Source organism: Roseofilum capinflatum BLCC-M114, assembly GCF_030068505.1.
Lineage (GTDB): Bacteria > Cyanobacteriota > Cyanobacteriia > Cyanobacteriales > Desertifilaceae > Roseofilum > Roseofilum capinflatum.
This window is the reverse complement of the sequence record NZ_JAQOSO010000101.1, coordinates 1-115,343: the sequence shown is the minus strand read 5'-3', so window position 1 is coordinate 115,343 and position 115,343 is coordinate 1. Positions and strand designations below refer to the sequence as shown.

Below are 115,343 nucleotides of genomic sequence, written 5' to 3'. Positions count from 1 at the left end.
ACTCTGGTCAGTAGTTGTGATACACTGCCGAAGACTCCCGGACTCTCCTGCAATGCTTGCAGCTTGATCCGATGTCGCATGGCTAGACTCAGGGATTGAATGACTTCTTCTGCTCTGATTCCCAACACCGTCGCGCCTAAAATCGTACCATCTGGTTGTACTATGACCTTAATAAACCCGGTAATCTCCCCAGATAAAACTGCCGCCGGATTGGTTTTTAAATCCTCTTGAATGACCTGAACTTTATCGCCATATCTCCGTCTTGCACCAACTTCCGTTAAGCCCACTCTGGCTAGAGTTGGCGTGCTATAGATGGTATAGGGTAACTGCTGATAATCAAGGGTAAAGAAAGGTAACAATAAAGCATTTTTGGTTGCAATTTTCGCCTCATATAAGCTAAGATGGGGTAATGAATATCCGCCTAAAATATCGCCACAAGCATAAATTTTCTCGTTGGTAGTTTGCAGCTTATGATTGACCCTTAAATGCTGGTTTGTCCAGTCTACTCCTAGAAGTTCCAAGGTTGGAGCGGGAAACGGCAGAGCGGGAGGAGTGACTAATAAGACCCGATCGACGGCGATCGCCCGATTTTCCACCTGTAACCAGGTTTGTCCCTCAATCGATCGCCCTTGAGTCACCTGAGTTTCCCGTAAAACCTCCACCCCCAGCGCCTCCAATTGCCCGCGAATCAGATCGGACGCTTCCGGCTCTTCCTGGGGCAAAATCCGCTCATCTTCCGTAATCAGGGTCACCTGAGACCCCAACTCTTGGAACAATTGCGCCCACTCAATGCCACGGGGATCGGAGCCAATAATCGCTAAAGAAGAGGGGACAGACTCCAAACTCGCCAGGGTTTTCGGGGTCAGATAACCGGTACTCGCCAACCCATCAATCTCCACCCTGGGCTGGGTTTCCGGAGAGAGCAAATAAGCAGAAGAGAGCAAACGACGGTCACTTAAGGCGATCGCAATTTGTCCCTGTTTTTCCTCAAATTCCCCAGGCTCCTGAATCAAATCAATCCCCAACTGCTCCAGAGCCGCAGGAGAATCAATCAACGCTAACGTCTCCACCCCAGCTTGCACCCATTGACACAACCGCCCATAGGATGTCCGATCCTCTCTGATGGGATTGAGACCATCTTGCCCCTGTCGTAACGGTAAGGGCAACGTTAAACAATCCTGGAAACCGTAACTGTGGGAAGTCTCTGGTGGCAAAATCAGAGCCACCCTAGCCCGCAATTGGGCCGCCATCACCGCCCCATAGGTTCCGGCTGGAGAACCTCCCCAAACAATCAGATCGTAGTCAACTGACACAATAAGCAGTTATACAATAAAGGATAATGACGGATTCAGTCCAAGTAGACAGAATAGGAAATTTATAGATAACATCTTTAGAGCCTATTGTATTCTAGCGGTACACTAAAACAACGTCTCGACGATCGACCAGAAGCGATCGCCAGCTCTAGGTCTTTGCCTCTCCCTTGGTTCAACTTCGTCTTAACCTATGACTCGTGTGAATAAACCCAACTCTGACCAGAATACCAACCCGACTCCCGAAAATCCTTGGATTGAGGGAATCAAAACCATTGGACTGGCAGCCCTTCTTGCCATTGGGATTCGTCATTTCGTCGCCGAAGCCCGTTATATTCCCTCCGGGTCAATGCTGCCCACCCTCCAATATGAACCCACCCACGATCGCCTCATTATTGATAAACTCGGCTATCGGTTTGGCGACCCCCAACGGGGGGATATCATTGTCTTTTCCCCCACCGACAAGATGAAGGAAAAAGATCCCAATTTCAAAGATGCCTTAATTAAGCGAGTCGTAGGTTTACCAGGGGATAAAATTGAGATTGTCAACGGGCAAATGTATATCAACGATCGCCCCTTAGACGAACATTATGTGGCCTCAGAAATCAACCCTGCCGCCCAGATTACCGAGACCTCCGATCATCAATTTACCAGCATAGACGTTTGTCCCCCCGATCAACGATTTCTCGATCAACCGCGAATCGTGCCTCAAGACTCCTATGTAGTTTTAGGCGATAATCGCAACAGCAGTTATGATAGTCGCTGTTGGGGAGCCGTACCGCGCAAAAATATCATCGGTCGTGCCGTCCTTCGCTTTTGGCCCTTGGGACGCTTTGGAACCCTCGATGGAGTCCCCATCGATTCAGAAGAAGGTTAAGTCATAATGATCATTACCAATAGTATTGAGAGATAGAGTCTGAGCCTTAAGGCACGTGACCCGTTAAATCAAGGGATAAATTGGCTAGAATGGGACAAAAACAGCCGTATAAAGCAGAATGATGGTCGTCCAAGCTCACCCTCAATCTAAACCCCTATGGCTCCAAGTTCCCCAAGAATTGACCCTGCATGTGACACCGGAGCAGTTCACAATGCTGGCTGCGGCCAATCGTGAACTTCGACTGGAGAGAACGGCAACAGGAGCATTAATTGTGAATCCTCCCACAGGTGGCAATACGGGTCATCGTAACCTCAGCATAACCGGTCAACTCAGTGTTTGGTATGAAGCCAACGATACCCTAGGTCGAGCTTTTGACTCTTCCACAGGATTTGAACTCCCCAATGGTGCAAACCGCTCTCCTGATGCATCATGGGTATGCCAAGAGCGTTGGGATGCCCTTACCCCAGAGCAACAGGATGGTTTTATGCCATTGTGCCCAGATTTTGTGGTTGAGTTGCGCTCTAAAACCGACACTCTCAAGGAACTACGGGCAAAGATGCAGGAATATTTGCAGAATGGGGCGCAGTTGGGCTGGTTAATTGACCCAAAAAATAAGCGGGTGGAAATTTATCGTCCGGGTCAAGCCGTTGAGGTATTAGAGAATCCGATAACATTGTCTGGGGAGCAGGTTTTGCCAGGGTTTACACTGACGCTGAAGCGGATTTGGGAATGAAGGAAGCAAGATTTGCTGAACTCCGTATGGTTGGTAATGGTTTGCTAAGGGGTGAGGACTGAAAAATTTCAGAAAGTTTTCGTATAATTTTACCTATAGGGAGTATTATAAGAATCAAATTTTAATAAAATTTGTATAGGGGTGATTAAATAGGAAAATTTATATAATTTATAGTTATACGATAAGACAAGGGGAGATTAAGATGTCAAAACTGAATGTAGATCAGAAAACAATATTTGACCTTTTTTCGGACAAAAAAGCAGATTTTCTTATCCCTGATTATCAACGTCCCTATGCTTGGGATGAAGAGCAGTGCCAAACACTTTGGGATGATATTTATTTATTCTCTTTTCCAGATAATAACTATGAAGCCTTTGATGAAAATGAAGAGTATTTTCTGGGTTCTATTGTCACCTATAAAAATGAAAAAGGGAAATCAGAGGTCATTGATGGCCAGCAAAGACTGACAACACTAATGCTTATCTTGCGAGCATTCTATGACAAGTTTGCTAATATGCAAGATAGAAACTCGACTCTCACTCGCGATCGCATCGAAAAATGCATCTGGAAAACGGATACGTTCGGTACAGCAGATAAAAATACGCTTAAAATTGACTCGGAAGTCGCCACAGACAATGACAAAGAAGAATTTCTTGAACTACTGCGTACTGGAATAGTCAAGCCAAGCAGCAAGAGTCAATATGTGCTTAACTATCAATTCTTCCAAAAAAAAATTGATGAATTTTTGCAAAATGTTCCGGGTTATTTTCCGTATTTGCCTGCCCGTATATTAGGAACTTGTATTCTTTACCGTAATAAAGCCATCCTAGACAAATTCTTCGACTTCTTACACAGGGAGGATTTAATTACTAATTAAGACGACTTGGAAAACGTATATCAATGAGGTGCTGCACGCGGACTGTTTTGTCCAGGATCGGGTGTGCGCGATTAGGATACAGCAGTTTTCGCTGTTATGAGGTACATTAATGACTGTTTTGAACGATCGCTAAAATGGCTTAAAGTGCTACCCAGTCTGCTGTTTGTTCCCCCCATTCCCCCATTCCCCCATTCCCCCATCACAGCGCGAAGCGCTGTATTTGCAGCCGTTGAGTTTTGCCGTTATGCGGAAAGAGAGCGACCATGATCTGTGGCACGAGAATAACGCTTCGTCCCGCTACCCCAAATGACCGCCGGGACATCTACCTGTGGCTGGCTGCGTCTGATGTCACGGCATCTATGATGGGGCCGCCTATATTCCCAGACGTACCGATTCCCACCTGGGATGAGTTTTGTGATGATTATGCACTGCATTTCTTCGATGGGTCACGACTTGACTCTGGATGCTCTTTTATCATTGAGGTTGATGGCGAAGCGGTTGGACACATCAATTATGATGGACTGGATACGGAACGATCGCTTACAGAATTGGACATTTGGATGCGATCGCAGGACTGCTGCGGTCACGGATATGGAACCGATGCAATGGTTGCATTGATGCGCCACTTTCACGCCAAATTTGCGGTTGAAACGTTTATTGTTCGTCCTTCGCGCCGCAATCAACGGGCAATCCGCGCATACGAAAAAGCTGGTTTTCAACCTTCCCGATTGTCGATCGCCGATCAAATAAGCACATATGGTGACGGAGATTACTTTGATACGATTACACTTGAGTGCAAAATCTCCGTATCTACCGATACTGCTGGCCTTGTATGCACCATTAAGGGTAAAATTCTTACGATCGATGTTCGCAACAATCCATGAATCCTTACACTATTTTCAAAGAAACTCAACGCCCAAGAGCAAGCGATCGCGCCACTGTGCCCATTCTGACCAATTGTGAATCCGCCGATCGCCTCTTAATTCTCATTTGGTCACAACTGGGGGATTTTGATAGTCTTGAATATGCTTGGTGGTTACAACGAGAAGCAGAAACACTGCAATCCCACGGCATTACGATTCGGGCCGTGGGAATTGGCGATCGCAATTCGGGATTAAAATTTTGCGACTACACCGGATTTCCCCCAGAATGGTTATTTGTAGATCCCACGGCCCAACTGCACCAACAATTAGAACTGTATCGGGGATTATCGTTAAAATTTCCCGGTTTATCTCCAGGACAAAATGCTTGGGTGAATTTAATGTTAATGTGTGCCGGGATTGCCAGTCCGGGGACTTTGGCAGAAGTGTTTCGCGGTTATCGGGGCGATCGCCAAGCCCCTCAGTTAATCGACGATCAAGAAGAAATCCAAGCCAGACCATTACCCCCTTTGAAAGGTTCATTTTTCAACAGGGCAGGAGGAACTGGGTTTCAGCGTCCCTTTGAACTAGCCACCCTGCGACTGCGGAACATGACCGAAGTGCTGGGAAACTGGAAAACATATGTCCCCGATGCTGCGTATATGACCCAACGGGGTGGCACTTTCTTGTTTGATGGTCAAGGAAATTTGCTCTACGAACATCGCGATCGGGGAATTCTCGGTTTTGCAGAAAATATGAGTCGTCCTCTGTCTTTTCTATCCCTGGATTCAAAGGACGGGTTTTAGTTTCTTAAGTTTCATTGTCTCTTTGTCAGTAATTAGTTACTAATGACATAATATAACTGATCCAACGGACTTGATATTACCCCCCTTTTGCCGACAGTGACAGAAGAGGGATAATTGCACTGGGTTGAGCCGATGTTACTCTAGAAGTTGTTGAATAAATTCCAATTGAGTGGTATCGCGAATGATTAAGAAAATGCCTAAACCTAATAGCAACATAATCCCGGTTTGCATGACATTTTCTTGCACCTTAGTCGGCAGAGGTTTACCGCGCAAACCTTCGACTAAGAGAAAGGCCAATTGACCGCCATCAAGGGCCGGTAGAGGCAAAATATTTAAGACGGCTAAATTGACACTAATAATGGCGGCAAAAAAGGCTAAACTGCCGGAATCCGATCGCGCTAATTTCGCCCCTTCCTCCACAATTTTCACCGGCCCGCCCACTTGGCCAGCCATGGAGCTAAAATTAGTGATCAGTTGGCCAAAGCCTTGAACCGTCCGCACCACAATATCTTGAAACTGTTCGGCAGCTAAACCCAATACTTCAAAGGGGCCTTGAGGCGATCGATAGGTGGGCGTACCATTGGGAAATAATTGGACTCCAATGCGTCCTTGACCATCGGGGCCGGGTTGGGGAGTCACCTGCAAGGGAATCACCCGATTGTCCCGTTCCACAGTCAAGCTTAAAGGTTGATTGGGAGCCAGTTGAATGGTTTCTTGCACCACACCAATAGCACGTTCAGACGCGCTTAATTCCTGGCCATCGATGCTGAGAATGATATCACCTGCCCGAATACCGGCTTGGGCGGCTGGGGTATCGGTGGAGAGGACTTGAGGAACTAAAACCCCTGGTTGATAATTGATGCCATCGGGAACCCCTTGAAAGCCAAACTGAAGCGCCAAAACCAGATAAGCAAAGATTAAATTGGCAATGACTCCCGCACTAATGACGATCGCCCGGTCTAAGATAGGACGATTATTGAGTAGATCCGGGTCATCAGGCGGTATGGTGCTTTCGGGGTCTTCATCAGGGAATCCCACAAACCCCCCTAGGGGGATGGCTCGAATCGCATATTCGGTTTCTGGCCCCTGATATTTCCATAGGATGGGGCCAAAGCCTAATGAAAACCGGTTGGCATGAATGCCCTGGAGACGGGCGGCTAAAAAGTGGCCCAATTCATGCACAATAATTAAGACGACGAGAACTGCGATCGCTGCCAAATAACCCATAGGAGTTACTAAAAATTACCACTAAACAACACTATCTTCTTATTGTAAGCGGTAAATCCCTACAAAACCTCCCGTCCTCAATTACGATCGCGTCTTATTCTAGAGTAGTCTAACTGGTGCGATCGCACTTTCTTCAGGATCGCATTCATTATGCGATCGCCCCCCCCTAACTACAACAAAGAATCCGGATCGATATTCAACTGTCGCAATTTCTCCCGTAGCTGTTGTAGATCTGACTCGGCGCGATCGGCTCTTTGTTGTTGGCGTTCCTTTTCCTGTCGTTCGAGTTCCTTTTCCTGTCGTTGGCGATCGCGCTCTTGCACGACATCCTCATAGGTTCCAAACGCTTCCCCAGTCGGCGTGAATAACTGCAACTGTTGCGATCGGGTACTAAAACTCACTTGTAATAAAGGACTCCTCCAACCCTCCATTTGAGGAATTTCGGTTAATTTCCCCCCACTTCTCAACCATCCTTGCAGTTGATTGAGTTCCGGATCGTAGACATAATATTCTTCCACCCCATAATAGTCGTAGAACTCAAACTTATCGTTCATCTGTCCTCTGCTATTACTCGGTGAGATAATCTCCATCGCCACTTGAGGCACGATATTTCCTTCTTCCCATTGTTTATAGGAGCCTCTATCTTTTTTCTCCACTCCCAAAACCACCATAATATCTGGCGCTTGGCTGAACGGTAATTTTTCTTCAGCTACCGTTAACGTTCCCGCCTTTTTGGGATACCACAACAAATCACCAGCCACAAACACATCTTGTCGCTCTTTAAACAAAACCGACAATCCGCCGACAATCGTTGTCATTAAACGAAACTGAACCGTATTATCCGCCATCGGTTTGCCATCACTTTCGGGGTAGAGTCGAGCCTCAATTTGTGATTGATGGAGTAATTCTTGTACCATCGTTTTCTACCTGAATATCGATTGAGTTTGCACTCCTATTTTCAAGATACCATAATTCCCTGGAGGAAATCCGATCTTTTTGAAAAAAGTCCAACTTTTTATCTCATTAATTGCTCGAAAGAGCAATTAATAGAGATGCCCTTTATTGTAGGGGCTAAATGCCTACAAAACCTCACGCCCTAAATAGGGTTGCAGCACTTCCGGAACTTGAACCGCACCGTTAGGCTGTTGATAATTCTCTAGGATAGCGGCCATGGTACGCCCGATCGCCAATCCCGATCCATTTAAGGTATGAAGATATTGGGTTCCCTTTTTCTTCGCTTCCCGGAAGCGGATATTCCCCCGTCGTGCCTGAAAATCACCACAGTTGGAACAACTGGAAATCTCCCGATATTTGCCAGAGGAGGGTAACCAGACCTCCAGATCGTAGGTTTTGACGGCGGAAAAGCCTAAATCTCCGGTGCATAGGGCGATCGCCCGATAGGGCAATTTCAAGGCTTGCAGCACCGATTCTGCCTGCTGTACTAAGGTTTCTAACTCCTCTGCCGAGGTTTCTGGACGCACAAACTTAAACATCTCCACCTTATTAAACTGGTGCAGCCGAATTAAGCCCCGCGTATCCCGTCCATAGCTTCCCGCTTCCCGACGGAAACAGGGGGTAAAGGCACAATGATAAAGGGGTAAGTCCTCCGCATTCAGGATTTCATCCCGATAGAGGCTGGTAATGGGCACTTCTGCGGTGGGAGTGAGCCACAGATCGTCTTTTTCGCACTTAAAGCTCTCTTCGGCGAATTTGGGCAACTGTCCCGAAGCGGTGAGGGAGTCGCTATTAATCAGGAACGGGGGCATAATTTCGGTATAGCCTTCCTGAATATGGCGATCGAGCATAAACGAAATGAGCGCCCGCTCCAATGCCGCACCAGTCCCCATTAACGTCACAAAGCGACTTTGGGCAATGCGAACAGAACGCTCAAAATTCAAGATTCCTAGTTGTTCCCCAATTTCCCAGTGAGGGAGAATATTCGGATTCTGCGGTAAATATTCATCCCCCCAGCGCCGCACCTCCACATTTTCTTCCTCACTCTTGCCCAGTGGCGTAGAATCGTCAGGAAGGTTGGGTAAGGGCAGGAGTAACTCGGCTAATTGGGCTTTCAGGTCTTTTTCTTGGGGTTCGAGTTGCGCCAGTTCAGCCTTAACCTGGTTTCCTTCTTCCTTGAGCGCTTCGATTTCCGGAGATTGGGGAGCAGTCCCCGATTTGATCTTTTGCCCCACCTGTTTACCAATCTCGTTGCTTTTCGCTTGCAGTTGACTGCGTTGGGTTTCCAAATCCCGTTGTTGGCGATCGAGGTCTAAAATAGTCTGGAGGTCATAATCTGGCCCTCGACTGTTCAGTTTGGCTTGAACCTGTTGGGGATTGTCTCGGATTTGTTTAATGTCCAGCACCGGTTTGTCCTGTAAATAAAGCTGACCCTACACCGATCAGAATATCATCTTGCTAGTTCGGTATATCCCTATGTTCTTCCTTTTCTGTCATTCTCCGATAATGAAGATAGAATAAAATAGAGTATCAATAGCTAAAAGCGAGATAGAGCAATGGATGTAGAGTTACAGATCTTAAAACATTTGCCGCGAGAGCCAGAAACCACAGTTTCGGTTTACCCTTCTGCCGCTATAAAGCATCAAGTGTTAACTGCAAATACCACTCTGGAGAAGCATCATACTCTTCTAATTTCCGTTGAGCTGCACCTTGGGGATCTTCAGCACGCAAAATCGTAAAGCCAACGGTTTTTAAGTTCGGTAAGGGGAGGGAAGGGGAAGCCGTTGTTTGTTCTTCCTCTATCTCTTCCGCTTCCTCCTCTATTTCTGAGATAATTTCTTCCGTTTCTGGTTTGACCCGTTTTTGCTGAAGCGCTACACAGGCTTGTTGATAGAAGGGCAAAATTTCGTCATAGTTATAAAGGAGTTCTTCTAGGGCAACTAGAGCTTTTGTGTCTCCATTATCCCAATCTTTGACTACTTTATGAATCCCAAAATTGAGGCTTAAGGGCAACTCTTCTGCACACTCGGTTATGGCAAATAAGAAGGCTTTTAAGATGATCGTATCTGAGTCTTTCATTGCTGTTTACATTTAGGGAACCTATCCTAGGGAATAGGGCATTGGGTTCAGGAGACTCACCCCATTACCCAATACCACCATTGACCTCATTACGAAGATTAAGAGCGATTTTCGCGCTCTTCATTTTGTCGCCTGCGGCGATCGTTCCAGTCTACTAAAGTAAGATAAACTACTCCGCCTGTTACCAAGATCAATAGGGCAAAAGCTGCCCAGACGAGACTGGTGAAAAGTGGAGATTCCATGAGCGTTCCCTCAGATGGTACTTAGAAGCCGTTTCTTGCCCAAACGACCATAGAGATAGAGAAGGTGAAAATCACCAGCAAGGAAACCCAACCTAAAGAGAGAATGTCCATAGTTAATCTTAAAACAACAGTATTACTCCATTGTTTATCATACAAGGGAATGGGGAATAGGGAATGGGCAATTGTTCTACTCTCCTCCCCATCTTCCCCATCCTCCCCATCCTCCCTATCCCAAGGCTAATTTAGCGGGACTTCCACCCGCTCTCCAGGAGTAGGGGAGAGGGCTTGGGTGCTTAAGCCATGAGCCGATAATTTTTGCTGAAATTCTTCTACAGTTCCCTCAGCTCTAAGTAAGGAAATCAACAAGCCTTCAAACTTGACATCACCACCGGCTGCTGTGGGTAACATCACTTGAGGCTTGACCCATTCAGCGACTTTGAGGGCACTCTCGGTTCCTTTAATAATCGGCCCGACTAGCGGTAAACCCAGATCTATCATGGGCGTAATAATTACATCAATCCGTCCCTTGTCCTTCAGTGTAGGGGAATGATAACCGTGGGGTTCATAATAAACGGTTTTGCCGCTAGAGAGTTCCTTAAAGATATAGCCATTTTCCACCAGAGTGGGGCCAATGGGAGAACCGGGAACTGCTTGAATCTCGACCTGCTCATTCAGGCGATAGGTTTGACCATGATCTAGGGCATGAATTTCAGTATAGCCGAACTCTGCAACGACTTTGGCTGCATTCGGCGAGCCAACGACGGGTAGATTTTTGTTCAACTCTTTCAGGGTCTGGGGATGGGCATGATCTTCTAATCCCTGGGAGAGAACGACTAGATTGACTCCTTCTGGAATGGCCCGGTCTTGGGGACGATATCCTTTAAATAACCAGGGCAAGTTACCAAAGACGAGGGGGCCGACTAACCAGGGGTCAAGGAGAATCTTTTGTCCTCCGAGTTCGAGTAACCAAGAGTTGCTATCGAGATAGGTGAGATACATAAGGATGCTTGCACGTTGATCTTTGCTTGTATTGTAGGCATAGATTACGAAATGTTATGACCAATGAGGAGGGAGAGCTTTAACTCAAAACCTCTCCCCCTTGCACGCGAGAGCCATTCATAAAATCACCTCCCAATTGGGCCCGTTTTCCGGCTAATTGGATTTGACGCAAGACTAAAAATCCTTTACCCGTTTTCACGACTGGCCCCAGTCCTTTGGCAAGGAAAACGACTTCTCCTACTTGGGTCTTCTCTAAGGCCATATTCTGCAAATTTTGCTCGACTTTCATGAACTCTTCAGGCAATTCTAAATGGTCACCCGTCAGTAAGGGAGCGGTTTCCATCACCTTCAAAACTCCATCGCGAAATTGAGTCACACAAGAGGGAAAAAATCCCCGTACTTGGTTATGTAACTCTAGGGCGCTGCGTTCCCAATTTAATTGATAATCCGGTTTATCAATCAAAGGGGCATAAGTGGCTAAATGATTATCCTGGGGAATAGGGATTACTTGCTCTTGATCGAGTTTTAACAACGTATCGACTAATAACTCTGCCCCCATCTGGGCCAACCGCTCCCCTAGGGTGTGGGCATTATCCCATAAACTGATGGGAGTGACGGACTTGAGCAGCATATCCCCGGTATCCATTCCCTTATCCATGAGTATGGTGGTAATACCGGTTTCCGTTTCCCCATGATAGAGACACCACTGGATAGGAGCCGCTCCCCGATATTGAGGTAAAATGGAACCATGGACATTGACGCAGCCGAGTCTCGGCATCTTCAGAATCTTGGAGGAAAGAATTTGCCCATAGGCGACCACCACAAATACATCGGCTTGCATTTGTTCTAATTCTTGTAAAGTCAAGGAGTCCTTCTTGATGCGTTGCGGTTGCCATACGGGTAAAGTCTCCCGGAGGGCAACGGTTTTCACGGCAGAGGGAATGGCTTTCCCCCCTCGACCTCGGCGTTTATCGGGTTGGGTGACAACCCCCAAGACTTGTATTTGGGGATGGGATAATAATTGCTCTAGGGTGGGGACAGCAAAGGCAGGTGTACCAAAAAAAATAACTCTCATGGGTTACGGTTCTGTATGATGTTTGAGAAACGGTTAAGGATTGGACAAGGATGACCTTGTTGTTTTAAGTTACCGGAGGATGTTGTTCAAAACCCATGTTCTAGACTTTCAATTCTGTATCCGTCCTCGATCGCTCAATTCTGACTCACGCTTTCAGTTTAAACTTTATGGCTTATTGTCGTCGGTATTTCCGGTTCTATTCCCAGATTCTACAACGGGAAATGGAGGTTTTGCATTTTGGGGATTCTGGCTATCCCATGCTGTTGTTTCCGTCGAGCAATGGACGGTTCTTTGACCCGGAAGACCGGGGTTTGATTGCTGCTCTGGGGCGACATTTGGATATGGGCTGGACTCAGGTGTTTTGTTTGGATACCTTGGACTGGGAAACCCTGTTAGCTCCAGGATTGACGATTCAGGAACGCCGTCAGCGCTGGTTATTGCTGGAGAAACATTGGTATAAGGAGTTTATGCCCTATGCTTGTGATGAAGCCCAAAATGATTTTTTGGTGGCTGCTGGCTGTTCTTTGGGGGCAACCCATGCGTTAAATTTGGCTCTGCGCTATCCGAATATTGTCCGCCGGTGTATTTCTATGTCGGGAACCTATGATTTGACGACGCTGCCGGGAATTGTGGAGTTGGATGGGGAGGAAACCACCAAGGAGTTACATTTTATTAACCCAGTGGCGTATATGGCTAATATGGGCCGCGATCGCTGGTTAGAATTAGGAGGAGCCAATACTGACCTGAAACTGCTCACCGCTCAACATGACCACTGTCTCTCCGATTATCTGCGCTTGTGCGATATTTTTAATCGTAATGGCATTCCCCATCATCTGGAAATTTGGGATGGCGGCCATGATTGGTCAATTTGGCAAGCCCAACTCGCCGCCTTTGCCTAACCTAAATCTCTAACCTAAATCTACTGTGTAAAGAAACCGGGTTTCTTCCCAATTCCAGCATCAGTTATGGATGTTGTAGGGGCGGGTTAACCCAAAATCAGGCTACCCAAAAATTAATCCCCAAAACTCGCCCCTAAAAACTCCAATTTTTTATTTTTAATTGAGCAGTTAAATTGGTATACTTTTCCTAAGATTTGCAGTTTTGAGAACAAGCAATGGTTACTCAGGTTAAAGGGATTTATCGCCATGGATGGATAGAACTGATTGAACCGCCTGATGATTGGGTGGAAGGTACTTCGGTTGTAGTAACGTTTGTCGAGTCCAATGAGATGAGCTTAGAGGCTCAGGGAATGACTCAGGAGGAAGCGGCACGTTTACAAGGGAGTCTGGCCTCATTTGCAGAAGAGTGGGAAAGTCCAGAAATGAGTATTTATGACAACTATGACGCAGCCAAAACCAACGGTTAGTCGGGGTGATGTGGCCTTAGTGCTTTTCCCCAATTCTAATCTGACTTCTGCTAAAACTAGACCAGCTTTAATTGTACAAGCAGATCATTTACAAACGGGGTTATCACAGATTATTGTGGCTATGATAACGAGTCGAATGTTTCGAGCAGGCCATCCAAGTCGGGTAACTATTTTACTCAATTCTCCGGTAGGAGGGCAGTCGGGTTTACTGACTGATTCAGTGATTATGACGGATAATTTAGCCACCATATCTCTTGCTGCGGTTAATCGGGTAATTGGCTCGATTCCGACATCAGAGATTGATACAGCATTGAGGCATACACTGGGATTGTAAATGGTAGATACAAGGTGCGGGTTAACCCAAAATTAGGACACCCAAAAATTAATACCCAAAACCCGCCCCTCTACAAGACTTGGGAATTATTGAGGTCGTTTAATCTGACTTCAGATTACCAAATTAAGGAAAGATTTAAGATAAATCCAGGTAAAACTGCTTCTCCGGATAAGTTGGCAGGATTATCTAAAATTTGTTTCTCTTGTCCCTGACGATAAACTTCTACTTGACGGTTTTGGGGATTGATGAGCCAACCTAATCGACAACCATTATCCATATATTCCTGCATTTTTGCTTGTAGGGATTTTAAGGAGTCGCTGGCAGAGCGCAATTCGATGATAAAATCGGGACACAGGGGTGGGAATTTTTCTTGCTCTTCTGCGCTCAAGGCTTCCCACTTTTCTAAAGGTATCCAAGACGCATCCGGGGAAAAAGTAGCCCCTTTAGGCAGCTTAAAGCAAGTGGAAGAATCAAACACAACCCCTAATTGAGTTTGTCGATTCCAGAAACCTAAATCTAGATTAATCTCTGAGTTCCGCTTTCCCGTTCCCCCTCCAGTCGGTGGCATAATGATTAAGTCCCCTTTCGCTGTTCGTTCTAGCCGCAAGTCACGGTTAGCTACACAAAGTTGATAAAATTGTTCATCGGTAATGGAGGCGGTTTCGGGATTGTGTAAAATGAATGCGGTCATGATTCGATCTCCTTTTTCTCCTCAAAGACAGGGGTTTACCAAATTAAGGAAAGATTTAAAACGAATCCGGGTAAAACCTCTTCTCCGGATAAGCTCGCAGGATTGTCTAAAATTTGTTTCTCTTGTCCCTGACGATAAACTTCTACTTGACGGTTTTGGGGATTAATCAGCCAACCTAATTGACAACCATTATCCATATATTCCTGCATTTTCTCTTGCAGGGGTTTTAAGGAGTCGCTGGCAGAGCGCAGCTCGATGATAAAATCGGGACACAGGGGTGGGAATTTCTCTTGCTGTTCGGGAGTTAAAGCTTCCCATTTTTCTAAAGGTATCCAAGAGGCATCCGGGGAAAAATTAGCCCCTTGAGGCAGCTTAAAGCAGGTGGAAGAATCAAACCCAATTCCAGTACCGTCCCTATCTGTCCAATTAGCTAGTTGTTGAGCAATTTTTAAATTGCGGTTTCCCGTTCCTCCTCCAGTGGGTGGCATAATGATGAGGTCTCCTTTTGCCGTTCGTTCTAGTCGCAAGTCACGGTTAGCTGCACAAAGTTGATAAAATTGTTCATCGGTAATGGATGCGGTTTCGGGATTGTGCAAAATGAATGCTGTCATGGTTTTATACAGTGCTTTGCGCGGTAATGGGTTCTCTTAAAAGTCCTCATTTATAAGGTTTATTCTATTCGGTAATGAGTGCGTGACTGCAAACCAAGGAGTGCGAGCATCTTGCTCGCTGTTATCTACCCTAGGGAGCATCTTGCTCACTGTTATCTACCCTAGGGAGCATCTTGCTCGCTCTTATCTACCCTAGGGAGCATCTTGCTCGCTCTTATCTACCCTAGGGAGCATCTTGCTCGCTGTTATGTATCCTAGCGAGCGAGACGCTCGCTCTTATCTACCCTAGGGAGCGAGACGCTCGCACTCCCAAAAACCCAAAGTCTAAATCCCTAGGGTAAAGCGCTATAAATAACGGCTGGCTAATTGCATTAAATCAGCAATATCAATATCTCCATCGCCATCTGCATCGAGTAAGCGGCTCAAAACGGGGTTTTTTTCCGCTTGACTGGCTCCCATTTCCACCACTTTTAGCACTAAGGGCACGGCGGTGGGTAAAACTGATTCAATGGTACTCGCTGGTAAACCGGTTTTGTCGGCAGCTACCTGAATTAAATTTTGCAGTTGGGGCAAACTGAAGAGGGCTTGCACTGCTAGGGGATTGGCAGAAAGTCCGCTATACTGATTGACGAGATTCTGTGCTTGATCTGGTTCTTGTTCTTTCAAGGCGGACTGGGAAAAGTTGGCAACGACGGAAAGCAGCGATCGCATCTGCCCTTCATCTGCTCCAGTATCATTGGATAATTGCTGCACTGTATTCACCAGTCCACCAATCTGCCCTAAGCCGCCTTGCTCGCTGACTGCACCCACCACCTGATTTAACCATCCCATATCCTTTCCTCCTAAACTTGCTACCCTAGAGGTGTTCCCTTAGCCTACCAAGGAACAGGGAGTAAGGTAATTTGATTTTTAATTTTTAATTTTTAATTTTTAATTCCTAATGCCCCTGCCTCGCCTCCTGATTCTGATTGTCGGTATTACACTGGTCTTAGGGCTGATGCTGTGGTTCATTGATGCCCTGCGCTGGTTTTACCTGCAAATTTCCTATACGTCCCCGCTCTTGGGAACGGTGGTTTTATTGTTGATTGTTGCCCTGTTGGGGGTGTTACTGGCGGGTGTTGTTTATTATGCCTGGATGTTCCAAGGGGGCAAAACCACCAAAAGCCGCAGTCAAAGGGTGGTGAAGGTTCCGACGGAGAAAAAGGAAGCGGCAGCCGAAACCCTGAAGGCGGTTAGGCAGCAGATGGATAAGATTCAGGATCGGGTGGCGCGGGAAGCCTTACTGGAGCGATCGCGGCAAATCGAATCGAGTCTCCAGGGTCGTAATGTGCGCGTAGTCGTCTTTGGTACGGGGTCATCAGGGAAAACTTCGGTAATTAATGGCTTGTTGGGGCAAATGGTGGGTCAAGTACAACCCACTATCGGCACGACGCAAGAGGGGCACACTTATCATTTACCCTTGAAGGGATTAAACCGGGAAATCTTAATAACGGATACCCCCGGCATCCTGGAAATTGGGGATGCGGGGAGCGATCGCGGGCAAATGGCTCGCCAGTTAGCCACCCAAGCGGATTTACTGCTATTTGTGGTTGATAATGATTTACGGCAGTCCGAATATGAACCCCTGCAAGCCTTAGCCCAAATTGGCAAGCGTTCCTTATTGGTGTTTAATAAGACGGATTTGTATACGGATGAAGACCGGGAGCGCATCTTAAGCGAACTGCGACACCGGGTACAGGGACTGATGAGCAGTGGTGATGTATTGGCGATCGCCGCTAACCCCCAAGCCGCCGTTTTACCCTCCGGCGATTTAGTGGTTCCAGACCCGATTATTTTACCCCTAATCCGCCGCCTAGCTGCCGTTCTCAGAGCTGAAGGCGAAGATTTGGTTGCCGATAACATTTTGATGCAAGCCAGCGCCCTAGGGGAGGATGCGCGGCGGATTTTGGACACCCAGCGCAAGCGGCAAGCCGATAAAACCGTGGAACAGTTCCAATGGATCGGAGCTGGGGCGATCGCCGTCACCCCTCTACCCGTCGTCGATTTGCTTGCCACAGCAGCCGTCAACGCCCAAATGGTAGTCGAATTGGGGCGCATCTACGGCTGCGAATTAAACATGGAACGGGGGCGAGAATTAGCCCTTTCATTAGCTAAAACTCTCACCAGTTTAGGCATCGTAGAAGGAGCGTTAAAATTAGTCACCACCGCCCTACAACTCAATGTCGCCACCTTCATTGTTGGCAAAGCCATTCAAGGAGTCACCGCCGCCTATTTAACCCGCATTGCCGGGAAAAGCTTTATCGAATACTTCCGCCAGGATCAAGACTGGGGAGACGGAGGAATCACGGAAGTTGTGCAGCGTCAATTCAAACTTAATAAACGGGATGAATTTGTCAAAGCCTTCATTCAAGATGCGATCGAGCGCGTCGTCCATCCCCTCACGCAAAGTGAATCAGAACCCTCAGAATACAACGATTCTACCGCCCCTTGGACTCCTCCCGTCTCTATCATGAAAGTGCCCGAACCCCTCCCCCCCAACTTCTCTGAACCAGATGATTGGTTAGAAGAGTCCGACTCAGAATCAGAGAATTGGTAATATAGCTAGTCTAAATCAGTTGTGCAACAGACAATGCCCTCTCCCTTTCATGTCCGCAGGAAAATCCCTCTCCCACTCCGAGCTAATCCTGTCGGGGTTTCATTGAACTACTATTTGGTTAACAGAAGTTGATCAGTAATCAACAAGTTAGCACAGCTTCCATCGTCATAGGCACTCAGGTCTTCAACCAGAAACCGAGTTTCTAATCAGCTTGCCAGTGTTCTAGCAGTTGTTCGCGAGACCATTGTCCGAGTTTGAGCAATGCGTCGGCAAATTTGTCTTTGGGAAGGGCGATTATTTTGGGTTTGATGGCTAAGAGTTCTTCATCAATTTCAGTAAATTTCTCCTTGAAGAAGGCATCGATGAGAGTAGCTCGCTCTTCTTCCCGTTCCCTGGTGAGTTCTTCTTGGTAGAAGTTAGATGATCTGATCCGTTCTTTTTCGGCAACCTGTTTCATCTGTATTTCAATATCGGGAATGGCGGGAAATTTAGACCATTCTTCACGACACAGAAGAACTTTATAAACATCTAAACTCATTTGTGTTATCTGAGGAAAGTAACCTATTGGTGCTTGTTCGATATCAAGGATTAAATCGTTCTCACTCATGCAGCCGTCATCGGGATACCAACCTAGAATATTGGCAAAGTCGCTTAAAACAATATCTCTAGATTCTTCAGTGCCTCCCATTTTTTGATAGATTTGACTTTGAATAATAAAACCAAACTTATCATAGCTGTACTGGCTCCAAAGGCGACCCATAATCTGTAAATCTTCAGCCGGAATGCTTTCTATTTCTTCTTTAGGAATATTCCGACAATTGGGATATCCAGTTACGGTCTGTAATTGAAAGGCTGTTTCTTCATCTGCTTCTTGCCAACGTCCACATTTGAGAAGATATTTTAATCTTGCATAACTTTGTCCAGAAGAAGATTGTAAGGGGATGTCATCTGAGGGTACATCGAGTTCACTTGCTGACTGTAAGGGTTGAGCGTCAGCAGGAGGAACCGGTCGTGCTTGTATCGTAGCGGATAAACCAGAACCTTTGATCTCTGCAAGTTGTGTTTTGAGCGCTTCCTGTTCTTTCGTTAACCGATCTACCTGTTCTGCAAGTTGGATTAAACGCACCTCAAACCGAGTCTCTACCTCTTCCATAGTGTTCTCCAAGGGGATGTAAGATTGAGTGGGGGATGACCGGATGTTACCGTAATGATCCTGATCAACCCCATCCATGAGTATATCAGGATTGAAGCAATATTAAGCACTGGCTCGTGGTGAGGGCGGGTTTATAGCGCTTCGCGCTAGGCAATAGGCAATAGGCAATAGGCAATAGGCAATAGCTTGTAGTGCTTAGGGTCTAATACTTCAAACTGTACTCCATAGAAAAGAGAAACGCTATACACAATTGGTGGGTGGGTTTTCTAGATATTGGGTGTAACCCGCCCCTACGGGGAATGGGTGAGGGCGGGTTTATAAAATTGGTGGGTTGGTATTGTATATTTGGGTAAAACCCGCCCCTACGGGGAATTAATGGGGTTGAAATTTTTGTAATCTTAAGGCGTTGGTGACGACAGAAACCGAACTTAATGCCATCGCTCCACCGGCAATCATGGGATTGAGTAACCAACCGAAAATCGGATATAAAATACCGGCAGCAATGGGAATCGATGCGGTGTTATAAACAAAGGCGAAAAATAGGTTTTGGCGGATGTTTTTTAAGGTGGCATGACTGAGTTGAATGGCGGTGATGATGCCTTGTAAGTCGCCAGAAATTAAGGTGATGTCGCTGGCAGCGATCGCCACATCGGTTCCTGTACCAATGGCTATCCCCACATCTGCCTGGGCTAAAGCGGGGGCATCATTAATACCATCGCCCACCATGGCGACTAATTTACCCTGCTGTTGCAATTCCCGCACCTTATCGGCTTTGTTTTCGGGACGCACTTGGGCGAAAATCTGGGTAATTCCCACTTGAGAGGCGATCGCCTCTGCCGTATGCTGATTATCTCCCGTGAGCATCACCACCTCTAACCCCATGCGCTGGAGTCGCTTAACCACCGCTTCCGAGGAAGGTTTCAGGGCATCGGCGATCGCCAAAATCGCCTCCACTTCTCCATCTACCGCCATCCAAATCACCGTTTTTCCGGCACTCTCCCACCGATCCTGATACTCGCTCAAGGGCACATCCTGAGAGGTTTTCACCCCCAAATTCACCCCCAATTCTGCCATCCATCGCCGAGTTCCTAACTGGATCAGGTGGTCAGAAATATACCCCTGCACCCCACAACCAGGAACAGCCTTAAACTGCTCCGGCTCGCTCAAAGGTTTTTTCACCCCCTGACGCTCGCTATAGTCCACCACAGCCTTTCCTAGGGGATGCTCTGAGGATTTTTCTAGGCTGGCTGCCATCTCTAACAGTTTCAATTCATTGCCGTGGGCAGTTCCCAACGTGGTGATATAGTCGGTAACTGTGGGTTTGCCTTGCGTCAGAGTTCCGGTTTTATCTAAGACAATGGTTTGCACCTGATGAGCCAATTGCAAGCTTTCTGCTCCTTTGATTAAAATCCCCTGTTGTGCCCCTTTTCCAGTTCCCACCATCACCGAGGTGGGGGTGGCTAACCCCAGAGCGCAGGGACAGGCAATCACCAACACGCTGACGGTGGTTACCATGGCTAGGGTAAGGTTACCGGTGAGCAGTATCCAGGTGATAAACGTCAGGATGGCTATAACTAAAACCGCAGGCACAAACCAGGATGTGACGCGATCGGCCAATTGTTGAATCGGCGCTTTAGAACTTTGAGCCTCTTTCACCAACTGGATAATCTGGGCTAAAACCGTATCTTTGCCCACGCGCAGAGCTTCGAGCTGAAAACTACCGGTTTGATTGATGGTTGCACCAATCACTTCATCACCGGGTTGTTTATCCACCGCCACACTTTCCCCGGTAACCATGGATTCATCCACCGTTGAGGAACCCTTAACGACTGTACCATCCACGGGAATTTTTTCGCCGGGACGCACCAAGAGGCGATCGCCCACCTGCACCTCAGTTAAGGGAATATCCTGCTCTTCCCCATCCCGGATCACCCGTGCCGTTTTCGGCTGCAAGCCAATCAGAGCGCGAATAGCCGATGAAGTCTTAGATCTCGCTTGATGTTCCAGCATTCTCCCCCACAAAATCAGGGTAATAATCACCACTGCCGCCTCATAATACACATCAGCGCTCAACCCTTGAGCCTCAAAAAACCCAGGAAACAAAGTCGGAAACAAAGAATAGAAATAAGCCGAACCCGTCCCCAACGCCACCAAACTATTCATATCGGCGCTCTTGTGCTTCAAGGCTTTCCAAGCGCCCACAAAAAACGAACGACCACACCAAACCATCACCGGAGTAGACACCACCCACTGCAACCAAGGGTTATGGAGCCACATGGGCCAACCCGGTATCGAAATTCCCGTCATCATCGGCAAAGATCCCACCACCAACAGCACCGAAGCCGCCCCTCCCAACCAAAGCTTGCGTTGTAATTGTTCGAGCGCTGGGTCAGATTCGTCTTCTTCCTCTTCCTGTACGGGCACATTGGCTTTATATCCCGCATTCTCTACGGCTTGCTGAATCTTATCGAGAGACACAGAACTGGGATTATACTGAACCGTTGCCTCCCGGAGGGCAAAATTAATCGAACATTCAGTTACCCCTGAGACTCCTTGAATAGCGCGTTCAATCCGTTGGGCACAAGCTGCACATGACATTCCTTCTAACTGTAGCGTTTGTTGTTGCATCACCTTTATCCTCTAATCTGTTCTCTAGAGTTTAAAGTCTCCAGTGGGCTGGAGAGTCAAGGGTAATGGGTTAATGGGTAATAGGCAATAGGCAATAGGCAATAGGCAATAGGCAATAGGCAATAGGCAATAGCTTGTATTGCTTAGGGTCTAGCCTTCAAGCTGTACTCTATAGAAAAGAGAAGCGCTATAATGCCCATTTTCCAGGCTTTTAATATGCATGATTCTGTTTTATTGTCCTTGTTGCAATTAGCTAACCCCACTTTACCCGTAGGTGCATATAGCTATTCGGAAGGCTTAGAAACCCTCGTGGAACAGGGAAAAATTACTGATAAATCCTCTTTAGAGGGTTGGTTAAGGGATGGGTTGCGATTAGGTTCTATCCGCCTCGATGGTGCAGTGTTAATCCGGGGATGGAATGCGATGCAAATGCAAGATTACCCCATGCTACGGTATTGGAATCGTTGGCTTTTAGCGACTCGAGAAACGGAAGAATTACGGCAACAAACGGTGCAAATGGGGCGATCGCTCTCCTTACTCGTGCAAAACCTAGAACCAGATCTGCAACCCGTTTTACAGGAGTTGGGGCCAGAATGGAGTTATCCCCTAGTGTTTGCGATCGCCGCTAATCATTGGCAGATTTCCCCCACAGATGCCCTCTTAGCCTATCTACAAAGCTGGGTTTCTAACCTGATCGCTGCGGGAGTCAAGTTGATTCCCCTGGGGCAAACCACTGGTCAAAAACTGCTCTTTGAGCTTCATCCCCAGATTCGGGCGATCGTGCCCGAAATTCTAGCCCTAGAGGATGATAACCTTTATAGTTGTAGTTGGGGTTTTGCTCTCGGTTGCATGGCCCATGAAACCCAATATACTCGACTCTTTAGAAGCTAAAAGAATGGCTCTGGTTTGCTTATGACTCAATTGCGCGTGGGAGTAGCTGGCCCGGTTGGATCGGGGAAAACCGCATTAGTAAATTTACTGTGTCAAACGTTGCGAGAACAGTATCAAATTGCTGTAGTAACTAACGATATCTATACTCAAGAAGATGCCCAGTTTTTGGTGCGATCAGGGGCTTTGTCTGGCGATCGCATCGTTGGCGTAGAAACGGGAGGCTGTCCCCATACGGCGATCCGAGAAGATGCTTCGATTAATTTAGTGGCGATCGAGCAACTGGAGCAACAATTTAATCATTTAGATCTGCTCTTTGTCGAAAGTGGCGGTGATAATTTAGCCGCAACCTTCAGCCCCGAATTAGTCGATATTACCCTTTATGTTATTGATGTAGCTGCTGGCGATAAAATCCCCCGCAAAGGCGGCCCAGGAATTACCAAATCGGATTTATTAGTGATTAATAAAATCGACCTTGCCCCCTTAGTTGGCGCAGATCTCCAGGTGATGGAACGGGATGCCAAAAAAATGCGCGGGGATAAACCTTTTATCTTTACCAACCTCAAAAACAATACCGGACTAGCCGAGGTGATTCAGTTTATTGAGCGTTATCTTTGACCTCTCATTACTCAGTCTTTAAACCCCAAATGATTGCCCACCGCACGCTGACGCAGGGGAATACGAGTGTGAATGGGTGCATTAAGAACCCTAAGATGAGGATCGGCAACCACCAAAGTGGTTGATCCACCGCCATCTAAATTTAAGGCCGTTTCTACTCCTAATTCCACAAACAGCGCTTGTAATTCTGGTAAAGCCATCCCCTCACTATAAAACCGTTGACGGCCATCTACGACCAGAATAAACACCTGAGTTCCCGATGCATCCAATCCGATCGCCGTCCGAGGATAAGCATCATCATAAAATGACCCCGAACTTAAGGGAACCGCTTCCCCATCCCAAATTAAAATAGTGCCTCCAGCAATTCCCTGTTGCGTATCTGGGGGACAAGCATCGCTACCGGGAATGACTGCGCGAGGAGAAGAGAGGAAACACAGAACCGGCCAACCCCCATTGACTGGGGAATATTCGATCCCATTGGCGATCGCCTGGCCAGAAATTCGCACGCGATCGCCCGATTCAGGATAAACTTGCCAAGGGGACTTCGCCTCAAACGGATAGAAAAAACTGCCATTGATCGCCAACTGTACCCCCAATTCCCGCACAAACTCCGAAGTCGTGCGAGCGCTAATTTCCATACCATCAGCTTGCGAATCGCCTGGAGTGACCAAGGGTTGCATTTGAGCCGTACTTAAATCAATTTTGACTTGATGAATCACCAACGGACGAGGGGTTGAGCGAATCAAACGAGTATAGGTCACTCCCGGAAACAGTTCCTCGACCAAGGGAGTTCGAGCCGGACGCGAGAGTAATAAAATCCCATAAATTCCCCCAGGAATTCCCAGCAACAGGGCGATGATTATTAAGGCGATTTTCCCCAGTTTCTTAGATTGCCAAATCATAGTTATACACAAGCGCCATTATCGTTCTCCTGATACAATAGCTCTGATCCAACTTGCACCATCGGCGATCGTGACCAGATTCATCCATGACCAATTTGCCAAACAATATCTAAGTGAAATGCTCTCCTCTTTTGGCACAGTAGAAACCAGCAAAGATATTGCCTCAGAAGTTCGCCAGGTTGATGTTTTCTTTACCCCATCCACCTCCGAACTTGATGCCAGTGAACTGGGATTATTAGGGCAACTCACGGCAACTCCGGCAATCTTTGAACCCTTTCGTAATCCCATAACCGCCCATGACTTTCGCACTTGTTTACTGAAACTCTTGGTACTGCAAGCGAAACAGGAACGAGAGACCGAGAGCAGAAAATTAGAGGAAGATGAACTGGCCAAGTTGTGGATCTTAACCCCAACCGCATCTCCCAATTTGCTCAAAGGAGTTCATGGGAAAGAGGCAGAGAATTGGCCGTCAGGAGTGTATCTGTTAAGCGAAATCTACAGAACTGGGATTGTAGTGATTCATCAACTCCCTCGCACTCCTGAGACGTTATGGTTGAGACTCCTAGGACGCGGAAGAGTCCAACAGCAAGCCATTCGAGAACTTGAAGCCTTACCTAAAGGGAATCGCTGGCGAGCGAATGTGATAAAATTGGTGTACGAGCTTTTAACTATTTTAGCCACCAGGCAAAACCAAGAAGCAGATCGAGATGATGAGGAGCTAATCGTGACTTTAACTCAACTCTATGAAGAAGCGATCGCCCAACTGCGCGAAGAAGGACGGCAAGAAGGACGGCAAGAGGGACGGCAAGAGGGAGAAGAGCAAGCCACTGTGCGCTTCATAACCAATCTCTTGCAGGTTCGGTTTGGAGAAGTGGATGAAGAACTGGCTGCTATTGTAGGGCGAATAGCCGCCCTGCCTTCAGAAGAATTTACCCCTCTGGTTCTACAATTGTCTCGTGAAGAGCTATTAGCCCGATTTATACCACAATCCGAGCCAGAAGAATAGGCGATCGCGTTAACCGAATATATCAATCTGAATCAGACCAAGAGATGGCGATCGCGGGGCAATGAGAGCGTGAACGCATCTCTCTCGTTTTTCTTGAGCCAATCCCTCTCTATTTTGGTATACTACAGTACCTTCATGTACTATACCAAATTAACTCATGACTGTCGATAACTTTATTACCATAGATGATACCGCTCTGTCTTTGGAGAAAAGTCTGGGCTACCTCAATGATGCCGGTAAACTGCAACCGGCTTTAGTCGAAATTGCCAAACAGTATCTCTTAGAACAAGAAATTCAAGCCGCAGGCATTGGCAACCCCTTAACTGAACAAATTGAACAATTCATGATTGAATTTCGGGTGCAACAACAACTCACAACTCCCGAAGCCTTTCAGCAGTGGTTATCAGAGCATGGCTTAAATTACGCCACATTCAAGCGGCAAATCCAGATACGGATGAAACAAGATGAACTCAAAGAACACATTGTGCGCGACAAAGTACAGGAGTATTTTGAGCAAAATCAAACCAACTTAGACCGGATCGTATTTTCGCGGATTGTCGTAGAAACTCCAGAAATGGCCCAAAGTCTGTATCAGCAGTTACAAGAACCGAATGTTTACTTTAGTCAACTGGCCAAGCAACATTCGATTGTTGATGACGGCAAAGTTGGGGGGGCAATGACTCCCATGATTCGCGGACAAATGCCGCCAGAAATCCGTGAAGCGACGCTCTCGGCTGAACTTGGGGCGATTTTAGGCCCAGTTCAGATTGAGGGACGCTATTGTTTGCTCAAAGTGGAGGAAATTTTGCCCGCACGCCTAGAAGGAGCGCTCAAGCGAGACTTGCAAACCCACCTGTTTGAGGAATGGATTAAGGAGAAACTGAAGGCGATGCAAATCAAGCTTAATCTTGAGCCAAAAAAATAACTTGACACGGAAGTATTAACTTGTGTATAGTTCGTAAATACACAATTTACTTAATATCAGGGTTATGAATTGGTTCCAAGGTTTACGCAAAAATAAGCAATCTTTCCTATCGAATTCGTTGTCAGGTAAAACATTTATCTTGGAACCAATTCTTACACCCAGTGGTGTGACGGGTCTTGAGGGAGAAGTGGGCAGTGGGGAGTTGGAGGTTGACTCCTTGGATGAGTTTGAAATTCCTGAAGAGCAGCAGCTCGAAGAGTCGGGTGAATCTGAAGAGCAAGAGACGAGTAGCACCTCGGAAGACTCGGAAATTATCGATGAAATTGACGATGAAGACATTGAACCCTTGGAATTCTTTTATGCTGAGACTGAGGGAGAAGCAGAACCAGAGCCAGCTTTAGAGCCGGATGTAGAGCCGGATTCAGAGTTAGAACTAGAGCTGGAAGTGACCACTTTAGTTACCGATCTCGACTCGGAGACAGAAGCCAGAGAAGAAATTGAATCCGAACCAGAGCCTGAGCCATTTACCTATAATTCCACCAATGGTGTATTTACGGTGGGAGAGACGGGTAAGGTCAATCTGGATTATTTGATTGATGGTGGAAAATACGCAAAAGGTGAGATTGGCATCTTCAGTTTGGAGGGGATGGAAGACTATGAGGGAGATGCGGAAGCTTGGGAAAGGGCAGCCGTGCGTCGCGCTCTCAGTAATTCTACGCTAGGAAATTTAGGGATTGCTGATGGTGAGGAAGGCGCGAAATTTACGGGAATTTTGGACGGGGAACTGAAGGACTGGAATCGGGGTGAGTATCAGTTTGTGGATAGTTTCTCCATGAAACCAGGGGAGCAGTTTGCCTTGGTGATTTCTGCTAAAACTCCCATTGAACAAGCCTTTGAAGCGGGTAAACCCCTATTTTTCTCGAATGATACAACCTATGAGAATTTTGCCGATGTGACGGGAGATGGTCATACCTTTACAGTGGAAGACTGGAGGGATGGAGATTACAATGATGTGGTCTTTCAGGTTAATGGTGCGAGGGGAGAAGCGGTTACGTTAGATGAAGTTATCGATCCGGAAGCGGAAGATTGGCGCAACAGTGAGGTAGGACAGCAGGTACTTGACTATATCGCTCCGGTAGAGTTTGACTCTGGAGTATTTACGGTTGATAACAGTGGAGAAGTGGGGATTGATTTCCTCTATGACGGTGGGAAGTGGAAAGGAGAGTTAGCTGTATTTAGTTTAGAGGGATTGGAAGAGATTAATCCCAATTCTGGGGCGTTTATTGAAGAAGCTGCCTCTCGCGCTTTATCTAATTCAGAACTCGGTCATGTGATTATATCCGATCGCACTGAAGGAGCCAGATTTGATGGCGTTTTGGGCGATGAAGGACAAGATTGGAACAGTGGCGACTATCGCGGGGTGAAGACATTTGCGATGAATCCAGGCGATCGCTTTGGTATGATGTTACTCCCGAAACACTCGGTTAGTAAACTAGCAGATAATCCAGCCTTGGGAGGACTCGGTGCGCCTTTGTTCTCCATGTCGAGCTTAAACCCGGAAGATGCCTATCACCTGGGACAACTAGCGGATGTTACCGGAGATGGCAATACCTTTGTCATGGAAGATTGGCGAGTGGATCATCACGGTTCCGATACAGATTATAACGATTTGATTTTCCAAGTGCGCGGCGCAACAGCAAATGCGGTGAATTTGGATGAAGTGATTAATCCAGAGTATGATTGGCGCGAGTCGGATCTGGGTAAGGGGTTGTTGGCTTATGCGAAGCCTTATGTGACTCCAGAGACTCCAGAGCTTGGGGAAATTATCCCAGAAGAGGTGTATGAGGCGATCGCCGAAGTTCGTGCCCAAGAAGCCTTAGAGTTGGCGGAGTTGGAAGCAGAAGAGGAGGTAGAAGAGGCGATCTCGCCTACTCCAGAAACTCCAGAAACTCCAGTAGCATCCGAGTCAGTTGAACCGGAAGTGGTGGAGACTCAAGAAGAGGCCGCACCAACCCCAGAAGCTCCAGAAGCTTCCGAACTTACAGCAACACTCCCTACCACTTTAATTAACGACCTCATCAAAGACTTGGGCCAGGAATTTGAGGGTGTTGACAACCAAGGAAAAGCTAATTTAGACAATTTGGACACTGACTTGTCTGATATTGAAGCGGCTACTCAGGCAAAAATTGATCGGCTCGATGGTGAGTTTGCTGAGGTACTTGGAGAACTCGAGGACTTCACAGACCAAACTAATGACAATTTATCTGAGCTAGAAGATGAGCTTCATCAAAGTCGCAAGCAAACGGGCGATAAGGTTACTGGTATTTCTCAAACCTTATCAACCAATCATCAAGCATTGGTGAAGCAGGTGGCAAAGCTTGAGGGTGACATTGCTAGTTCGGTGCGATCGGCTGAATCAGACATGAATAGGGCGATCGCCGATCTCGATCGACAAACCGAGGATGTCAGACAACAGATCGAAAGAAAAGAATTGGGCGATCGCGAAGATGAAATTAAACAACAATATCAAAGATTGCAGCAGCAAAAAGATAAAATTGTCAGTGATTATCAAAGTCAAGTCAGATCGTTGAAGTCTCTGAAAAATCAGATTTCATCTACCGCCCAATCTCAATTGAATGCTCTCCAAACAAATTCCAACCAGTCGATTAGTGGGGCGCAAAATTATCTCAGATCGATCCAACAAGAACTCAATAGCATTGAAGCTTCCTATCAGCAGTTAGAAGCTTCTCAAACTCAAGTAGCAGAGCAAGCCCAAGATCGCATGGATCAATTAGAAACTCTGCGAAACCAAGAGTTTCAGCAGAGTCAGAATGAGCTAGAAACACTAACGGATGAATGGAATGCATGGCTCGATGATGCCAATATGCAAACAGAAGTTTGGCAGAAAATTTTTTCCGATCCAGAGCCATGGTATAACACTCAAGAGCCATTACCCAAAGCGGGTACACCATTAGTTGGAGTTATTGATACTGGATTTGCGCCAGAAGTCAATACATTTTCTAATTCCGAAGTTCTCCTCGGAAAAGACTGGATTGAAAATGACTTTAACCCCTTATTGAATCCGGGTGAAGGCAATCCTCACGGAACGGATATTGTCGAAGTTATTGCCGGTATCGATCCAGAATCTCAACTCTGGTTAGGACGCGCTGTTGGTTCTAATGAATGGTCAAAATCCCTGATTGAATTTGTCGATCAGGTGCGAGAGACACAACAGCCCAATGCTGTGGTTAACTTGAGTTTCGATTTGACGGAAACTGATGCGAATGGTGTCGTTAGCACTCGATACGAACTGACTCCTCTAGAACGGTCAGCGCTGACTTATGCTCAACAGAATAATGTCTTGATTGTCACCGCAGCAGGGAATCAAGGAGACTCTCTTTCCGCTTTGGGACAAGCAACGAAAGAATTCGATAATATCTTAGTTGTTGGTGCAGCAGAAGATTGGGAACGATCAGCATATTCTAGCTACAATGATGTTGAATATGATTACTATGGCAAAGGAGTCGATTTACTGGCTCAAGGAACTGCAAAAAATGGAGCCTCCGGAACTTCTGTTTCTACTGCCAAAGTAACGGGTGCTGCCTCATTAGTGTGGTCGGCTAATCCGGATCTCAATTATACTCAAGTTAGGGATATTCTCAAGAATACAGCAACCGATCTAAACACGCCAGGATGGGATGCTCAAACCGGTTTGGGACTGCTGAATATTCCCGCAGCCGTTTATATCGCCAAAGAAGCCGAAGCTCAAGTCTATAAACCCAGTAATTATGAGCTGGTTACAGATATCCTCAAGTCTCATGATGTGCCTAAAGTTCACTGGCCAGAATTTTACCAATTCAGCTATTATGAAACTCTCCAGTCTCAGTTAACTGGCGTTACTTGGACGAATGACCTCGCAATACCTACAGAACGAGCCACATCAGAATGGGCTTGGCATGAGTCACATAATATTCAAGAAGTTGGCGAGCATTGGAGGAGAGAATATGGTTATCAATTGGGTAGGCCTAATGGAGAAAAAGCCAGAGGAGATGGCAACCGAATTACCGCAGATCATAATAGTCAATTAAGCGGCGACGAACTTAAATATGTACGTTATTGGATGGTAGACGATCGCAAGACAAATGTTGTGGGAATACATGGCACTATTAGAGTGATAAGAGAAATCAATCACACTCTCAAGGCAAAATGGGAAAACATACAGCACAACCAACAGAAACTTGCTAGTCAATTTGAAAATCTGACAGAAGAATACGAAGAACAGAAACATAAACAGGAAGAGAAAATCACTCAAGATCGAGAAGAAATTGAGAAAAAAGAACAAAAAATTAAAGACTTGCTCGATAGTGGAAGTGATGCCCAATCTGAGGAAATTCGACAATTAAAAAAAGAAATCGAGCAACTGAAAAAAGATCTCCAAGAGTACACAGTTCAAAGTCAGCAGGAGCTGGCAGAGCTGCAAACGCAAATCCAGGAGAAAGCGGTTGAGTTGAAGGAGATTAATGAAGAAATTGAAGTCATTAACCAAGAAGCTAAACGCCAAAATGAGCAGCGTGTCCAGGAATCTCGGCAAGCAGCCGCCAGCTATAAGAAAAGCTTCTGGGAAAAAGTCACAGATAGTGTCGCTGGTTTTATTGAAGACATTGGAGAAGGTATTAAGAGTACCCTGGATGCCATTGATGTCGAGACTGTCCTAGATCTGCTCAAACGAATTCCCCTTGTCGGTACAGCAGTGAGTGCCTTAGAAGGCCTCTATCACTTAGCTAATGGAGACTGGATAGAAGTCTTAAAAGCGGCAATTGATGGAGCGCTCGATCTAACACCTGCTGGGTCTATTATCTCATCTACAATGATTGATATCTTCGTCGAGGTAGCGTGGGCACTCAAGGATAAAGACTATAAAGGTGCTATTTCTGCCACCTTGTCCAATTTTAACGTCAATAAGACTGTGGCAGATACATTAGTTAATGTCGCCTGGTCGATGAAAGATGGAGACTGGAAATCTATCTTCAAAGCCGGTTTAGATGGGGCAGGATTTGAGAATGGCGATAAATTTATCGATATCGCCTGGGATGTTATCGATGGAGACTATAAAGGGGCATTAGGAACCGGATTAACCTTTGCTGGATTTGGACAACAAAAAGCCAATACCCTGATTGATATTGCCTGGAATATGGCGGATAACCGCTACGGCAAAGCACTCAAAACCGGATTAAACTATGCTGGTTTCTCCAATAGCAATTCCTTAGTCGATCTTGCCTTTGACCTCAAAGATGGCGACTATGAAAGCGCCTTAAAAACGGCATTTAATGCCAGTGGATTGGGTGCAGGAAAAACCTGGGTAGATGTGGCCTTTGACTTAAAAGACGGAAACTATAAATCCGCCTTAGAAACAGGACTAAAAACGGCTGGATTCTCCCAATACCAAGACTTTATCGATACCGCTTGGGATTTAAAAGAGGGGAATTACAAAAACGCCTTCATTCAAGCCTTAAATGCCGCCGGACTAGAAAATGCGACTGCATTAGGTCAAGCTCTGTTTGATGACTATTCCTACCCCTCAGACCCAGAAATTCCCCTGGCAGCTATCCCTGCCCATCATAAAGGGTACGAATACTTAGCGCGCAGTACTGCCTATGAAGATGGTTCGATTTCTGCCACTCCAGAACGCGCCTTAGACAATAGCAGTCCTGGAGGCAATAAACTCACGGTTGGCGAGCGAGTGAACGGCGGTTATACCGTAGATTACGTGATTGACGATCGCTCCACTGGATTCTACGCTGTCGGTTTAATTCCCGACGATCCGACTCAACCTCCTGTCCTCTCGGTGCGCGGAACCGGAGGCAGTCCCACGGATGAGAAATATGGAACTCTGATTGATGTTATCGAAGATACGAACCCAGACGGAATCGGCTACGGTCAATTCAGCGCCCATCAAGCTGAAATCCAAGCCTGGTTAGCCGCCCAAACCCAACCCGTGGATCTCGTCGGTCACAGTCTCGGCGGTGCTTTGGCGCAAACCATCGCCGCCCATTTCCCCACGGAAGTCGGAGAAGTGGTCACGTTCAATTCTCCTGGAATTGACAGTGATACTGCCGAACTCTTTGTTACCCAAGGCGGAAATCCCAACAGCGCTACCCACTACATTACCTCCGGCGATCTCGTGTCGATGGCGGGCGAAAAATACCTACCAGGTCGGGCAGTTTTAGCTTCCTATCCCAACTTAAATGTCTTTAAGAAGCATAGTTTATCGGTTTTGGGTTCAAATGCCATTCAGTCGGAAAACCAAGCCTCTGAAGTCAAATTAACGGCGCTTTCGGTGGACGAACTGAACAGTCCAAGTTTTGGATATGGCGATCGCGACTACACCCTATTCCGGTCTATTCTTTCCCTCGTCTCTCCTCCTGTCGCCACTGCTCTAGCGACGCGAGGCACAACGGAAACCAGCCGTCAAGCGATCGGTAGCGTCCTTCACGGAGCCATTGATACCGTCGAAAACTGGATCGATGTCGCTAAATCTATTCAATCTGAAGACTACTTAAACGCTCTCAAGGAAAGCTTAGGTTTAACCTCATTCTCCTTGGCTACAGAATGGGGGAATATGATGGAAGCCATAGACCAGCGCAAGTATATCGAAACTCTCACCCAAGCCTTAACTACCACTGAATTACCCGATGGTGACGACTGGTTAAATCTGATTGGACAAATTGATAATAATCAGTACACTGAGGCGCTGACAACAGGATTTAAGTTAGCTGATTTCGGTGCAACTGAAACTTGGATTGACATTGCCCAACATATTGAAGGCGGTGAATATTTAGACGCGCTCTCCAAAGGCTTTGAGGCAACTGGATTTACCGATGCTACTCCCTGGATTAGTATGGTGCGAGATGTGGGAAATGGCAACTATCTCAACGCTCTGAGAACCGGATTTAATCTCACAGATTTTGAAGCGGGTCAATCCTGGGTCGATATGGCCTGGAATATCCAAGAAGGAAACTATCTCCGAGCCTTACGAACCGGCTTTGATCTCGCTGGCTTTGACGAAGGAAAACATGCCATCAACGCCGGTTTAGCCCTCAAAAACGGCGACTACTTCAAGGCCTTTACATCTGGTATATCGATGATTGATGGAGTCGATGACTTGGTAGACGCTCTCACCTATCTCAAAGATGGGAAGGTGAAAGAAGCCATTCCTTCCATGATCGATGCGGCGAAATTGCTTAAAGTATTCCTGTAGAAGTTAGCGCTGGGCGATACGGTAGGAGACTTCTGGCGATCGCCCTTTGGCTATAATCAGAGGAAAGGCCGATCGCCAAAAATGATAAACGACTAGGTGTCAAATTATGGAACAATCTTTGATTGATAATGTTTTACAACTGAGTCCTTCAGATAAAATGAGGCTCCTAAATGTTATCTACTCAAGTCTTGAGAACCCAAATGAGGCGATCGATAAAATTTGGTACGATGAAGCAGAGCGTAGACTAGCCGCTTTTGAGTCTGGAAGAGTTAAGGGCATTCCAGCAGCAGAAGTGCTGGGTTATCAATAATGAATGTAATTTTCGATCCCCTCGCAGCTCAAGAGTTTAAATTATTGCCGTGGCTCATAGCTATCGTCAGCCCGATTACTGGGTAGATCGGGTTGAGTCTTGATGTCAATGTGAAGGTGCGATCGCCCCCTCCTGATAAAATAGCTCTGAATCCAAGTTGCACAATAGGCGATCTCAAAAGAATCAAAAATAATAAAAACCCCCTTGCCGATCAAGGGGGATAAAACCTAGGGAATAGCACCAGAACGTGCTATCCGTGAAATTAGGTGAAATTAGGCGATCGCCGCCATTTTCACTTCACTGTTAGCTAATAACTCTTGCAGTTCCTCAGAATCAACAGTTTCCCGTTCCACCAGCATTTGAGCCAACTGGTCAAGAACAGCTCGGTTATTGACTAACACAGCCTTAGCACGGCGATAGGCCTGTTCGACCAAGTTCCGCACCTCATCATCGATCGCCGCCGCCGTTTCTTCCGAGAAGTCCCGCTCGGCAGCAATATCGCGACCCAGGAACATATTCCCTTGCTGGCGACCCAATGCCACAGGGCCCAGGCGATCGCTCATCCCAAACCGAGTCACCATTTGCCGCGCCACTCGCGCCACCTGTTGCAAGTCATTAGACGCACCAGTAGTCACTTCTTCATCACCAAAGACAATCTCTTCAGCCAAACGACCACCCAGAGCCACCGCCATCTGATTTTGCAGATAAGACCGGCTGTATAATCCAGAATCCATGCGGTCTTCACTCGGCGTAAACCAAGTCAAACCTCCCGCACGGCCGCGAGGAATAATACTAATCTTCTGCACTGGGTCATAATCCGGCATCAGAGCGCCCACCAAAGCATGGCCCGCCTCATGATAAGCAACCAGCTCCTTCCGTTTTTCGCTCATCACCCGGTCTTTCTTCTCCGGCCCAGCCAGAACCCGGTCAATGGCATCATTGATTTCATCCATGGAAATCTCAGTTAAATTCCGACGAGCTGCTAAAATCGCCGCTTCATTCAACAGGTTAGACAGATCTGCCCCCGTAAACCCAGGAGAGCGACGAGCAATTTTATCAAGATCCACATCCGGCGATAGGGTCTTACCCTGAGAGTGAACCTTCAGAATTTCCAAGCGTCCCGCATAGTCCGGACGGTCTACCACCACCTGACGGTCAAAGCGACCGGGACGCATCAAAGCCGCATCCAGCACATCGGGACGGTTCGTTGCTGCAATAATGATAATTCCCGTATTGCCTTCAAACCCATCCATTTCCGTCAGGAGCTGGTTTAGGGTTTGTTCCCGCTCATCATTTCCCCCACCGAGACCTGCACCCCGTTGACGACCAACGGCATCAATTTCATCGATAAACACGATACAGGGAGCATTGGCCTTAGCTTGTTCAAACAAGTCGCGGACGCGAGAAGCACCGACTCCAACGAACATTTCCACAAACTCAGACCCAGAGATGGAGAAAAAGGGAACGCCTGCTTCACCCGCAACCGCTTTAGCCAGCAGGGTTTTACCCGTTCCAGGAGGGCCCACTAAGAGGACACCTTTGGGGATTTTAGCGCCCACTGCCGTGAAGCGATCGGCATTTTTCAAGAAGTCTACAACTTCCGTTAACTCTAATTTAGCTTGTTCAATCCCAGCTACATCGCCAAAGGTCACCTGAGTTTGAGGTTCCATTTGCACTCTAGCCTTGGACTTCCCAAAGTTCATCGCCTGAGATCCCGGGCCACTCTGGGCCCGTCTGAGGAGGAAAAACACCCCAACCACCAGCAAAATGGGGATGAACAGACTACTTAAGGCCCGCACCCAAGCCCCATCATCGCTAGGGGGTAAAACTGAGATATCAACATTATTTTGAGTAAGAATGTTGAGTAAGTCTGGATCGTTGGGGAGGTTGACCAGAATTTTATCGCCATTTTCTGCGGTTACTAGCGCTCTGGTACGGTCAGCACTGAGGTTTACCCGCTCTACCTGTCCCGTTTCTACTTCGTCAATCAACTGACTGTAAGGCCAGGTTTGGGTGGGTTGGGGTTGTTGGTCAAACAACGCAGTTCCCAGAGCAATGACGACGATCGCCAGTAAAGCATAGAGTCCCGCATTTCTCCATCGTTTGTTCACGCCGGTTTGATCCTCCTATTGTGTTCTAGGCTATTAGGACGGTTTTGCCTTTGATTATTAATCTTATATTAACTAATATTACGAAACTGTGAACGATCCGCTCAGTCATAGAAACCGGCGATCGGTCTGTATTCCTAGTTTAACGGGGATTGCAGCATTTAAACCATTTCCGAGAATCCGCCATGAATAGGTAGCCTAAGCCAGGAAACCGTGTGGAAAACCCTACCCCGATCCGAACACTAAGGGATGTTCAACCCCAATAGTCAAGTTTGAGAATAAGAGTGATAAAATAGCCAGAAATTTCTGAGAACTCAAAACCATGCTCTCTGTATCTGGCTATAGAACTCCCAACTTACTCTACGAAAGCAGCAACTCAGAAGTCTATCGAGCCATCCGAGAAACTGACGGGCAACCCGTAATTCTTAAACTCCTCAAAGAAGACTATCCCACCCCCTCAGAACTCCGACGCTACAAACAAGAATATGAACTCACCCACTCAACTCACTTAAGCGGAGTCGTAAAAGCCTACGACCTGCAACCCTACAAAAACACCCTAGTTATTATCCTCGAAGACTTCGGGGGAGAATCCTTAAGAACCTGGCAAGAGAACCAACCAGAATTTAACCTCCATCACTCCCTATCCCTATTCATCAAAACAGCCGACAGCCTCGGACAACTCCACGCAGAAAATATCATTCATAAAGACATTAATCCCGCCAACCTCGTCTTTAACCCCCAAACCCAAGAACTCAAAATCATCGACCTCGGTATCTCCACCCAACTGAGCAAAGAAAATCCCCGGCTCAAAAACCCCACCACCCTAGAAGGAACCCTTCCCTACATCTCCCCAGAACAAACCGGGAGAATGAACCGCTCCCTCGACTATCGCACCGACTTTTATTCTCTCGGTGTAACCTTTTACGAACTGCTCACCCACCAACTCCCCTTCACCACCCAAGACGAGCTAGAATTAGTCCACTGTCATATTGCCAGAGAACCGCGATCGGCCACAGAAATTAATCCCCAAATTCCCCCCATTCTCTCCGACATCATCAGCAAACTGATGGCTAAAAATGCCGAAGACCGGTATCAAAGTGCCTGGGGATTAAAAGCCGACCTAGAAACCTGTTTAACCCAACTCGAAAATCAAGGAAAAATAGACCCATTTCCCCTAGGAAGACAAGACCTATCCGACAAATTCCAAATTCCCCAAAAACTCTACGGCAGACAAAACGAAATCGAGCAACTCTTAACCACCTTTGAACAAGTAGACCAGCACAGTCAAATGATGCTCGTAGCCGGTTACTCAGGGATTGGCAAATCTGCCCTCGTCCAAGAAATTTACAAACCCATCACCCAAAGAAAAGGCTACTTTATTTCCGGAAAATTCGACCAATTTCAGCGCAACGTTCCTTATTCAGCCATGGTATCTGCCTTCAAAGGATTTGTACAGCAACTGCTCACCGAAAATCCAGAAAGCTTAGAACAATGGAAAACCAAATTCTTACACGCTCTAGGGGTCAATGGACAAGTAATCATTGATGTCATCCCCGAAATTGAACTCATTATCGGCCCCCAACCCCCCATAGATCAACTAGGGGCAACCGAATCACAAAACCGATTTAACCTAGTCTTTCAAAGTTTTATTCGCTCCTGTTGCAGTCCAGAACATCCCTTAGTCCTCTTTCTAGATGACCTCCAGTGGACAGATGGAGCCACCTTAAAATTAATTGAACTGATCGTGACCGATAAAGATCTGAAGCATTTATTTCTTATTGGTGCTTATCGGGACAATGAAGTAAGTGACCATCACCCTTTGATTTTACTGATCAATAAATTAAAACAAGGGGAAACTTTTATTGAGCAAGTGACCTTGACTAATCTCGATCTTGAAGATGTTAATCATCTCCTACAAGATACACTAAAAACAGCAGTTCATCAAGTGCATACATTAGGAGAACTAATCGTAAGCAAAACCGGAGGTAACCCTTTCTTTGTTAATCAATTTCTCAGTGATTTAGATACAGAAAACTTTATCACATTTGACTATAATCAGCAAGCTTGGACATGGGACTTACAGCAAATTTCTAGCCAAGACATCACCGATAATGTAGTTGAATTGATGATTCGTAAATTAAGGAAGTTACCCCTCAAGACTCAGGAAGCCTTAAAACTAGCCGCCTGTATCGGAGCAAACTTTGATTTACAGACCCTATCCATTGTAGCTGAAGAGTCAAAACAGATTTTGTTTACCGATTTAGTTACTGCTGTTCAATCAGAACTTATTCTCTCCTTATCAGATTTAGATGATGATTTACTGATTCAAGAGTACCGTTTCTTGCATGACCGAGTACAACAAGCTGCTTATGAACTAATCCCTCAAGAAAACAAACAACTCATTCATCTCAAGATTGGACAACTCTTACTTCATAATACCTCAGCAGAAGAACAAGAAGAACGATTATTTGATATTGTCGGCCATTTAAATATTGGTCTAGAAAAAATTATTGATAAAAAAGAGAAAATAGAGGTTATTCAGTTAAATCTAAAAGCTGGACAGAGAGCAAAATTAGCCACTGCATATGAAGGCGCTTTAGAATATTTAAATTTAGGAATTAACGCTTTAGATGACAACCCTTGGACAGAACATTATTCCCTGACGTTTGCTCTTCATAAAGAACGATGCGAAGTTGAGTATTTATGTGGGAATTTTCAGCAAGCTCAGAATTGGGCATATAGAACATTAGAACAGACCCAATCTATTTTAGAAAAATGTGAGATTTATGGGATATTGACCCTTCAAAATTGCATGTTAGGTCAGTATACTCAAGCCTTCATAGAAGCGAGGAAAGGTTTAGAGTTATTGGGAGTATATTTTCCAGAAAGTCAAGCCTCACCAGAAGAGTTGAAAGCTGCTCTCCAGATTGAAGTGGATTTAGTTAATCAACACTTAGAAACTCATTCAGCACTTTCATTAAAAGATGCCCCAGAAATTCAAGACCCAGAAAAAAGAATGATCGGGACACTTCTATGTCATAGCTTACCCGCCACTTTTTTCAATCATCAACTCATGTGGAGAATCGTGATTGCCAAATCGGTTAATTTATTCTTTAGTTATGGTGTAATTGTGGAATCAACCTGCTGTTTGGGCAGTTATGCCATGTTTCTCGCATCAGATTTAGAAGATTATGCCCTATCCTATAAGTTTGGCGAGGCAGGGGTGAAAGTGGGTGAGCGATTTGGCCATGGTGGTTTTAAGTGTCAAGCCCTGCATTTATTTGCCACTTATGTCAATGGTTGGAATAAACCGTTAGCCTCTACCAATATCCTGAATCATCAAGCATTTACTGCGGGCTTAGAATCTGGTGATTTTCTCTTTTCTGGATATACCTTAATGATGGACTGGGTAAATTTGTTTTGTCAAGGGAAGACGTTTGACCAGATAGAGAAAACCTTAGAGACTTATTTATCTTTTACAGAAGACCGGGGGAATCGAGTTGCTTATGATTTATTATTGGGCTGTTATTTAGCGTTTTATAACCTAACTGGCTCAAGTTCAGAGATTACAGTATTTGATACCCCTCGCAAGACAGAGGAAGATTATGTGCAAGATTGCTTGCAGTATAACAGTTATATGGGGTTGTGTTATTTTTATATTTTCAAGGCCCAAACCCTTTATCTTTATGAGCAATATAGTCAGGCTCTTGAAGTTTGCCAACAAGCGAATGAACGATTAACGTTTATTTCCATTAGCCTTGGTGTGGCACAGCAAAATCTTTATCACTCCTTGACTTTCTTGGCTTTATACCCTACAGCAGATCCGAATAACCAAATGGATTATCTGGAAAAGGTCAAGCAAAATCAAGTACGGATGAAAAGATGGGCAGATAATTGTCCAGAGAATTTTTTGAATAAGTTTTTATTAGTGGAAGCTGAACTCGCTCGCTGTACAGGAAAGGTGTTAGAAGTGATGAATGGTTATGACCGCAGTATTCAACTGGCGAAAGAGAATGGCTTGATTCAAGAAGAAGCTCTTGCGAATGAGTTGGCCGGTAAGTTTTACTTGGAGTTAGACAAGCCTCAATTTGCTTCTTTGTATCTTCAACAAGCTCACTATCTCTATAGTCTATGGGGCGCTCAGGCAAAAGTGGGGCAACTTGAAGAAAGATATCCGGAACTTTTTGATTTAGGATTATCGAAGCAGAGTCAAATGAAGAATACGGTGGCTGTAACGCGAACTTCTAGTGGAAAAGATTCTAATGTTAGCTTGGATTTATCGACAGTAATGAAGGCAAATCAGGCGATTTCTGGGGAGATTGTCTTGGAAAATTTAATGAGTGCTTTGATGTATATCATTCTCCAGAATGCGGGGGGGCAAACGGGATATTTGTTGATTTCCGATCGGGATGAGTTAATAATTGAAGCGTCTAAAATTGTTGATTCTAGTCCAATTGAGGTTTTACAAGCTATCCCGGTAGAAGAGTATGAAAAGATCCCGAAAACAGTGATTAATTATGTATGCCGAACTCAGGAAAGTGTGGTGCTTAATGATGCGTCTAACAGGGGTAATTTTATGAACGATCCCTATATCCAAGATGAGCGGCCAAAATCTATTCTGTGTGTTCCTCTGATTAATCAAGGAAAATTGGTGAGTATTGTCTATCTGGAGAATAATCTGACAACGGGTGCATTTACGGCTAATCGAGTAGAGATGATTAGGCTGTTGTCGGGACAAGCGGCTATTGCTTTAGAAAATGCTTATATTTATCAGAATCTAGAGAAAAAGGTTCAGGAACGGACAGCAGAGTTGGCTATAGCGAATCAAGAAATTGGTGTTTTAAATGAAAAATTGAAGGCAGAAAATTTGCGATTAAGCTCGGAGTTGGATGTGGCGAAAAAGCTCCAGCAGATGGTGCTACCAAAAGCGGAAGAGTTGGAGGATATTATTGGTTTGGAAATTGCTGGATATATGGAACCGGCTGATGAGGTGGGAGGAGATTATTATGATGTTCTCAAACAAGGGGAGCGGCTAAAAATCGGGATTGGGGATGTGACGGGACATGGCTTAGAAAGTGGGGTGTTGATGCTGATGGCTCAAACGGCGATTCGCACGTTGCAGAAGGTGAATGAAACCGATCCGGTGCGGTTTTTAGATTTGTTGAATCAGACATTGTATGATAATTTGCAACGGATGAACAGTGATAAAAATATGACGTTGGCAATTTTGGATTATCACGAGGGGAGGGTGCAACTGAGCGGTCAACATGAGGAGGCGATCGTGGTTCGCTCTAATGGCGAGATCGAGTTGATTGATACGATGGATTTGGGATTCCCTATTGGACTAGATGACCAAATTGCCGCTTTTATTAGTCAACAGGATATTCATTTAAATGCTGAGGATGTAATGGTACTGTATACGGATGGGATTACGGAAGCGGCAAATGGGGGGAAGGATCAATATGGGTTAGAGCGTTTATGTAATGTGGTGATACAACATCGACAACAATCAGCCTATGAGATTCGGGAGAGGGTGATTGAGGATGTGCGGGGGTTTATTGGGGATTATAAGGTGTTTGATGATATTACTTTGGTGGTGTTGAAGCAACGATGAAGAAGTCTGAACATCCGATCGCCCTGGAAAGCTTTGCTACGATCGATCGCGAAATTGGCCCCCATAGTTTAAATGACCAGGAATATGCGATCGCCCGCCGCATCATTCACACCACCGCCGACTTTGAGTTTAAGGACTTGCTCTGGTTTAGTCCAACGGCGATTGAGTCGGGTATCGAGGCTCTGCGCCAACAGTCTCCCATTATTACCGATGTCTCCATGGTGAACATGGGAATTCGCAATTTAGTCGCTCAAACCTTTAATAATCCTCTGTTTATCGCTGTGGAAGCAGCACCGGAAGCAGAACCAGGAAAAACCCGCACAGAGACCGGAATGCTCCAGTTAGCCCGTCAGTTTCCCAATGCCATTTTTGCGATCGGAAACGCGCCCACGGCTCTCCTAGCCCTGTGTGAGGCGATCGCACAGGGGAGGGTGCAGCCTGCCCTCGTGATTGGCGCTCCGGTGGGGTTTGTGTCGGTGGTCGAATCCAAATCTCGTTTAAGGCAGTTGGCGGTTCCCCAAATTGGGATCAAGGGGCGCAAGGGGGGATCGCCCGTGGCGGCAGCGATTGTTAATGCTTTGATCCATCTAGCTTAGGGGAATGAATGAATCCAATTCATGTGGTGGGTATTGGCTTGGAGGGGGCGGCTGGACTCTCAGGAGCGGTGCAAGAGATAATTGAGGGCGCAACTCTATTGGTAGGGAGCGATCGCCACTTAGCCTATTTTCCCCAACACCCTGCCCAGCGTCTCACCTTAAGCGACATCTCCCAAACCCTGCACCAGGTGAAAGAGCGTCTCAGCTCAGAAACCATCGTTATTCTGGTGTCCGGTGACCCCCTGTTTTTTGGTTTAGGGCGACTGCTGCTCACTTATTTTCCGCCAGAGCAGCTCTGTTTTCATCCCCATGTCAGTTCCGTGCAACTCGCCTTTAGTCGGGTGAAAGTGCCTTGGCAAGGGGCAAGTATTATTAGTATCCATGGTCGAGATTTCGATGAATTGGTGACAGCGCTACAAAAAGGCGCATCTCCCATCGCCGTGTTAACCGATCCCCTCCATGCTCCAGGGGCGATCGCCCGGTTACTCTTGAATTTAGATTTACCGACCCATTATCAGTTTTGGGTGTGCGAAAACCTAGGGGGAACCGATGAACAGATCCATCACTTATCGGCTCAAGAAGCCTTGAGGCGGACGTTTGCGCCCCTGAATATTGTCATCCTGGTACAGAAACCCCAAGATAGCGCTATCGATCTAAACACCTTACCCGCTCTCGGTATCCCCGATCGCCACTTCCACAGTTTCGGCGATCGACCCGGTTTAATCACCAAGCGGGAGATCCGTCTGCTCATCCTGGGCGAATTGGAGCTACAACCCAAGCAAACCATCTGGGATATTGGCGCGGGAACCGGTTCCGTCTCCATGGAAATCGGCCGGTTAGTCCCCACTGCCTACGTTTATGCCATCGAAAAAACGGCGGCTGGAATCCAACTGATTCAAAAGAATGCCCAGCGCTTTCGGATTTCTAATGTAGTCTCCATTCAAGGCAAAGCACCCGATATTCTCCGCCAAATTCCTGCCCCTCACCGAGTATTTATTGGCGGCACTGGGGAAGCTTTGCAAGGAATTTTAGCCTGTTGTTTAGCCACCTTGTTACCAGGGGGTAAAATAGTGATGGCCCTGGCTACCTTGGAACATTGGCAAGAGGCGATCGCCTGGATTCATCGCCACCAATTGACCTATCGGGTGCTACAAGTTCAGGTTTCTCGGTCGCTTCCCGTGGGCCGATTTACCCGTTTTGCCCCTCTCAATCCCGTCATTCTCTTGACCATTGAACCATTTAACTCAACCCCCAGGGGGGGATATTAATCCCAGAATTAAACCCGTCATTGCCAAAATTAAAATGCCCACTAGACCGCTCAAGGGTTGTCCGTCGATACCGGTTACCCATTCGGGCCAGGGGCGATCGGATTTTGGCCTTAAAATTTGGGTTGTATCTAAACTGATTAACCCCCAGATCCAACCCCCATGAAGTCCCCAAGCTAACCCCAAACTCCCCCCATCAACCCAACGGGCCAGCACTAAAATTAGGCCCATTAGGGCCAGGCCAGGGAGTTGGATTAAACTGCCCTTAACATCCCAAATCAGATGGGAGAGAGCAAAGATTAAACTCGAAAGGATTGCCGCCCAGAGCTGACCCATATCCCCTTGCAGTTGGGTGAGCAAAAATCCCCGGAATACACTTTCTTCTATGGCACTGATCCACAGACTCAACCCTAAAATTGAGCCTAAAATCTGGGGGAAAGAAGAGTTGACTTCTTCCGGTTTCCATGTTAAGTTTCCCCAGGCGACTTGTACACCATAGGCAATGAATAGGGTCAGTAGGCTGAGAGCTAGACCAGCCATTAACGAGAGAAAAATCGGCCGATCTAGACTCAGACCATAGTCAGAAAGGGGTCGCTTTTCTATCCAAACCACTGCCCCTAACAGCAGGGGAACCAAGAGGTATAGGGGCATCAGCAAGGACAGTTTTTGTTGGGGAGTTAAGGGATGGGGAGGATGCCATTGCAGACGGCGAGCCACAGGAATGGCGATCGGTAACCACAGAACTACCCACAAGACAAAAAAAGCAAGACTGTTGAGAATTCCTGAACTGGGTAGACGGTGAAATAACCAGCTAGAGATGAATGCAGAAAACATGGCCCCCGATCCAGACGCAGATGCTCTCAGTGTAGTCTTTCGTCTGGACTTTGGCTAGGGTTAATCCGCTTCAGAGCCATTTTTATCATCCTCATCCACTTGAATCAAGTGAATGTGTTTATAGCCCAATTTAATCTCAAATTCATCCCCTTTCTTTAGACCCATAGATTCCGTATAGGTAGAACCAATCACAATTTGGCCATTTTTATGGACACTAACGCGATAGGTTGGCTCTCGTCCCCGGCCATCCTTAGATTTACCCGGCTCAAGCTCGATCCCTCTAGCTGCTAATACCGCATCATAGAATTCAGCCAAATTGACCCGGATATCGTCTTCATCTTTTTTCGTATAGTAGCCACACTTTTTCGCCCTTTCTCTACGGGAGAGATGGGTGAGTTCCTTGACTTTTTGAAGCAGGGCTTTCCCCGTTAAGGGTGCTTCAGGAAGTTGTAAATCCTTTTGGCTCATTTGAATACCCTAATTTTCGGTGGACTTGAACAACACAGACAACATTTTAGAGCTATAACCACACTACCCTGAAGAAACTTGCTTCAGAGTTGCTGGAGTTCACTCTTAGGTTGGTCTAAGTCAGCTTTTTCCTGACAGACTTAACAATTATATTACACAATCATACTAAATTTTTGTAGTTTTTTTATTTTTTTCAGGGTTTGGGTAAAGAATTCGTTTAGGCTTTCTTGAACCTTTTAGGATTATGCTCCCTGTCCCTGTTGCTTAAATAGGAAAAAAGGGGGGTCAACGATAAGAAGATGGGATAAAACCCAAGTAGGATTAAACGGTCTCAAGCCCCATCGAGATTGATCGATCGCCCAACTCTCTCCCTTGTAAGTGAATCAGAACCAGGAAGCAAAGGTAGAATGATAAAGTCATGCCTTGACATCCTCAGTCAAACCTCTAAAGTCATGGAAGTTGTTTTTCAGATCATTCGGCAAGAGCAAAAGAGCGCCCCAAGGGTTCAACATTACACCTTGGATGTCGATCCGAGCGAGACCATCTTAAGTTGCCTCAACCGCATTAAGTGGGAAGTTGATGGCACTCTGGCCTTCCGCAAAAATTGTCGCAATACCATCTGTGGTAGTTGTGGAATGCGGATTAATGGACGTTCAGCTCTGGCTTGTAAAGAAAATGTGGCCAGTGAACTCGAAGCCACTGCATCAGGGGATTCCCCTCCTACCATTACCATTGCTCCTTTGGGGAATTTCCCAGTGATTAAGGATTTGGTGGTGGATATGCAATCGTTTTGGGATAACCTGGAAAAGGTCGATCCCTATGTGAGTACCGCCTCTAGATCGATTCCAGAACGGGAGTTTTTGCAATCTCCTGAAGTGCGATCGCAACTGGAGAAAACCGGTAACTGTATTCTCTGTGGTGCTTGTTACTCTGAATGTAATGCCGTGGAAGTGAACCCGGATTTTGTTGGCCCCCATGCCTTGGCTAAGGCCTATCGTATGGTAGCCGATAACCGGGATAGTCAAACTTCAGAGCGATTAGACCAATATAATGATGCCACTCGTGGCGTTTGGGCCTGCACCCGATGTCTCTATTGTGATACGGTTTGTCCCATGGAAGTCGATCCTTTAGAGCAAATTAGCAAAATTAAAGGGGAAATTCTCGATCGCCATACCGCCCAATCGAGTCGCCCCATCCGCCATCGTAAAATTCTGGTAGATATGGTTAAAGAGGGCGGTTGGGTGGATGAACGCCAATTTGCCCTCAAGGTTGTAGGTAATGCCTTTCGAGACCTCAAAGGCCTGTTGAGTCTGGCTCCCGTGGGCCTAAGATTGTTAGCACGCAGTAAGTTCCCCTTTACGTTTGAGCCTTCTGAAGGTACAGATGAAGTGCGATCGCTCATTGAAGCGGTTAAAACCTTAGAATCCTCAACAGATTAACCCCTTTTGGAGACGTTTTATGAGTTCTGAAGACATGCCAGAATCTACCCCCGAATCTACTACACCAGAATCACCCCCAGAATCGCCTAAACCAGAGCCTAACCCTTCCGAACCCTCCTTTGGCTGGACAACCTATGCCGAACAACTCAATGGTCGCTTTGCCATGATCGGTATTATTCTCCTCCTAATTCTAGAATTCGTCAGTCAACAAACCTTCTTTGAGTGGATTGGCTGGCAGTAAGGTGAGAATGGGGAGATAGGAAGGATCGCCCATTCCCCATTCCCCATTCCCTATTCCCCATTCCCTATTCCCCATTCCCTATTCCCTATTCCCCATTCCCCATTCCCTATTCCCCATTACTCGATCCTCTCTCCCCGACGGTTGTAGACGAAAATATCCCATTGCCCCTTGGCATTGGCTTCAAAGACGATTCGAGACCCATCGGCATTTAACATGGGATTTTGGACTTGTGTATTCAAATCACCTGTTAAATTCCGTAATTGTCGCAGAGAGCGATCGTAGAGATAGATATCGGTTTCCCCCTGACGATTACCAGCAAACACGATGTAGCGACCATCTACAGAAACATCTGGATGAGAAGCAATCATATCCAAAGAATTAAGACCCGGTAGATCGATGAGGCGGCGATCGACTAAATCATACAGATAAATATCTTGACTGAAGCCGCGATCGGAAGCAAACACCAGATAGCGACCGGCTACATGGGGGTCAGATTCACTATAGGCACTATTGAGACTTTTACCATTAGGATCGTAGGGTTCCGCCAGCACTTGAGGATAACTACACCCCATCAAGTTACCGAGAACCACCAGCATAGAGAACCAAAAAACAGTTGGCCCTTTCTTCTTACCCATTACTCATTACCTATTACCTACGATGTTGCCCTCTCCCTATATCCCTCTCCCCTGGGAGAGGGACTTTTCCCCCTTCTCCCTTCGACTTCGCTCCCTTCGACTTCGCTCCCTTCGACTTCGCTCAGGGCAAGCAGGGCAAGCAGGGCAAGCAGGGCAAGCAGGGCAAGCAGGGCAGCGCCTGGGGGAGAAGGGGGTAGGGGGATGAGGGAAAATTCTGGACAACTCATGGGACACTATACCGGCCCATCGGGAATATCGAGTTCAATATTGGGGCCGCGATCGATCACTTCCACATCCCATTGCCCCCGACGATCCGTTTCAAACACCACATACCGGCCATCTGGGCTAATGCTAGGATTGCGTACCCAACCCGGATAAGCTAAGGTTAGCGCTTCTTGTCGTTTAGTGACGCGATCGTAAAGAATAATTTCTGGTTTGCCGCGAATACTACTCAGGTAGACAATGTAGCGGGCATTGTAGCTAATACTGGGAGATTCGATGATGGCGTTGGGTTGATTGAGCCGAGGAAGTTGGACAAATTGACGTTGGCTCAGATGATAGAGATAGATTTGTTGACGGCGATCGCGGTTAGAGACAAACGCCACATACTGACCGCTACCACTGACGGCCGGTTGTTCATCCCGATAGCGACTATTAATTGCCTGGGGGCCGAGGGGAACCTCTACCTGGTTGCATCCCCCCAGAAGAACAACCCAGACTCCTAAACTGAGCAGGATGACCTGGCTTAACCGAGAGCCACCGGCCATAGTTGATTCACTCCCTAATAATCAAAATTCCCCGGTTGATCGTTGGGGCGATCGCTGCTTAAGTCATCAAGTGGCTCAAAATCCACATAATCTTCCCTGGGCGGTTCGGGTTCCCGGCGATCGCCATACCCAGCATTATCGCTCTCTGGAGGTCGAGGGCGACGGGGGGGTTCAGACGGGGGGCGAGACTCTCGCGACTCTGGAGACCGACCATAGGAGCGATCGTCATCATCCATTGGCCCATAGGGATCTTCATATCCCATTGACCGATAACTCGACGTTTCCCAATCCTCAGAACCTCTACTGGTCGTTGATGCAGGACGGCGCGACGATCTACGTCCAGAACTAGAAGAGGTGGCTGAAGGGCGTGAACTGCTCCGTCGGCGACTCGATGAAGAGCGTCGGGGATAATCCTCCTCATAACGGTCTTCATAGCGATCGCCTTGACCATAGCGGTCTTCCTTCGTACCAATCATCCGCCGGGGACGCGGTTCCTCCTCCGGCTCCAACTGATCCAACCGAGGATCGTAATTATCATACCCATCATAAGTATAAGCCCGGCTCACCGGCCGATCCTCATCCACAATTGGCGTATTTTGCTTCGCCCGCGAGGTCGCCAAACCCCTTAAGCGAATACTTTCCACCGCAAAAAAAATCGCCGATCCCGTCAACAGAAACTGACCAAACGTTAAGATCGGATCGAGTCGCCATCCTTGAAAAAACAGGATACCACCACTGAGAACCGCCACCGCCATGAAAAAAATATCATGATCTCGTGCCAGTTCTGGGCGAACAGACCGGAGAAAATACAACCCAGCGCCGGCCCCAAACAGGACAACGCCCAACATTGCCCCTGGGTTGAGTCCAATATTGACCATGACTTGCCTACTCCACGAAACTGAACTATAGCGCTGTGCGCTGGTAATAGATCGATCAAGATCTCATCAGGATCTCAGATGTACTCCCTAGAAAAATTTTACCGCAAACCCTTGAGACTCAGTGATATAACCAAACCCAAGGATCTGCGGCTTAAAATTGGCTCTGATTCCTTAAGAGCGCTGGATTTTGTCCCGTTGACTAATAAAGATTAAAGCAACGGTTGCCGGAATGACCACAATTGCGCCACCCCAGACCAGGCTCCACAAAAAATTGGCTAAAGAAGGAGTCATAGATCCTCACGCAAGATTACTAAAAGATTTACTTTTCGTCTAATTCTAACAGGAATGAGTTGACATGGAGACAAAAAACTGGAGGTTATTCGGCAATCGGCAGAGGAGCAAGTTGCGGTTGCAGGTCTAAGGCGCGACAGTAACATAGGCTGGCTTCAGTGATTTTGCTCGTATGACTATGAAATTGCCTTCTCATCTCACACTCAAGCGATCGAAATCTTAGAAGCGCTTCGCACGGCAGAAGGGTAATAGGAAAACCATTTTTCACGCTATAATGCCTATTTTCCAGGATTTTTATAGGAATGCACTTTCACCAATCTTAAATATATCAATATCATTTTAAGGTTCCTGAAGTTGATCAAATAATCATTATGACCCTTGCCCGTTCTAGTCCTTTCTATCTTGATGTGATTCCCATGCGTCTGCCGGATGCAGACCCGGAATTACTGGAAAATGACCCCTTAGCGCCGGAAGGTATTCCTTTAATGCTAGTTCCGGGAGAACCCAGTCAGCTTATGGTAAAGTTGGGGAACCCTGGAGAACAACCCTTAGATGTGACCCTGGAAGTTCGGGGGAATTTTCCCCAAGCTTGGTATTCTTGCGAACAAGAACATCCTCAAATTGCTCCGGGAACGACCCAAGATATTGTGCTGGAATTTCAAGCGCCGGATGATTTTTTTGAAGCGTTTCTAGCCCTAAGAGAAAATTCGAGTTTACGGATTAATTATCGGGGGCGGCTTCAGGTGTATGGGGCGGTTCCGGGAACAGCGAGCCAATTGATTGATGTGGCGGATCTTAATTTTTATGTGCGTCCCCAATCTAAGTATTTAGACTTTTTGCCCCAAATCTATCGGGAAGTGGATTTTGTGGGTAGGTTTTTGAAGATTATTGAGGAAACGTTTAATCCGGATGTGCAGACGATGGGCAGTTTATATGCCTATCTCGATCCGTTGACGGCTCCTGAATCGATGATTCCGTTTCTAGCTCATTGGGTGGGTTGGGAATTGCAGTCTTATTTGAGTTTAGATCAACAGAGGTTATTAATTCGCCGCGCCCTAGAGATTTATCGCTGGCGGGGCACTCGCAGAGGGTTGCGATTGTATTTACATTTGGCTACGGGTTTACCTCTAGATGAGGAGGTGGAACGGGAGGAAGATAAACATATTGCTATTTTGGAAACGTTTAGCCAAGGCCTGGTTTTGGGCAATTCGATCTTAGGACAAGATGCCCTGTTGGGGGGCGGGCAACCGTTCCATTTTCGGGTACATTTGCGACCTGAATCTCCGGGGTCGGTGGATGAGGCTTTGGTGCGTCAGGTGATTGAACAGCAAAAACCGGCGTTTTGTACCTATGAGTTACAAATGGGTTAGAACTATGCCAACAGAAATGAGCGTTTGAATCTCCAGGATGAGAGAATCAGAATATGGTACACCTATCATTGAAACCATTAACCTTAGCCGAGTTTCTGGAGTTACCAGAAACTAAGCCAGCGAGGGAATATATAGAGGGTGAAATTATCCAGAAACCCATGCCGAAAGGAAAACATAGCGTGATTCAGGGCGAATTACTGTTTGCTATTAATCGAAGGGTTAAACCCCAGCGTATTGCCCAGGCATTTCCGGAGCTGCGATGTACATTTGGCGATCGCTCCATTGTTCCCGATCTCTGCGTGTTCACTTGGGATCGGATTCCTACGGATGAAGAGGGGCAAATTGCGGATTTATTCGCTCTAGCTCCAGACTGGACGATTGAAATTTTATCCCCCGATCAAAGTTCGACTAAAGTTACGAAAAATATTCTCTATTGTCTCAAGCAGGGGAGCCAAATGGGGTGGTTGATTGACCCCCAAGAGCAAACCCTATTGGTTTACACTCGCAAACAAGAGATAGAAGTCTACGATCGACCAGATGATCGGCTGCCTGTACCGGATTTCGCGGCTGAATTAGAATTAACGATTGGGGATTTATTTGGCTGGTTAAGGAAGACATAAAACCCTGCTCACCTGGGCTTACTTTACTCCGGTAAAGATGGAAAACTTTGTGTTATTTTTAACTCTTGTGACTCAAAAGTTAATTAAATTTTAATTTTTGTCTAAAGATGACAGTTTTATGGTCATACTGTCTGTTACAGATGAGGATTAAATAAGGCTTGTGACGTTATCTGCTGATAGTGGCAATGGAAGGGAGTTTCCCCACCCTGTTCCTCTAGAACGGTTGGTTGTTCAGGATGGTTTGCTGTTAAATGCTTATCGTTGGCAACGGGCCCATGATTACCATCGACAGCGCCAAAATTTATATTATCAAGCGCTCCATCAACCGGGAATTGTCTATGGTTTGGGGGTGCGGGTGATTTCTGCTCCTGATACGATCGCGGCCCAGTATCGCGACGGGCGCTGGGTGGAGGTGCAGCCGGGAATGGCGATCGATCGCATGGGGAATCCGATTATTGTAGATGAGGCGATCGCCTTTCGCATTGCTCTGACTCCCAAGGAAACTCCGGTTACCGTGTATTTGGTTCTCAGTTATGTCGATCCGGAAACCCTACAACGCAGGTCTGAGGTGGAATGGGTAGCGGAAACGTTCCGCATCGATGAGAAAAGTAGCCCTCCATCGGGTTTAGAGGTGGAATTATGCCGGTTGCAGCTCTCTCCGGGAACGGTGCAGTTATCGCCGTCTGGGGGTTCTCTGAGCGGAGTCGAAGGGGATGTGTTTGCACCCCAGGTTAATCAGTTGGATCTGCGCTATCGCTCTCCTGTGGGGGTGCGGCCCCAAGGAGTGGTAAAGGTGGCTTATATGCAGGGGGGAAATGGGGGCGATCGCCTGACCGCTTCTAATTTATCCTGTTTACTACAAGCCTTCTTAGCCCTCGATCCGGGAATGCGAGGCATTGAAGAGGTTGCTGCACTGACCTGGAATACAGAGAACTCGGAAGGGGTAGAGGAGTCCTGGGAAGCGGCGGCTGCTCGTCAGGGGTTGGCTTGGCAACCCTATGATTTAATCTATTTAAGCTACGAGCAAGCGTTGAATACTAATGAGGCTCAAAACGCTAGTTTACGAGCCTATTTAGAATTAGGGGGGGTTATCTTCATTGAGCTATTGGAAAACGAAACCCAAGTAGACGAGTTGAGTTTTGTACAGCAGGAACTCTTAGAGGCGATCGCCGATATTGGCGATACCGCCGAGTTACAAGACGTAAAAACCCAGTTAAACGAAGAATTAGCCGCCTGTGAGCAAGAACTCAAGCGACAAATTGAAGAAATTTGTGCCTCCATCGAACAATTCGCCATAAACTTAGGTATGGCTGGCGATCGCTTGGGGCAGTTATCCCCCTGGCATCCCCTGAAAACTCAACCGTTTTTATTTAGCGCCTTACCGAAAATTAAGCAAAATCCAGTGCGGTTGTTTAATTGGGGAGGAGTGGTTTTGGCGATCGGGGATTTATCCCTAGCTTGGGGACTCGATAGTGGTCTAGAATTACCCAGAGAAAAAATCCGCAACGCCCAAGAACTCGGTATTAATCTCTTACATTTTGCCTGGCGCAGACGGCATTTAAACCAATTGCAACAGTAGGGTCAGAGGGCACAGCAGGAACAGACATCATGAGGAAACCAGAATGAAACGTTGGCATAATAGTTTACTGATCCAGCATGTCGGATATTTTTCTCTCTTGTCCCTAGTCACGGTGGTGGGATTGGCGATCGTCATTTATTATCAATCCGTTGAGCTGCTCAAAAAATCCATTACCAGTCAAATGGAAGTCGTCATCTCCATCAAAGAAAATCAGATTGATAACTGGTTTTCCCAACAGCATAAAACGATCTTGCTCATTGCCCAAACCCCAACTCTAGTTAACTCCTATCAAAACTATCTCAACAATAACAATCAACAATCCTATCAACTGCTTCAGAATTACTTTAACACCATTTTAGAAACCGAAAATACCATTCAATCCTTATCCATCTCCACCAATAGCGGCATTGTCTCGATCTCCACTCAAGGAGAAGAAGAAGGCAACTATCAACCCTTGGGAAATACCGTCACTTATTTTACCAAAGAAAACTTAGACACCGTTCGCCCTACTCTATATACGTCGCCTGTTACACGGGAAACAGCCATGACCTTTGCCACTCCTTTACGCAATGAGCAAGGGGAAAGAATAGGTGTTTTATCGGTTGATTTATCCCTAGAAAAAATCCATGAAATTATGCAAGAAGCCACTGGACTAGGAGAAACCGATGAAGCCTACTTAATCCGTAAACAGGGGCAAGAAAATCGCTTTGTAGACACCCAAAATACAGATCTAGCGAATGAATGGGTACGCAGTCCAGGAATTGATGCGGTAATGTCCGGTCAAGATGGAATTGATTTTTATCAAAATCATCAACAAGTAGAAGTCCTTGGAAGTTACCGATGGCTAGAAGATAAGAACTTAGCAATTTTGGTAGAAATCACTCAAGAAGAAGCTTTTACTGTTTCCGGAATAATTGCCAAAAACTTACTACTTTGGGGGTGTTTTGTTTCAGTTATTTTGTTACTAATTGTTTATTTTTTGTCCCGTAAAGTAACCAAACCTATATTGAAAATTGCCAAAAATGTTAATCAAGTAATTGATGGAAACTTGACCGAAAGCTCTGAAACATTAAAAAAAATCAGTCAAAGAAGAGACGAAATTGGTCAATTAGCCAGAGGGTTTGATGAAATGATTAAAGTCGTTGATTCTCGGCAGCAAAATTTAGCGGAACAAGTGCGTAAACTGAGAATGCAACAGGCTAATTTAAGTCAGGCACAAGAATTGGAAATGGCTTACTTTAAAGCTTTAAAGCGCAAAGCACAATGGATTAGGCATAAAGAATAATTGACTCAGATTGACTTATGGTTTCTCTCAAAAAAATAATTCCTATCTTAACGGTTGCTCCTTTAATGGCAACTTTGACTTTCACTGAATTACTAGCAAGCTTTAATCGAGATAAAACAGTGCATGAACTCTCCATGCATTGGATGCGAGAATCTGTGAATCAAATTAAAAGCCAAGTTCGTATCAATCTCCGTAAACCAGAGATGATTCACAAACTGAGCTTAAATCGTTATCAATCCAATCCATCTGTCTGGAACGATCCGCAAAGTTTAACCCTTCATTTTTATAACCAAATTCGATTATTTTCGTCAATAAACAATATTTATTTTGGTTATTCAAATCGAGATTTTGTGGGTGTTGAAATCAGAGATAATGGACAATTTTCCCAATCCTATGCTGGGAAAGAAACAGATTATCAATTGCTTACTTATACCCTAAGTCGAGAAGGACAACGAGGTGAAATCATTAATCAAAACCCAGTATTTGATACAACAACTCGTCCCTGGTATCAAGCAGCAGAAAAAAACAACGATCTGGTTTGGAGTTCCGTCTATCCAGATTTTACCACTCGCCAGTTAGCAATTACCGCCGCTCAAGCCGTGCGCGATCGCCAAGGGAATTTAGTTGGAGTTGTAGCTGTGGATTATTTTCTCAATAGTATCCATGAATTTCTCCGTGATTTATCCATTAGTAAAGCGGCAAAAGTTTTAATTATTCAACAAAATGGACAATTTATAGCGAGTTCCGATCCCGATCCCTTAACCGTACTCGATCCAGAATCCGAAACTCATCTAATGATGACAGAAAGCCCCGATCCAATAATTCAGGGAATCGCAGAAACTTTAATTCGTGAATTTAGTGATTTTAGTCTAATTTCTGAAGCTCAATCTTTGATTTTTGTAGAAAATAATCAAAGATACTTAGTTTGGGTCGAACCCATTGAAAGCCCGTGGAATTTAAACTGGGTCGTGATTGTTATTCTATCTGAGTCTGATGTCTTTAATTCTGGTCAAAACAAGAGGGTTCAAATCTTCCTGATTGTAACAGCAATTATAGGTAGTCTTTTAGCGGTTTGGAATATGCATCAATTGGTCGTCTCTCCCCTACTTCGATTAAATAAAACTGCAAAAAAATTAAAGAATCAAAAATTTAAGCCTGAAAAAAATATTGACCTAGTTAAACGCAATGATGAAATGGGTCAGTTTAGTCGCGTTTTTGAAGAAATGGCTTTGTTAATTCAAGAACGACAAATCAGACTAGAGCAACGAATTGAAGCGTTAAGTAGTTATCAAGATCGAGCAACCCTATCTTCTTCAGAGGATTCAGAAAATGCACCCGAACTAAAATCAAGCTATTGGGATAAATTAAAACAAAAAGCTCAACGAGTGCGTCAAGATAAATTCTATAAAAAACATGGTTAAAACTCTTTCTATTAGGTATCATCTTCCTATCCTCATTGTTGCTCCTTCTATTTTAGTAATAGGATTGGTTGCAGTCACTTTATTCCAAAACACAAAACGAAATGTCAACATTGTTTCTGTGGAACTTGCCAATACAGTTACAGCTCATGTAGAAAATAATCTTCGGGATTATCTATCGATTCCCCAGACTATCAATCAACTCAATCTTCAAAGCATTACGTTGGGCACGATTAATCCGAGTAACTTACAACAATTAGAGTCTTATTTTTGGAATCAAATTCAAATTTTTGAGGGGGTTACCAGTCTCTACTTTAGTAATCCTGAAGGTGAGTTTCGGGGAGGAACTATTCTTGAATCGGGAGCAGTGGGAATCACTAGAGCGGGAAAAACGACCAATTCTATGTTAATCCGTTATGCCACAACCTCAGAAGGTCAGACAACCCAAATTGTTCAACAAACCCCCAATTATGACCCGCGCAGTCGCCCTTGGTATCAAGCTGCTCTGCAATCCGATCGACCCATTTGGAGTGATATCTATCGAGATTTTGACAGCCAAGAATTAGCGATTACTGCTGCACAAGTGGTTAAAGATTCTCAAGGTGAAGTCGTTGGTGTTTTGGGTGTTGATCTGCTCTTTGGTCAGATTAATGAATTTATGCAAACGTTAACCATTGGTAAAACGGGACAAGCTTTAATTATCGATCGCCAAGGGTTATTAATTGCCAGCTCTAATCCTCAAGTGATTGACGAAGCGGCGGAGAGTTCAGAACGGTTAAATATTGCGGCCAGTGAAAATGAGTTGATTGCGGCGATCGCCCAAGATTTATTGAACCAATTTGAGGGCTTTTCTCAAGTCGAAAGTACCGTCAACTCATCCTTTCGGTGGCAAAGGAAAACATTCTGTTTTCAAGTTAAAAGCTTTCGCGATCGCTTAGGTCTAGATTGGCTGATTGTGGTCATCATCCCTGAAGAAGATTTTATGCAGCAAGTGCAAATACAGGCTCGGATTACGCTGGTTTTAGAAGCCTTGATTTTATTAGCGGCTTTAGGGGTGGGTTTAGGAGTCAGTCGCTGGGTTCTTAAACCAATTTTTCAATTTGGTGAAGCTGCCAATCAAATTAAATCGAAGTCTTTCGATCCCCAAACTTTAGAGAACTTAACTGAACGTGAGGATGAAGTGGGGGAATTAGCCAGAGTGTTTATCGATATGGCGGTAGAAACGGGCGATCGCCAGCAAAGCCTAGAAGAACAACTCAACCTCTTAAATTTCCAGGTGAGCCAGTCGAAAGACAACCCCTACGAACTCACCGCCTTAAAAAAATTGCAGAAGAAAGCCTCCTCTATTCGCGCGGTTTATAACTACCATCCCCATTTACCGCAGCTTCTAGCTCAAGTGCCCTACTATCAACACCTAAGCTCTGAACAGTTAGGTCAGTTAGTCATGGAGGGCAAGATTAAACGCTTTCATGTGGGGGAGTATATTTGTCGGGAAGATGAACCTGGAGATGAGTTTTATATTATCCTTACCGGTTCCGTCCGCATCTTTGTTGAGAAAATCAATAAGCCCTTAGTCACCCTCTCTGGGGGCAAATCCTTTGGAGAACTGGCGCTCATGCTGGGAGGGACGCGCACCGCAACGGCGATCGCCCTAGAAGAAACCACCCTGTTCTCTATCGATCGCCTCAACTTTGGCAAAGTCCTTCACCAATATCCGCAAATGGCCGAACAAATTGCCCAAGATCTCCATCGTCACCAAACCGAACTCCAAGAGCGCAAGCAACTCCTCGCAGAATATGGCCTACTAGAAGAAAGCGAAACCGACCTCTTACAGCAAATTAAATTTCGGATGAAAACCCTCTTTAATCTCTGAATCTCCCTACCTCTCAGCAGCGATCGCCATGAAACCCTATCCCCTCGTCACTTATCACATTAACCCGCGCTCCAACTCCCAGAACACAGCCCGATCTGAATCCGGTTTAGAAGTCGGTAGCCCCCAATTTGCTACCTGGGCACAACACCAGAAAAAATTTAAATTTCAAGTCTATTGGCAACCCTCTCACTATTCCGTCGTCTACGACATAACCTGCCATTTGCGCTCCAATCAATCTTGGTATGCCTGCAAATGTATCGGCGGTATTTTTAAGCAACATCCATTAGGTACAACCGCAGAATTAACCCCAGCCAAACTCATGGAAGCCGTGCAATGGTTATGCCCCGAACCCCAAGTCATCCCTGCCGATCTCTCCCCAGACTCGGAAACTGAACCCCCCCCTCTGACCCAAAATTGGCAACAGCAACTGCGCCAAACTCGCTACGATCAACTCCTCTTAGAAATTGAAGACTTACAGCACCAGCTCGATCGACTCAGCCAAGACAACCAGCACTTAAAACTCGACCGGCAACACCTCTGGCAGCAACAGACTCAGAGCCTGAAAACGAATCAAGAATTGCAAGCTACCATCGATCAACTCATGGCCGAACAGGAATACTATCAGACGCAACTCAAGAATCTGAACCGAGTGGTCAATGAGCTAGGAAGCAAAATTGAATCAGTCAATCTCAAAACCAATCCTCGCTGGTACTATGCCAACCGCTATTATCAACAATTACGAGAAATTTTAAACCTCGATCCTGATGAGACTATTGACAAATAGCCCATCTAGAGGTATCTTAGAATATAAGATTGCTTTAATTTTAAGTTGCGGGTATAATTTAGTGGTAAAATGTCAGCTTCCCAAGCTGAATATGCGGGTTCGATTCCCGCTACCCGCTTGCTAAACAACTCACCCATTGGCATAGGGGAAAAACCATGTCTAGTGAAATTGAAACCCGTGCCCAATTCTCCCACATTCGCTATGGTCAATGTTGGGAAGATGCCGATATTCTCCTGCAAGGGTTAGCCATTCAACCTGGAGATACCTGTTTATCCATCGCTTCAGCCGGTGACAACACCCTAGCACTCTTAACCCGATCGCCAGAGCGAGTCATTGCCCTAGACCTGAGTTTAGCACAACTAGCCAGTTTAGAATTGCGGGTTGCTGCCTATCAATGTTTGAGCCATCCAGAGCTATTATATCTAATCGGTAGTCAAACCGAAATCCCAGAACCCATTACCCGAAAAACCCTGTATCAGCGCTGTCGTTCCCACCTTTCTAGTCGGGTGCAACAGTTTTGGGATAATCATCCCCAAGAAATTGACCGAGGAATCGGAAATAGTGGCAAATTTGAGCGCTACTTTCAAATTTTTCGCCACTATATTTTACCCTTAGTCCATGGCAAAAACCAGATTCACCAACTCTTACAGGGGGGGACACTCCAGGAGCGACAAACCTTTTACCATCGCGTTTGGAATAGCTGGCGTTGGCGATGGATGTTTCAGATTTTTTTCTCCCGAACGGTGATGGGAAACCTAGGGCGAGACCCCAGTTTTTTTCAATATGTGACGGACAATGTAGCTGAACGTATTTTTGAGCGCACTGAATATGCTTTAACCCAACTAAATCCGGCAGATAATCCCTATTTGCAATGGATTTTAACCGGTCATCATACCACCGCCTTACCCTATGCCCTCCGTCCAGAACATTTTGACACCATTCGCGCTAATCTCCATCGCCTAGAATGGCACTGTTGTTCGGTAGAAACCTTTTTGAATCAGCTCCCCAACCAGACCATTGACCGTTACAATCTCAGTGATATGTTTGAATATATGTCCTTAGACTCTTATCACCAAATCCTAGAAAAATTAATTCAAAAAGGGCGTAAGGGGGGCAGATTAGCCTATTGGAATTTATTGGTTCCCCGCCATTGTTCCCTAGAAGGTTCACATCAAATTCAACCCCTTTCTGATTTAGCCCATCATCTTTATAATCAAGATAAAGCATTTTTCTATAGTGCCTTCCATATAGAAGAGTTATAGCGCTTTCCGCTTCGCGGACATGAACGCGCTAGGGAATAGGGTTGTGGTACATGGCTTTGAGCCTTTAAGACTGTACACCATAACAGCGCGAAGTGCTGTATTGTAGAGTAGTGTCAGGAAAAGTCTCAAAAAGAAAAATATAATAACTGTGATTGAAGAGGGGTATCCGCAAATCGCGAAGCCCTATATTCGTTACCTATGTTCGTTGTTTGTGAACATTCAAGGATATAACACCTCTTGGGGAATTACTTCCGGATCGAGCGTTGTGCTGATCCAAATCACGCGGATTGTTGGATTTCCACCTCGGTTAATCCATTCAATTTTAATTGGGTAAGTTTCTCCCCTTTGCAAAGCAATTTTAGGAACGGGATTTTCTAAATCCTTAGAATCAAACACCAATTCATTATCAATCCATATTTTACCTACATCTTCTGGTTTTTTCACATAAACATAAAATTGATGATCTTCGCTGAACTTGGCTTGCACCTCTCCTTCCCACACCATCTTAAAATCATCGGGTGCAACCCCAGAAATCGGAGAAGGATTATAGGGTTCGATGTCAATTTTGGGAAACGTAAACTCTCCCAGAGCCGAGTTACCCTCGATATCTTGATAGAGGGTTCCTGTTAATCCAGTTCCAGAGAATTCTATGGTTTCTACTGGTTGATCTAGCTTTAGTTGACCCGTTGCTTGTTCAACTTTATCCCATCCTAGGGTTTCATAAACCGGTAGGCCTCCTGTTTGCGGGCCAATCCAAAACCGACGACCATCGGCAAATTCTGTTAGGGCAAATCCCTGAAAATCTTGATGATAAGAGGCTTGATAAACGGAATCGGGATAATCATCTAAGGTGCGCTGGTCTAATAGGGGGCCAATAAATAAGCCATCTTGGGTATAAACGGCGGCTGGTGTATGGTCTTGATCGATGACAATCACCGTATTATCGGGGCCAGAACGCACATGCATGGGATAATAGAGTTTGCCGCTATCTTTTTCTCGATGATCGAAGACTTTACGGGAAATTAAGCCTAAAAGTTCTTGGTTTTCATTCCATTTTATCAGGCGAGTGACACGGTTTTGGCTGCTGGGCCAGCGTCCTCCTAAGCTTTCATGAACGGTGAGATGGGATTGACTGACGAGATAGATATTGCCGTCTGGGTCTCGTTCTAGTTCTCGCCCCCAATAAGCATTATTCACGGATTCAGGAATGGGTGGCCCTGGTTGGATGTTTTGCAGGTTATAAAAGGGAATTTTGGGGTCATCTCCGAGCCACTCGGCTACGGGGACTTTATACCAAGCAAAGGGAGGATCGGAAGCGCCAAAGTTTTGGGTGGGTAAATAATAGTTGAATTGTTCGTCCCAAACGCCTTCACCGGCAAAGTTCCAGCGAAACTCTTGGGGATAGAAGAGGAATTCTTCGGGTTCCATGAGGCCGTTTTGATTGCGATCGCCCCAAGCAAAGCTTCTCGGTGCTTGACTTAAGTCCTGAAACCCTTGCGATCGCACCGCTTCCACCCAAGGCGCGGGAAAACCGTCTTCTCCAGACCCCCTCCACAGGCCACTATTGGGGTCGTGAATGACGGTTGTGGTTAAGGAAACGGGCCATAATTTCCCTTCCTGGCGATCGACTTTCAAAATAGCCGGTCTTTTCGTACCAAATAAATAGAGTTCATCTTGCCAATACACCGGTTGCCAACGGGAGCCGATCGCCCGATTTTCCACAAAGAGTTTATCCCCCGGTTCGGCAAAGGAATAGACCTCTAACACCTCCCAGGTTCCTTCATCTACATTCAGCCGGAGTTTAACTACCTCTGGAGCATGACCGGTTAACCAAATAATGCTGGGGTCTTTAGGGTCAACTGTGGGCACTAAATAATAACTTAATCCCCCAAACCAGGCATTTAAAACCGAGCCGTCCGCGCTGCGAATATGGGAGGTTTGCCGAGGATAAATCCCCGGTTCAGTCGTATAAAATCCACCGTTTTGATCCGCCGTCACATCCGCCAGATCCCCGAATAACTCTTGTTGATACACCCCAAAAGGTCGCCGCTCTGAGCCATACTCTTGCACCTTGCGAAAATTCTGGTCATAGCGCCACACCTGAGACCCTTGGCTGGTTTCATTCAGATAGAGATCCCCGGTGGTATGGTCGAGATCGAGGGCGATAACCCCCTGTAAGCCGGTGATTTGGGTGTCCTGAATGCCCTGGACGGGATCGACAAAGATCACTCGACCTTGGGTATGAACCAGGACAGATCCTTGGCGATCGCCGCTCACTGCTGTAACCGCATTCACCCCCTCTAACCCCTTCACCGTCGATAAAACCATGCTGGGATTCTCCGGATCGAGCCATCGGATTTCCCCTAAATCTGGCAAGACTACAACTAAATTATTACCTTCAATATCAACATCACTAACCTGAATGCCCCCCTCCGTAATTTGCCAGTCCCCTGCCGGTTGTCCCGTATCCGCCGTTACCACTCTAATCCAGTGAGTTTCCGTATCGCCTCCCCCCTCATCTTTAAGCAAATACACCTTACCCCCTCCCGCCGCCAGCCGTTTCAGACGACCGCCTTTGTAATACTGCTCTTTCGTCCAGATTTGCTCTTCACCATCCGGGGAATGCTTCACCACCAGAGGAGGCACTTCCGTCAGCCGTGAACCAAAATAAACCCCGGAATCATCCACCGCCACCGTTCCCACCCCTGCATGATCTCCCGGCCATAAATGATACGACTCTGATGGCGGATTGACCCCAATATGGGTGACATAGCGGGAGGTAAAGCCCGGATGGGTGACTCGTTTCCAAGTATACTCACCCCCAGGCGCGGGGTTCCCTTCTCCATCTAAGCCATCCCAAGTCACCTGATGGGTTCCAGCTTCATAGGGTTCACCCCTTAGCACTTCCCGCACCAAAACCCCTTCAGCATTAAAGATACCTAAAGAAACCCGGCGCTTTTCCGTGAGGGTAAATTCTAGGGTGCGTCCAGAGGGGAGATTAGCCGCTTGAGTGATCGAGGATTGAGTGGTTTGTGAGCTTTGACACCCAGAAATAAAGGTTCCTGTAGTTAAGCCTAAAATGAGTAAGGGGAGATAAACAGAAGAGTGCATGACTTTTTATATCAATTAACAATTTTAAGGATTGAATATTACAGCGCTTCGCGCTGCTATGATGTACATTTTTGAGTCATGGATGTGAGTTGTCATTGCGACCGCAGGGAAGCATTCGCGCTTCGCGCAAGCTTCGCTAACGCTAAGATTCGGGGATTGTGCGATTGCTTCATTCCACTTCGTTCCATTCGCGCTTCGCGCAAGCTTCGCTAACGCAATGACTTAAGGCCGCAGTTGTTTCCACAGTTGACGAATTAAACCAATGGTTAATCCGGGCATTTCTAATTGGGGAGTGAGTCCCACATTCTCTAGAGTCATAAACCGTTTCACATATTCGGGATTTAAACCCGCGAGCCGTTGACCGATTTCGGGGCCAGTAAACTGGGATTTTTTGCCCCACAAAATAGCAGTAGGGGTGGTTAAACGGGGCATATATTTGGCTAAATCAAAGCATAAATCACCCCGAACGAAGGAGAGCGCGGCGTATTCTGCGTTGGGTTGTGTGGCTGATTCTAGATAGGCTTCGATGATTTCTGAGTAGATGCGATCGCTTTGAGCAAATTGGCGAGTTTGCAGAAAAGAGGAAATTCCGGCTTCCGTGGCGATCGCACTGCTATAAACGAATTTATCTAACAGAGGCAGTTTAATCAACTGGGCAAATAAGCTCCCGCTATAATCTTGGCCAAAATCTGATAATCCAGCCGGAGTGGTTAAAATCAGAGATTGGAATAACTGAGGATGGTCGATAGCCACCCGAATCACTAACGCTGCGGTTAAAGAAGAGGCAATCACGGTGCAGGGTTCCTCCTCACAGGTGAATTCTAAAAACTCGCGAATGGTGGTCAGATAATCCTCAATGGTATAGTTGCGCTCTGGATGGTCGGAACGACCCCAACCGATTAAATCGGGAGCGAGGGTATAATATTCGGCCGCAAATGCGGGATACACCTGCGACCACTCATAAGCCGATGACCCTCCCCCAAACCCATGTAAAAACACTAATTTGGGTTGTAGCTTAACCTGAGAATCCCAGAAGGACTCACTGGGGTGGTAGTAGACCATGCGGCCTAAGCTAGTGACCACAGAATTTTGCTCAAAACCGGGAGGGATAATCATGTACGCTTTGCTCTGTTATCGATGATTACGCTCCCATTTTAATCAATTTTCGGCGATCGCCTCATATCATGTCCGTTTGAATAGTTGTCATTGCGACCGCAGGGAAGCATTCGCGCTTTACGTTTCACGCAAGCTTCGCTAACGCGCAAGCTTCGCTAACGCCGAGTTTACCGAGATAAGGGAGATTGCTTCATTCCACTTCGTTCCATTCGCGCTTCGCGCAAGCTTCGCTAACGCAATGACTTACTATAACTGATCCAACGGACTTGATATCAGTAGATCCAATTCAGTGACAACTGGTTGCTGAGAAACTGGGGTTGCTAGAGAACTCCAGTTTCTGGCTGCAATTCTATCAGACGGCAATAAAATCTCCGGGATCGAGTTGACCCGGTGCAACATTGGGGAGAATCGCTAAAATATCCGTGGTTCCTGCTTGGTAAATTAGGGTGGCGTTGGCTAATTCTCCACTGCCAGAAGTGAAGCTTAAACTGTTAAACGATAGTCCTCCAGGTAAACCAATATAATCTTCAGCATCGTTGTAAAAGATTAAATCCGTAGCACCAGGACGGAGAACCAGTATATCGTTTCCTGGGCCTCCAATAACCACATCCGATCCCAGGTCTCCATAGAGGATATCGTTCCCTGCTCCACCATCGAGGTAATCTTCGTTTTGGCCACCGTAGAGGATATCATCCCCATTATCGCCAAAGACCTGATCGTTTTGGCGATCGCCGAACACAAAATCATTCCCCTCTCCCCCAGTCACAAAATCAAAACCTTGACCCCCGCGCACAGAATCATTACCGAAATCTCCTGCAACCTGGTCATTTCCCAGGTTCCCATTAACATAATCATTACCACTATTCCCCGTGGCGATATCATCTCCTCCGAGGGCTAAAATGGTATCATTACCAGCCGTTCCCGCAATTTGGTCATTGAAATCAGAACCCAAGGTAAACGGTGTAGAGGGGGGAGTCGGGGGAGTCGGGGGAGTTGGGGGAGTTGGGGGAGTTGGGGGAGTTGGCGAACCACTGATGGGAGGTTCTCCTGTGGGATCGGGTTCATCTCCAAACCATAATGCCCCATATCCCCCATACAAACCTACCCCTAAAGCATCCCAAGAATTGTCTTGCCAAGTCCCCTGATTGAGAATTACAGCATTATGTAAAGGGCTATTAATCCAACTATTAAACGCATCTTGGGCGGTTGCAACATAGCCTCCTGAACCGCCAAAAACATTCTCATAGCCATTTCCTGGATAACCAGTGTTGAAACGTTGGGGAGCTTCCCACATATTGGGATAAGTATTGGGATTATTGGCATCATAGGGGGCATCACTCCACCCATGAGTAAGTGTGCCAATATTTTCTTGCAAATCAACAACGTGACGGTTCGCCACTAACGTGAGTGCCCTGGATAGGGGAATAGCCGGTAAGCCATTTTGGGCACGGTATTGATTAATCAAATTGTATAGTTGTTGCTCTTCTGCTTCTAAACCATCACTAGGTAGAGGATTATAGATATTCACAGCCATAAGTGACCTCCTGAGATTGTGATAAGGGCCTCTATAGGGATCTCAGAAAAATCAGGGCGGTTTTATGCAAAATCGCCTAAATTGTCATAAATCTTAAAATTTTATCCCTGCTTGCCCTAAGCCAAGCTATCTCAAAAATCCCATGGCTTGAATAAGTCTGATACTGCCATAGCAAACCCTGCCACTACATCCTCTCCATCAAGTGTATCTCCCACACGCAATAGGCGATCGGGTTCAGGGGAGTGATAAACCAAGACATACCGTTCATCAGGATGAATGATCCACAATAGGCGCGTTTCATTCTGAAAATACTCTACGATCTTGGTGTGCATTTCCTCGACTGTATTTCCGGGAGACAAAATTTCTACTACTAAATCCGGCGATCCGGCGAAAAATCCACGGGTTGGACGGCTTAATCCCTTTAATCGGTCACGACTGATAAAGGCAATATCGGGCGATCGCCGATTACCATTTTTCAAGGTAAACGCTGTACTCGAATCGCACACTACCCCTAATTGATTTTGGCGCACAAAAGCCATCAATTCTGCCACCAAAAGACAGGCCAGATAGCCATGCTCCATACCCGCATTTCCCATTTCGACTAATTCCCCATCCACTAACTCATAACGATGCCCATCAGAGGATAGAGCCATAAATTCATCATCTGTCCAGACTTTAGTAACATTAGTAATTGTCATACTCAGTCCTATTGCCTCACTACAGAGCATCTAAAAGTGCCTGACGCATCACCCCGACAGGAACCGGTTCATCGAGCCACAGTTGCAGAGCGGCTGCTCCTTGCTGGACTAACATTTCTGTGCCATCAATGGTCAGAAAATCGAGCGATCGCCCTAACTCCAAAAATCGAGTCGGACGGGGATTATAAATCAAATCATAGAGTATGGCTCCCTTGGGCAATCGAGCCAACAGATCCCGCTCTACCGGAGTCTGATGAACATTGGGAGACATGCCTATGGGAGTCGTATTCACCAACAAGGTTGTCTCAGAGAGCAGATCCGGTAACTCATGCCATTGATGAATCATTAAAGGACTTGACCAACTCTTTTGAAAGGCTTGCAAGCGTTCCAAATTGCGCCCCACCACATGCACCTGCTTAACCCCTAGCTCCAAACACCCGGCAACCACGGCTCGGGCCGATCCCCCATTCCCTAAAATCACTACTTGTGATTCTGACCACCTCTGGCGCTCTTCTTTCAAAGGTGCAATAAATCCCAACACATCCGTATTGGTTCCTTCCCATCCCCGCTCCGTGCGCCAAACCGTATTCACTGCGCCTACAGCTTGAGCGACAGGAGAAACCTGGGATAAATAGGGCACGATCGCCTGTTTATGGGGAATCGTCACATTAAACCCAACCACGCCAACCGCCTTAAACCCTTCTAGAACAACGTCCAATTGTTCTTGGGTGACAGGGAAGGGCACATAAACATAATCAGCGCCAAGATGGGAAAGGGCAGCATTTTGCATCACAGGCGATCGCGAATGCTTAATCGGATTGCCAATAATGCCCAGTAAACGGGTGGTTCCTTGAATCTCGTGCATCGGTTTAATCTCTCGCCAAAAGAAGGCCTTGTACAATCAGGGTATCATTGAGATTGATTGCATAGCTAAATCCGTTCAGATCAGGTTGTACAATATGATCGCCAATGAGAGCCACTCCCTGAGTCCTTCTTCCAAATACGCTACTGGCCTCGATTTGGCCAGGGCAATGAAAGCCAAAACCCGGAACTATCGCACTCTAATTTCTACGGTGTTTTTCTGGACTTCTGCCCATCCCCTGCTGACGATTAAGGTGTGCCAGGTGATTGCTGATGCGGAAGATACGCCGATGGTCGGTCGTGAAGAAGCATGGATTTCTCAGTTAGTACAACGGGAATTAATCGAGAATTGGGAAAACCATGAAGAATTAAAGCATTTACGCAACATTCGCGATCGCCTCTTACAACCGCAACCGGCAACCTTGAACTTGCTTAGACTCTATAAACGAGTGTTGGCAGACGAAGGAATACCGGCCAATGAAAGTCCAGAACAGCGCGAATTACGGACGATGGGGTTAGTGATGCGCGAAGAAGGGCGGTTATCGATTCATAACCGGATCTATGCTGCTATTTTTAATGCCCAATGGGTCGCCCAGGCGATGGAAACCATTGAAACGGAGTTAGAAGTTGATGAAAGCGAATTCTTGAAAACCTTTACCCAACTTGAGCGTAAATTACTGGTTTCTCAAGTAGACTTTCTCTCCGAGGGCCAAACCCCTGAAGAAGGCCATCAATCAGCTCAAGCCCTGTATGAAGTGCTGCGAGATGTGACTTCTACGGTGGGCCAGTTGCTCCGAGCCGAGCGCACAACGATCTTTTTGCTCAATGATGAGAAAACAGAATTATGGTCTTTAGTGGCTCAAAATGAACAGGGTGAATTTCTGGATATTCACGTGCGGGTGGGGGAAGGGATAGCCGGAGGAGTGGCCAAAATGAAGCGGGTGATTAATATTCCTAACAATGTCTATGAAGACCCGCGATGTAAGTTAGTGAAAGAATACGATCAAAAGTATAATTATCGCACTCGCAATATTTTAGCCTTTCCTATTTTAGATGAGCAAAAGAATGTGGTGGCCGTAATTCAATTGCTCAATAAAATTCAGCCAAAATTGCCCAATAGTCCATCCCGTTCAGCACAAGGATTTACCCGCAAAGATTTAGAGCGCCTGGTGAAGTGCGTGCTTCCCATTCGTCAAATTCTGCAAGCGTGTCAATCGTCGTACAAAGCAACGAAAAAATTACGGGCAACGGCGGCACTTACGGAAGCGACGCGATCGCTCGACCAGGTGAATCTGGATACCCAAACGGTGTTACATCGGGTGATGAATACAGCCAAAAAACTGATGAATGCTGACCGCTCCACCCTATGGTTGCACGACTCCCAAGCGGGGGATTTATGGACAGAGTTACCCGGAAAAGGCAGAATTCGCTGTCCTATTGGTGTGGGATTTGTTGGTGAAGTTGCCCAAACCAAACACACCCTCAATATTCCCTTTGACCTCTACAACGACCCCAATGCGGAAAATGCCAAACGCACCGATGCCCAAACTCGCTATCGGACTTGTAGCTTACTCTGTATGCCCATTGAAAGTCCAGAAGGAGAATTACTCGGTGTAACCCAATTAGTCAATAAGCGCAAACCCGGTAATCATCCCGAATATAACAAAGACGACTGGCCGGCAGTTCCCGATTATTTAAAAGCCAGTTTCGACCGCAACGATCAGCAAACCATGCAGTTATTTAATGAACGGGTAGCCGTGTTGCTCCAGTTCATTAGAAGCCATGAAAGTTTGAAAAAACAAGCTAAAATAAATCCCCTTGAGGTCACCCATCAAAGCTTAGTCCTGTTGAGCCAGATGGAGCTAGATCGAGCCTCGAACCAGGAAGCCGCTTATCATTCTTTAGCCCATTTTCTCCAACCCTTGCATACCTCTATAGAACGGGCGATCGGAGTCGCTAAATCAACTTTATTTATTCTCGATTCTAGTCGCAATCAATTTTGGTCTGTGGTCTTAGATGCTCAGAAAATGCCGAAATTGATTACTATTTCGACTGAGCAGGGGTTAGCGAAGACTATTGTCAGCACCCAAGATTTCAAGGGAACCAATAAACTGGGAAACTTATCCGATCCCCTCGTCATTCAAGGCGCGGGAAAACTTGCCAACTATAGCCAATTATTTCTTTTCCCCTTGATCAGCGATCAGAAAGAATTAGTCGCCGTTGTGCGTTTATTTAATAAACAAACTGAGGGTCGTCTCGATCCCAAAGGCTTTAACCGCACCGATGCCGATCGCCTGCGGGAGTATACCCAATTCATTACTCCCATTCTCCAAGGCTTCCAATCTTTCTACACCGACATTCCCAACTTGAAAAAATCAGGTCTGAGCGTCGATCCGTTAACTCAGGCCATTAATCTGATCAGAAACAGCAGTAGTTCCGCAGAAGAAATCATTCGTAATGTGATGCAAGCGGCTAAAACCTTAACGGATGCAGACCGCTCTACCCTGTGGCTTATCGATCAAGCCAATAAACAATTATGGACAAAACTGCCTCAAAGTAATGGCTCCTTAATTGATATTCGCATTCCTATGGGAGAAGGGTTTGCGGGGCGGGTTGCCATGAATGGACAACCCTTAAATATTCCCTTTGATCTATACGATTATCCCGGATCGGAAATTGCCCAACAAACGGATAAAAAAACGGGCTATCGCACCTCTAGTTTGCTCTGTATTCCCGTATTATCTAAGGATGGACAAACCTTGGGAGTAACCCAGTTAGTCAATAAGCGCAAACCCGGACAGTTTCCAGCCTACGATCCCAGCACTTGGCCCCAAGCACCAGAGCAATTTAAGACCAGTTTTAGTGTCAAAGATCAAGAGGATGTGGAAGTGTTAAATGCCCAAGTGGGGGAAGTGTTACCGGGAATTTTGGAAGACAGTTAAAGGTAGCGCGACCCACTGGTAATGGGTAAACCGTTGTTTTCCTATTACTGTCTACTGATTACTGTCTACTGAGAAGCTAACCACTTAGCATCTGGCTCGAAAATCCATAGGGTATATTGGGGAGGATTGGGGAGGATCAAGAGTTTATCCCCCTTCTGGGCTAGACGCAAAGCTATTTCAGAGGCTTGATGAATATCGGAAAAACTCTTAAATAGACTGTAATATTGGTTCTCAAATTGGAGCGCTTCTAGGGAATCATTTAAGTCAGGAACTTGAATATATCCCAGTTGATAGGCATCGGAAGCATTGAGAATTTTATAGGGAGGTTCAGGAGGGTTGGCAGAGGTTGGAGCTTTCTGAGATTTCTTGGCGGAACGGGACACGGGTGACCCTTGAGCTTCTTTGACCCAAACTGCGCTCCCTTTGGGAGTTGAGGTCATAATGACTTCATCTCCCCGTTTACTGAGGCGTTCGGCGATGGTTTCGGCGCGTTGGCTGTCTGGAATGACCTGAAATAAACTATAGTAGATTTCGTTGACGCGGATGGCAGCAATGGGATGATCGAGATCGGGGACGTTAATCCGACAGGGTTTATATTGGCTGCGATCGCTGAGAATTCGGTAAGAGGTGGCTGGGGAGTTGGATACCATTTTAATAGACAGGGAATAGAGTCACGGCTTTACTTATTGTAAGAGTCCTTGGTTGCTAATGTCTTAAGGAATATTACAGATTTTGATGAACAATCAACCGATTCCCATCGGGATCGTAGCCATAGATTTCCTGGCCATGGGAAGCCTTTTGAATCTTTCCAGGGGGAGGATAACCGATTTTGCTCAGGAGAGCGATCGCCTCGTGAATATCCTCGACTTCTAAACATAAGCTCATTGCTCCTGGAGTAGATGAGCGAAATTCCTGGCGATCGCGCGGTTGAAATAACCCCAAGCGCAGTCCCCCAACCACAAACTCCGCATACACCCCTGGAATTTCTCCCTCTGCTTGAGTTCCCAGCAAACGAGAGTAAAACTCTTGTAACTCTCCTAAATTTTCCGTGGCTAATGTCACCCAGAGTTCGGAAACCATCTTGCCTCACTAATCTAACCAGTTTTGCAGATCCCGACTATGCTGGCGAATATAGTCATCTAATACCCGGTTATAATCGTCTCTTCTTGCTTGTGAAAAGCCCGATTCGTGGTATGCTCCTGGCTCAGAGGGGGTTGACCTGGCCCATCCATAATCCTCATGGTGTACCGATGCCATCACTGGAGTTTGTTTCAACCTCAGTTGCTCATAAGCTCCATTCAATTGTTTAATTTTTTCTTGAGCTTTGTGATAGAGGCGGGGATTATGAACAAAACGGTCTGGATGCCAGACCATGACTAAATCCTTGTAGCTTTGGTGAATTTCCTCAAAACTAGCGTTAGGGGCCACTTCTAAAATCTGATAACAGTGATGTAAGTGACGCATAACGACAACTCCTGTCGAGAGATAAACAACAGTGTGCAACAAATTCCGTCAATTCAGGGACTTTGCACACATCAGTTAAAAAAACATTGCGTTTCCAGGTTTTATTTAAATAAACTTCACACAAGTATTAGTAACTCTGATTACCGAATGTAAGAGTTGCGTTACAAACTCAAAGGCTAAAAAAAGTTGAATCTCTACGGGCAATGTGAAATTCTCTGCCAGAATAGACAGTTGGCGATCGCCCTTAATCAATATAAAACGAAGGATCTGGAGCAACCATGAAGTTAGCATCTCGTGTGGCACAAGTAACCCCGTCATTAACCCTAGCCATCAGCGCTAAAGCCAAGAAAATGAAGGCTTCGGGGTTAGATGTGTGCAGCTTTAGTGCGGGAGAACCGGACTTTGATACCCCCGATCATATTAAAGCGGCTGCACAAAAAGCTCTGAATGAGGGAAAAACCAAATATGGCCCAGCGTCAGGAGAACCGAAACTGAAAGAGGCGATCGCCGAAAAGTTACAGAAAGATAACACGCTCAACTACAAACCGGAAAATATCATTATCACCAATGGCGGTAAACATTCCCTCTATAATCTGATGATGGCCTTGATTGAACCGGGAGATGAGGTGATTATTCCGGTTCCCTATTGGGTGAGTTATCCGGAAATGGTGGCTTTAGCGGGAGGAAAATCGGTTTTAGTGACTACCGATGCAGCAACGGGCTACAAAATCACCCCAGAACAACTGCAAAACGCCATTACCCCCAATACCAAACTCTTTGTTCTCAACTCCCCCTCGAACCCCACGGGAATGGTCTACAGTCCAGAGGAAATCAAGGCTTTAGCGGAAGTGGTGGTTAAAAATAACCTGTGGGTGGTCTCTGACGAGATTTATGAAAAAATTCTCTATGATGGAGCCGTTCATCTGAGTATTGGTGCAGCGAGTCCAGAAGCCTTTGAACGCAGCATTATTAGTAATGGGTTTGCCAAAGCCTATTCCATGACTGGTTGGCGGGTGGGCTATCTAGCTGCCCCCGTAGAGCTGATTAAGGCGTGCAATACCATTCAAGGTCATAGTACCTCGAATGTTTGTACTTTTGCCCAATATGGGGCGATCGCCGCTTTAGAATCTTCCCAAGACTGTGTAGAAAAAATGCGCCTTGCTTTCGATGAACGGCGCAAAGTCATTATCGAGCGCATTCAAGCCATCCCCAAATTATCAGTTACCGAACCGAAAGGCGCGTTTTATGTCTACGTCAACATTGGTGAAGCGGGTCTCAAATCCACCGATTTTTGCAATCAGTTCCTCGATAACTACAATGTAGCCACCATTCCCGGTGTTGCCTTTGGTGCAGACGATCATATTCGCCTCTCCTATGCCACCGATATGACTTCCATCGAAAAAGGCATGGAGCGGTTAAGTAAATTTGTACAAACTCTGTAATAGTGGCCTATTGTTAGGCTTGCCAAGCTAGTAGGTGGGGCAATTTCCACCCTACTAGCTTAATTTTTCAAAATCATATTCAAGGAACAATCTGAATGGAAAAAATCCCCAAAATTGTTGTCAATCACTTTAATACATTAGCCGATCGCTACGATCAAAAAAGCCTCAATCGACAAGTGTATTTACAATCAATTGACAATTTAATCTTGGGACATTTACAGACAATTAACAACAACCCATTAAAAATTCTCGATGTTGGTTGCGGGACAGGTCAGAGAACAGAAAAATACAAATTAAGCTTAAAGGAATCGGTTGTTTACGGATGTGACATCTCTCCCCAAATGGTCAGCCTTGCTCAAAGCCGCAATCTAGACAAAGTTATAGTGTCTGATATGTCTGACCTGCCCTTCGATAATGAATCGTTTGATGTCATCCTGTGTCTTTTTAACTCTTTTGGTTATCTTGCCGATCAAACACAAAGATTACAAGCACTAACCCAGTTTAGAAAAAAATTGAAACATAACGGACTTTTGTTTATTGATGTCATGAACCAGTGGCATATGGGGGAAGGATTGAATTACAAGAAGTCATTTTTTTCGATTTTACGGACATATATCACTTCAGTTTTGTCTTCCTCTATGAGCAGGGGAGATCTTTATTTTTCTTTATCCCTTAATAACCAAGAGGTGGCAGGATGGGTTCATGGCTTCTCAGATGCAGAAATGCGGTTTTTGCTGACCCAATCGGGCTTCTCTGTTAAAGATAAAGCCTATGTCGGATATGATAGTGGTGAAATCAAAAAACATTTTTGGCAGGGACAACTCTTTTATCGCTGTGAAAAAGTCTCGAAATAGAAGATCAAGTTTCAAGTCAAGTGGTAGGGCTGGTAATGTTCACCCTACTCTATTGGCGATCGCCCTCAAGATTTTTTCTCCAAGAGTGACACAAGAGGAGTAAGGGTTTCACCCCCCCCCTTTTTTTCCGAAAGTGACAGAAGAGGAATAGAAAGGAGTGCGAGCATCTTGCTCGCTAGAGAAAAGCAGCGAGCAAGATGCTCGCACTGCGGACACGCTACGCACTCCCTAGAGTGTATTGATAATCTGTAGGGGCTTTCCGGCCGTTTCGCTATGCGCTCCGCGCAGGCTACGCCAACGCGATATGAAACGCCCCTACATACCAAATTGTAGTTCCATTAAACCCCTACAGGATTAGCACGGGAGAGGGATTAGGGAGAGGGCGTTTCCTGTTGCACAACTCATAAGGTAGCACGACGTTGATTGGTTGTTAGGGGAATAGCCAGAGTTGTTGTAGAAAACTGAGAAACCAGATCATGTTGGAAGATAATCACAGGACGAATCCCTGCTTGTTCAGACCCTTGACATTACTGGGTAGAAACTTGCAAGGCACGAGTACCCATTTTTTGCGCTTCAAGAGCTTGAGTAAAGGAATCTACCGCTTCTTGATAGTGGTGAAATTCAACTAAAATGTTGCCTTTGAGTTTCAAGGCTTCTGCATGATTGGGTTGAATCGACAAAATATGATCGTAGGTTTCTAGGGCTTGTTCTGGGCGATTGAGGTGATCTAAAAGATGGGCAATTCTTAACCATAAATCGATCATTTTTGGTTGAATACCTAAAGCTTGTTCATAGGATGCGATCGCCTCCTCATATCGATTTAAGCCTTCCAGGGTAACCCCACGATTGCGCCATAACCCTTCCGTCTCTTTGCCCAAAGACACCGCAATGTCATAACAGGCGAGGGCTTCCTGATGGCGACTCAATTTTGCTAAGGCTAACCCTTGCTTATACCAAGAGTCGCTATGCTGAGAATTGAGATTGACCGATTTATCATAGGAAAGGATAGCTTTTTCATACTCTCCGATCCATCCCAATAAATTGCCACGATGATACCAGGCTTCCCAACTTTGGGGGCGTAAAATCAAGGCGCGATCGTAGGAGTCGATCGCCTCTGCATAACGCCCTAACTTGGCTAAAATGCTGCCTTGATTATACCAAGCCTCATAACGTCCCGGATGAATGGACAGGGCGCGATCGTAGGCGGTTAGAGCGCGAATATAGTGTTCTAATTTACTGAGAGTATTCCCTAAATTATACCAAGCCTCATCTCGATTTTCATCAAGATCAATCGCTTTTTGATAGGCTTCCATGGCTTGATAATAGTTTTGTTGTTTGACATAGAGTTTGCCAATCTCTAACCAAGTTTCATAGGAATCTGGGAGCCATTCAAGAGCCTTATGATAAGCCGCGATCGCATCCTCATAACGATGAACTGCCGTTAATTGCTGGGCTTGCTGTAAATAATCCTCCATTGTCAGCTCTTCCGGGTTCACCGCAGGTGCAGACTGGGGTGAATCTGGAACCACCCTGCGGTTGAGCTGAGAAGGGAAAAATTCAGGGACTTCAGACGACAAATTGACGGGCAAAGCTTCCAACATTTGGGACGGGCGAGTTTGGGAAATGTCCTGAAATAAACTCTCTTTTTCCGCTTTGGCTTCCGCTAACATTTCCTGAAACTGGCGCATCATTTGCCGCTTAATTTTATCGAGTTCTTCTAGGGAAATCTGAGACTGTTGGGACTGCTCGTGAACTGTGGTGAACTCATCACGAATATGTTGTTTATATAAATTGAGATGGCGGTATAACTCGCCCATCCAATCATCGGCTTTTAAGTGATAATCTTTTAAATCTCGATCTAAATCGCTAAATCCTTCCAATTGAGAATGGATCAGTTTGACTAAATCTTGAACAACCCAACCTCGGATGAACCAAAACAAAGTCACCGCCATTACCGGCATACTGATGATTAAGACCATCAATAAGTTTAAGACGGTAATGGTTCCTTCAATTTTCGGCAGGCGATCGTCCCCTCCGACTAAGGCTAAATTTTCTTGGGCAATGGAGGTATCAACGACCTGGGAAATTAAGGTTTTCAGGTGCTGGATGTCTTGCTGAGAGAGGGACGTGCGATCGAAGGGTTCATCGATAGATTCTGTTACCGGAGGAACGACTTCCGGAGGACTAATAGAAGCGAGGGCAACGGGCATTACCTGTTGCACAATAGAATCAATAAATTTAGGGTCTAAATCCGGTTTTTCAGGTGTGCCTGTATCTCCTATCGGTTCAATTGGAGCTTGGCTTAGATCGGACGAAGACCGAAATTCTGGTGCGATCAAGGCCGCTAATGTAACAAGGGCAACGGTTGACATCCGCATAGCATCCACTCCCATTCATCTCCATGCGCTATTCCTTGATACGGAGTTTTGGATGGAGATCAGGATATGATCTGATGGGAAATAGAGAATAGGGAATAGGAAAAACCATAATTTAGGAGATCGGTTTATGCATCAAGCAGAGCGCATCGGAGGATTGTTATCAGAATCTGCGTTTGAGGTTTTAGCTAAAGCGAAAGCCTTAGAAGCGCAAGGTCGGGATATTATTCATTTAGAAATTGGTCAACCGGATTTTCCGACACCTGCTCATATTTGCCAAGCGGCAACTGAGGCGATCGCCCAGGGATATACCGGCTATAGTTTAACGTTAGGGTTGCCAGAACTGCGGGAGGCGATCGCCGCTCATATGAGCGAAACGCGCAAGATCGAGGTGGGGAGCGATCGCATTATCATCACTCCAGGAGCCAAACCCTTACTCTTTTTCGGGATTTTAGCGGTGGTTAATCCTGGGGATGAAGTCATCTATCCCGATCCGGGTTTTCCCACCTATCGCTCCGTGATCCAGTTCGCCCAAGGTTGTCCCATTCCCTTACCCTTAGTGGAAGAGCGGGAATTTAGCTTTCGCGTGGAAGACTTAGAGGGGCTGATTTCCGACAAAACCAAGGTATTGATCCTCAATTCCCCCCATAATCCTACCGGAGGATTTTTACCTTTAGCAGATTTAGAGGCGATCGCCCATTTAGCCCTTAAACATAACTTTTATATCCTCGCTGACGAAATCTATTCTCGCCTCTTATACGATCATCCTCACCACAGTCTCCTCAGTTTACCGGGAATGGCAGATCGAACCCTATTAGTCGATGGCTTTTCTAAAACCTACTCTATGACGGGATGGCGTTTAGGTTATGGCGTAATTCCCCAACATTTAATCAGCGCCTTAGAATTACTCATGCTCAATTCTAATTCCTGTACCTGTACCTTTATCCAAAAAGCCGGTATTGCAGCCTTGCAAGGTTCCCAAGATTCAGTACAAGAAATGGTCAAATCTTTCCAAAATCGGCGCGATATTCTCGTGGCTGGACTCAATGACATTCCTGGTATCCACTGTCTCACCCCACCAGGCGCATTTTATGTGTTTCCCAATATCAAAGAATTGCCCTTAAACAGTCAAGGTTTAGCAGATTATCTCCTTCATCAAGCTGGGGTTGCCCTCTTACCCGGAACTGCTTTTGGAGAACAGGGAGAAGGCTATTTACGTCTTTCCTATGCCACCTCTTTAGATAAGCTCCAACTTGCCCTAGAGCGTATTCGAGAAGCAGTTGTCACCCTTGAGAGCGCTCCACGCTGGTAATGAGTAATGGGTAAGGAGTAATGGGTAATGGGTAATGAGTAAGAAAGTTGGTAATCAATTACCCTTCTGCCGCGCGAAGCGCTATAAATCGGTTAACTAGAATGTTCGGGGGATTCGGGTAAGAGCCAATTGAGGAGGACACCAAAAATACCGGCTAAACCAATTCCTTCTAGGGCAAATTCTCCGGCTTTGAGGCTCAGTCCGCCGACTCCAAACACTAGGATAATGGCTACAATAATTAAATTGCGAGGCTTGATTAAATCCTCTCCGGAGCGTACTAAGCTATTCATCCCCACAACGATAATTGTACCGAACAAAATCACCAGAATTCCGCCCATGGCGGGTACGGGAATGGAGCGCAAAAAGGCTCCTAGTTTACCCACAAAAGCCAGTAAAATTGCCAAAATTGCGGCCCAAGTCATGATGCCGGCATTAAAGATTTTAATCAGGGCAACGGCTCCGGTAACTTCGGAGTAGGTGGTATTGGGGGGGCCGCCGAAACAGGCCGCTAGACTGGTGGCTAAACCATCTCCGAGGAGGGTGCGATGGATACCGGGGTCTCGCAAGTAGTCTTTTTGAGCGACTGCGCTAATGGTAAGGATATCGCCAAAATGCTCAATGGCAGGGGCGATCGCCACAGGAACAATAAAGAGAATGGAGGGTAAATGGAACTTGGGTAAGGTACATTGGGGCAGTGCAAACCAGGGAGCTTGGGCGATCGCCGTTAAATCGACCATGCCGAACGGAAAAGCCACCAGATAACCGACGAGTAAACCCACTAAAATGGGCACTAATTTCAACCATCCCCGACTGAATAAGACGGTTAATAATGTAGCGAGTAAGGCACTACCAGAAACCGCTAGAGCAGCTCCTTCGCTGTATCCTTCCCCTGCATTCGATGCCATACCAATGGCGATGGGGGCAAGGGATAGACCAATCACCATAATCACCGGCCCCGTCACCACGGGAGGTAACAGCCGCAGCAAAAAACCGGAACCGCGCCATACAATTAATATACTTAAGAGTAAATAGACGATACCCGCAGCCATTAATCCCGATAAGGTTTCAGCTAAACCATATTTTTCTACCCCCAGTTGAATGGGGGCAATAAAGGCAAAGGAAGAGGCGAGAAAAACCGGTACTTTGCCCCCCGTTACCCATTGAAAAACCAGGGTTCCTAAACCGGCGGTCAATAGGGCAACATTAGGATTTAATCCGGTTAAAATGGGGACTAAAACTAAGGCTCCAAAGGCAATACAGAGGATTTGAGCGCCGAGGGGAAAATAGCGCCAACTGAATTGATAGGCGGTGCGATCGATCTGTGTTTTTTGAACTTCCGGGTTAGGATTAGGGGGTTCAGTCATCCGTGTTTCCTCCTGAAGACTCGCTGCTGTTTCCTTCGGGTTCTAATTCTGGCTCTGATTGTAACGGTTGTTCCTGGGTTTGGCTCTCCTGTTGTTGAGCGGCTAAACCACTTAATCGGGCTTGGGCTTTACTCCAATAGGAAATGGTTTCTAGATGTTCCGGTTCTAATTGCAATGCTCGCTCACAACAGATAATGGTTTCTTCATAGCGTTCTAGTGCATATAAAGAACGTGCTTTCTGTTGCCAAGCATCAGCCAAGGCCTCCTGGCGAGCAATGACCTCATCCCAAGCGGCGATCGCCTCTTCATAGCGTTGCAAACCGGTTAAGATTCGCGCTTGTCCGACCCACCCTTGAAAGGCTTCTGGGCGAATTTCTGTGGCCTTCTGAAAACTTTGTAGGGCTTCCTCGAACCGGTCAAACCCACTTAAGACTGTGCCTCGATTCAGCCAAGGATCGAAAGCATTGGGCTGTAGCTTGAGGGCTTGTTCGTAACTCTCCAACGCTTCCTGATAGCGGCCTAAATTTCTCAGGGCTACCCCCCGATTACTCCAGGCCATATCATAATCTGACTTAATTGCCAAAGCCTGATCGTAACTGCCTAATGCCTCTTCATATCGTTTGAGTTGATTGAGGGCTACGCCGCGATTCGTCCAAACTTGATAAAAATCGGGCTTGACTGCCAAGGCTCGATCCCAAAGGGACAAGGCCTGATTGTACTGTTTCTTTTCATACAAAGCATTGCCTTGATAAAATAGATCCTGCGCTTCAGCCGTCATCGGTTGTACGGTTTCGGGGGTAAAGGTTTTTTGCAACAGCGATCGCCCCACTTGAGTTGATTTTTGGCCAATCACCCCCAGTTCAAGTTCCCCCAACTTCAACATCCGGGAAGCCAATTGGTGATTGGGAACTGGATTTTCCAAGAGGCGATCGCCAAACTCAGTCAACCAATTCAGCCATCCGTCTTGCGTGGTGCGATCGGACAACTTACTCAAATACTGCTGCACCTGCGGCTCTTGCCATCCCTGATGAACGCCTTCCAACAGTTGCATAAACACAAATTCATATCCCGCATGATCGAGGGGGGGTTGCGGCTCCTTCTCTTTGACGGCCTCTGACTCTCCTCGATCGCCAAATAACTTGCTCCATAACCCCTGAATCCATTGGATCAAAGACCGCCAAAACCGTTTCCACATAGCTATAACCGAGTATTGATTTCCCCTTCATGATTCCCCATTATCAGTTAAAAATAAAAAGTTACTCATTATCTATTGCCGCGCGTTTGGGACTGCGGGCGATATGAACCTATCCGCAAAGCCCAAAGTGCTGTAACCTCAAGCCATTTTCCAGGTCATCTCCTGTCCTGCGCGTAGAGGAACTAACCCTGATTCGGTAAAGGGGACTTCATCGGGGATGCGCCAACTGGTTTTAGTCAAGGTAATCTGTTCGGTATTGCGGGGAAGTTGATAAAAATCTGGCCCGTAGAAACTAGCGAAGGCTTCTAGTTTATCCAGGGCCTTCACACTTTCAAAGGCTTCTGCGTACAATTCTAGGGCATGGAGGGCAGAAAAACAACCGGCACAACCACAGGCATTTTCTTTACTGGTGCGGGTATGGGGGGCGCTATCTGTGCCGAGGAAAAATTTGGGATTGCCGGAGGTGGCGGCTTTGAGGAGAGCTTGACGATGGGTTTCTCGTTTCAAGATGGGCAGACAATAAAAGTGAGGGTTAATACCGCCTTTGAAGATGCGATTGCGGTTAAAGAGGAGGTGTTGGGGAGTAAGAGTTGCGCCGATGTTGTCAGTATTGAGGACATATTCGACGGCATCGGAGGTGGTGATGTGTTCGAGGACGACGCGCAGTTGGGGAAAGCGCTGTCTGAGGGGAATTAAATGTTTCTCAATGAAGACTTTTTCGCGATCGAAGATATCCACGTCTGGATCGGTGACTTCTCCATGGAGCAATAGAGGCAAGTTGACTTGTTCCATGGTTTCAAAGACGCGATCGCACCGACTAATATCTGTAACCCCGAATTCTGAATGGGTTGTCGCACCAGAGGGGTAATATTTGACGGCTTTCACAAACCCCGCATCCTTCGCTTTGAAGATCTCTTCTGGCCTAGTATTATCAGTGAGATAGAGGGTCATGAGTGGCTCGAACTGTTGACCCTCTGGAATGGCTGCCAGAATGCGATCGCGATAAGCCGCAGCATCGGCGAGCGATCGCACTGGGGGCTTCAAATTGGGCATAATAATCCCACGGGCAAACTGTCGCACCGTATGGGGTAAAACGGCTTTGAGCGCATCACCATCGCGCAGATGGAGATGCCAATCATCAGGTCGAGTGAGGGTAAGGTGTTGCATCAGGTTGTCTAGAAATGAATCCTAATTGGGTTTTTTAGCGACTATAAAAACCGCTTTATTTTTGCTGGGTTGCCATTGGTAATCGATAGTTAATCCAGCATTCGTTAAGCTTTCTGTTAACTCTTTAATTGTAAAAATTTTAACTAAAGGCAAAAAGCCCAACATTCTGCATAGGGGAACAATGAGCTTAAACCAGAACATGGAATCTCCGAGGCAACTTGTGCTGGTGACAAACAGTCCGCCAGGTTTAAGCATCTGATAAACTTGGGCAATAGTAGCTTCTTTATCTTCTAGGAGATGTAAAATACTTAAACCCAAGACCATATCCAAGGTTTGGGGGGGAATATTTAAGTCGTCAATGCTGGCTTGTTCAAAGGTGACATTGGTAATGTTTTGATTGGCGGCTTTTTCTTGGGCGATCGCAATCATCTGAGCCGAAAAGTCAATAGCGCGAATTTGTTTGACATAGGGAGCATGAATCAGAGCCGTTGAACCCGTACCGCAGCCAATTTCCAACACTTCCATATCGGGGCGAAAATAGTCACGGGTGACTTGCAGTTTCTTCTGATAGGAGGCTTCATCGGCGATCGGTTGTTTGGCATAACCCTCGGCGATCTTGTCCCAAAATTGGGTTGATTGTGCCATGGTTCATTTCTCCTGTATGCAATAATTTTACACAACCGGGAACCCCGGAAAACGTTGAAATACTGTGAATGTTCACGGGCATAATTATAAACTCGATTGAGTTAGAGAGGTTGAAAATCATGATTCCTGAGACACTGAATACAGCCTTGAGCTATCCTTGGACGGCTGGTTATGCTAAGTTTCTGGCGTTAGTTCTGCTCTACGGAGCCACCGTTCACATCGGCAACATCGTCGGGTTAACGGGGACTCCCTGGTTATCTACACCCCTACTGTGGCGAGGGATGGATGTTGCCCTGTTGATTTTTAATATTGTAGGGGCGATCGCCCTCTGGCGGGGTTTAGCTTGGTCAGTGTTCCTCATCTTCGGTGGGATCATCTTACTGCAATTTGTACCCTATACGATTTGGCGATCGCAGTTTATTCTCCAACCTGAAGACACCCAAACCTTGAATGGACTCTTAGCAACTGAAGCCTTGCTTCTCGCTATTTTTGCCCTACTGCTGTGGTTGAAGAAATAGTTCATCTTGTTTCCCCTCCCTCTTGAAAAGAGGGATTTTCCGCAAGCGGACATGAAAGGGGGATCAAAATATCCGCCATAGAGAGCGCAAAGTGCTGTAGGTCAATCTTACTGAACCCTAGGCTGAATATAAAAGTTGCTGTAATTCCATTCTCGAAACTCTTTGAGTATTGTATAGTTTAGGCGCTCCAAAAAGCTGAAAAAACTCGGTTGATTTCTTTTGGTGACTTCAATGAGTCCATCGGGTTGAAATTGCCGCAATAGTCCTTCCGCCCCTTCTAAGACTTCTATTTCTAATCCTTGCACATCCATTTTAATGAAATCAATACTAGAGGTGATGAGCCGATCGAGGGGTAAAATTTCTACACTTCCGTTGGTATCTTCCTTGAGTTCGGTTAAACAGAGATCGCCGGTGGGATGGTTTTGCAGTTGGGCGCGACCGGGGGTTTTGCCGACGGCATAGCCTAATTTAGAGAGGTCTACGTTGGTGATTTGATTCAGGGCAATATTGGTTTTGAGGGCTTCAATAATATCGGGTTGAAATTCAATGGGAATGACGGTTTCTGCTCCTAAGATTTTGGCAAAATAAACCAGGTGGTTACCGGAATTTGCGCCCACATCGACGATCGCCGATCGCCCCTTGAGCGTCTGCTGAATAAAATCGAGTTCGGGCTGCTCGTAGAACTGGCGATCGTTCACCTGGGTTAATTCCACATCCAGATTTTTACCCGTAATCTGGAATTGAATCACCTGATTGTGGTTGACAAACTCAACTTGAGGGTGATCGCCACACAAAAGATTAACAAAATTGAGCCATCGCCTGGCTTTACGCAAATTCGGTGCAAGACTCAATGCCTGTTGCAGATAGGATTGAGCGGCTTCCCATTGCTGTTGTTTTGCTAAGGTAATCCCTAAATATTGAATAGAATTCGGATCTTCAGGAGAGCGTTCAATCGCCTGTTTAAAGCATTTCATGGCCTCAGCATAATTGCCCATCTGATTATAAATACCACCGGAGAGAGAATAGAGTCCCGATCGCTCAGGGTATTGCTCGATCGCCACCTGCAAAAGGGCGATCGCCACCTCCAAATACTCTTCCCGGCGCAAAAACTCAATCAACTCGCTCAAAGACGGCAAACTGAGGGAAACTTGATGCAAGGCTTGCTCATATAAGGGGCGATCGCTCTTAAACAAGCCTAGCGCAACCAAGGCCTGCTGAAGATGTTTCCCTAAATTTTCATCGGTCGGTTGAAACAACAACCCATGGCTATAATGGCGCACCGCCTCTGATAACCGTCCCTGTAGCTCATAGACCAACGCCAAATTATAATGTGCAATCACATGATTCGGTTTTTGTTGCAACACCTGTTCATATAACCGGGCCGCTTTCTCATACTCACCCTGTCTTTTATATAAAACGCCTAAATTCACCTGGCTACTAATATGTTGGGGGTCACGCTCTAAAACCCCTTCATATCCCTGGCGAGCAGCGTCCCAATTTCCCTGTTGCTGGTACTGATAAGCCTGTTGAAATTCTTGATTAAGATTTACCATATCGAAACCTAAACACATCCTGTTCTCAAATTCGTCAGAGAGAACAACCTTTCAGCTAAAATTGTAATCTATGACCTATTGCTCTAGGGACACCTTCAAACCACAGGTATAGCAGAACCCGGAATTGGCTCGGCCTCACCCCCCAGCCAACCCACGACCCATCCAGTTCAAGATTGGGGATGCATCAACTGAGTTAATCGAGCCTGTACCTGGGAACCTAGCTTAATGTAAACTATCGAAAAACCGATTCAAGCTTCCCTTACGGAAATGGCGATCGGATAGCCTAAAACCATGAATCAGGGATCTAAGCCAAAACCATCTTCTTACACCGACTCAGCCTCCTCAGAAGACCGCAAAAACCCTGGGGAAATGAACTCGCGTATCAACTCACGCATTGAACCTGGATGGCAACAATTCCAGATCCTCGCCCGTCTTCAGCCAACCATCTGGATTACCCTGGGTGGAGTTTTTGCCTTAGCCTTATTTGAAGCCATTCTCCATGGAGAGCAATTTGCCAGTCAACTCCTGGGCGCTCGCATCACCAGCTTATTTGCCCTTTTAGGCTGTTGGGGATTACAAAAAACCCAATTTGGTCGCCGTCATCCTAGCCTCCTTTTCCTGGGATTATCATGGTCAGTCACCCTATTACCCCAGATTTTGGGAACCGTTGCTGGAGTTTCCGAATTTAATCCAGAAATGTGGCTGGTTATGTTTGTCATGCAAGCCACCGCCATTCCTGTCTTTTGGCTGATTCATATCATTTCTCAAACGGTTGTCATTGTCTATTTTTGCCTGAATCGCTGGATTTTTCGCTTGCCTCCCAGTGACTTATCCCATGACATTACAGTAGAATCATTTCTCTTTTTGGCCATGATTGCCCTAGTCTGTTATTTCATTATTTATCAATATGAGCGACTCTCTCATCTAGAATGGGCAACTCGTCAAGAACTCGAATCAGTCAACAAACAAGTTAAAAATCTGACTCTTCTCGATCGCCTCACCCAACTGCCTAACCGCCGCCGCTTTAACGAATATATTGAACATGAATGGCGACGGATGAAACGGGACTTAAAACCCCTATCCTTGATTGTCTGCCGAGTCGATTATTTTAAGCCCTACGTCTATAGCTACGGTTCCCAAACCAGTAATGAATGCTTAAAAACGATCGCCGAGGCCATTTGCTCGGTGGTTAAACGTCCAGCCGATATGGTGGCTCGCTATCGGGGAGAAATGTTTGCCATTTTATTACCTCAAACGAATGTAGAAGGAGCCATGCAAGTGGCGACCTATATCCACTCAGAGATCAGTAGCCTCAAATTAGTGCATCCGAATTCCCCCATCAGTCCCTATATTACCGTTAGCTTAGGAGTCAGTAGTGTTGTCCCTCGCAATGATGATACTGAAGTTACCTTAATTGTCACGGCTGGAGAAGCTCTAGCCGAGGCTCAAGCCTTGGGAGGTGATAATATCATCGTCAAAACCCCCCAGGGGTTACGGTTAGAAAATAGTGCTGACTTAGATGATTATGCTTCAGGTTCTTTCGATCAAACTTCTTCGTAAACCTAGGAGATAGGGAGGCTACGGATACCAAAATAGACGTTGACCTGTAATTTTTAAGTTTAATTTTTAATTGAAATCATGACTCAAACGATTTGGATTGCACGACATGCTAACCGCCTGGATTTTGTGAATCCAGAGTGGTTTAATACGGCAGAGCGCCGTTATGATCCGCCCTTATCCGAAGATGGCTTGATTCAAGTTCAGGAATTAGCTCATCGCTTACAATCAGAAGGTATTACCCGGATTTTTGCCTCCCCTTTTCTGCGAACGGTGCAAACGGCCCATGGCGTGGCGGAGATTCTGGATTTACCGGTAGGCTTGCATTGGGGGTTGGGAGAGTGGTTAAATCCAGAGTGGATGACCCACATGCCGGAAACTCGGTCATTATCAGAATTGGCTGCTCAGTTTCCGCGTATCGATCCAGAGCTTCCTATTCAGGGAAAGCCTTCCTATCCCGAAACTGAGGCCCAATGTTTTGCTCGTGCAGGACAAACGATCCGAGCGTTAGTGGATCGGTTTCCGAATGAGGATTTGTTGTTTGTCGGCCATGGCGCGTCTGTGTTAGGAATGGCCATGGGATTGGTGGACGGGGTGACTCAATCCGATGTGAAGGCTTCGTTATGCGCTCTGGTTAAGGTGGTTAAGGAGGGCGATCGCTCGATTATGGAGTTAAATGGGGATACTTCCCATTTAAGTTCTCGTGAAAGTAGAGTTCGGTTTAATTAAGATGACGGTATTATTAGCGGGTGACATTGGCGGTACGAAAACCATCCTCAGACTGGTGGAACAGTCTTCAGAGGGGCAACCGTTGCAGGTTTTGGCCCAGCAGAGTTATCCCAGTCAGGAGTTTGGGGATTTGGTTCCGATCGTGAATCAGTTTTTGCAGGAAGAGGGAAAAGATCGGGGATATCCAGAACGGGCTTGTTTTGCGATCGCCGGCCCGGTGGAGCAGAATGAAGCGAAATTAACGAATCTGATCTGGCATCTCCAGGGCGATCGCCTGCAAGAAGAGTTACATCTACAACAGGTGAGCCTGATTAATGATTTTGCGGCGGTGGGTTATGGAGTTTTGGGACTTGGCCAAGACGATCTCTACTGTCTACAGGAAGCCCAAGCCCAAGCCCAAGCGCCGATCGCCGTGATTGGTGCAGGTACGGGTTTAGGAGAAGGCTTTTTGACTCCCGATGCTCAGGGAAACTATCAGGTGTTTTCTTGCGAAGGCGGTCATACCGATTTTGCACCTCGCAATCTTCTAGAGTCGGATTTATTGCACTATTTATTGGAGAAATACCAATGGGAGCGGGTCTCGGTAGAGCGGGTGGTTTCTGGGATGGGAATTGTGGCGATTTACCAGTTTTTGCGCGATCGCCAATGGGCTGAAGAATCTAGCGAGTTAATCCAGGTGTTTAAAACCTGGAAGTCCCAGATGGGTAAAGAGAATACTGAGACAGCGATCGATCCGGCCGCTGTGATCTCTCGATCGGCCCAGCAAAAGAGCGATCGCCTCAGTGAAGAAACCATGAATATCTTTATCGAGGCTTATGGCGCAGAAGCGGGAAATCTCGCCCTCAAGTTACTCCCCTACGGAGGGCTTTATATTGCTGGAGGAGTGGCTGCCAAAAACTTATCCCTGATGACCGATGGCAAGTTTTTACAAGCCTTCCTGAATAAAGGCCGGATGTCTAGACTCCTCCAACAGATTCCCATCCATATTGTTACCAATCAGGAAGTGGGCTTGATCGGCGCTGCCCTTTGTGCTGCCCAAGCCTAGGCCAATCTTCAATCCCCATTCCCCATTCTGGCTGAGTAATTATGGAGTTAACTGATTATCCCCTGTGGAAACAAGTATTGGAGTTCGCGCAAGTCACCACTCAGGAGGTGGGAGAAGAACTTCTCAAACAGTTTGGTCAGGTGCAGGGACAAGAAAAGGCCGACGGTTCCTTGGTGACGCAAGCGGATCGATGGGCTGATGGCCAACTGCAAGAGCGAATATTAGCCCAATTTCCCCACCATGGGGTGTTAACTGAGGAAACCGCCAAACGATTTCCCGATACCCCTTGGTGTTGGATTGTCGATCCGATTGATGGTACGACTAATTTTACGCGCGGGGTTCCCCTGTGGGGGATTTCTATGGCCTTACTGTATGAAGGGACTCCAGTCTTTGGCTATGTCTATTTTCCCCCCATTCGTCACTCGTTTTATGGGTTTAGGAATGCTCCCCCAGAACTCAACGGCCATCCAGTGGGCGCTTTTTTGAACGATCGCCCCATTACTCCGACAGAAGATCGCCCCAGTGGGAATCATTTCTTTAATCTCTGCGCTCGCAGCACATCGATTTTGCAAGCCGATCGCGGCCCGTTTCCCTGTAAAATCCGGATGCTTGGTGCAGCCACCTACAATATGCTGACCGTGGCGGCTGGAATTGCCATTGGGGGGGTAGAAGCGACTCCGAAAATTTGGGATATTGCCGCAGTTTGGGCGATCGCCCATGCTGCTGGGGCAGTCTGGGTTCCCTTAACCGATGCGACTCCGTTTCCCTTGATACCGGGCCAAGAGTATCATCACTCTCTCTATCCTACCCTAGTGGTGAGTCGCTCCCAATGGCTGGAGATATTCCAACCCTGGATAGTTACTCTTACTCAATAGGCAAATTGAAGGTTATTTTCTTATTAAGATTTAAGTGCAACAAATGGTGAACCATTTTTAAGAAGCTTTACGGCGATCGCCATAGACCTCTTGAGGTTGACGAGCAATAGACGTAATTTCCACAGGAGCTTGATGTTCCGCTATCGCTTCCTCCACCAGTTGATGGGCATGTTCCCGACAACGGCCACAACTACTGGAGACTTTCAGGCGATCGCAGACCATATCGACAGAACAGGCTCCTTGGGCGACCGCCTTGCGAATTTCACGGTCTGTAACTGCATGACAGATACAAATGTACATCCAGGTTCACTGCCTCCACAAGATTGAGTAATACTTGCTTAACTTAAGATTAAGTTAATGAAAACAATTCTCAAGTAACAGTTCCTATTATGCATTGACAGCCCCTAAGAAGTCAAGTAGGATTAGCGAAGACAGCTCGAAACCCAGACCTGCTGTGGATCGAAGAGCAATCAATCAGTTAGGAGAACACGAATGCAGGGTGATCCCAATGTTAAAACCCAATTAAATGCAGCTCTCAAGCTTCAATTGACGGCAATTAACCAGTTTTTTCTCCATGCCAGAATCTGCAAAAACTGGGGACTTCATCAGCTCAACGATAAAGTGTATAAGGCATCGATTTCAGCGATGAAACATGCCGATAAGCTGATTGAGCGGACTTTATTTCTGGAAGGTTTACCCAATCTGCAAGATTTAGGGAAACTGCTGATCGGTGAAACCGTGCCCGAAGTGTTGCAAAACGATCTGACTATGTACCAAGAAATACGTGCAGATCTGCAACGGTCGATTCAACTGTGCGAATCGGTTCAGGATTATATTAGTCGGGATATGCTAGAAGAAATTCTAGAAGATATCGAAGAGTCCATTGATTGGCTCGAATCCCAACAATGGCTGATCGAAAATTCAGGCTTAGAAAATTACTTGCAATCAATGATGTAAGGACGTTCCCCTTTCTAGGGGGTATCGATGAGAAAAGAATCAGTTAAAGGATTGAGTGAGAATTAAAAGATGAAAGGGAACGATCAAGTTATTGCCCAACTGCAAAAACTGCTTAGAAGTGAACTCGCCGCACGGGATCAGTATTTTACCCATTCTCGTATGTATGACGATTGGGGATTGAATAAGCTCTATGAGCGCATCGATCATGAAATGCAGGAAGAAACGCAACATGCAGATGCAATTATTAAGCGGTTATTGTTTCTAGAAACTACCCCAGATCTATCCCAACAGGAGGGGCTGAATATTGGCTCGACTGTGCCAGAGATGCTGCAAAGCGATTTAGATTTGGAGTATAAGGTGGTTGGAGATTTGAAAGAGGCGATCGCCGTTTGCGAAACCCAGCAAGATTATCAAACTCGCGAAATCTTAAAAGTGATTCTAGCCGATACGGAAGAAGATCACGCCTACTGGTTAGAGAAACAATTGGGATTGATTGAGAAAATTGGGTTGCAAAATTATCTGCAATCTCAGATGTAGGAGCGATCGAGTCATGTTGAGCAACAGGCGCAAGTATACTCGCTGGTTCAGAGTCAGTTTAGCCATCTGCCTGAGTTGGAGTCTATTCGCCTGTACTCAACCCCAAATGGCTACCCCAGAAGAAACAGCCCTTCGTTCTCCAGAAGAAATCAGAACAGAAAGCGTAGAGCGAGTGGTTGCCTTAACCTCTCTTTCTGCGGATATTTTGCACCGGTTAGACGCTTCCAAATTAGTGGGGATTCCTGGCAGTCCCTTGCTAGAGAATGACCCCCGGTTTTCCCAGATCCCTGCCGTCAGTCAGGGACAAACTGCACCAAGTTTAGAGAAAATTATTGCCCTGAAGCCTGATTTAGTCATTGGAGCAACGGGGTTTCACGATCAAATTGCCGCTCGGTTAGCGGAGCTGAATATTGAGACCTATTTAGCCGCTTTAGAGAGTTGGGAGAGCTTAGAAGCCTTAACGGAGGCGATCGCCTCAGCGATTAATGTTGACCCTCAACCCCTTTTAAGCCAATATCAAACCTTACTCCCTCCCTCCACCTCCCCTAGTCCAGCCACCTTAATTCTAGCCAGTACCCAGCCCATCCTATCGCCCAATAAAAATAGCTGGTCTGGGGATTTTTTAAACCGCTTCAACTTTGAGAATGTAACCGCTAACCTACAGGGAAATGCTCCCATTAGTGGCTATATTACCCTTTCCCCAGAAAAAATATTACAAATCGATCCCGATATTCTGATTGTGATTCAGTTTGGTGGTCAATCTCCCTTAAGCGAGTTCAAATCCCAGGGATTTTGGTCAGAACTCAAAGCCGTTAAAACAGAACAAGTCTATGTCTTTGACTACTACGGTTTAATTAATCCAGGAACCATCGATTCGATTCGCCGTGCCAGTGAAGCACTGCTAAAACTTCGCCCCGTTGAGGGTTAAACTAAATTGACCAGAATGCTTGCAGACAGGATTCGATTATGGTTTTTGACTTCTTACCGAAATTACCGAAAGCGAATTTAGATGACCGAGAATATCAGGACTTGATCGAAGAGTGTTTGCTGAGAATTCCCCGCTATTGTCCGGAGTGGACGAATCATAACCCCAGCGATCCAGGCATTACGATGATTGAACTGTTTGCCTGGTTAACCCATCAAATGCTGCTGCGGTTTAATCAACTGCCTCGGCGCAATTATATTTTATTCTTGGAATTGCTCGGTATTCGCTTAGAGCCGCCGAATCCAGCCACTACGGAATTGACGTTTTATTTGGTGTCGGATTTGCCGGAGTCTTATACGATACCGGCGGGGATTGAGGTGGCGACGGAACGCAACCCTAGGCTCGAACCGATTGTGTTTAGTACCGATCGCCCCTTAACCATCGGTAATCCCCAAATTAACCATTTTCTGGGAGCTGACCAGATCGAGGAAACGCCACAAATTTTACGCGATCGCTTCACCAACCTCTGGAACCTCACCCCCACTGGGGAATGGTCAGGGCCGGAACTGCCAGTATTTAACGCCCAACCGCAACCGGGGAATTGTTTCTATCTGGTCTTCGACGGCCAGGAACCCTTGGACGGTAATGTAATTATCCTCACGTTCAAAGGCCAAGAAGCCACTCCCACCGGCATTGACCCCACCGACCCCCCGCGACGGTGGGAAGCCTGGAATGGTCAGTATTGGCAGCCGGTACTGCTGGAAGAGTCCGACGACGAAACCCAAGGCTTTAGCTTTGCCGATATTGCCCAACGGGGGGGGAATCCCTTGCAGGGTGTGGATATTACGCTACATTTACCCTTAACGTTCCCGATCGCCCAATTTACCGCCTATCAGGGGCGCTGGTTGCGCTGTGTGTATGCGACTCCGCGCCTGACTCAAGCGGCTTACACGCGATCGCCGCAAATCATCGGCATTGGCGTAAAGGCGATCGGTGGAACCACGGAAGCGACCCAATGCGAACTGATCGAAAATGACCTACTCGGAAATAGTAATGGGGAACCGGGGCAAATCTTCCAACTGCGGCGATCGCCCATTCTAGATCGCCAAGAAGACGAATATCTGATCGTTACGCCTCCAGGGGAAACCCCCCAACGGTGGGAAGAAGTCCGTGATTTTTCTCAGTCTAGTCCTAGCGATCGCCATTATCTGATTGACTCCCTCACCGGTACGCTCCAGTTTGGCCCCCTGATCCGGGAACCCGCCCAACTCAAACAAGCCAAAGATATCCGCGCCATTCTGCAACGGGGACAGGATCGCCCCCTGATCCAACCTCCGAGCATGGAACACCAATATGGAGCCATTCCCCCCAGGGGGGCAACTGTGCAAATGAGCCGCTATCGCACGGGGGGAGGTCTGCGGGGGAATGTGGAACCGCGCAGCTTGAATACCCTAAAATCTGCGGTTCCCTATGTCGCCAATGTGGTCAACCTGATCCCTGCTCGTAATGGAACGGAAGCGGAAACCATTGAACAAGCCGCCATGCGCGTGCCGCAAATGTTGCGAACCCGCGATCGGGCTGTGACTCCAGAAGACTTTGAATCGCTGACCATTTTAGGAGGAGATGGGGCGATCGCCCGTGCCACCTGCTTACCCACCGACCCCAAAAAACCGGGAAGCGTGCAGCTTTTAGTGGTTCCCGACTCGAACCGACAGGCGATCGAACAGGGAGTCGGTATCCCTCCCGAACAGTTCCGCCTCAGTCCTCCCTTGCATCGCAAGCTCATGGCCTATTTAGATGAACGGCGCTTACTCGGTGTACAGGTAGAACTTTTAGAACCCGACTATGTGGGACTCTCCGTACAAACCGAAGTCGCCCTAGACCCAGCCTATCGCACTCCAGAAGCGCAAACGGAGATACTCCACGCCCTGAATGTGACCCTGTATCGCTTCTTTAACCCTCTCACGGGCGGCCCAGGGGGGAACGGCTGGCCCCTGGGTCAACCGGCTTATATTTCCGATGCGATCGCCCTGTTGCAACAAGTCCCCGGTATTCGTCGTTTAGGAGCCGTGCAACTCTTTGAACTGCGCCTATCCCCGGCGGGCCAATGGATCAGAAGCCAACCCGTCCCCCTGGTAGATCCCGGCCCCACCGGTCTGATTTGCTCCTGGGCCGATCCAAATCTGCGATCGAATCACACGATCAACATCATCGATTGATACAGCATCTAGTAGAGTAGGCAGGAGAATATAGCGCTTCGCTCGGCAGAAGGGTAATACAGCGCTTCGCGCGGTAATAGGTAACAGGTAATCAGTAATAGGAAAACTATTTTTCACGCTAGTTGTACAATTGAACTAAATAATTAGATGTCACACCATAAGGGATAAAGGAAATCAGATGACCACCCTGAGCCTGATCAGTTTAATCTTAGGAATCACCCTGGCAATCATGACCTTGTTATTCATTTTCCGGATTGTCCTCACCTGGTATCCTCAAATCGATCTCAACCGTTTTCCCTTTAATGTCATTGCTTGGCCCACCGAACCCTTTTTAAGTCCCCTACGCAAAATCGTCCCCCCCTTGGGCGGTGTCGATATTACCCCCATTATCTGGGTGGGCATTTGCTCTCTGATCCGAGAATTGCTCATCGGCCAGCAAGGTCTGTTGAAAATGATGCTCTAAGGAAAGATCTCCCTTGGTAGTGGACCGGCAAGCTTAAAACTGTAGGTTGGGTTGAACGAAGTGAAACCCAACTTTCGTCAGACGGGTGTTGGGTTTCGTTCCTCAACCCAACCTACACTCTTACCCCCAATTTTAAGCTTGCCGGTCCAGTAGTGGACCGGCAAGCTTAAAATCATGGGTAAGCTATGTGCTACAATTTACTAATGGAATAAATTACAGCGATCGCGTTGCCCACAAAATTAAGCTTGCCGATCCAGTAGGGTGGGCAGGGTAAGAGTCATCACAGTTGAATCAATGGCTTATTTCCCTGCCCACCTTAGAGCTATAGCGTCATTAATGACCCGGACTTGATATGAAACCGATCTGATTTCCTCTAGCAAATGTAAAATTTTATTACAATATCTGAGATTTTGCATAAAAATCGCCCGAAAAAACAGAGATCCATATAGAGGCCCCCTCGCCTCCTCTACCATCATTGGGACAAAACCATGCAAAACTCACTCCATCTACCCCTGACTACCGCTCTAGCCTCCGTACTTTCTCTGACTGCCTTCAGCGCTCCCACTCAAGCCTTCACCCTTCTCAAGAGTCAAGAGTTTCTGGAGAACATTGGTATCGGCAAATCGCTTTATGCCAATGGTGACGAAATTTTTATCCATCTCATCAATGAGCCATACGATCCCAACCCTGCGCCTCCTCCCACCAATCTTTGTGAGAATAAGTCGGCTTGGATTCAATTTATAGAACGAGCTTACTTCTGTGACCAAATTCCAGAAGAGTTGCAACTCTCTCCTCAGATGGCTCAAGAAGCGACTCTGATGAATAGTGGAAACGCCGAACTTTTCATGTATGGAGTTTTTCCATTTCCAACTCCTATGTTTGCAGGAGGCTTTGTTAGTCCTGGGTTTGACCCTGGAGAAGAGCTAATATTTGCTTTACAAACCACTCCTTCACAAGAAGTAGGGCAGGTTTTCTATTCGACCGGTGACCCAAACGCGAATGCTAGTCTTTTTCCTGGGTATGACAATCCCTTTCGCGATCAAATTCAGACCGATATTGATACTTTCTTATCCGTTCCCCATGCCAGGGTACGCTATGAAGCACCAGGGATAGCGCGAGTCGGTTTTGAAGATGTGTTTTATCGGGGAGCATTGAATCTAGATTGCAATAATCCTCTAGAGCCATGTCCACAAGCCGATTGGGATTTTAATGATTACGAGTTTCTCATTTCTGGTGTTGAGATTCAACCCGAAGAACCGGTTCTTGAACAAACGGGCCTAGAGCTGATTGTTGAAGAGGGTGAAGTCTTTGATTTCCAGGCTCTAGATTACGGGACGAGAATTCCGGACAAGTTGAAATTTCACTGGGATTTCAATGATGATGGAGAAACTGACTATGAAGGTCTTGAAGGTGAGATTCAATGGAGTTACGGGACTCCAGGGGTTTATGATTCTTGGTTAACCGTAATTGATGACAGCAATCCGGATAATATTATTGAATGGAAATACATATTCCAAACCACTGTTAAAGGAGAACCTGTCGCTCCTCAATTTTCCGTCTTGTGGTGGGATACAATATTCTGGAAGCCTGGACTTGGATGGGAAGTTCGTCAAGAAATTCCTGATTTCCTGGATGACTTTGGCGGTGGAGATATCTTTAATACCACATATATTTCCCACATCACCCCTGGAGGACTGGAAGCCCATTTAGCCTCTAATAACTATGATGTTGTCGTTTTAGATACTGCATATGCTCCTCCTTACAATCCTGTTTTCCCATTTGATTCAGCAGATCAGGAAGCGTTAAAACAGCATTACACTCAGAAATCGAATTTAATGCTCGATGGAAGTCTAACCATCCGTAGTTATCCACATACGCCAGAAACTGATTTTCCTGGAATAAACAACTCCTTGGGTAACTTTACTGCTAATCAGGTGTATGAACTGGCTACACGGGGAGGAGGGATTTTGATCGGTACTGATCATTACCAGTTTCAAGGTGATGCTAACTATATGCTTGATGGTCTCTTCCCAGGGCGAACAACTAGGTTTAGTGGGATAACGAATCCTTCTACAGATGGGGTATTCTATGGTGCAGATTTACTCAATAACCAGGTAGAAGTTGCGCCTAATGATATTTTCAATCATTGGAGTGCGGTTCCCAGTCAAGGCGTTGCTCCCACGGGGGATTTTATCGACTTCTTGGGCAACCCTGTGACGCTTTATAGTCAAGTTGATGTTGCCAATAAACCCGGTGGTGGGCAAAAGTATTCCTATATTTCCACCAGTTGGAAACCGGATGTCTGTGCAACTGCTGTTACTGATACCAGTTCTGCATGTAAAAAAGTACCCGAACCTTCAGCAATTTTGGGACTTTTAGCAGTTGGTGCGGTAGGTTCCCTGTTGAAACGGCATTAAAGTTGATATTGTAGGGGCGGGTTATACCCAAATCTAGGATACCCACAAATCAATATTGTAAACCCGCCCCATCCCCTCGATAAATGGTGATTAATTTGCGTTGATGGGTGGTGTAAGGGCGGGTTTATAGAGGTTATTGGTGGGTATTTTATATATGGGTAAAACCCGCCCCTACGGGTGATGAATGCAGTCATCAATACCATCTAACCTGTTGTTTAACTGTTGTTTAACCAAAGTGCTGTTCAATAAAATTGGTGTACACATTTCCTTCTAAAAACGCTGGAGTTTCCAGAATTTTCTGGTGAAATCCAATCGTGGTGGGTACACCGGTAATGGCACATTCTTGTAGAGCGCGTCTCATGCGACGGATGGCACTGTCTCGGTCTGCTCCCCAAACAATCAGTTTGCCAATCAGAGAATCATAATAGGGGGGAATTTCGTAATCAGTATAGACATGGGAATCAAACCGCACACCGGGGCCTCCAGGAACTAGATAGCCACTGATCCGGCCAGGATTAGGACGGAAATTATGATCGGGATCTTCGGCGTTTACTCGGCATTCGATCGCATGACCTTTGAGTTGAACCTCTTTTTGATTTAAGGATAATTTTTCCCCTTGGGCAATGCGAATTTGTTCGGCAATCAAATCGAGTCCGGTGACCATTTCTGTAACTGGATGTTCGACTTGAATCCGGGTGTTCATTTCCATGAAGTAGAAATTTCCCGATTTATCTAGTAAAAACTCGATGGTTCCGGCTCCAGTGTAGTTAATCGAACGAGCGGCTTTAATGGCTGCTTCTCCCATTTTTTGCCGGAGTTTGGGCGTTAAGGCGGGGCTAGGAGATTCTTCTAAAAGTTTTTGATGTCGTCTTTGAATCGAGCATTCCCGCTCCCCTAGGTGGATGACGTTACCGTAGGAGTCGGCTAAAATTTGGAATTCGATATGGCGGGGGTTTTCAATAAATTTTTCTAGGTAAACCCCCGCATTGCCAAAGGCGGCTTCGGCTTCTCCTTGGGCGGCTCGGAAGAGTTTAATCAGTTGACTCTCTTCCCGAACGAGGCGCATTCCCCGTCCTCCTCCGCCAGCCGTGGCTTTGAGCATGACGGGATAGCCAATGTCACGAGCGACGGAAATGGCTTGTCTTTCATCGGTTAAGAGTCCGTCACTACCGGGGACGGTGGGGACTTTGGCTTTTTGCATGGTGGCTTTGGCGGTGGATTTATCCCCCATGGCGATCATGGCTTCTGGGGTGGGGCCAATGAAGGTAATTTGGTGATCGGCGCAAATTTCGGCAAATTTGGCATTTTCGGCTAGAAAGCCATAGCCGGGATGAATGGCGGTGGCGTTTCGGGTGAGGGCGGCGGCGATAATGTTGGGAATGTTGAGATAGCTTTTGTTGCTGTTGGCTTCTCCAATACAAACGGCTTCATCGGCTAATTGTACATGGAGGGCATGGCGATCGATGGTGGAATGAACGGCAACGGTGGCAATGCCGAGTTCTTCACAGGTGCGGAGGATGCGAAGGGCAATCTCTCCTCGGTTGGCAATCAGGATTTTTGAAAAGGTCATCTTCAAGTTTTTGAGCGTGATATATGCAGTTAGAATAGGAGGTTTGGGGGCCTTTCTGGAAGATCTTTTTTTCTCATGGGTGCGATCGCCGTTTACTTATGCTCTCAGTTATGCTACTATGGAAAACTGTGAGAGATCCTCACCAGTTGCAAGCGGATGTGGCGGAATTGGTATACGCGCACGTTTGAGGGGCGTGTGGCTTGTCCTTGCGAGTTCGAGTCTCGCCATCCGCATGAATAGCATAATCAATATCGCCATTATCAATCACAATGATTGTAGGGGCGAACGGCCGTTCGCCCCTACAGGCAGATACAGCACTTTGCTCTGTTATGGAATACAGGGTTGAGAGATCAAAACCTTTTGCAACAAGACTTTTGCCTTTTGCCTCTTGCCTTTTGCCTAGCGCGAAGCGCTGTATCCCTATCTCACGATCGCCGGTAAGCCAGGGCGAAGCGTTCGATTCCGGCTAAGTCCTTGTGGATTTGAATCGGGTGATAATTGCCATTATCGATGAGTAATTGTTGTACTTCTTCGGCTTGTCCAGCCATCATTTCCACCAGCCATAACCCTCCGGGTTGCAAATAGTCAGGAGCAGAGTTAACGAGGGTACGAATACAGTCTAAGCCGTCTGAGCCACCATTGAGGGCAAGATGGGGTTCATGGTGGGCGACTTCCGGTTGTAACTCGTCAATTAAGGCTGTGGGAATGTAGGGAGGGTTGGCAACCATGGCGATCAGTTGCCCTTTGAGGTGTTCTAGGGGAGTGAACCAGTCGCCCTGATAAAACTGAATGCGATCGCTAAAGGGAGAGTTAGCGGCATTTCTGCGGGCGATCGCCAATGCTTCTAAACTGCGATCGACTGCATGAACCGTAATGTGGGGGAAAGCGTGGGCTAACCCGATCGCGATCGCCCCGCTTCCTGTACCCAAATCTGCCCAATTTCCACCCCTTTGCGCTACATCAGAAGCCAATACCAAATCAATCACCAGTTCCGTTTCTGGACGGGGAATTAACACCCCTGGAGCCACCTGTAACTTAAAATTTCGCCAACTTAATTCCCCAATCAAATACTGGAGGGGAACCCTAGAGTCAAGGCGCTGTTGCCAGAGTTGCTTAATTTCCAACCAAGGACGAGCCAAAGGGATATCGGGAACCGACTTAAACGACTCTAGGCGTAAACTGAGAGAATCGAGACTAGAGAGCGATCGCAGCAACCCATCCACCTCAGACGGCGGAATATTAGCGGCGATCGCCTCTTGCTGTGCCTGTTTTCGCCAAGCTGCCAACTCTAATCCCGAAACCATCGCTCACGAGTTTCCTTAATTTCCCGACTGGCGGCGTTCCATTTCTCGTTGCAGAAACTGACGAGATTCGGGTGTCGGAATTAACTCAACTTTTTGCAAAAATGGATCATCCTCGGTGATCAACAAATCCATCAATCGCTCTAGAGTCGTCACTTGGACTACAATCTGGGAACTGGCATCACTATTCTGTTTTTGATACTCTGCTAGAGCTTGCTCCAGGTCTCCATGGTCAAAGAAAGCCAAAACCGCTTGGCGATCGCCATTTTGAATCGTCAAATAGCCCTGATCTTCCCCCGCTTTCGCCATAAACAGAGGCACACCCCGAAACTCATTCGCTAATTCGGCATCTCCCTGTTGTTGCAACACACTCCGAGCTTGATCGACCTGTTCATCCTTGGGCTGAAACTGAAAAATCAACGGCTCTTCTGCATCCTTATATTCCTGATGTAACTTATACACCTCACTTAACGGAATCGCCCGCGCATCCATCCCTTGAGGAATATCAGGATTCTGTTCCCGCACCTGAGCTAAAAAGCTTTGGGCATCCGTTTGACTAATAAACACACGAGTTAAAGAGATTCTTCCCTGATCGGGATTCTCTTGATTGCGGGGTACTGAAACCGTCAGTAAAACACCTTGTTCATCACTAATGGCATACACCGGAACACCCGCTAACTTTCTCTCTATTTGCGCTTCAGGAATAGCAATAGCGGCTGGGGGCATCAAGCTCATCCCAACCACAGGACTCAATAGTAGAGTTCCCATCAAACTTACGCGAGTTCCCCATTGAACCAATGATTGAATCAACCTTCTTTACCTCAATATTCATGGATTTACATAGCAATTCCACCCTAAATCTTAGGGGGAATTTTGATTCTGTGCCAGTTTATAGACTCTATACTTCTGACTCGAACCCCTCCCATTGAGTTCCAAAACCCAGTTCCTATCACACCCTCTAGGGTTCCAAGGGGCCAAACACCATCTGAAGCACCATAGGTTTTCCCCCTTCTTCATGGTAGCGGTCTGCCCAAGCCCGAATTACTTCATCGAGTTCTTCCATAGCTTGTTCATAGCGTTCTGGGGGAATATCCATTTCTTCCAGGAGACGCATAACACGGGGTTTTTCCTGGGTCGGACTTTCTGCCCACTCTTGCATCAGTTGAAAATAGCGGGCGGTATCTTCCACTAAGACATATTTGCGCTCTTCTTCATCAATGGGAGTATAGGTAGAGCGGGTGAGGGCATAGTAGGGCATTCCCCAAGGCACATCGATACGAGTAACTGTGCCCGAATACATCAGACGGCGCTTTATATGTTCGGCTAGAGCTTCGCTGAGGGGAAGTTGTCGGTCAGAGGGAAGATTCGAGTCTTGTTGCGATCGCGTATGCAAATATTCAATCAGATCCATAAACTGGAATGAGGGAATCACTTGGGCATCCGGCAGATGGGGGGGCAGTTTAGCTTCAATATCTTGTTTTTCTTCCGAAACTAAATTATTACCTAAAACGCGAGATTTTCCCGGTTGCCAAGGATATTTTTCCATCCACACATAAGGGAATTGAATTAGATAGCGGGGTTCAGTAGACCCCAACATTTTCAGCAGTTTTCCTTCCGTCAGAGCTTGCCGGACTTCTTCGACAATGACTTTCACTCGTTTGGGTTCAATGTGGTGCAAATGCCCCGTCATCCGCAGGTTTTGCCCCTGCTCCATGTAGGTTGTATAAATCGCGCATTTAGCAGCCGTAGCAGCCGCATCTAAGAAAGCCCCATGGCGATGGCCACTATTCCTCATAGCAATAAAGGCTAGATATAACAGGATCTGATCCATCGCACTCGGACCCAGACGTTTAATCAGATCATTTTCATTAGTCATATCACTTCTAAAATCCGGCAAGGTTAACAATAGGGAAGGAATTGGGGAGCAAAAACAGGGCGCTTACCTCAGTTCGGATAAGCTTGAGTACCTTTATCCTAACTCATGATTGTCAGGAATAGGGAATAGGCAAAAGGCAAAAGGCAAAAGGCAATAGGCAAAAGGCAATAGGCAATAGGCAATAGGCAGTTCACCGTGTTTCCCATTGGGGGCCGGTGGGTGTACTTTGCAACTGCCAGAGGTGATCGCCATTTTCATACTCTAAAGTCCCTTCGTTTAGAGGTTGTTCGATCAGGGGAGATTCTAGAACTGGCCAGTTTGCGAGAGTTCTAACTTCACCGTTGATTCTCCCCAGTCCCTTACCACTTTTGGGAATATAGCTTAAGGATAATTCGGTAGACTCCGATGCATTTTCACTCGGTTTAGGTAAACTGCGATAGCTTAAACCTGTCTGGCTCAACTGGGGTTGGGTTTGGCTCAGAGCTTGCGTCAGTTCCCGGAAGCTCGAATAATCTTTAGTGGAAACACTTTCCGTAATCCAAGCTGTATTTTTGCCATGGGCCGCCAGCACTTGATAGTCTACTTGTTTACGGTGTTCAGAGACGGATGAGCGCCATTCGATCTGATCTCCCCAGGGACGAGCTAACAGCCAGGTATTTTCAACTTGCCAAATATACCAGTCCTGATATCGTTGAGGTTCGCCATAGCGTGAGGGTAAAACCAGATGGGATAAGGGGGGAACTCCAGCAGCCAAATCTTCACGAGAAAGGCGCAGTTGGTAGAGGACAGTTCCTTGATGTTGCAAATATTGATCCCCCGGTGAGCTACCGGTGGCCATGGGAGTGTGGTAGGTTCCGGCTAAGGAGATGACAGCATTATTCTTGCCTTGGGGGTCTCGCACCACTAATTTATAGGTGGCATACTGGGCGTTAATGGTTCCTTTGACTTGATAGGAACGGCGAGAATTAATGAGTGTACTTAAACTGTAATCTGGGGTGATATAGAAGGTTTCCCAAAACTGATTATCCTGGTGATAGGAATAGTAGGCGGGATGGCTGGCTTGCAGTTCAAAGGGTAGGGTAATCTTTTTCTGGGCAATCGTCCTTAAATGTTCGGGAGGGCGATAGGTACTCAAGGCGGCTGGAAGTCCGACTCTGGCAGCACCTGATCGAATGCGTTCAGCCGTTTCTGGCTGGTCTCCCCACCACATCCAAGCCACGGCTGCTAATTCGCTCTGATCCCAGGTTCCTCGGTCAAATCCGCGACTTTCTGCCCCGCCTGCGGTTCCCCAACTTAACCTCAGAGCCATATTGGTGGCTAACCAGTCTAGGGCAGCTTTGGCTAAGGCTTGGCGTTCTGGGGTTTGGGCAAAATCGTAGAGATTGAGCAGTCCGGCGATCGAATAGCCATAATAGGTAGAGGAGTGAAATTCCCCTTGGCCAATGGTGAGAAATTTGTTAATTTCCGATCGCAACCAAGCCTCGTTCGTTGCCTCAGTTGCCGGATAAGCCATCGGCCAACCGCTCCCATCCATCAAGGCTAACCCCGAAACGCGCTGCATAAACATATGGTTCTCGGTTCCTGCCTCATTCCACTCTTGCACTCGCTTGCTGTCGAGTTGACTGCGATAGTCTGCTTCTAAGGCTTGGGGTAAATTTGCGCCAAACTGAAACAGGATACGAATGTCAAAAATACTGCGGAAGTGATAGAGATCGGTTTTGGCTTCATTAAGTCGTTGTAGGGCTTGCCAGGTGGTTTCGGCATTATATTCATTGGGAAGCGACAGACGGGCAAGGATGACCGGCAGCAGGTATTTATGGGGGTCGCCTATACTCCGCTTTTGCCACCAGATTTCTAGGTCTTCTAAATCTTGGGAAGCAATCTGTTGCCGCAGGGCAAGACTTCTGGCTTCAAAGTTAGAGGCTTCTTCTTCTGAAACGGGGGATTGGTGTTCAACAGAGGGGGTAGGATGAGTCCCGGTGAGCAAACCTAGGAAGAGGAGAGTGAGGGTAGAGAATTTAAGGAATTTCATGCACTCTAGCTAATTGATAAAATGCTTTAGTTATGTTGATGCACTACAGGAGTCTAGGGGTTCAAAAATGACTTCAATTAAATATAACTGATGGATTTCCGTTGGCTCAAAAGCGTAAGATCGCACACTTTGTAACGCTGCTTCATTTAAGATGGCATATCCTGTGCTTTGAATTAACTTGGCTTCTCGTATAATTTCGCCTTCAGGATTCACTAATACGCCAATGGTGGCTCGTCCTTGCAGTTGGCTTCGACAGGCAAGTTCGGGTAGGGGCACGTTTAGCTCTTTCTGTTTCCAACCGGAAGTATTGTCTTCATTTTTATACCGATCGGGAATGTTGTTAAACCAGGATTCTAGGGCGGCGGTGGCTTCTTGATCGCTGGTTCCTTCTGGATTATAGGCGATCGCCTCTCGCAAGGCTTGAATTTCTGCTAACAGGGGATCGTCAGGTTCTGGGGTTGCCTCGGGTTCTGGCGTTTCTTCTTCTGGGGGAAGCGCAGTTACAGGAGAAGATTCGGGTTCTGGGATTTCCTCTTCTGGGGGAACAGCAGCAACAGGAGAAGATTCGGGTTCTGGGATTTCCTCTTCTGGGTTTTCTGAGGCTTCGGCTTGTTGGCGATATTGTTCTTGCCGACGACGCAAATCGGCGATCGCCGCTTCTGGTATGCTATCGGGTAATACGCCTGGCTCTTCTGGTTCTGGCTGTTCTTCTTCTCCTGTCGGCTCTGGAGGTTGGGGAGGTGAGGACGTTTCGGTGTTTTCTTCTGGGTTTTCTGCCAACCGATTAATCTCTAAATCCAAATCGGATGGAGGTAGCACCGGCAAAGGATTGGCATCATCATAAACCGGAGGACTCGACGGAGGGGGCGGGGGTAAAGTGGGGATAACTAAAGGCTCTCGGTAAGGAGGAGTCGAAGAAATGGGAGGCAGTTGCAACACTGGAGGCGGGGGTAACTCCAGAGAAGCGCGAGGTGGGGGTAAGACAAAGGAAGAGGGATTTTCGGCACTGGAACTATTCGCCGAAGGATTCCCTGGAGGGTTGGGAAGGGGTTGCTGTTGCCAAGCTTCTGGATTAATGGGAGGGAGCGTCAGTTGGGAGGGGCTGTTGAGATTGGGTAGGCGCTCCAATTGTTCGGGAGTCAGCTCGACTAAATCAACGGCATCGAGGGAGGGGCGTGGACTGCCACTTCGGATGGGGATGTTAATCCACAATAGGCCATGAAAGGCAACGGAGGCGATCGTGGCAATCCAAAAGGGTTGGAGAGCGGGTTGACGTTGCTGAGGAAACAGGGGAGAGTAGGTCATGAGAGTTCAGAGTTAGCTAGGTCGGGGCGGCTTTTACTGTATTGCGATCCTAACCGCTATACTACAGATCTTGGCTAATTACAACGTAATTCATTGTGCAACCGGTTGATTTTACTACTTTAATGGCGATTTGTGCTGATTTGCGCGATCGCTGGTTACCGGCTCGCTTAGAGCAGGTGTTTCAACAGGATCGCTTTATGCTATCCCTTGCCCTGCGGACGCTTCAGGGGCGGGGATGGTTAACGCTCTGTTGGCATCCGCAAGCGGCCCATTTAGCCATCAGTAAGCCGCCTCCGAAAGCACCGGATACGTTTACGTTTAGCGACCAATTACGCCATCAACTCAATGGGTTAGCTCTGGTTGCTATTGCGGAAATTGCCCCTTGGGAGCGGGCTGTTGATTTGCAGTTTGCCCAACGACCGGGCGATCCGATTCTCTGGCATTTGATTGTGGAGGTGATGGGGAAGTATAGTAACGTGATTTTGCTCAATCAGGAGCATATGATTGTTACGGCGGCCCATCAGGTGAGCGAGCAGCAGTCGAGTGTACGCCCCATTCTCACCGGACAACCCTATGTGAATCCCCCAGCCCTGACGAATCGGATACCGACGTTGGAAGAGTCATTCAGTGCTTTTCGGGAGCGGGTGGGATTGATTCCGGGGCCACTCAAGCGCCAATTACTGCAAAGTTATCGGGGGTTAAGTCCCCGGTTGATTGAGTCTTGGCTATCGGGGACGGCGATCGCCCCCCATCAACCGACGGACAGTTTAAGCGATGCCGATTGGTCTCTTTTATTTGAGCGCTGGCAATATTGGTTACAGAGTTTGCAAAAGGGAAGTTTTACGCCCGGATGGAATAAAAAGGGCTATACGGTGATGCCTTGGGATCGGGTGGAGGCAGTGGAGTCCGTACAAAATTTAATCAGTCGGTATTATACCGAGCAGCTCAACCGGCAACAGTTTAGTCAACTCCATCATCAACTTCAGCAAAAGGTGCGATCGCTCTTAGGCAAGCTCCATCAAAAGGCGCTGTTGTTCCGAGAGCGGTTGAATCAGTCTCAGGATGCCGATCGCTATCGCTATTTAGCCGATTTATTGATGGCCCACTTGTATGAATGGAAACCGGGAATGGAGGCGATCGAACTGGCTGATTTTGAAACCGGAAAACCGGTTAAAATTCCTCTCAATCCGGAAAAAAATGGCGTACAAAATGCCCAAGCTCTCTACAAAAAGCACCAAAAGCTCAAGCGCTCCCAACTCGCGGTTCAACCCCTCTTAGAAGCTGTTGAAGCGGAACAGCGCTATCTGGAACAAGTGGAAACCACCCTGCTACAAGTCTCTGAGTATGGCACGGCTGAGGATTTATCTATCCTCGAAGAAGTACGGGAAGAATTAATTGAACAAAAGTATTTAGACTCTCCAGACTCGGACTATCAACGCAGTCCCACCCACTCCCAACCCCATCGTTACCAAACCCCTAGTGGGTTTGAAGTTCTCGTCGGTCGCAATAATCGCCAAAACGATCGCCTAACTTTTAGACTGGCCGGAGCTTACGATCTGTGGTTCCATACCCAGGAGATTCCTGGAAGTCATATCTTGATGCGAGTTGATCCGGGACAGGTTCCCGATCCTGAAGACCTCCAGTTTGTGGCCAATCTAGCGGCCCATTATAGCCAAGGACGGCAGAGTAAGCAGGTTCCGGTGGTTTACACCGAGCCGAAATCGGTGTATAAACCAAAAGGCGCTCAACCGGGAATGGTGGTCTATAAGCATGAGCGGATTCTTTGGGGATGCCCCCAGGATGCAGTGGTGAAATAGAACTGCGATCTTTGATTATAAATAGTTATCAAAAGGGAAACTGTTAAGTATGAACTTTTATTAAAAAAAATCCGGTTCTCTGTTACGATTGGTAAAGAGAGACATAAGAGACCAATCCTCCTCGTGTTGTGGGAACGCGCAGTCAGGATTTTCGGAAACGACAATTGATATTCATGATATCGATTCAGCGCCAGCTAGGTTCTAGCTGGCTTTTTCTCATTATGGGGGGAACCCGATCGCCGCCCGATATAGCGCTTTCCGCTTCGCGGACATGAACGCGCTAGGGAATAGGGTTGTGGTACATGGCTTTGAGCCTTTAAGACTGTACACCATTACAGCGCTTCGCGCTGTAATGGCCGGATTTACCGCCGGTTTTTTCGATTAAATGGATGGATTCGATGGCGATCGCCTTATCTAAAGCTTTAGCCATATCATAGAGCGTCAGCGCTGCCAGGGAAACCGCCGTTAACGCTTCCATTTCCACCCCAGTTTCGGCGGTGGTTTTGACGGTGGCTACAATTTGATAACCGGGTAATTGGCGATCGGGTTTAATGTCCACTTCAATCTTTTGTAGGGGTAGGGGATGACAGAGGGGAATCAGTTGGGCGGTTTGTTTGGCAGCCATAATTCCTGCAAGTTTAGCAGTGGCGATAATGTCGCCTTTGGGGGCATTCCCGGCTAGAATCGCTTCTAAGGTGGCTGGTTGCATTCGCACTTGTCCACCGGCGATCGCCTTCCGCACCGTTGCGGGTTTTGCGGAAACATCCACCATCTGCACTTCTCCAGACTCATTCACATGGCTTAATTCGGAATTAGAACAATTTTCTTGTGTCATAAGCAATAAATGTGCTATATTAGTTTTCTAGACAGTTAAGGGCTTGTAGCTCAGTGGACTAGAGCACGTGGCTACGGACCACGGTGTCGGGGGTTCGAATCCCTCCTAGCCCGTTTCATTCAATTAACCCCATTGGCTCACTCGGTGTAGATCAGCAGTTGAACTGGATCGCCCCAAGTGAGCTTTAGTTCTTTTTGGGCATTGCCGCAATTCACGGCAATTTCTACCCAGCCATGGCTGCCGATGAGGGCGATCGCCTTTCCCGTGGGGAGATCGCTATAGGTTTGAGCGCCAACAATAATTTCTTCGTTTAAAATCACTGACCAGGGAATATCATTGACCACTTCTGCGGGAATATTGGTGACCAGGTTCCCAAAATGGTCAATGGATTGGATGACTCCTCGAATATAGTGTTTTTCTTGGGTATAGGGGGGAATAGAAAAATCGATTAGGGTATCGGGATCGATCAAATCGCCTAACTGCTCGATCGCTACCCCATTGGCTAAATGAGCGCCCGCAGGAGCAAAAATATCTCGGCCGTGGAAGGTGGCGCTGGGATGGGGCGATCGCCAATAGTCAGGATTGGTTAATTCAACGGCTTTAATGATGGGATGTTGGCTGAGAATGCCGCTAAATAAGCCATTATCGGGGCCGACTAAAAACCCTTGGGGCAGTTCTAGGGCGATCGTCCGGCGATCGGTTCCCACTCCCGGATCGACCACGGCCACATGCACCGTATAATCTGGAAAATAGGGATAGGCAGTCATCAGGGCAAACCGAGCAGCCGCTAAATTTTGCCCCGGTAGATCGTGGGTGAGATCGATGACTCTAATCTGGGGATTAATTTGGGCGATCGCCCCTTTCATCACTCCCACATAGGGATCTTGCAGACCAAAATCGGTTAATAAGGTCAAAATTCTGGGCATAGTCATTCCCCTCATTTAATCAGAAAAGACAACTTTCGGATGTAACCCCCACTCTAGATTCGTTTGTTTAAGTTCTCCCATACCCATAAATTCGCCGGTTGGGGAACTGACGCACACGACTCCCCCGGATAGATCTTCACCGGCGATCGGCAATTGTTGACCATGGAACCAGGAGCGCACTTGGGAGGTGGAGAGGATGCACTCTGGAAGATGACTTAAGGCACTGTGGGGAGAGATAGGGGTAAAGGTTTGCTGTTGTAGTTGTTGTTCTAATTCGTCAAGGGTAATACTTTCGTCTAAGCAAAATCCACTGCTTTGAGTGCGAGTCAGGTGGGCGAGGGTTGCGCCCGTGTTAACGTGATCGCCTAAGTCGCGGGCGATCGCCCGAATATAGGTTCCTGGCCCGCAAGAAATGGCCACATCCAGCTCTGGAAAGTCCCCCGGCCGCCAATCTAAGATGCTGATATCATACACTTCCACCGTTCGCGCTGGCACTTCAACCGTCTCCCCCTGTCTGGCAATTTTATATAAACGTTTTCCCCCCACCTGAATGGCGCTATAAATGGGGGGAATTTGCTCAATTTTGCCCCGAAATTGACTTAAAGCCCACTGAATTGACTCTAAACTTAAATCAGGAACCGGTTGAGAGGCGATCGTCTCTCCCTCTAAATCATCCGTTTGTGTCCGCACCCCAAAGCGAATTGTCGCCTTATAAGCCTTATCTTGAGGTAAAAACTGTAACAAACGGGTCGCTTTCCCCAGGGCCATCGGCAGAACTCCCACCGCCGCCGGGTCTAGGGTTCCCCCATGGCCAACCCGCTTAGTTCGTAACAAACGACGTACCCGCGCCACACAATCATGGGAAGTGTAACCAGGGGGTTTGTTAAGGTTGAGAAATCCAAACGTCATTCAGGGGATGGAACTGAGCTTCTCTCCCTAGATTACCCCAGATCGTGCTATATTACTCGATTGATTAAACAGGACTCAGCCCTGGGTTGAGGGTAGATCGATGAAAGGACGGATAAAATTGCCTTCTTTAGGGAATGGGATCAAAATTCTGGGAATCAACCTGGTTCTGATGTTCCTATTCTTAGAGGGCGTTTGTTTAGGTTTTTATGCCTCTCAACATCAACAACTGTATTATTGGCGATCGCCCCAGGACTCCACCAGCCCAGAAGACGATCCCATTAACCTCGATCAACAGGGTATTCGTTTAGAACAAAATATCACAGAAATCTTACATCCCTTTTTTGGCTATATCTCTAAACCCGGAAGCGGATTTGGCGGTTTTGAGTTTCAGTCCGTATTTCATGCCAATAATTATGGTTTGGTCTCCCAAGTTAATTATCCCTACATACGCCAAAATTCCAATCAGGTACTGGTGGGTATTTTTGGCGGTTCGGTGGCCACCTTTTATTATATGAATGAAATTGAAAACCCGACCCTCACCAGAACCCTACAAACCTTACCTCAATTTAGCGATAAAGAAATTGTCCTCTTGAATTTTGCCCAAGGGGGATATAAGCAACCCCAACAACTCCTAACCCTAAATTATTTCTTATCCCAAGGTCAAGAGCTAGATTTAGTCATTAATATTGATGGCTTTAATGAAGTCGCGATCGCCAACAATAATGTTAAAAAAAACATCGCCCCTTCCATGCCAAGCGCTCTGCAAGTCATGCCTCTCGTGCAGTTAGCCAATAATAACCTCTCGACAGCACAAATGAAAATCATGCTTGAGGTCATTGAAATTAAAGACAAACTCAAAGAGAGCTTACAAGCCCAAAAAGACTGCGCCTTGTCCTTGTGTTACGCTTGGGAACAGATCCGTTCAAGGGTTTTAATCAAGAACTATTACGATCGCCTCAAAGACTTTGAAGATCGGCGCAAAAAGTCTACCACCCCCGATGAATCTTTAATTTATCTCCAGCCTTGGGAGAGTCAAGGAAGACAAACAGATTATGAAAGAATGAGCCAAATATGGGTACAGTCTTCTTTAGCCATGTATTCAGTTCTGCAATCCCAGAATATTCCCTATTTCCATGTCTTGCAACCGAATCAATATCATTCTACTCAACGGCAGTTTAGTCCAGAAGAACAACAGCAATTTGCCCCAGAAAATAATACCCGTAATCCTTATGTTGATGGAGTAACATCCGGTTATCCCTATTTAGTCGCAGCCAGTGAGAAACTATTAGACACAGGGGTGTATTTTGTCAATGGGGTCACTGCTTTTGATTCCGAGACCGATACCGTTTATATTGATACCTGTTGCCACTATAATCAAAAAGGAAGAAATATTTTTGCTAACTTTGTGGCCAGTCAAATTGCCCTGACCCTCAGTCAATCGAATCTATAGCGATCATGGTGAAGTTTGAGCCAAAATGGATTAAAGTTATTTTAATCAATATCAGCACTATTGTAGTGTCTTTAGAGCTGCTATCCCTTGGATGGTATGGACTGACAAGGTGGCAGTTTTTTTATACACGCTCCCCAGCCTCGAACCCAACCTATTCCCAACTGGAGGAAAGGGAAAATACGGGAATTGAGTTGAAAGATAGTTTACAGTTACGATTACACCCTTATTTTGGCTATACTGATTTTAAGCCAGAAGAGCCAACGATTAATAATTATCAATTTGGTTCACCCAGGGATTATCCTGTGCTGAAAGAAAACGATCGCCAGTATCTGATCGGTATTTTTGGCGGATCGGGTGCGGTGGCGATCGCCAATACGGAAGCTCAGTATCAAATTATCACCAATACACTCCAGCAACTTCCCCAATTTGCGGATCGAGAAATTATGATCTTAAATTTTTCCCAGGGAGGCTATAAACAACCTCAGCAATTATTAGTCTTCAACTATTTTTTATCCCTGGGACAATCTTTTGATATGGTGATTAACATTGATGGCTTTAATGAAGTTGCCTTATCGAGCCTTAATTATCCCGAAAATATCCACTTATCCTTACCCAATGCTTCCTTGATGAAAGCCCTAGTCAATTTGGGAAATCATCAATTCTCCGATAAAGATCTACAAATAGCGATTAAAACCCGTGAATATAATGCTACCCTTCGCAGTCTCCAAAGTCACCAAAATACTTGTTGGTTTGCACTATGTTATATGGGTCATCAATTTTACGATCAAATCTTGCGGTTCGACTATCAACAGTTCTTAAAACAGCAGCAAAAGAAAACTTCAGAACAACTCATGTTAGATCCTACGTCTAACGCCTTTAGCCTGTTTTATCTCAATCCCCCCGATCCAGAAACAACACCCGAAAATCTCTATTCTAAAATCGCGCAAACTTGGGTAAACAGTTCTGTTTTAATGCATCAAACTTTAACAAGTCAAAATGGGCTATACTTCCATTTTCTGCAACCGAATCAATATTATCTGACCCAACGTCAATTTACTCCCCAAGAGCAAAAAGAAGCTATTAATCCAGAACAAGTTTATGCTGAACCCGTCAGACAGGGTTATCCGGTTTTAATCGATGCTATCGATCAATTACAACAAAATGGGGTCAATGTTTTCAATGCGGTAACCATTTTTGATGCTGAAGCTCAACCGGTATATAAGGATGATTGTTGCCACTACACTATTCTGGGTAACCAACTTTTTTCCCGATATATTGCTAACCGTATTGTCGAAACCTTGCAAGGGGAGGAAAAATCCGCAACCCTTCAAACTAAATCAAAGAACTTGGCAATAAACAACCCATAAAAGACAAAAAACAACAGACCTTCCCATTGAGTAATATTTTTATCCTGGGTAACCGTATAAAATAAAAGAGTTCCGGCGGCAAAAAACGGTAAGCCAATAATGAGTAAATCTTGGTTGATTTCTAATTCGGCAATTAATCCGGGAATTCCCATAACGACTAGGGAGTTAAAGATGTTAGAGCCAACTACATTTCCTAGGGCCATTTCTGCATTGCCTTTGCGGGCTGCATTTAAACTAACAATTAATTCCGGTAAAGAGGTTCCTAGGGCTACAGCGCTAACGGCAATAATATGTTTTCCTATATTTAATTCTTCTGATATTTTGGTGACGGATTGAATGGTGTAATTTGCACCAAAATATAATCCAATACAACTAACAATTAAAATAAGGGTTGCTTTAATGGGAAACGTTTGGGGACGAGGGTTGTCTATATCGTCTTCTTCGCTGCGATGACTGAGGGTGTAGAAAAGGTAAACGATATATCCAAGAATACAAAAAATGGCTTCACCTTGGGAAAATTGTTGATTAATTACAGCGAGAATGAGAAGTAAGGCTGAACCTAACAGTAGGGGGAGATCAACTCGGGTTAAATCGTATTCTAGAATAATTCCTTTACTAACAACGGCTGCGACTCCGACAATGAGGAAAATGTTGGCAATATTCGATCCGAGAACATTACCAAAAACAATTTCAGAAGAGTTATCGAAAACGGCAACGAGGGACGAGAGTAGTTCCGGTAGGGATGTGCCAACAGATAAGAGTAAGACTCCGACAATGAAGGAGGGAAAGCGGAAAAATAATCCTAAAACTTCGGCTGATTCGGTAAAATAGTCGGCGGATTTAATTAAGGCTGCTAAACTAATAACAAAAACTACAGACCACAGAAGAATTACAGATGTCATAGATCGGATAATTAAACAAAGAAAATTGAGGAACGATCTGGATCGGCGTAAAACCCGATCCAGTCTAGCTTGGGGAAGATGAAATGATACGTCAATCGATTCAATAAAGAGGAAAAAGGATGAACGCTTGTCTGATCTGCGACATCCTTCTTCCCCTGGGTTCCTGGTGTGGTCTATGCTTCATCGTAGGCTTCCATATCTAATAAATAGAGATAGGGTTGAACGATGTCTACCATTTCAGGACGCTGGAAGGCGATCGCCCGCAATAGATGCCAGTCCCTTAACCCTTCAAAAGCATTACTATACTCATCTTTTTCCAAACGGTTGGCGAGCATGGCGATATCTTCTGAAGTCATCTGAGAAATTGCCTGCTTGGAGATAGTGAGCATTGCCATAGTTGAGCCTCCCATTGCACCGTCTGTGTATCAACCCTATCTTATCCCATTTTAGATCTCTGGTTTTTATATCGCTGATGCAATGGGGATGTACAAGACGGGCTAACTTTCGGCGATCGCCTCCTCAGAAGTCGCCTCAGAGAGATCTCCCTCTAACAGATTGTCTCCTTTGAGCATCCGTTGAGCCGCTTCTAACAGGGCTTCCTCCAAATAAGGCTTGGTGAAATAGCCCTTGGCTCCCAAGGATGCCGCATGTTGCTGATACTTAGACGCACCCCGTGAGGTCAACATCGCCATGGGGATTTGCTTAAGTATTTCATCCCCCTGAAGACGCTCTAACAACTCCAAACCGTTGAGTTTGGGCATCTCAATATCACAGAAAATCATGTCACACGGCAAACCTGCTCGCAATTTCTCCCAAGCATCTAATCCATTTCGAGCCTGTTCTACCCGATATCCAGACTTCACAAACGTCATCGATAACAGCTCGCGCACCGTAATTGAGTCGTCCACAATTAACACTGTCGGTTCAGACTTGTCAATCGGTTCCGGTTCAGGGGGAACCACTTCTTCCCACATGCCAATATTCTGTCGAGAACGACCCATCGACAGGTCAATTAACTCTAGAACATCGGCGATCGGCATAATCCGACCATCTCCAAGTACCGTCGCTCCCGCTACACCCACCGGTTTAGGAATCGGCCCTTCTAACTGCTTGATTACAATCTCTTGCTCTCCTAACACCTGATCCACCTGAAGCGCCAAATACTGACCCGCACTTCGCAAAATCACAATTGAGATAATGTCATCCTCGCTCGAACCAGCAAACACTCGTCCCCGGCCAATCGTTCGGTTATACTGCAACAACTCTGAGAGGGGCCTAAAAGGTAGCTCCGTATCCCGCCATTTAATACAATTGACTCCCTCTGAATTTTCATAAATCCGCTCTTTGGGAACATCGAGCATGTCTTCCACCCCATCCATGGGGAAGGCAATTCTGGCATGGTTACTAATACAACTGAGTGCCTTAGAAATACTCAAGGTTAACGGCAAACGAATGGTAAAAGTTGTCCCTTGTCCTTCTGCTGAGTCGGTTGTAATCACCCCGCGAATGTCTCGAAGCGCCACTCGCACTACATCCATCCCTACCCCTCGACCGGCGAAATTATCCGCCTGATCCTTGGTACTAAACCCAGGATGGAACAACAAATCGTAGATATCTAAACGAGACATGGATTGGGCTTCTTGAGGGGTAATTAAACCTTTTTCCAGAGCTTTCCCTTTGACTCGCTCGATATTAATTCCCGCACCATCGTCAGAAACGGAAATTACTGTTTGGTTTCCTTGGTGGAACGCTCTAACCGTAATCTTACCGGCTGGAGGTTTGCCCAACTGCTTACGCTTCTCTGGGCTTTCAATCCCGTGGGTCATGGCATTATTGATCAGGTGAGTCATCGGATCGAATAACTGCTCTTGAATCATTTTGTCGATCAGAGTGTCTTTCCCTTCGATCTGAATTTCTGCCTGCTTCTTCAAACCGGTGGCAATGCGCCGTACTGCTCCCGGTAGGCGATCGGCCGTTTGTGCAAAGGGAACCATTCGCGTCCGGGTTAACCCTTCTTGTAGCTGGGTGGTGACTTGGCGGAATTGGCGCGTCACTTGATCGGTTTCTTCGACAATAAACTCGATATCAGACGAAGACTCCCGTACCCGGACAATTAACTCAATAGTTTCTTGGGACAGAGTATGGAAGGGAGTAAACCGATCCATTTCAATATGATCCCAACCATCATTTTGGCCCGACTCTCCCGATCCATTTCCACCAGAGAAGGAGCTACGATTACTGTGACGAGAACTCAGCAGTGCGGACTCTAGAAGACTACGCTCGTAAAGATCGCGCATTTTGCCCCCCACATCACTCAGTTGCTGCACCAAGTACAGCAAGTTATCTAAACATTGGCGCAGTCGTTCCTGGTTCTGCTCTAAGCTGTTGCGGTTCACCACCAATTCCCCAACCAAGTTACTGAGGTTATCGAGTTGTTTGATGGGAACCCGCATATTTTGTTCAACTCGTTTCGTGGGTTTAGGCGATCGCGGCGTTGCCACATTAACCGTTGGCGGCCCCCCTAACACCTGATCTGTTTGATCTATCAGATCTCCCAGTTCACCAAAGATATCACCATCTTCAGTGTCTTGCACAACCTCCGCAGGTTTATGACTCACCGCTTGAGGCAAAGATGGACTCGGTAAAGTCACGGGTGCATCTAAAAACGCCTCCAACTGGGTAAAGATTTCAATATTTTCACGCTGCTCTTTCTCTTCTCCCAAAAAAGCCTCTAACTCTTGCCACCTCTCAGAAGACCCATCCGCAAGCGCTAAATCATCACCAAAATCTAAATTCTCTAAGGTATCACCCGTCCCCTCTAAATCCTCTCCAAACAAATTCAGCTCATCGAGATCCTCAAGACTGCCTTCATCATCTAACTTTGCTTCTTCATCTGGAAATAAGGTTGACAGATCTTCCGGTTCATTTTCCTCCAACTCCAAGGAAAAATCTAAACCATCGAGATTTTCAGACGTTTCTTCCACCACCGGTTCATCAAGATCTAAGCTATCCCCAAATTCCAACTCATCCATTTCTTGGATTAATGTACTTTCACTCGGATCTGTATCAGTCATTTCATCCAATTCTGCATCTGCTGATTCAGAAGTCCAATCGAATAAATCTGCTGATTCAGAGGACTCACTTTCCTCTACACCTAAATCTAGCTCCATCTCCTCACCAATTGACTCCGAAGCATCCTCTTCTAAGCTCAACGCTTCTAAATCTGAAGACCCATCTAAATCCAGATCCATCTCCTCACCAATTGACTCCGAAGCATCCTCTTCTAAGCTCAACGCTTCTAAATCTGAAGACCCATCTAAATCTAGCTCCATCTCCTCACTAACTGACTCCGAAGCATCCTCTTCTAAACTCAACGCTTCTAAATCTGAAGACCCATCTAAATCCAGATCCATCTCCTCACTAACTGACTCCGAAGCATCCTCTTCTAAGCTCAACGCTTCTAAATCTGAAGACCCATCTAAATCCAGATCCATCTCCTCACCAATTGACTCCGAAGCATCCTCTTCTAAGCTCAACGCTTCTAAATCTGAAGACCCATCTAAATCCAGATCCATCTCCTCACCAATTGACTCCGAAGCATCCTCTTCTAAGCTCAACGCTTCTAAATCTGAAGACCCATCTAAATCCAGATCCATCTCCTCACTAACTGACTCCGAAGCATCCTCTCCTAAGTCCAGATCCTCTATCTCGGAGGGTTCTGACTCTAGGGATTCTAACTCTTGATTCACTAATTCTTCAGGTAAATTAGAGTCAGATTGATCTTCAACTTCCAATTGACTGCTTACTGCATCAACTTCAGAATCTTCGAGATCCTCCATCAAACTTTCTGCTTCGCTCAATTCTGGAGAAGGTTCAGTTTCTGCTGTAGTTTCTCCATCTCCATCATTTCCCATCCAATCTTCAGGATCACTAGACAATTGTCCCTCCTCAACATCCATAGAGGCTGCTTCAAAGAAGTCCTCTGAATCTATTGAGGCAGAATAAGAGGGAGTTGATGGACTAGAATCTGATATCTCAAAAAAGTCGTCAACAATTGTATCTGAATTCGATCCATTATCAGTTACATTTGAGGGTTCTGAACCCATCATTAAATCAAACTCATCCCTGTTTTCTTCTGACTCGCTTAAAACTTCTTCTGCCTCTTGATCTTCTAACTGTGGCATCATTTCAGTAGAACTCTCTAGTTCTTCTAATGCTTCTGAATCCACTTCATTCGGGTTCTCTACATCAGAAGATTCTAAATCTAAGTCAGTTGAAGATTCTTGTGATTCAAGTAAATCGTCACTCTCCGCACTGCTCTCTTGTGTTTTCTGAGTTGGAGAAAGCTCTTCTAAGTCTTCTGTGTCACTGAAATCCTCTAACTCTAGAGCGTCTTCTGTTGAGGATTCTTCTAATCCAAATATGTCTTCTGACTCGCTCTCTCCCGTTTCGTCTGCGAGAGACAGGTCTCCTAAGTCTTCTGTGTCACTGAAATCCTCTAACTCTAGAGCGTCTTCTGTTGAGGA

96 protein-coding genes, 3 tRNA genes and 2 pseudogenes (1 of these 101 running past the window's edge) are annotated in these 115,343 nt (G+C 46.5%); 50 read left to right on the top strand and 51 right to left on the bottom strand.

The window, feature by feature from the left end; translation table 11 throughout:
• Nucleotides 1–1,313: the 5' portion of an FAD-dependent oxidoreductase gene (locus tag PMG25_RS19540; RefSeq protein WP_283768573.1), read on the bottom strand. Its footprint begins 88 nt before the window's first position; 1,313 of the gene's 1,401 nt are visible here — the first part of the coding sequence; its start codon is at nucleotides 1,311–1,313; its stop codon lies beyond the left edge, outside the window.
• A 190-nt stretch (nucleotides 1,314–1,503) separates the two neighbouring features.
• On the opposite strand from PMG25_RS19540, the gene lepB reads away from it, so the two are divergent.
• From lepB to PMG25_RS19510, 6 genes and pseudogenes are all read left to right on the top strand, one after another.
• The gene (gene lepB, locus PMG25_RS19535; RefSeq protein ID WP_283768572.1) at nucleotides 1,504–2,187 is read left to right on the top strand and encodes a signal peptidase I; all 684 of its coding nucleotides are present in this window, start codon (nucleotides 1,504–1,506) and stop codon (nucleotides 2,185–2,187) included.
• A gap of 118 nt (nucleotides 2,188–2,305) precedes the next feature.
• A complete protein-coding gene (locus PMG25_RS19530; RefSeq protein ID WP_283768571.1) occupies nucleotides 2,306–2,920 on the top strand; it encodes a Uma2 family endonuclease in 615 nt (204 codons plus the stop codon).
• 202 nt (nucleotides 2,921–3,122) lie between these two features.
• Nucleotides 3,123–3,728 (top strand): annotated as a pseudogene (locus tag PMG25_RS19525) (DUF262 domain-containing protein); the annotation flags it as partial.
• A gap of 165 nt (nucleotides 3,729–3,893) precedes the next feature.
• The gene (locus PMG25_RS19520) at nucleotides 3,894–4,064 is read left to right on the top strand and encodes a hypothetical protein (protein WP_283768569.1); all 171 of its coding nucleotides are present in this window, start codon (nucleotides 3,894–3,896) and stop codon (nucleotides 4,062–4,064) included.
• Nucleotides 4,061–4,681, top strand: a complete 621-nt coding sequence (locus PMG25_RS19515) for a GNAT family N-acetyltransferase (RefSeq protein ID WP_283768568.1) — start codon at nucleotides 4,061–4,063, stop codon at nucleotides 4,679–4,681. Before PMG25_RS19520 ends, PMG25_RS19515 begins: the two co-directional genes overlap by 4 nt.
• The gene (locus PMG25_RS19510) at nucleotides 4,678–5,463 is read left to right on the top strand and encodes a peroxiredoxin-like family protein (protein ID WP_283768567.1); all 786 of its coding nucleotides are present in this window, start codon (nucleotides 4,678–4,680) and stop codon (nucleotides 5,461–5,463) included. Before PMG25_RS19515 ends, PMG25_RS19510 begins: the two co-directional genes overlap by 4 nt.
• Nucleotides 5,464–5,598: 135 nt before the next feature.
• Here the strand turns inward: PMG25_RS19510 and rseP are convergent, their stop codons facing one another.
• The 8 genes from rseP to fmt form a co-directional block, all read right to left on the bottom strand.
• Entirely contained in the window at nucleotides 5,599–6,690 is a 1,092-nt protein-coding gene (gene rseP / locus PMG25_RS19505; protein ID WP_283768566.1) for an RIP metalloprotease RseP, read from the bottom strand.
• Between the two features lie 170 nt (nucleotides 6,691–6,860).
• On the bottom strand, nucleotides 6,861–7,607 hold the full coding sequence (locus PMG25_RS19500) for a Uma2 family endonuclease (RefSeq protein ID WP_283768565.1): 747 nt from the start codon (nucleotides 7,605–7,607) through the stop codon (nucleotides 6,861–6,863).
• A 162-nt stretch (nucleotides 7,608–7,769) separates the two neighbouring features.
• On the bottom strand, nucleotides 7,770–9,050 hold the full coding sequence (gene serS / locus PMG25_RS19495) for a serine--tRNA ligase (RefSeq protein ID WP_283768564.1): 1,281 nt from the start codon (nucleotides 9,048–9,050) through the stop codon (nucleotides 7,770–7,772).
• 226 nt (nucleotides 9,051–9,276) lie between these two features.
• The gene (locus PMG25_RS19490) at nucleotides 9,277–9,723 is read right to left on the bottom strand and encodes a hypothetical protein (RefSeq protein ID WP_283768563.1); all 447 of its coding nucleotides are present in this window, start codon (nucleotides 9,721–9,723) and stop codon (nucleotides 9,277–9,279) included.
• Between the two features lie 98 nt (nucleotides 9,724–9,821).
• The gene (locus tag PMG25_RS19485) at nucleotides 9,822–9,965 is read right to left on the bottom strand and encodes a hypothetical protein (RefSeq protein ID WP_283768562.1); all 144 of its coding nucleotides are present in this window, start codon (nucleotides 9,963–9,965) and stop codon (nucleotides 9,822–9,824) included.
• 21 nt (nucleotides 9,966–9,986) lie between these two features.
• Entirely contained in the window at nucleotides 9,987–10,076 is a 90-nt protein-coding gene (petN, locus tag PMG25_RS19480; RefSeq protein ID WP_271941349.1) for a cytochrome b6-f complex subunit PetN, read from the bottom strand.
• Nucleotides 10,077–10,202: 126 nt separating this feature from the next.
• Nucleotides 10,203–10,964 carry an MBL fold metallo-hydrolase gene (locus PMG25_RS19475; protein ID WP_283768561.1) on the bottom strand — a complete coding sequence of 254 codons (762 nt, stop codon included), beginning with the start codon at nucleotides 10,962–10,964 and terminating at the stop codon, nucleotides 10,203–10,205.
• 79 nt (nucleotides 10,965–11,043) lie between these two features.
• The gene (gene fmt, locus PMG25_RS19470; RefSeq protein ID WP_283768560.1) at nucleotides 11,044–12,039 is read right to left on the bottom strand and encodes a methionyl-tRNA formyltransferase; all 996 of its coding nucleotides are present in this window, start codon (nucleotides 12,037–12,039) and stop codon (nucleotides 11,044–11,046) included.
• A 167-nt stretch (nucleotides 12,040–12,206) separates the two neighbouring features.
• On the opposite strand from fmt, the gene PMG25_RS19465 reads away from it, so the two are divergent.
• The 3 genes from PMG25_RS19465 to PMG25_RS19455 all read left to right on the top strand — a co-directional run bounded on the left by PMG25_RS19465 (nucleotide 12,207) and on the right by PMG25_RS19455 (nucleotide 13,739).
• Entirely contained in the window at nucleotides 12,207–12,938 is a 732-nt protein-coding gene (locus tag PMG25_RS19465; protein ID WP_283768559.1) for an alpha/beta hydrolase-fold protein, read from the top strand.
• A 215-nt stretch (nucleotides 12,939–13,153) separates the two neighbouring features.
• The gene (locus PMG25_RS19460) at nucleotides 13,154–13,405 is read left to right on the top strand and encodes a hypothetical protein (protein ID WP_283768558.1); all 252 of its coding nucleotides are present in this window, start codon (nucleotides 13,154–13,156) and stop codon (nucleotides 13,403–13,405) included.
• Nucleotides 13,380–13,739 carry a type II toxin-antitoxin system PemK/MazF family toxin gene (locus PMG25_RS19455; RefSeq protein WP_283768557.1) on the top strand — a complete coding sequence of 120 codons (360 nt, stop codon included), beginning with the start codon at nucleotides 13,380–13,382 and terminating at the stop codon, nucleotides 13,737–13,739. Before PMG25_RS19460 ends, PMG25_RS19455 begins: the two co-directional genes overlap by 26 nt.
• Before the next feature lie 115 nt (nucleotides 13,740–13,854).
• On the opposite strand, the gene PMG25_RS19450 is transcribed toward PMG25_RS19455, so the two are convergent.
• The 3 genes from PMG25_RS19450 to PMG25_RS19440 all read right to left on the bottom strand — a co-directional run bounded on the left by PMG25_RS19450 (nucleotide 13,855) and on the right by PMG25_RS19440 (nucleotide 15,872).
• A complete protein-coding gene (locus PMG25_RS19450; RefSeq protein ID WP_283768556.1) occupies nucleotides 13,855–14,430 on the bottom strand; it encodes a Uma2 family endonuclease in 576 nt (191 codons plus the stop codon).
• Between the two features lie 35 nt (nucleotides 14,431–14,465).
• Nucleotides 14,466–15,041 carry a Uma2 family endonuclease gene (locus PMG25_RS19445; protein WP_283768555.1) on the bottom strand — a complete coding sequence of 192 codons (576 nt, stop codon included), beginning with the start codon at nucleotides 15,039–15,041 and terminating at the stop codon, nucleotides 14,466–14,468.
• A 345-nt stretch (nucleotides 15,042–15,386) separates the two neighbouring features.
• Nucleotides 15,387–15,872 carry a DUF937 domain-containing protein gene (locus tag PMG25_RS19440; RefSeq protein WP_283768554.1) on the bottom strand — a complete coding sequence of 162 codons (486 nt, stop codon included), beginning with the start codon at nucleotides 15,870–15,872 and terminating at the stop codon, nucleotides 15,387–15,389.
• A 109-nt stretch (nucleotides 15,873–15,981) separates the two neighbouring features.
• Here PMG25_RS19440 and PMG25_RS19435 point away from each other — a divergent pair, with 109 nt between their 5' ends.
• Nucleotides 15,982–17,637, top strand: a complete 1,656-nt coding sequence (locus tag PMG25_RS19435) for a YcjF family protein (RefSeq protein WP_283768553.1) — start codon at nucleotides 15,982–15,984, stop codon at nucleotides 17,635–17,637.
• A gap of 202 nt (nucleotides 17,638–17,839) precedes the next feature.
• Here the strand turns inward: PMG25_RS19435 and PMG25_RS19430 are convergent, their stop codons facing one another.
• Both PMG25_RS19430 and PMG25_RS19425 read right to left on the bottom strand, forming a co-directional pair.
• Nucleotides 17,840–18,790: a GUN4 domain-containing protein gene (locus tag PMG25_RS19430; RefSeq protein WP_283768552.1), complete on the bottom strand. Its 951-nt coding sequence runs from the start codon at nucleotides 18,788–18,790 to the stop codon at nucleotides 17,840–17,842.
• Between the two features lie 372 nt (nucleotides 18,791–19,162).
• Nucleotides 19,163–21,418: a heavy metal translocating P-type ATPase gene (locus PMG25_RS19425; RefSeq protein WP_283768551.1), complete on the bottom strand. Its 2,256-nt coding sequence runs from the start codon at nucleotides 21,416–21,418 to the stop codon at nucleotides 19,163–19,165.
• A 216-nt stretch (nucleotides 21,419–21,634) separates the two neighbouring features.
• Here PMG25_RS19425 and PMG25_RS19420 point away from each other — a divergent pair, with 216 nt between their 5' ends.
• Together PMG25_RS19420 and ureG are read left to right on the top strand one after the other, a co-directional pair.
• Nucleotides 21,635–22,309 (top strand): urease accessory protein UreF, encoded by a 675-nt coding sequence (locus PMG25_RS19420; RefSeq protein ID WP_283768550.1) that lies wholly within the window; start codon nucleotides 21,635–21,637, stop codon nucleotides 22,307–22,309.
• A 21-nt stretch (nucleotides 22,310–22,330) separates the two neighbouring features.
• Nucleotides 22,331–22,924, top strand: coding sequence for an urease accessory protein UreG (gene ureG / locus PMG25_RS19415; protein ID WP_283768549.1), 594 nt, complete (start codon nucleotides 22,331–22,333; stop codon nucleotides 22,922–22,924).
• Nucleotides 22,925–22,935: 11 nt separating this feature from the next.
• Here the strand turns inward: ureG and PMG25_RS19410 are convergent, their stop codons facing one another.
• Nucleotides 22,936–23,826 carry a phosphodiester glycosidase family protein gene (locus PMG25_RS19410; protein ID WP_283768548.1) on the bottom strand — a complete coding sequence of 297 codons (891 nt, stop codon included), beginning with the start codon at nucleotides 23,824–23,826 and terminating at the stop codon, nucleotides 22,936–22,938.
• 70 nt (nucleotides 23,827–23,896) lie between these two features.
• Between PMG25_RS19410 and PMG25_RS19405 the strand changes: the two genes are divergently transcribed.
• From PMG25_RS19405 to PMG25_RS19390, 4 genes are all read left to right on the top strand, one after another.
• Nucleotides 23,897–24,832, top strand: coding sequence for an RpnC/YadD family protein (locus PMG25_RS19405; protein WP_283768547.1), 936 nt, complete (start codon nucleotides 23,897–23,899; stop codon nucleotides 24,830–24,832).
• A 157-nt stretch (nucleotides 24,833–24,989) separates the two neighbouring features.
• Nucleotides 24,990–25,757, top strand: a complete 768-nt coding sequence (locus PMG25_RS19400; RefSeq protein ID WP_283768546.1) for a peptidylprolyl isomerase — start codon at nucleotides 24,990–24,992, stop codon at nucleotides 25,755–25,757.
• Nucleotides 25,758–25,896: 139 nt separating this feature from the next.
• Complete coding sequence (locus tag PMG25_RS19395; RefSeq protein ID WP_283768545.1) at nucleotides 25,897–33,015, top strand: DUF4114 domain-containing protein; 7,119 nt, start codon at nucleotides 25,897–25,899, stop codon at nucleotides 33,013–33,015.
• Nucleotides 33,016–33,121: 106 nt separating this feature from the next.
• Nucleotides 33,122–33,325, top strand: a complete 204-nt coding sequence (locus PMG25_RS19390) for an addiction module protein (protein WP_283768544.1) — start codon at nucleotides 33,122–33,124, stop codon at nucleotides 33,323–33,325.
• 272 nt (nucleotides 33,326–33,597) lie between these two features.
• Here PMG25_RS19390 and ftsH3 read toward each other — a convergent pair whose 3' ends face one another.
• Nucleotides 33,598–35,436 carry an ATP-dependent zinc metalloprotease FtsH3 gene (gene ftsH3 / locus PMG25_RS19385; RefSeq protein WP_283768543.1) on the bottom strand — a complete coding sequence of 613 codons (1,839 nt, stop codon included), beginning with the start codon at nucleotides 35,434–35,436 and terminating at the stop codon, nucleotides 33,598–33,600.
• Nucleotides 35,437–35,755: 319 nt separating this feature from the next.
• Between ftsH3 and PMG25_RS19380 the strand changes: the two genes are divergently transcribed.
• From PMG25_RS19380 to cbiE, 3 genes are read left to right on the top strand one after another with little or no spacing between them, the layout of a single operon-like run.
• Complete coding sequence (locus tag PMG25_RS19380; protein WP_283768542.1) at nucleotides 35,756–41,047, top strand: AAA family ATPase; 5,292 nt, start codon at nucleotides 35,756–35,758, stop codon at nucleotides 41,045–41,047.
• Complete coding sequence (locus tag PMG25_RS19375; protein ID WP_283768541.1) at nucleotides 41,044–41,643, top strand: cobalt-precorrin-8X methylmutase; 600 nt, start codon at nucleotides 41,044–41,046, stop codon at nucleotides 41,641–41,643. The genes PMG25_RS19380 and PMG25_RS19375 overlap by 4 nt, the downstream gene beginning before the upstream one ends.
• 8 nt (nucleotides 41,644–41,651) lie before the next feature.
• Nucleotides 41,652–42,911, top strand: coding sequence for a precorrin-6y C5,15-methyltransferase (decarboxylating) subunit CbiE (gene cbiE, locus PMG25_RS19370; protein WP_283768540.1), 1,260 nt, complete (start codon nucleotides 41,652–41,654; stop codon nucleotides 42,909–42,911).
• Here cbiE and PMG25_RS19365 read toward each other — a convergent pair.
• Complete coding sequence (locus tag PMG25_RS19365; RefSeq protein WP_283768539.1) at nucleotides 42,888–43,742, bottom strand: CPBP family intramembrane glutamic endopeptidase; 855 nt, start codon at nucleotides 43,740–43,742, stop codon at nucleotides 42,888–42,890. The two genes, cbiE and PMG25_RS19365, sit on opposite strands and share 24 nt — an antisense overlap.
• 60 nt (nucleotides 43,743–43,802) lie before the next feature.
• Entirely contained in the window at nucleotides 43,803–44,210 is a 408-nt protein-coding gene (locus PMG25_RS19360; protein ID WP_283768538.1) for an AbrB family transcriptional regulator, read from the bottom strand.
• Nucleotides 44,211–44,662: 452 nt separating this feature from the next.
• Here PMG25_RS19360 and PMG25_RS19355 point away from each other — a divergent pair, with 452 nt between their 5' ends.
• Together PMG25_RS19355 and PMG25_RS19350 are read left to right on the top strand one after the other, a co-directional pair.
• Nucleotides 44,663–45,649: a succinate dehydrogenase/fumarate reductase iron-sulfur subunit gene (locus PMG25_RS19355; protein ID WP_283768537.1), complete on the top strand. Its 987-nt coding sequence runs from the start codon at nucleotides 44,663–44,665 to the stop codon at nucleotides 45,647–45,649.
• Between the two features lie 19 nt (nucleotides 45,650–45,668).
• The gene (locus tag PMG25_RS19350) at nucleotides 45,669–45,890 is read left to right on the top strand and encodes a hypothetical protein (RefSeq protein WP_283768536.1); all 222 of its coding nucleotides are present in this window, start codon (nucleotides 45,669–45,671) and stop codon (nucleotides 45,888–45,890) included.
• 116 nt (nucleotides 45,891–46,006) lie between these two features.
• Here the strand turns inward: PMG25_RS19350 and PMG25_RS19345 are convergent, their stop codons facing one another.
• The 5 genes from PMG25_RS19345 to psbX all read right to left on the bottom strand — a co-directional run bounded on the left by PMG25_RS19345 (nucleotide 46,007) and on the right by psbX (nucleotide 48,461).
• Nucleotides 46,007–46,525 (bottom strand): TolB family protein, encoded by a 519-nt coding sequence (locus PMG25_RS19345; protein WP_283768535.1) that lies wholly within the window; start codon nucleotides 46,523–46,525, stop codon nucleotides 46,007–46,009.
• 17 nt (nucleotides 46,526–46,542) lie between these two features.
• Complete coding sequence (locus PMG25_RS19340; protein ID WP_283768534.1) at nucleotides 46,543–46,752, bottom strand: hypothetical protein; 210 nt, start codon at nucleotides 46,750–46,752, stop codon at nucleotides 46,543–46,545.
• 6 nt (nucleotides 46,753–46,758) lie between these two features.
• Nucleotides 46,759–47,292, bottom strand: coding sequence for a TolB family protein (locus PMG25_RS19335; protein WP_283768533.1), 534 nt, complete (start codon nucleotides 47,290–47,292; stop codon nucleotides 46,759–46,761).
• A gap of 14 nt (nucleotides 47,293–47,306) precedes the next feature.
• Nucleotides 47,307–48,170, bottom strand: coding sequence for a Ycf66 family protein (locus PMG25_RS19330; RefSeq protein WP_283768532.1), 864 nt, complete (start codon nucleotides 48,168–48,170; stop codon nucleotides 47,307–47,309).
• Between the two features lie 171 nt (nucleotides 48,171–48,341).
• Nucleotides 48,342–48,461, bottom strand: coding sequence for a photosystem II reaction center X protein (gene psbX, locus PMG25_RS19325; protein WP_283752626.1), 120 nt, complete (start codon nucleotides 48,459–48,461; stop codon nucleotides 48,342–48,344).
• 371 nt (nucleotides 48,462–48,832) lie between these two features.
• On the opposite strand from psbX, the gene PMG25_RS19320 reads away from it, so the two are divergent.
• The 9 genes from PMG25_RS19320 (at nucleotide 48,833) to PMG25_RS19280 (ending at nucleotide 58,652) form a co-directional block, all read left to right on the top strand.
• A complete protein-coding gene (locus tag PMG25_RS19320; RefSeq protein ID WP_283768531.1) occupies nucleotides 48,833–49,831 on the top strand; it encodes a phage tail protein in 999 nt (332 codons plus the stop codon).
• A 53-nt stretch (nucleotides 49,832–49,884) separates the two neighbouring features.
• Nucleotides 49,885–50,451 (top strand): Uma2 family endonuclease, encoded by a 567-nt coding sequence (locus tag PMG25_RS19315; protein ID WP_283768530.1) that lies wholly within the window; start codon nucleotides 49,885–49,887, stop codon nucleotides 50,449–50,451.
• A gap of 160 nt (nucleotides 50,452–50,611) precedes the next feature.
• Complete coding sequence (locus PMG25_RS19310; protein ID WP_283768529.1) at nucleotides 50,612–52,030, top strand: DUF4159 domain-containing protein; 1,419 nt, start codon at nucleotides 50,612–50,614, stop codon at nucleotides 52,028–52,030.
• 43 nt (nucleotides 52,031–52,073) lie between these two features.
• The gene (locus PMG25_RS19305; protein ID WP_283768528.1) at nucleotides 52,074–53,315 is read left to right on the top strand and encodes a cache domain-containing sensor histidine kinase; all 1,242 of its coding nucleotides are present in this window, start codon (nucleotides 52,074–52,076) and stop codon (nucleotides 53,313–53,315) included.
• Nucleotides 53,316–53,332: 17 nt separating this feature from the next.
• Nucleotides 53,333–54,736, top strand: a complete 1,404-nt coding sequence (locus PMG25_RS19300; protein ID WP_283768527.1) for a PDC sensor domain-containing protein — start codon at nucleotides 53,333–53,335, stop codon at nucleotides 54,734–54,736.
• Entirely contained in the window at nucleotides 54,729–56,606 is a 1,878-nt protein-coding gene (locus PMG25_RS19295; RefSeq protein WP_283768526.1) for a cyclic nucleotide-binding domain-containing protein, read from the top strand. The genes PMG25_RS19300 and PMG25_RS19295 overlap by 8 nt, the downstream gene beginning before the upstream one ends.
• Before the next feature lie 28 nt (nucleotides 56,607–56,634).
• Nucleotides 56,635–57,390, top strand: coding sequence for a hypothetical protein (locus PMG25_RS19290; protein ID WP_283768525.1), 756 nt, complete (start codon nucleotides 56,635–56,637; stop codon nucleotides 57,388–57,390).
• Between the two features lie 47 nt (nucleotides 57,391–57,437).
• Nucleotides 57,438–57,508, top strand: a tRNA-Gly gene (locus PMG25_RS19285).
• 37 nt (nucleotides 57,509–57,545) lie between these two features.
• Complete coding sequence (locus PMG25_RS19280) at nucleotides 57,546–58,652, top strand: BtaA family protein (RefSeq protein ID WP_283768524.1); 1,107 nt, start codon at nucleotides 57,546–57,548, stop codon at nucleotides 58,650–58,652.
• 219 nt (nucleotides 58,653–58,871) lie between these two features.
• On the opposite strand, the gene PMG25_RS19275 is transcribed toward PMG25_RS19280, so the two are convergent.
• The 5 genes from PMG25_RS19275 to PMG25_RS19255 form a co-directional block, all read right to left on the bottom strand.
• Nucleotides 58,872–61,763: a PA14 domain-containing protein gene (locus PMG25_RS19275; RefSeq protein ID WP_283768523.1), complete on the bottom strand. Its 2,892-nt coding sequence runs from the start codon at nucleotides 61,761–61,763 to the stop codon at nucleotides 58,872–58,874.
• Between the two features lie 222 nt (nucleotides 61,764–61,985).
• The gene (locus PMG25_RS19270; protein WP_283768522.1) at nucleotides 61,986–62,879 is read right to left on the bottom strand and encodes an alpha/beta fold hydrolase; all 894 of its coding nucleotides are present in this window, start codon (nucleotides 62,877–62,879) and stop codon (nucleotides 61,986–61,988) included.
• Nucleotides 62,880–63,231: 352 nt separating this feature from the next.
• Entirely contained in the window at nucleotides 63,232–64,413 is a 1,182-nt protein-coding gene (locus tag PMG25_RS19265) for a CAP domain-containing protein (RefSeq protein ID WP_283768521.1), read from the bottom strand.
• Between the two features lie 131 nt (nucleotides 64,414–64,544).
• A complete protein-coding gene (locus PMG25_RS19260) occupies nucleotides 64,545–65,111 on the bottom strand; it encodes a Uma2 family endonuclease (RefSeq protein ID WP_283768520.1) in 567 nt (188 codons plus the stop codon).
• Between the two features lie 19 nt (nucleotides 65,112–65,130).
• Nucleotides 65,131–65,976, bottom strand: coding sequence for a shikimate dehydrogenase (locus tag PMG25_RS19255; protein ID WP_283768519.1), 846 nt, complete (start codon nucleotides 65,974–65,976; stop codon nucleotides 65,131–65,133).
• A gap of 166 nt (nucleotides 65,977–66,142) precedes the next feature.
• Here PMG25_RS19255 and PMG25_RS19250 point away from each other — a divergent pair, with 166 nt between their 5' ends.
• A complete protein-coding gene (locus PMG25_RS19250) occupies nucleotides 66,143–68,914 on the top strand; it encodes a GAF domain-containing protein (protein WP_283768518.1) in 2,772 nt (923 codons plus the stop codon).
• Between the two features lie 65 nt (nucleotides 68,915–68,979).
• On the opposite strand, the gene PMG25_RS19245 is transcribed toward PMG25_RS19250, so the two are convergent.
• From PMG25_RS19245 to PMG25_RS19235, 3 genes are all read right to left on the bottom strand, one after another.
• Nucleotides 68,980–69,564, bottom strand: a complete 585-nt coding sequence (locus PMG25_RS19245; protein ID WP_283768517.1) for a hypothetical protein — start codon at nucleotides 69,562–69,564, stop codon at nucleotides 68,980–68,982.
• A 73-nt stretch (nucleotides 69,565–69,637) separates the two neighbouring features.
• Nucleotides 69,638–69,994, bottom strand: coding sequence for a VOC family protein (locus tag PMG25_RS19240; protein WP_283768516.1), 357 nt, complete (start codon nucleotides 69,992–69,994; stop codon nucleotides 69,638–69,640).
• A gap of 9 nt (nucleotides 69,995–70,003) precedes the next feature.
• A complete protein-coding gene (locus PMG25_RS19235) occupies nucleotides 70,004–70,378 on the bottom strand; it encodes a J domain-containing protein (protein WP_283768515.1) in 375 nt (124 codons plus the stop codon).
• A gap of 278 nt (nucleotides 70,379–70,656) precedes the next feature.
• Here PMG25_RS19235 and PMG25_RS19230 point away from each other — a divergent pair, with 278 nt between their 5' ends.
• Both PMG25_RS19230 and PMG25_RS19225 read left to right on the top strand, forming a co-directional pair.
• On the top strand, nucleotides 70,657–71,820 hold the full coding sequence (locus PMG25_RS19230) for a pyridoxal phosphate-dependent aminotransferase (RefSeq protein WP_283768514.1): 1,164 nt from the start codon (nucleotides 70,657–70,659) through the stop codon (nucleotides 71,818–71,820).
• A 95-nt stretch (nucleotides 71,821–71,915) separates the two neighbouring features.
• Nucleotides 71,916–72,674 (top strand): class I SAM-dependent DNA methyltransferase, encoded by a 759-nt coding sequence (locus PMG25_RS19225; RefSeq protein ID WP_283768513.1) that lies wholly within the window; start codon nucleotides 71,916–71,918, stop codon nucleotides 72,672–72,674.
• A gap of 404 nt (nucleotides 72,675–73,078) precedes the next feature.
• Here the strand turns inward: PMG25_RS19225 and PMG25_RS24540 are convergent.
• Together PMG25_RS24540 and PMG25_RS19220 are read right to left on the bottom strand one after the other, a co-directional pair.
• Nucleotides 73,079–73,198: pseudogene (locus PMG25_RS24540) on the bottom strand (type II toxin-antitoxin system PemK/MazF family toxin); the annotation flags it as partial.
• 3 nt (nucleotides 73,199–73,201) lie between these two features.
• Nucleotides 73,202–75,046, bottom strand: coding sequence for a tetratricopeptide repeat protein (locus tag PMG25_RS19220; protein ID WP_283768512.1), 1,845 nt, complete (start codon nucleotides 75,044–75,046; stop codon nucleotides 73,202–73,204).
• A gap of 133 nt (nucleotides 75,047–75,179) precedes the next feature.
• Here PMG25_RS19220 and PMG25_RS19215 point away from each other — a divergent pair, with 133 nt between their 5' ends.
• Nucleotides 75,180–76,361 carry a pyridoxal phosphate-dependent aminotransferase gene (locus PMG25_RS19215; protein ID WP_283768511.1) on the top strand — a complete coding sequence of 394 codons (1,182 nt, stop codon included), beginning with the start codon at nucleotides 75,180–75,182 and terminating at the stop codon, nucleotides 76,359–76,361.
• A 92-nt stretch (nucleotides 76,362–76,453) separates the two neighbouring features.
• Here the strand turns inward: PMG25_RS19215 and PMG25_RS19210 are convergent, their stop codons facing one another.
• The 4 genes from PMG25_RS19210 to PMG25_RS19195 all read right to left on the bottom strand — a co-directional run bounded on the left by PMG25_RS19210 (nucleotide 76,454) and on the right by PMG25_RS19195 (nucleotide 80,732).
• Nucleotides 76,454–77,725 (bottom strand): uracil-xanthine permease family protein, encoded by a 1,272-nt coding sequence (locus PMG25_RS19210; RefSeq protein ID WP_283768510.1) that lies wholly within the window; start codon nucleotides 77,723–77,725, stop codon nucleotides 76,454–76,456.
• Complete coding sequence (locus tag PMG25_RS19205; RefSeq protein ID WP_283768509.1) at nucleotides 77,718–78,920, bottom strand: tetratricopeptide repeat protein; 1,203 nt, start codon at nucleotides 78,918–78,920, stop codon at nucleotides 77,718–77,720. Before PMG25_RS19205 ends, PMG25_RS19210 begins: the two co-directional genes overlap by 8 nt.
• 138 nt (nucleotides 78,921–79,058) lie before the next feature.
• Complete coding sequence (gene pyrC, locus PMG25_RS19200; protein WP_283768508.1) at nucleotides 79,059–80,087, bottom strand: dihydroorotase; 1,029 nt, start codon at nucleotides 80,085–80,087, stop codon at nucleotides 79,059–79,061.
• Nucleotides 80,088–80,108: 21 nt separating this feature from the next.
• Complete coding sequence (locus PMG25_RS19195) at nucleotides 80,109–80,732, bottom strand: class I SAM-dependent methyltransferase (protein ID WP_283768507.1); 624 nt, start codon at nucleotides 80,730–80,732, stop codon at nucleotides 80,109–80,111.
• A 119-nt stretch (nucleotides 80,733–80,851) separates the two neighbouring features.
• Here PMG25_RS19195 and PMG25_RS19190 point away from each other — a divergent pair, with 119 nt between their 5' ends.
• A complete protein-coding gene (locus tag PMG25_RS19190; RefSeq protein ID WP_283768506.1) occupies nucleotides 80,852–81,250 on the top strand; it encodes a hypothetical protein in 399 nt (132 codons plus the stop codon).
• A gap of 107 nt (nucleotides 81,251–81,357) precedes the next feature.
• Here the strand turns inward: PMG25_RS19190 and PMG25_RS19185 are convergent, their stop codons facing one another.
• Nucleotides 81,358–82,803: an FkbM family methyltransferase gene (locus PMG25_RS19185; RefSeq protein ID WP_283768505.1), complete on the bottom strand. Its 1,446-nt coding sequence runs from the start codon at nucleotides 82,801–82,803 to the stop codon at nucleotides 81,358–81,360.
• A 291-nt stretch (nucleotides 82,804–83,094) separates the two neighbouring features.
• Here PMG25_RS19185 and PMG25_RS19180 point away from each other — a divergent pair, with 291 nt between their 5' ends.
• From PMG25_RS19180 to PMG25_RS19165, 4 genes are all read left to right on the top strand, one after another.
• Nucleotides 83,095–84,363: a GGDEF domain-containing protein gene (locus PMG25_RS19180; RefSeq protein WP_283768504.1), complete on the top strand. Its 1,269-nt coding sequence runs from the start codon at nucleotides 83,095–83,097 to the stop codon at nucleotides 84,361–84,363.
• A gap of 78 nt (nucleotides 84,364–84,441) precedes the next feature.
• Nucleotides 84,442–85,089: a histidine phosphatase family protein gene (locus tag PMG25_RS19175; protein WP_283768503.1), complete on the top strand. Its 648-nt coding sequence runs from the start codon at nucleotides 84,442–84,444 to the stop codon at nucleotides 85,087–85,089.
• Nucleotide 85,090: 1 nt separating this feature from the next.
• Nucleotides 85,091–86,134 carry a glucokinase gene (locus tag PMG25_RS19170; protein ID WP_283768502.1) on the top strand — a complete coding sequence of 348 codons (1,044 nt, stop codon included), beginning with the start codon at nucleotides 85,091–85,093 and terminating at the stop codon, nucleotides 86,132–86,134.
• 41 nt (nucleotides 86,135–86,175) lie between these two features.
• Nucleotides 86,176–87,009, top strand: coding sequence for an inositol monophosphatase family protein (locus PMG25_RS19165; RefSeq protein ID WP_283768501.1), 834 nt, complete (start codon nucleotides 86,176–86,178; stop codon nucleotides 87,007–87,009).
• A gap of 57 nt (nucleotides 87,010–87,066) precedes the next feature.
• Here PMG25_RS19165 and PMG25_RS19160 read toward each other — a convergent pair whose 3' ends face one another.
• Nucleotides 87,067–87,309 (bottom strand): (2Fe-2S)-binding protein, encoded by a 243-nt coding sequence (locus tag PMG25_RS19160; RefSeq protein ID WP_283768500.1) that lies wholly within the window; start codon nucleotides 87,307–87,309, stop codon nucleotides 87,067–87,069.
• Between the two features lie 192 nt (nucleotides 87,310–87,501).
• Between PMG25_RS19160 and bfr (PMG25_RS19155) the strand changes: the two genes are divergently transcribed.
• The 6 genes from bfr (PMG25_RS19155) (at nucleotide 87,502) to PMG25_RS19130 (ending at nucleotide 94,527) form a co-directional block, all read left to right on the top strand.
• Complete coding sequence (bfr, locus tag PMG25_RS19155) at nucleotides 87,502–87,966, top strand: bacterioferritin (protein WP_283768499.1); 465 nt, start codon at nucleotides 87,502–87,504, stop codon at nucleotides 87,964–87,966.
• Between the two features lie 69 nt (nucleotides 87,967–88,035).
• Nucleotides 88,036–88,503, top strand: coding sequence for a bacterioferritin (bfr, locus tag PMG25_RS19150; RefSeq protein WP_283768498.1), 468 nt, complete (start codon nucleotides 88,036–88,038; stop codon nucleotides 88,501–88,503).
• Between the two features lie 13 nt (nucleotides 88,504–88,516).
• The gene (locus PMG25_RS19145) at nucleotides 88,517–89,431 is read left to right on the top strand and encodes an ABC transporter substrate-binding protein (RefSeq protein ID WP_283768497.1); all 915 of its coding nucleotides are present in this window, start codon (nucleotides 88,517–88,519) and stop codon (nucleotides 89,429–89,431) included.
• 38 nt (nucleotides 89,432–89,469) lie between these two features.
• Complete coding sequence (locus PMG25_RS19140; RefSeq protein WP_283768496.1) at nucleotides 89,470–91,647, top strand: putative baseplate assembly protein; 2,178 nt, start codon at nucleotides 89,470–89,472, stop codon at nucleotides 91,645–91,647.
• Nucleotides 91,648–91,825: 178 nt separating this feature from the next.
• Nucleotides 91,826–92,110, top strand: coding sequence for a YggT family protein (locus PMG25_RS19135; RefSeq protein ID WP_283768495.1), 285 nt, complete (start codon nucleotides 91,826–91,828; stop codon nucleotides 92,108–92,110).
• A gap of 488 nt (nucleotides 92,111–92,598) precedes the next feature.
• Nucleotides 92,599–94,527, top strand: a complete 1,929-nt coding sequence (locus PMG25_RS19130; RefSeq protein ID WP_283768494.1) for a PKD domain-containing protein — start codon at nucleotides 92,599–92,601, stop codon at nucleotides 94,525–94,527.
• A 226-nt stretch (nucleotides 94,528–94,753) separates the two neighbouring features.
• On the opposite strand, the gene accC is transcribed toward PMG25_RS19130, so the two are convergent.
• Nucleotides 94,754–96,097: an acetyl-CoA carboxylase biotin carboxylase subunit gene (accC, locus tag PMG25_RS19125; RefSeq protein ID WP_283768493.1), complete on the bottom strand. Its 1,344-nt coding sequence runs from the start codon at nucleotides 96,095–96,097 to the stop codon at nucleotides 94,754–94,756.
• A gap of 152 nt (nucleotides 96,098–96,249) precedes the next feature.
• Here accC and PMG25_RS19120 point away from each other — a divergent pair.
• Nucleotides 96,250–96,330, top strand: a tRNA-Leu gene (locus tag PMG25_RS19120).
• 192 nt (nucleotides 96,331–96,522) lie between these two features.
• Here the strand turns inward: PMG25_RS19120 and prmC are convergent.
• The 5 genes from prmC to PMG25_RS19095 form a co-directional block, all read right to left on the bottom strand.
• A complete protein-coding gene (gene prmC, locus PMG25_RS19115; protein WP_283768492.1) occupies nucleotides 96,523–97,401 on the bottom strand; it encodes a peptide chain release factor N(5)-glutamine methyltransferase in 879 nt (292 codons plus the stop codon).
• 15 nt (nucleotides 97,402–97,416) lie between these two features.
• A complete protein-coding gene (locus PMG25_RS19110; RefSeq protein WP_283768491.1) occupies nucleotides 97,417–98,208 on the bottom strand; it encodes a Tic22 family protein in 792 nt (263 codons plus the stop codon).
• A gap of 148 nt (nucleotides 98,209–98,356) precedes the next feature.
• Complete coding sequence (gene hetR / locus PMG25_RS19105) at nucleotides 98,357–99,274, bottom strand: heterocyst differentiation master regulator HetR (RefSeq protein ID WP_283768490.1); 918 nt, start codon at nucleotides 99,272–99,274, stop codon at nucleotides 98,357–98,359.
• Nucleotides 99,275–99,464: 190 nt separating this feature from the next.
• Nucleotides 99,465–101,306 (bottom strand): hypothetical protein, encoded by a 1,842-nt coding sequence (locus tag PMG25_RS19100; RefSeq protein ID WP_283768489.1) that lies wholly within the window; start codon nucleotides 101,304–101,306, stop codon nucleotides 99,465–99,467.
• Nucleotides 101,307–101,336: 30 nt separating this feature from the next.
• Nucleotides 101,337–102,611, bottom strand: a complete 1,275-nt coding sequence (locus PMG25_RS19095; protein ID WP_283768488.1) for an energy transducer TonB — start codon at nucleotides 102,609–102,611, stop codon at nucleotides 101,337–101,339.
• A 95-nt stretch (nucleotides 102,612–102,706) separates the two neighbouring features.
• On the opposite strand from PMG25_RS19095, the gene PMG25_RS19090 reads away from it, so the two are divergent.
• The gene (locus PMG25_RS19090; RefSeq protein ID WP_283768487.1) at nucleotides 102,707–104,428 is read left to right on the top strand and encodes an Rqc2 family fibronectin-binding protein; all 1,722 of its coding nucleotides are present in this window, start codon (nucleotides 102,707–102,709) and stop codon (nucleotides 104,426–104,428) included.
• Nucleotides 104,429–104,744: 316 nt separating this feature from the next.
• Here the strand turns inward: PMG25_RS19090 and moaC are convergent, their stop codons facing one another.
• A complete protein-coding gene (gene moaC / locus PMG25_RS19085; protein WP_283768486.1) occupies nucleotides 104,745–105,263 on the bottom strand; it encodes a cyclic pyranopterin monophosphate synthase MoaC in 519 nt (172 codons plus the stop codon).
• Between the two features lie 39 nt (nucleotides 105,264–105,302).
• Between moaC and PMG25_RS19080 the strand changes: the two genes are divergently transcribed.
• Nucleotides 105,303–105,376 (top strand) — tRNA-Arg (locus tag PMG25_RS19080).
• A gap of 24 nt (nucleotides 105,377–105,400) precedes the next feature.
• On the opposite strand, the gene PMG25_RS19075 is transcribed toward PMG25_RS19080, so the two are convergent.
• Nucleotides 105,401–106,195, bottom strand: coding sequence for an SAM hydrolase/SAM-dependent halogenase family protein (locus PMG25_RS19075; protein ID WP_347178883.1), 795 nt, complete (start codon nucleotides 106,193–106,195; stop codon nucleotides 105,401–105,403).
• A 9-nt stretch (nucleotides 106,196–106,204) separates the two neighbouring features.
• The gene (gene truB / locus PMG25_RS19070) at nucleotides 106,205–107,098 is read right to left on the bottom strand and encodes a tRNA pseudouridine(55) synthase TruB (protein ID WP_283768484.1); all 894 of its coding nucleotides are present in this window, start codon (nucleotides 107,096–107,098) and stop codon (nucleotides 106,205–106,207) included.
• A 100-nt stretch (nucleotides 107,099–107,198) separates the two neighbouring features.
• Here truB and PMG25_RS19065 point away from each other — a divergent pair, with 100 nt between their 5' ends.
• Together PMG25_RS19065 and PMG25_RS19060 are read left to right on the top strand one after the other, a co-directional pair.
• Nucleotides 107,199–108,548, top strand: coding sequence for a hypothetical protein (locus tag PMG25_RS19065; RefSeq protein ID WP_283768483.1), 1,350 nt, complete (start codon nucleotides 107,199–107,201; stop codon nucleotides 108,546–108,548).
• Between the two features lie 5 nt (nucleotides 108,549–108,553).
• On the top strand, nucleotides 108,554–109,915 hold the full coding sequence (locus PMG25_RS19060) for a hypothetical protein (RefSeq protein WP_283768482.1): 1,362 nt from the start codon (nucleotides 108,554–108,556) through the stop codon (nucleotides 109,913–109,915).
• Here the strand turns inward: PMG25_RS19060 and PMG25_RS19055 are convergent.
• The 3 genes from PMG25_RS19055 to PMG25_RS19045 all read right to left on the bottom strand — a co-directional run bounded on the left by PMG25_RS19055 (nucleotide 109,876) and on the right by PMG25_RS19045 (nucleotide 114,473).
• A complete protein-coding gene (locus tag PMG25_RS19055; protein ID WP_283768481.1) occupies nucleotides 109,876–110,817 on the bottom strand; it encodes a calcium/sodium antiporter in 942 nt (313 codons plus the stop codon). The two genes, PMG25_RS19060 and PMG25_RS19055, sit on opposite strands and share 40 nt — an antisense overlap.
• Nucleotides 110,818–110,990: 173 nt before the next feature.
• The gene (isiD, locus tag PMG25_RS19050; RefSeq protein WP_283768480.1) at nucleotides 110,991–111,212 is read right to left on the bottom strand and encodes a protein IsiD; all 222 of its coding nucleotides are present in this window, start codon (nucleotides 111,210–111,212) and stop codon (nucleotides 110,991–110,993) included.
• Nucleotides 111,213–111,314: 102 nt separating this feature from the next.
• Nucleotides 111,315–114,473 (bottom strand): hybrid sensor histidine kinase/response regulator, encoded by a 3,159-nt coding sequence (locus PMG25_RS19045; protein ID WP_430540979.1) that lies wholly within the window; start codon nucleotides 114,471–114,473, stop codon nucleotides 111,315–111,317.
• Nucleotides 114,474–115,343 lie beyond the last annotated feature (870 nt).

Coding starts and splice junctions, on each gene's coding strand:
- bfr (WP_283768499.1), top strand. CDS start 87,502: ATGCAGGGTGATCCCAATGTTAAAACCCAATTAAATGCAGCTCTCAAG.
- PMG25_RS19315 (WP_283768530.1), top strand. CDS start 49,885: ATGGTACACCTATCATTGAAACCATTAACCTTAGCCGAGTTTCTGGAG.
- PMG25_RS19425 (WP_283768551.1), bottom strand. CDS start 21,418: ATGCAACAACAAACGCTACAGTTAGAAGGAATGTCATGTGCAGCTTGT.
- PMG25_RS19065 (WP_283768483.1), top strand. CDS start 107,199: ATGAAAGGACGGATAAAATTGCCTTCTTTAGGGAATGGGATCAAAATT.
- PMG25_RS19460 (WP_283768558.1), top strand. CDS start 13,154: ATGGTTACTCAGGTTAAAGGGATTTATCGCCATGGATGGATAGAACTG.
- PMG25_RS19075 (WP_347178883.1), bottom strand. CDS start 106,195: ATGACTATGCCCAGAATTTTGACCTTATTAACCGATTTTGGTCTGCAA.
- PMG25_RS19345 (WP_283768535.1), bottom strand. CDS start 46,525: ATGGGTAAGAAGAAAGGGCCAACTGTTTTTTGGTTCTCTATGCTGGTG.
- cbiE (WP_283768540.1), top strand. CDS start 41,652: ATGAATCCAATTCATGTGGTGGGTATTGGCTTGGAGGGGGCGGCTGGA.
- fmt (WP_283768560.1), bottom strand. CDS start 12,039: ATGAGAGTTATTTTTTTTGGTACACCTGCCTTTGCTGTCCCCACCCTA.
- PMG25_RS19375 (WP_283768541.1), top strand. CDS start 41,044: ATGAAGAAGTCTGAACATCCGATCGCCCTGGAAAGCTTTGCTACGATC.
- PMG25_RS19295 (WP_283768526.1), top strand. CDS start 54,729: ATGGTTAAAACTCTTTCTATTAGGTATCATCTTCCTATCCTCATTGTT.
- PMG25_RS19215 (WP_283768511.1), top strand. CDS start 75,180: ATGCATCAAGCAGAGCGCATCGGAGGATTGTTATCAGAATCTGCGTTT.
- PMG25_RS19100 (WP_283768489.1), bottom strand. CDS start 101,306: ATGAAATTCCTTAAATTCTCTACCCTCACTCTCCTCTTCCTAGGTTTG.
- rseP (WP_283768566.1), bottom strand. CDS start 6,690: ATGGGTTATTTGGCAGCGATCGCAGTTCTCGTCGTCTTAATTATTGTG.
- PMG25_RS19320 (WP_283768531.1), top strand. CDS start 48,833: ATGACCCTTGCCCGTTCTAGTCCTTTCTATCTTGATGTGATTCCCATG.
- PMG25_RS19305 (WP_283768528.1), top strand. CDS start 52,074: ATGAAACGTTGGCATAATAGTTTACTGATCCAGCATGTCGGATATTTT.
- isiD (WP_283768480.1), bottom strand. CDS start 111,212: ATGGCAATGCTCACTATCTCCAAGCAGGCAATTTCTCAGATGACTTCA.
- moaC (WP_283768486.1), bottom strand. CDS start 105,263: ATGACACAAGAAAATTGTTCTAATTCCGAATTAAGCCATGTGAATGAG.
- petN (WP_271941349.1), bottom strand. CDS start 10,076: ATGGACATTCTCTCTTTAGGTTGGGTTTCCTTGCTGGTGATTTTCACC.
- psbX (WP_283752626.1), bottom strand. CDS start 48,461: ATGACTCCTTCTTTAGCCAATTTTTTGTGGAGCCTGGTCTGGGGTGGC.
- PMG25_RS19270 (WP_283768522.1), bottom strand. CDS start 62,879: ATGATTATCCCTCCCGGTTTTGAGCAAAATTCTGTGGTCACTAGCTTA.
- PMG25_RS19530 (WP_283768571.1), top strand. CDS start 2,306: ATGATGGTCGTCCAAGCTCACCCTCAATCTAAACCCCTATGGCTCCAA.
- PMG25_RS19335 (WP_283768533.1), bottom strand. CDS start 47,292: ATGGCCGGTGGCTCTCGGTTAAGCCAGGTCATCCTGCTCAGTTTAGGA.
- PMG25_RS19520 (WP_283768569.1), top strand. CDS start 3,894: ATGAGGTACATTAATGACTGTTTTGAACGATCGCTAAAATGGCTTAAA.
- PMG25_RS19450 (WP_283768556.1), bottom strand. CDS start 14,430: ATGACCGCATTCATTTTACACAATCCCGAAACCGCCTCCATTACCGAT.
- PMG25_RS19330 (WP_283768532.1), bottom strand. CDS start 48,170: ATGGTCAATATTGGACTCAACCCAGGGGCAATGTTGGGCGTTGTCCTG.
- PMG25_RS19235 (WP_283768515.1), bottom strand. CDS start 70,378: ATGCGTCACTTACATCACTGTTATCAGATTTTAGAAGTGGCCCCTAAC.
- PMG25_RS19360 (WP_283768538.1), bottom strand. CDS start 44,210: ATGAGCCAAAAGGATTTACAACTTCCTGAAGCACCCTTAACGGGGAAA.
- PMG25_RS19170 (WP_283768502.1), top strand. CDS start 85,091: ATGACGGTATTATTAGCGGGTGACATTGGCGGTACGAAAACCATCCTC.
- PMG25_RS19135 (WP_283768495.1), top strand. CDS start 91,826: ATGACCACCCTGAGCCTGATCAGTTTAATCTTAGGAATCACCCTGGCA.
- PMG25_RS19420 (WP_283768550.1), top strand. CDS start 21,635: ATGCATGATTCTGTTTTATTGTCCTTGTTGCAATTAGCTAACCCCACT.
- PMG25_RS19230 (WP_283768514.1), top strand. CDS start 70,657: ATGAAGTTAGCATCTCGTGTGGCACAAGTAACCCCGTCATTAACCCTA.
- PMG25_RS19455 (WP_283768557.1), top strand. CDS start 13,380: ATGACGCAGCCAAAACCAACGGTTAGTCGGGGTGATGTGGCCTTAGTG.
- PMG25_RS19350 (WP_283768536.1), top strand. CDS start 45,669: ATGAGTTCTGAAGACATGCCAGAATCTACCCCCGAATCTACTACACCA.
- PMG25_RS19210 (WP_283768510.1), bottom strand. CDS start 77,725: ATGACTGAACCCCCTAATCCTAACCCGGAAGTTCAAAAAACACAGATC.
- PMG25_RS19240 (WP_283768516.1), bottom strand. CDS start 69,994: ATGGTTTCCGAACTCTGGGTGACATTAGCCACGGAAAATTTAGGAGAG.
- PMG25_RS19410 (WP_283768548.1), bottom strand. CDS start 23,826: ATGATTTGGCAATCTAAGAAACTGGGGAAAATCGCCTTAATAATCATC.
- PMG25_RS19435 (WP_283768553.1), top strand. CDS start 15,982: ATGCCCCTGCCTCGCCTCCTGATTCTGATTGTCGGTATTACACTGGTC.
- PMG25_RS19515 (WP_283768568.1), top strand. CDS start 4,061: ATGATCTGTGGCACGAGAATAACGCTTCGTCCCGCTACCCCAAATGAC.
- PMG25_RS19255 (WP_283768519.1), bottom strand. CDS start 65,976: ATGCACGAGATTCAAGGAACCACCCGTTTACTGGGCATTATTGGCAAT.
- PMG25_RS19510 (WP_283768567.1), top strand. CDS start 4,678: ATGAATCCTTACACTATTTTCAAAGAAACTCAACGCCCAAGAGCAAGC.
- PMG25_RS19355 (WP_283768537.1), top strand. CDS start 44,663: ATGGAAGTTGTTTTTCAGATCATTCGGCAAGAGCAAAAGAGCGCCCCA.
- hetR (WP_283768490.1), bottom strand. CDS start 99,274: ATGACTAATGAAAATGATCTGATTAAACGTCTGGGTCCGAGTGCGATG.
- PMG25_RS19205 (WP_283768509.1), bottom strand. CDS start 78,920: ATGTGGAAACGGTTTTGGCGGTCTTTGATCCAATGGATTCAGGGGTTA.
- PMG25_RS19145 (WP_283768497.1), top strand. CDS start 88,517: ATGTTGAGCAACAGGCGCAAGTATACTCGCTGGTTCAGAGTCAGTTTA.
- PMG25_RS19365 (WP_283768539.1), bottom strand. CDS start 43,742: ATGTTTTCTGCATTCATCTCTAGCTGGTTATTTCACCGTCTACCCAGT.
- PMG25_RS19095 (WP_283768488.1), bottom strand. CDS start 102,611: ATGACCTACTCTCCCCTGTTTCCTCAGCAACGTCAACCCGCTCTCCAA.
- PMG25_RS19045 (WP_430540979.1), bottom strand. CDS start 114,473: ATGGATCTGGATTTAGATGGGTCTTCAGATTTAGAAGCGTTGAGCTTA.
- PMG25_RS19475 (WP_283768561.1), bottom strand. CDS start 10,964: ATGTATCTCACCTATCTCGATAGCAACTCTTGGTTACTCGAACTCGGA.
- PMG25_RS19220 (WP_283768512.1), bottom strand. CDS start 75,046: ATGTCAACCGTTGCCCTTGTTACATTAGCGGCCTTGATCGCACCAGAA.
- PMG25_RS19175 (WP_283768503.1), top strand. CDS start 84,442: ATGACTCAAACGATTTGGATTGCACGACATGCTAACCGCCTGGATTTT.
- PMG25_RS19380 (WP_283768542.1), top strand. CDS start 35,756: ATGCTCTCTGTATCTGGCTATAGAACTCCCAACTTACTCTACGAAAGC.
- PMG25_RS19250 (WP_283768518.1), top strand. CDS start 66,143: ATGAAAGCCAAAACCCGGAACTATCGCACTCTAATTTCTACGGTGTTT.
- pyrC (WP_283768508.1), bottom strand. CDS start 80,087: ATGCAACACCTTACCCTCACTCGACCTGATGATTGGCATCTCCATCTG.
- prmC (WP_283768492.1), bottom strand. CDS start 97,401: ATGGTTTCGGGATTAGAGTTGGCAGCTTGGCGAAAACAGGCACAGCAA.
- bfr (WP_283768498.1), top strand. CDS start 88,036: ATGAAAGGGAACGATCAAGTTATTGCCCAACTGCAAAAACTGCTTAGA.
- PMG25_RS19440 (WP_283768554.1), bottom strand. CDS start 15,872: ATGGGATGGTTAAATCAGGTGGTGGGTGCAGTCAGCGAGCAAGGCGGC.
- PMG25_RS19340 (WP_283768534.1), bottom strand. CDS start 46,752: ATGAGTTGTCCAGAATTTTCCCTCATCCCCCTACCCCCTTCTCCCCCA.
- PMG25_RS19280 (WP_283768524.1), top strand. CDS start 57,546: ATGTCTAGTGAAATTGAAACCCGTGCCCAATTCTCCCACATTCGCTAT.
- PMG25_RS19390 (WP_283768544.1), top strand. CDS start 33,122: ATGGAACAATCTTTGATTGATAATGTTTTACAACTGAGTCCTTCAGAT.
- PMG25_RS19500 (WP_283768565.1), bottom strand. CDS start 7,607: ATGGTACAAGAATTACTCCATCAATCACAAATTGAGGCTCGACTCTAC.
- PMG25_RS19245 (WP_283768517.1), bottom strand. CDS start 69,564: ATGGTATCCAACTCCCCAGCCACCTCTTACCGAATTCTCAGCGATCGC.
- PMG25_RS19290 (WP_283768525.1), top strand. CDS start 56,635: ATGAAACCCTATCCCCTCGTCACTTATCACATTAACCCGCGCTCCAAC.
- PMG25_RS19185 (WP_283768505.1), bottom strand. CDS start 82,803: ATGGTAAATCTTAATCAAGAATTTCAACAGGCTTATCAGTACCAGCAA.
- truB (WP_283768484.1), bottom strand. CDS start 107,098: ATGACGTTTGGATTTCTCAACCTTAACAAACCCCCTGGTTACACTTCC.
- lepB (WP_283768572.1), top strand. CDS start 1,504: ATGACTCGTGTGAATAAACCCAACTCTGACCAGAATACCAACCCGACT.
- ureG (WP_283768549.1), top strand. CDS start 22,331: ATGACTCAATTGCGCGTGGGAGTAGCTGGCCCGGTTGGATCGGGGAAA.
- PMG25_RS19180 (WP_283768504.1), top strand. CDS start 83,095: ATGAATCAGGGATCTAAGCCAAAACCATCTTCTTACACCGACTCAGCC.
- PMG25_RS19300 (WP_283768527.1), top strand. CDS start 53,333: ATGGTTTCTCTCAAAAAAATAATTCCTATCTTAACGGTTGCTCCTTTA.
- PMG25_RS19485 (WP_283768562.1), bottom strand. CDS start 9,965: ATGGAATCTCCACTTTTCACCAGTCTCGTCTGGGCAGCTTTTGCCCTA.
- PMG25_RS19265 (WP_283768521.1), bottom strand. CDS start 64,413: ATGGCTGTGAATATCTATAATCCTCTACCTAGTGATGGTTTAGAAGCA.
- PMG25_RS19260 (WP_283768520.1), bottom strand. CDS start 65,111: ATGACAATTACTAATGTTACTAAAGTCTGGACAGATGATGAATTTATG.
- PMG25_RS19140 (WP_283768496.1), top strand. CDS start 89,470: ATGGTTTTTGACTTCTTACCGAAATTACCGAAAGCGAATTTAGATGAC.
- PMG25_RS19195 (WP_283768507.1), bottom strand. CDS start 80,732: ATGGCACAATCAACCCAATTTTGGGACAAGATCGCCGAGGGTTATGCC.
- PMG25_RS19165 (WP_283768501.1), top strand. CDS start 86,176: ATGGAGTTAACTGATTATCCCCTGTGGAAACAAGTATTGGAGTTCGCG.
- PMG25_RS19275 (WP_283768523.1), bottom strand. CDS start 61,763: ATGCACTCTTCTGTTTATCTCCCCTTACTCATTTTAGGCTTAACTACA.
- PMG25_RS19490 (WP_283768563.1), bottom strand. CDS start 9,723: ATGAAAGACTCAGATACGATCATCTTAAAAGCCTTCTTATTTGCCATA.
- PMG25_RS19190 (WP_283768506.1), top strand. CDS start 80,852: ATGATTCCTGAGACACTGAATACAGCCTTGAGCTATCCTTGGACGGCT.
- PMG25_RS19465 (WP_283768559.1), top strand. CDS start 12,207: ATGGCTTATTGTCGTCGGTATTTCCGGTTCTATTCCCAGATTCTACAA.
- PMG25_RS19160 (WP_283768500.1), bottom strand. CDS start 87,309: ATGTACATTTGTATCTGTCATGCAGTTACAGACCGTGAAATTCGCAAG.
- PMG25_RS19400 (WP_283768546.1), top strand. CDS start 24,990: ATGACTGTCGATAACTTTATTACCATAGATGATACCGCTCTGTCTTTG.
- PMG25_RS19130 (WP_283768494.1), top strand. CDS start 92,599: ATGCAAAACTCACTCCATCTACCCCTGACTACCGCTCTAGCCTCCGTA.
- PMG25_RS19445 (WP_283768555.1), bottom strand. CDS start 15,041: ATGACAGCATTCATTTTGCACAATCCCGAAACCGCATCCATTACCGAT.
- accC (WP_283768493.1), bottom strand. CDS start 96,097: ATGACCTTTTCAAAAATCCTGATTGCCAACCGAGGAGAGATTGCCCTT.
- PMG25_RS19225 (WP_283768513.1), top strand. CDS start 71,916: ATGGAAAAAATCCCCAAAATTGTTGTCAATCACTTTAATACATTAGCC.
- PMG25_RS19060 (WP_283768482.1), top strand. CDS start 108,554: ATGGTGAAGTTTGAGCCAAAATGGATTAAAGTTATTTTAATCAATATC.
- PMG25_RS19055 (WP_283768481.1), bottom strand. CDS start 110,817: ATGACATCTGTAATTCTTCTGTGGTCTGTAGTTTTTGTTATTAGTTTA.
- PMG25_RS19430 (WP_283768552.1), bottom strand. CDS start 18,790: ATGGAAGAGGTAGAGACTCGGTTTGAGGTGCGTTTAATCCAACTTGCA.